The sequence below is a fragment of the Winogradskyella damuponensis genome (genome assembly GCF_039538385.1).
Lineage (GTDB): Bacteria > Bacteroidota > Bacteroidia > Flavobacteriales > Flavobacteriaceae > Winogradskyella > Winogradskyella damuponensis.
This window is the reverse complement of the sequence record NZ_BAABCB010000027.1, coordinates 1-105,908: the sequence shown is the minus strand read 5'-3', so window position 1 is coordinate 105,908 and position 105,908 is coordinate 1. Positions and strand designations below refer to the sequence as shown.

General features: G+C 32.5%; 82 protein-coding genes and 1 tRNA gene. 36 read left to right on the top strand and 47 right to left on the bottom strand.

Translation table 11 applies throughout. The features are described 5' to 3' along the window. The first annotated feature begins 209 nt into the window (after positions 1-209). From ABD730_RS13540 to ABD730_RS13525, 4 genes are all read left to right on the top strand, one after another. The gene (locus ABD730_RS13540; protein ID WP_334471159.1) at positions 210-839 is read left to right on the top strand and encodes an NAD(P)H-dependent oxidoreductase; all 630 of its coding nucleotides are present in this window, start codon (positions 210-212) and stop codon (positions 837-839) included. A gap of 76 nt (positions 840-915) precedes the next feature. Continuing rightward, positions 916-2,109, top strand: coding sequence for a DegT/DnrJ/EryC1/StrS family aminotransferase (locus ABD730_RS13535; protein ID WP_344715389.1), 1,194 nt, complete (start codon positions 916-918; stop codon positions 2,107-2,109). A gap of 536 nt (positions 2,110-2,645) precedes the next feature. After that, positions 2,646-5,390, top strand: a complete 2,745-nt coding sequence (locus ABD730_RS13530; RefSeq protein WP_344715387.1) for a response regulator — start codon at positions 2,646-2,648, stop codon at positions 5,388-5,390. Between the two features lie 370 nt (positions 5,391-5,760). Continuing rightward, positions 5,761-7,299 carry a tail fiber domain-containing protein gene (locus tag ABD730_RS13525; RefSeq protein WP_334471153.1) on the top strand — a complete coding sequence of 513 codons (1,539 nt, stop codon included), beginning with the start codon at positions 5,761-5,763 and terminating at the stop codon, positions 7,297-7,299. An 87-nt stretch (positions 7,300-7,386) separates the two neighbouring features. Here the strand turns inward: ABD730_RS13525 and ribB are convergent, their stop codons facing one another. The 7 genes from ribB to tpx form a co-directional block, all read right to left on the bottom strand. After that, positions 7,387-8,535 carry a 3,4-dihydroxy-2-butanone-4-phosphate synthase gene (gene ribB / locus ABD730_RS13520; RefSeq protein ID WP_418637543.1) on the bottom strand — a complete coding sequence of 383 codons (1,149 nt, stop codon included), beginning with the start codon at positions 8,533-8,535 and terminating at the stop codon, positions 7,387-7,389. Positions 8,536-8,566: 31 nt separating this feature from the next. Continuing rightward, complete coding sequence (locus tag ABD730_RS13515; RefSeq protein WP_344715384.1) at positions 8,567-10,552, bottom strand: LptF/LptG family permease; 1,986 nt, start codon at positions 10,550-10,552, stop codon at positions 8,567-8,569. 6 nt (positions 10,553-10,558) lie between these two features. Next, positions 10,559-11,200, bottom strand: a complete 642-nt coding sequence (gene lolA1 / locus ABD730_RS13510) for an outer membrane lipoprotein periplasmic chaperone LolA1 (RefSeq protein ID WP_215925045.1) — start codon at positions 11,198-11,200, stop codon at positions 10,559-10,561. Positions 11,201-11,230: 30 nt separating this feature from the next. Continuing rightward, positions 11,231-13,684, bottom strand: coding sequence for an FtsK/SpoIIIE family DNA translocase (locus ABD730_RS13505; protein ID WP_344715382.1), 2,454 nt, complete (start codon positions 13,682-13,684; stop codon positions 11,231-11,233). A 33-nt stretch (positions 13,685-13,717) separates the two neighbouring features. Further along, entirely contained in the window at positions 13,718-14,491 is a 774-nt protein-coding gene (locus tag ABD730_RS13500) for a M15 family metallopeptidase (protein WP_344715380.1), read from the bottom strand. 156 nt (positions 14,492-14,647) lie between these two features. Next, positions 14,648-15,016, bottom strand: coding sequence for a diacylglycerol kinase family protein (locus ABD730_RS13495; protein ID WP_334471141.1), 369 nt, complete (start codon positions 15,014-15,016; stop codon positions 14,648-14,650). A 105-nt stretch (positions 15,017-15,121) separates the two neighbouring features. Then, the gene (gene tpx / locus ABD730_RS13490; protein ID WP_344715378.1) at positions 15,122-15,622 is read right to left on the bottom strand and encodes a thiol peroxidase; all 501 of its coding nucleotides are present in this window, start codon (positions 15,620-15,622) and stop codon (positions 15,122-15,124) included. Positions 15,623-15,890: 268 nt separating this feature from the next. Between tpx and ABD730_RS13485 the strand changes: the two genes are divergently transcribed. After that, positions 15,891-16,622, top strand: a complete 732-nt coding sequence (locus ABD730_RS13485; protein WP_334471139.1) for a hypothetical protein — start codon at positions 15,891-15,893, stop codon at positions 16,620-16,622. Positions 16,623-16,696: 74 nt separating this feature from the next. On the opposite strand, the gene pheT is transcribed toward ABD730_RS13485, so the two are convergent. From pheT to ABD730_RS13460, 5 genes are all read right to left on the bottom strand, one after another. Continuing rightward, a complete protein-coding gene (gene pheT / locus ABD730_RS13480) occupies positions 16,697-19,123 on the bottom strand; it encodes a phenylalanine--tRNA ligase subunit beta (protein ID WP_344715376.1) in 2,427 nt (808 codons plus the stop codon). 148 nt (positions 19,124-19,271) lie between these two features. Then, on the bottom strand, positions 19,272-19,640 hold the full coding sequence (locus tag ABD730_RS13475) for a DUF2200 domain-containing protein (RefSeq protein ID WP_334471137.1): 369 nt from the start codon (positions 19,638-19,640) through the stop codon (positions 19,272-19,274). A 47-nt stretch (positions 19,641-19,687) separates the two neighbouring features. Next, on the bottom strand, positions 19,688-20,143 hold the full coding sequence (locus ABD730_RS13470; protein ID WP_215925037.1) for a hypothetical protein: 456 nt from the start codon (positions 20,141-20,143) through the stop codon (positions 19,688-19,690). A 98-nt stretch (positions 20,144-20,241) separates the two neighbouring features. Continuing rightward, positions 20,242-21,471, bottom strand: a complete 1,230-nt coding sequence (gene pepT / locus ABD730_RS13465) for a peptidase T (protein ID WP_334471135.1) — start codon at positions 21,469-21,471, stop codon at positions 20,242-20,244. An 18-nt stretch (positions 21,472-21,489) separates the two neighbouring features. Further along, positions 21,490-22,320 (bottom strand): universal stress protein, encoded by an 831-nt coding sequence (locus ABD730_RS13460; protein ID WP_334471133.1) that lies wholly within the window; start codon positions 22,318-22,320, stop codon positions 21,490-21,492. A 148-nt stretch (positions 22,321-22,468) separates the two neighbouring features. Between ABD730_RS13460 and ABD730_RS13455 the strand changes: the two genes are divergently transcribed. The 4 genes from ABD730_RS13455 (at position 22,469) to ABD730_RS13440 (ending at position 25,916) form a co-directional block, all read left to right on the top strand. Next, positions 22,469-23,497: a quinone-dependent dihydroorotate dehydrogenase gene (locus tag ABD730_RS13455; RefSeq protein WP_344715374.1), complete on the top strand. Its 1,029-nt coding sequence runs from the start codon at positions 22,469-22,471 to the stop codon at positions 23,495-23,497. Between the two features lie 46 nt (positions 23,498-23,543). After that, the gene (locus ABD730_RS13450; protein ID WP_334471163.1) at positions 23,544-24,161 is read left to right on the top strand and encodes a LysE family translocator; all 618 of its coding nucleotides are present in this window, start codon (positions 23,544-23,546) and stop codon (positions 24,159-24,161) included. Positions 24,162-24,165: 4 nt separating this feature from the next. Continuing rightward, complete coding sequence (locus ABD730_RS13445; protein WP_344715372.1) at positions 24,166-24,915, top strand: hypothetical protein; 750 nt, start codon at positions 24,166-24,168, stop codon at positions 24,913-24,915. Positions 24,916-25,052: 137 nt separating this feature from the next. Continuing rightward, a complete protein-coding gene (locus tag ABD730_RS13440; protein WP_215925032.1) occupies positions 25,053-25,916 on the top strand; it encodes a hydroxymethylglutaryl-CoA lyase in 864 nt (287 codons plus the stop codon). A 52-nt stretch (positions 25,917-25,968) separates the two neighbouring features. Here the strand turns inward: ABD730_RS13440 and ABD730_RS13435 are convergent, their stop codons facing one another. Together ABD730_RS13435 and ABD730_RS13430 are read right to left on the bottom strand one after the other, a co-directional pair. Next, positions 25,969-27,066: an HmuY family protein gene (locus ABD730_RS13435; RefSeq protein WP_344715370.1), complete on the bottom strand. Its 1,098-nt coding sequence runs from the start codon at positions 27,064-27,066 to the stop codon at positions 25,969-25,971. Between the two features lie 12 nt (positions 27,067-27,078). Further along, positions 27,079-29,217 (bottom strand): TonB-dependent receptor plug domain-containing protein, encoded by a 2,139-nt coding sequence (locus tag ABD730_RS13430; protein WP_344715368.1) that lies wholly within the window; start codon positions 29,215-29,217, stop codon positions 27,079-27,081. A 102-nt stretch (positions 29,218-29,319) separates the two neighbouring features. Between ABD730_RS13430 and ABD730_RS13425 the strand changes: the two genes are divergently transcribed. The 5 genes from ABD730_RS13425 (at position 29,320) to guaB (ending at position 36,010) form a co-directional block, all read left to right on the top strand. After that, a complete protein-coding gene (locus ABD730_RS13425; RefSeq protein ID WP_344715366.1) occupies positions 29,320-30,222 on the top strand; it encodes a DUF6607 family protein in 903 nt (300 codons plus the stop codon). A gap of 37 nt (positions 30,223-30,259) precedes the next feature. After that, a complete protein-coding gene (locus ABD730_RS13420; protein ID WP_344715364.1) occupies positions 30,260-31,732 on the top strand; it encodes an ankyrin repeat domain-containing protein in 1,473 nt (490 codons plus the stop codon). Positions 31,733-31,745: 13 nt separating this feature from the next. Beyond that, positions 31,746-32,231 carry a DUF2271 domain-containing protein gene (locus ABD730_RS13415; RefSeq protein ID WP_344715361.1) on the top strand — a complete coding sequence of 162 codons (486 nt, stop codon included), beginning with the start codon at positions 31,746-31,748 and terminating at the stop codon, positions 32,229-32,231. A gap of 10 nt (positions 32,232-32,241) precedes the next feature. Then, positions 32,242-34,440: a PepSY domain-containing protein gene (locus ABD730_RS13410; protein WP_344715359.1), complete on the top strand. Its 2,199-nt coding sequence runs from the start codon at positions 32,242-32,244 to the stop codon at positions 34,438-34,440. Between the two features lie 97 nt (positions 34,441-34,537). Continuing rightward, positions 34,538-36,010 (top strand): IMP dehydrogenase, encoded by a 1,473-nt coding sequence (gene guaB, locus ABD730_RS13405; protein ID WP_344715357.1) that lies wholly within the window; start codon positions 34,538-34,540, stop codon positions 36,008-36,010. Between the two features lie 120 nt (positions 36,011-36,130). Here the strand turns inward: guaB and ABD730_RS13400 are convergent, their stop codons facing one another. The 12 genes from ABD730_RS13400 to ABD730_RS13345 all read right to left on the bottom strand — a co-directional run bounded on the left by ABD730_RS13400 (position 36,131) and on the right by ABD730_RS13345 (position 48,323). Next, on the bottom strand, positions 36,131-36,859 hold the full coding sequence (locus tag ABD730_RS13400) for a siderophore-interacting protein (protein WP_344715354.1): 729 nt from the start codon (positions 36,857-36,859) through the stop codon (positions 36,131-36,133). An 11-nt stretch (positions 36,860-36,870) separates the two neighbouring features. Next, positions 36,871-37,731 (bottom strand): SDR family oxidoreductase, encoded by an 861-nt coding sequence (locus ABD730_RS13395; protein ID WP_344715352.1) that lies wholly within the window; start codon positions 37,729-37,731, stop codon positions 36,871-36,873. A 13-nt stretch (positions 37,732-37,744) separates the two neighbouring features. Further along, positions 37,745-37,972: a hypothetical protein gene (locus ABD730_RS13390; protein ID WP_344715350.1), complete on the bottom strand. Its 228-nt coding sequence runs from the start codon at positions 37,970-37,972 to the stop codon at positions 37,745-37,747. Between the two features lie 60 nt (positions 37,973-38,032). Beyond that, positions 38,033-38,896: a helix-turn-helix domain-containing protein gene (locus ABD730_RS13385; RefSeq protein ID WP_344715348.1), complete on the bottom strand. Its 864-nt coding sequence runs from the start codon at positions 38,894-38,896 to the stop codon at positions 38,033-38,035. 149 nt (positions 38,897-39,045) lie between these two features. Then, a complete protein-coding gene (locus tag ABD730_RS13380; RefSeq protein ID WP_344715346.1) occupies positions 39,046-39,813 on the bottom strand; it encodes a thioredoxin family protein in 768 nt (255 codons plus the stop codon). Positions 39,814-39,820: 7 nt separating this feature from the next. Next, positions 39,821-40,297 carry a TlpA family protein disulfide reductase gene (locus ABD730_RS13375; RefSeq protein ID WP_344715344.1) on the bottom strand — a complete coding sequence of 159 codons (477 nt, stop codon included), beginning with the start codon at positions 40,295-40,297 and terminating at the stop codon, positions 39,821-39,823. A 236-nt stretch (positions 40,298-40,533) separates the two neighbouring features. Then, positions 40,534-42,636 (bottom strand): ATP-dependent DNA helicase RecG, encoded by a 2,103-nt coding sequence (gene recG, locus ABD730_RS13370; RefSeq protein WP_344715342.1) that lies wholly within the window; start codon positions 42,634-42,636, stop codon positions 40,534-40,536. A 192-nt stretch (positions 42,637-42,828) separates the two neighbouring features. Further along, positions 42,829-44,286, bottom strand: coding sequence for an AMP-binding protein (locus ABD730_RS13365; RefSeq protein WP_344715340.1), 1,458 nt, complete (start codon positions 44,284-44,286; stop codon positions 42,829-42,831). Between the two features lie 12 nt (positions 44,287-44,298). After that, entirely contained in the window at positions 44,299-45,279 is a 981-nt protein-coding gene (gene nadE / locus ABD730_RS13360) for an NAD(+) synthase (protein ID WP_344715338.1), read from the bottom strand. Between the two features lie 2 nt (positions 45,280-45,281). Then, complete coding sequence (gene asnB / locus ABD730_RS13355) at positions 45,282-47,279, bottom strand: asparagine synthase (glutamine-hydrolyzing) (protein WP_344715336.1); 1,998 nt, start codon at positions 47,277-47,279, stop codon at positions 45,282-45,284. A gap of 24 nt (positions 47,280-47,303) precedes the next feature. Further along, positions 47,304-47,567 carry an acyl carrier protein gene (locus tag ABD730_RS13350; protein ID WP_334471095.1) on the bottom strand — a complete coding sequence of 88 codons (264 nt, stop codon included), beginning with the start codon at positions 47,565-47,567 and terminating at the stop codon, positions 47,304-47,306. 153 nt (positions 47,568-47,720) lie between these two features. Beyond that, a complete protein-coding gene (locus ABD730_RS13345; RefSeq protein ID WP_334471093.1) occupies positions 47,721-48,323 on the bottom strand; it encodes an acyltransferase in 603 nt (200 codons plus the stop codon). A 371-nt stretch (positions 48,324-48,694) separates the two neighbouring features. On the opposite strand from ABD730_RS13345, the gene ABD730_RS13340 reads away from it, so the two are divergent. Together ABD730_RS13340 and ABD730_RS13335 are read left to right on the top strand one after the other, a co-directional pair. Next, positions 48,695-50,668: a M1 family metallopeptidase gene (locus tag ABD730_RS13340; protein ID WP_344715333.1), complete on the top strand. Its 1,974-nt coding sequence runs from the start codon at positions 48,695-48,697 to the stop codon at positions 50,666-50,668. Then, entirely contained in the window at positions 50,668-51,552 is an 885-nt protein-coding gene (locus tag ABD730_RS13335; protein WP_215925016.1) for a patatin-like phospholipase family protein, read from the top strand. Before ABD730_RS13340 ends, ABD730_RS13335 begins: the two co-directional genes overlap by 1 nt. 379 nt (positions 51,553-51,931) lie before the next feature. On the opposite strand, the gene ABD730_RS13330 is transcribed toward ABD730_RS13335, so the two are convergent. The 3 genes from ABD730_RS13330 to ABD730_RS13320 form a co-directional block, all read right to left on the bottom strand. Then, on the bottom strand, positions 51,932-53,143 hold the full coding sequence (locus ABD730_RS13330; RefSeq protein ID WP_344715331.1) for a CotH kinase family protein: 1,212 nt from the start codon (positions 53,141-53,143) through the stop codon (positions 51,932-51,934). 208 nt (positions 53,144-53,351) lie between these two features. Continuing rightward, a complete protein-coding gene (locus tag ABD730_RS13325; RefSeq protein WP_344715329.1) occupies positions 53,352-53,591 on the bottom strand; it encodes a hypothetical protein in 240 nt (79 codons plus the stop codon). A gap of 13 nt (positions 53,592-53,604) precedes the next feature. Then, on the bottom strand, positions 53,605-54,063 hold the full coding sequence (locus ABD730_RS13320; protein ID WP_334471084.1) for an SRPBCC family protein: 459 nt from the start codon (positions 54,061-54,063) through the stop codon (positions 53,605-53,607). Between the two features lie 284 nt (positions 54,064-54,347). Here ABD730_RS13320 and ABD730_RS13315 point away from each other — a divergent pair, with 284 nt between their 5' ends. The 4 genes from ABD730_RS13315 to ABD730_RS13300 are packed head-to-tail and all read left to right on the top strand — an operon-like array spanning position 54,348 to position 59,518. Continuing rightward, positions 54,348-56,294: a peptidylprolyl isomerase gene (locus tag ABD730_RS13315; protein ID WP_344715327.1), complete on the top strand. Its 1,947-nt coding sequence runs from the start codon at positions 54,348-54,350 to the stop codon at positions 56,292-56,294. A 10-nt stretch (positions 56,295-56,304) separates the two neighbouring features. Further along, positions 56,305-57,156, top strand: a complete 852-nt coding sequence (locus ABD730_RS13310; RefSeq protein WP_344715325.1) for a peptidyl-prolyl cis-trans isomerase — start codon at positions 56,305-56,307, stop codon at positions 57,154-57,156. Next, entirely contained in the window at positions 57,104-58,561 is a 1,458-nt protein-coding gene (locus tag ABD730_RS13305; protein ID WP_334471078.1) for a peptidylprolyl isomerase, read from the top strand. The genes ABD730_RS13310 and ABD730_RS13305 overlap by 53 nt, the downstream gene beginning before the upstream one ends. A gap of 3 nt (positions 58,562-58,564) precedes the next feature. Then, a complete protein-coding gene (locus ABD730_RS13300; RefSeq protein ID WP_344715323.1) occupies positions 58,565-59,518 on the top strand; it encodes an AAA family ATPase in 954 nt (317 codons plus the stop codon). A gap of 99 nt (positions 59,519-59,617) precedes the next feature. Here ABD730_RS13300 and ABD730_RS13295 read toward each other — a convergent pair whose 3' ends face one another. The 8 genes from ABD730_RS13295 to ABD730_RS13260 all read right to left on the bottom strand — a co-directional run bounded on the left by ABD730_RS13295 (position 59,618) and on the right by ABD730_RS13260 (position 65,986). Beyond that, positions 59,618-60,199, bottom strand: coding sequence for a MiaE family protein (locus tag ABD730_RS13295; RefSeq protein ID WP_334471074.1), 582 nt, complete (start codon positions 60,197-60,199; stop codon positions 59,618-59,620). 3 nt (positions 60,200-60,202) lie between these two features. Next, positions 60,203-60,790, bottom strand: a complete 588-nt coding sequence (locus tag ABD730_RS13290) for a hypothetical protein (protein ID WP_334471072.1) — start codon at positions 60,788-60,790, stop codon at positions 60,203-60,205. Positions 60,791-60,801: 11 nt separating this feature from the next. Then, complete coding sequence (locus ABD730_RS13285) at positions 60,802-60,966, bottom strand: hypothetical protein (protein WP_334471071.1); 165 nt, start codon at positions 60,964-60,966, stop codon at positions 60,802-60,804. Positions 60,967-61,047: 81 nt separating this feature from the next. Further along, positions 61,048-62,766, bottom strand: coding sequence for a DNA polymerase III subunit gamma/tau (dnaX, locus tag ABD730_RS13280; RefSeq protein WP_334471070.1), 1,719 nt, complete (start codon positions 62,764-62,766; stop codon positions 61,048-61,050). Between the two features lie 217 nt (positions 62,767-62,983). Continuing rightward, positions 62,984-63,703 carry a head GIN domain-containing protein gene (locus ABD730_RS13275; protein WP_344715319.1) on the bottom strand — a complete coding sequence of 240 codons (720 nt, stop codon included), beginning with the start codon at positions 63,701-63,703 and terminating at the stop codon, positions 62,984-62,986. Between the two features lie 92 nt (positions 63,704-63,795). Next, on the bottom strand, positions 63,796-64,884 hold the full coding sequence (locus ABD730_RS13270; protein WP_344715317.1) for a hypothetical protein: 1,089 nt from the start codon (positions 64,882-64,884) through the stop codon (positions 63,796-63,798). Beyond that, a complete protein-coding gene (locus tag ABD730_RS13265; protein ID WP_344715315.1) occupies positions 64,862-65,425 on the bottom strand; it encodes a hypothetical protein in 564 nt (187 codons plus the stop codon). The genes ABD730_RS13270 and ABD730_RS13265 overlap by 23 nt, the downstream gene beginning before the upstream one ends. A 9-nt stretch (positions 65,426-65,434) precedes the next feature. After that, positions 65,435-65,986, bottom strand: a complete 552-nt coding sequence (locus ABD730_RS13260) for an RNA polymerase sigma factor (protein ID WP_334471062.1) — start codon at positions 65,984-65,986, stop codon at positions 65,435-65,437. Positions 65,987-66,216: 230 nt separating this feature from the next. Here ABD730_RS13260 and lon point away from each other — a divergent pair, with 230 nt between their 5' ends. From lon to cmk, 4 genes are all read left to right on the top strand, one after another. Then, a complete protein-coding gene (gene lon / locus ABD730_RS13255) occupies positions 66,217-68,670 on the top strand; it encodes an endopeptidase La (RefSeq protein WP_344715313.1) in 2,454 nt (817 codons plus the stop codon). Beyond that, positions 68,654-69,412, top strand: a complete 759-nt coding sequence (locus tag ABD730_RS13250) for a LysM peptidoglycan-binding domain-containing protein (protein ID WP_344715311.1) — start codon at positions 68,654-68,656, stop codon at positions 69,410-69,412. The genes lon and ABD730_RS13250 overlap by 17 nt, the downstream gene beginning before the upstream one ends. 73 nt (positions 69,413-69,485) lie before the next feature. Then, positions 69,486-70,517, top strand: a complete 1,032-nt coding sequence (gene porQ, locus ABD730_RS13245) for a type IX secretion system protein PorQ (RefSeq protein WP_334471056.1) — start codon at positions 69,486-69,488, stop codon at positions 70,515-70,517. A gap of 16 nt (positions 70,518-70,533) precedes the next feature. Next, positions 70,534-71,220, top strand: coding sequence for a (d)CMP kinase (gene cmk / locus ABD730_RS13240; protein ID WP_215924996.1), 687 nt, complete (start codon positions 70,534-70,536; stop codon positions 71,218-71,220). A 10-nt stretch (positions 71,221-71,230) separates the two neighbouring features. On the opposite strand, the gene ABD730_RS13235 is transcribed toward cmk, so the two are convergent. Then, a complete protein-coding gene (locus ABD730_RS13235) occupies positions 71,231-72,208 on the bottom strand; it encodes a hypothetical protein (protein WP_344715307.1) in 978 nt (325 codons plus the stop codon). An 87-nt stretch (positions 72,209-72,295) separates the two neighbouring features. Next, entirely contained in the window at positions 72,296-72,673 is a 378-nt protein-coding gene (locus ABD730_RS13230) for a LysM peptidoglycan-binding domain-containing protein (protein WP_334471050.1), read from the bottom strand. Positions 72,674-72,960: 287 nt separating this feature from the next. On the opposite strand from ABD730_RS13230, the gene rpsA reads away from it, so the two are divergent. The 5 genes from rpsA (at position 72,961) to ABD730_RS13205 (ending at position 77,998) form a co-directional block, all read left to right on the top strand. Continuing rightward, on the top strand, positions 72,961-74,790 hold the full coding sequence (gene rpsA / locus ABD730_RS13225; protein ID WP_215924993.1) for a 30S ribosomal protein S1: 1,830 nt from the start codon (positions 72,961-72,963) through the stop codon (positions 74,788-74,790). 184 nt (positions 74,791-74,974) lie between these two features. After that, positions 74,975-75,514, top strand: a complete 540-nt coding sequence (gene pyrR, locus ABD730_RS13220; RefSeq protein ID WP_334471047.1) for a bifunctional pyr operon transcriptional regulator/uracil phosphoribosyltransferase PyrR — start codon at positions 74,975-74,977, stop codon at positions 75,512-75,514. Positions 75,515-75,748: 234 nt separating this feature from the next. Next, entirely contained in the window at positions 75,749-76,678 is a 930-nt protein-coding gene (locus ABD730_RS13215) for an aspartate carbamoyltransferase catalytic subunit (protein WP_020897911.1), read from the top strand. Between the two features lie 3 nt (positions 76,679-76,681). Beyond that, a complete protein-coding gene (locus ABD730_RS13210; RefSeq protein ID WP_215924991.1) occupies positions 76,682-77,014 on the top strand; it encodes a ribonuclease Z in 333 nt (110 codons plus the stop codon). A gap of 75 nt (positions 77,015-77,089) precedes the next feature. After that, a complete protein-coding gene (locus ABD730_RS13205; RefSeq protein ID WP_334471043.1) occupies positions 77,090-77,998 on the top strand; it encodes a ribonuclease Z in 909 nt (302 codons plus the stop codon). On the opposite strand, the gene ABD730_RS13200 is transcribed toward ABD730_RS13205, so the two are convergent. Next, on the bottom strand, positions 77,985-78,416 hold the full coding sequence (locus ABD730_RS13200; protein WP_334471041.1) for a hypothetical protein: 432 nt from the start codon (positions 78,414-78,416) through the stop codon (positions 77,985-77,987). The genes ABD730_RS13205 and ABD730_RS13200 overlap by 14 nt on opposite strands. An 82-nt stretch (positions 78,417-78,498) precedes the next feature. On the opposite strand from ABD730_RS13200, the gene pdxH reads away from it, so the two are divergent. Further along, entirely contained in the window at positions 78,499-79,146 is a 648-nt protein-coding gene (gene pdxH / locus ABD730_RS13195; RefSeq protein ID WP_215924988.1) for a pyridoxamine 5'-phosphate oxidase, read from the top strand. Between the two features lie 199 nt (positions 79,147-79,345). Beyond that, complete coding sequence (locus ABD730_RS13190) at positions 79,346-79,843, top strand: CAP domain-containing protein (protein ID WP_334471038.1); 498 nt, start codon at positions 79,346-79,348, stop codon at positions 79,841-79,843. A gap of 33 nt (positions 79,844-79,876) precedes the next feature. Here the strand turns inward: ABD730_RS13190 and ABD730_RS13185 are convergent, their stop codons facing one another. From ABD730_RS13185 to ABD730_RS13170, 4 genes are all read right to left on the bottom strand, one after another. Beyond that, positions 79,877-80,779: a carboxypeptidase-like regulatory domain-containing protein gene (locus ABD730_RS13185; RefSeq protein ID WP_344715299.1), complete on the bottom strand. Its 903-nt coding sequence runs from the start codon at positions 80,777-80,779 to the stop codon at positions 79,877-79,879. A gap of 136 nt (positions 80,780-80,915) precedes the next feature. Next, the gene (locus ABD730_RS13180) at positions 80,916-82,835 is read right to left on the bottom strand and encodes an OmpA family protein (RefSeq protein ID WP_344715297.1); all 1,920 of its coding nucleotides are present in this window, start codon (positions 82,833-82,835) and stop codon (positions 80,916-80,918) included. Between the two features lie 12 nt (positions 82,836-82,847). Beyond that, positions 82,848-83,783 (bottom strand): PorP/SprF family type IX secretion system membrane protein, encoded by a 936-nt coding sequence (locus tag ABD730_RS13175; RefSeq protein WP_215924984.1) that lies wholly within the window; start codon positions 83,781-83,783, stop codon positions 82,848-82,850. 10 nt (positions 83,784-83,793) lie between these two features. Beyond that, positions 83,794-97,572: an HYR-like domain-containing protein gene (locus tag ABD730_RS13170; RefSeq protein WP_344715295.1), complete on the bottom strand. Its 13,779-nt coding sequence runs from the start codon at positions 97,570-97,572 to the stop codon at positions 83,794-83,796. Positions 97,573-97,905: 333 nt separating this feature from the next. Between ABD730_RS13170 and ABD730_RS13165 the strand changes: the two genes are divergently transcribed. From ABD730_RS13165 to ABD730_RS13150, 4 genes are all read left to right on the top strand, one after another. Further along, positions 97,906-98,391 carry a SixA phosphatase family protein gene (locus ABD730_RS13165; protein ID WP_344715293.1) on the top strand — a complete coding sequence of 162 codons (486 nt, stop codon included), beginning with the start codon at positions 97,906-97,908 and terminating at the stop codon, positions 98,389-98,391. Then, the gene (ppk1, locus tag ABD730_RS13160; RefSeq protein ID WP_334471027.1) at positions 98,391-100,445 is read left to right on the top strand and encodes a polyphosphate kinase 1; all 2,055 of its coding nucleotides are present in this window, start codon (positions 98,391-98,393) and stop codon (positions 100,443-100,445) included. The genes ABD730_RS13165 and ppk1 overlap by 1 nt, the downstream gene beginning before the upstream one ends. 22 nt (positions 100,446-100,467) lie before the next feature. Next, entirely contained in the window at positions 100,468-101,373 is a 906-nt protein-coding gene (locus tag ABD730_RS13155; protein ID WP_334471026.1) for a Ppx/GppA phosphatase family protein, read from the top strand. Positions 101,374-101,481: 108 nt separating this feature from the next. Beyond that, complete coding sequence (locus tag ABD730_RS13150) at positions 101,482-102,012, top strand: porin family protein (protein WP_334471024.1); 531 nt, start codon at positions 101,482-101,484, stop codon at positions 102,010-102,012. A 99-nt stretch (positions 102,013-102,111) separates the two neighbouring features. Here ABD730_RS13150 and ABD730_RS13145 read toward each other — a convergent pair whose 3' ends face one another. The 3 genes from ABD730_RS13145 to ABD730_RS13135 form a co-directional block, all read right to left on the bottom strand. After that, positions 102,112-103,692: a M28 family metallopeptidase gene (locus ABD730_RS13145; RefSeq protein WP_344715290.1), complete on the bottom strand. Its 1,581-nt coding sequence runs from the start codon at positions 103,690-103,692 to the stop codon at positions 102,112-102,114. Between the two features lie 128 nt (positions 103,693-103,820). After that, the gene (locus ABD730_RS13140) at positions 103,821-104,852 is read right to left on the bottom strand and encodes a M28 family metallopeptidase (protein WP_344715288.1); all 1,032 of its coding nucleotides are present in this window, start codon (positions 104,850-104,852) and stop codon (positions 103,821-103,823) included. Between the two features lie 156 nt (positions 104,853-105,008). Next, a complete protein-coding gene (locus ABD730_RS13135) occupies positions 105,009-105,335 on the bottom strand; it encodes a hypothetical protein (RefSeq protein WP_334471019.1) in 327 nt (108 codons plus the stop codon). Positions 105,336-105,592: 257 nt separating this feature from the next. On the opposite strand from ABD730_RS13135, the gene ABD730_RS13130 reads away from it, so the two are divergent. After that, positions 105,593-105,677: transfer RNA gene (locus tag ABD730_RS13130), tRNA-Ser, on the top strand. The last annotated feature ends 231 nt before the right edge of the window (positions 105,678-105,908 follow it).

The window sequence follows — 105,908 nt, the reverse complement described above, 5'->3', positions numbered from 1 at the left end:
TTAGAGTAGAGTACAACGAACCAATAACTAATGAACGTAAAGAATACAAAGCGCATTTTACCTTAAAAAAATAACTGTATTTTATTAAGAACATTACTTAAAAAGCTGAATGACAAAAAATAAAATCATTCAGCTTTTTAAGTAAATAGACTTTTAATTCGCGCAAACCAACTCATAAGTTTATTCCGTATTTTTACAAAAAAAATGATATGTCTATCATAGAAAAGTTAAAATGGCGCTACGCTACTAAAAAGTTTGATGTTACTAAATCACTTTCAGAAGAAAAGTTGAATACACTAAAAGAAGCTTTTAATTTAACAGCTTTGTCGTATGGTTTACAAACTTTAAAATTAATAGTAGTTGAAGATAAAATTATTAGAGAACGTTTAGTCGATGTCTCCTATGGCCAACGTCAAGTTGTAGATGCTTCTCATTTATTAGTGCTTTGTATTCAGGCAGAAATTGATGATAATGATATTGAAGCACATTTTGACACCATAAAAGCCATAAGAAATACTCCAGATTCTGTGTTATATCCTTTTAAATCACAATTAAAGTCAACAATTAATCAAATGCCTAGTATTAAAAAGATAGATTGGGCAACCAAACAGGCTTATATTGCGTTAGGAAACTTAATGACAGTCTGTGCTGTAGAAGAAATTGATAGTTGCCCAATGGAAGGATTTATTTCCAATGATTTAGATGAAATATTAGGAATAGATGCTTTAGGTCTTAAGTCTGTGTTACTTCTACCAGTAGGATATAGAGCCAATGATGATATGTTTGCGGACTTTAAAAAAGTAAGAAAGGATTTATCTGAAACCATTATAGAATTGTAATTTTTTTATGAAAATAAAAATCTCAAAACTGTATATTTGTTAGCTTAAATTCAACTTTTAATATTTATTACAATCTATGCCTGGATTCGAATTATTTAGCGATTTAGAACGAAACGAAGTAAATGATGTTTTAGACAATGGTGTTTTAATGCGCTATGGTTTTGATGGTATGAGAAATGGCCATTGGAAAGCTAAAGAGTTAGAAGCTGAATTAGAAAAAACATTTGAATCTAATCATGTACAATTAGTATCAAGTGGAACCGCAGCCGTTTCTGTAGCCTTAGCATCAGCTGGAGTGGGAGCAGGAGACGAAGTGATTATGCCTACGTTTACATTTGTTGCGAGTTTTGAAGCTATTATGATGCTAGGAGCTATTCCCGTTTTAGTTGATATAGATGATACTTTGACACTAGATCCAAAATCTGTTGAGGCTGCGATTACTCCAAAAACAAAAGCAGTAATGGTAGTACAGATGTGTGGAAGCATGGCAAATATGGATGCTTTAAAATCAATCTGTGATAATCATAATCTGGTTTTTGTTGAAGATGCATGTCAAGCTATTGGAGGTACATATAAAGGGCAACCATTAGGAAGCATTGCGGACTTAGGCTGTTTTTCTTTTGACTTTGTAAAAACGATAACTTGTGGTGAAGGTGGCGCTGTTGTAACCAATAATAAAGATTATTATATTAATGCCGATCATTACAGTGACCATGGCCATGACCATATAGGTCATGACAGAGGTGCAGAAACCCATCCTTTTTTAGGTTATAATTTTAGAATTTCAGAGTTGCATGCTGCTGTAGGATTGGCACAAGTGAGACGTTTACCTGAGTTTATAGCTATTCAAAAGCGCAATTATACAATTTTAAGAAATGCATTAGCTAGAGTTCCAGGTGTTACTTTTAGACGGGTTCCAAAAGGGGGAGAAGAAAGTTATGCATTTTTAAATTTTTTCTTACCAGATGCAGAATCTGCTCAAAAGGTTATGGCCGCATTTAAAGAAAACGGCATTGATGCATGTTGGAATTATTACCAAAACAATTGGCATTATATTAGAAAATGGGATCATCTTAAAGATTTAAAATCTTTATTCCCTATATCAAATGAAGTTAGAGACGGTTTAAAATATCTACAAACAAAAACCTTTGAACAGTCTGACCATTATATATCTCGAAATATTTCTTGTTTAATTAAATTGTCTTGGACAGAAGAAGAAGTTAATGAACGTGCTGAAAAAATGGCAAAAGCTATCAAAAGTATTTTTTAAAATTACCAACTATATTTTATTTCCGACCATTTTTACAATTAGTCTAGGTATTTAAACGCTTAATTCTTATTTATATAGCTGTTAAAAAATGAGAGGCATTATTTTTAATCTGCTTTATCTAGTTAAAGTTGGTTGTTGGTGGTGTAAAATCTGTAAGACAGCGTATTATAGAATTTAAGCAAAAAAGTATTATTTAAATATTAGGCCAAGGTTTTATAATGCCAATGAGGCACCTTAATCTTACAATTTAATCGCACATAATATGTATGTAAAACAGCGTACATAAGCTTATTAATTTTCAATTAAGAGTCTATTCTGTGGTAATTATAGTGCTATATCTATAGGTGTAATTATTTGTTTAATTACATTATTTAATGCGGAAAGGGAAGTTAAAATCAAAGTTATCAAACACTAACACTATAGGATAAAATTCCCCATGTTATAAAGCATGTAACAAATCGTGTTACAAATATTATAATCTTAAATTATTCATTTTCATAATATTGCGTATCTTTAAGTGTATAATAATATATTTTATGAAATATCAGCTTTTTATTATTTTCTTACTCATATCATTTGTTTTCTATGGGCAAAACCAAAAGAAGTTAGATTCATTAAAAGTTCTTTTGTCAGACACAGAAATTAGTCAACATCAAGCACAACTTAATTTAAATATTTCAAAACTTATTGAGAATAAAAATCGTGATTCTAGTAAAATATACGCGAAGACTACCGAAAAAATAGCGCTTAGATTACGTGATAAAGATTTATTAAGTAAAGCTTTTTTACAGCAAGGTAAATTGTTTTACAAACAACAAAAAGATGATGTTGCCTTAATTTTTTTCAATAAAATAGATTCATTATATCAAATAGAGAAGGTCATTACTGAGGACTACATAATGACGAAAATTTATCGTGCAGAAATCTCTAAATTCAGATTGACGATGCCAGGAGTTTTAAAGGCTAAGGATTATATATTGGAGGCGATAAATCTTGCGGAGGAGACTAACGACGAAAAATTAATTAACCTTACAAAATATAGGTTGGGTGAGTGGCACGGATTTATGTCCCAGGCAAGAGATACGAAGGAACATTTAGATACAGCAAGGATATACGTTAATAAGGTCCTAGAATATTATCAAAAAGAAAAGAATTACAAATTTATTGCGAATGTGTATTATACATTGGCATCTATAGATGCTTCGAGCAAAGATTATAAAGCAGCTGAGATTAATTATAAGAAAAGATTAGAAGTTATTAAAAAATCAAATGATTCAGTAAAAATCAGTGAAGCTTATTATGGGTTAGGTTCTGTTTTTAGAAGATTTAACCAGCCAGACAAAGGGTTGAAATATTTAGATTCTGCAGCCGCTATTTTTAAAACGCATGGTTTTTCTACCGACGATAGAAGAAAGAATTTATATAAAGATTATGCTTATTTATATGAGTTAAAGAACGATTATAAAAATGCGTTTGTGAATATGCAGAAAGCGTTTGTATTTAAGGATTCTATATTTAAAGAGGAGAATAGTAAAAATGCGATTGAATTAGATGCTAAATATCAAGCGGCTAAAAAAGAGCGAGAAATCATACTGTTAAAATCGCAAAAAAAATTATCTGAAGAACAGAAAACTAATCAGCGCAATCTTTATTTAGGAGGTTTGGGATTAACAACAATAGCGGGATTATTCTTTTTTGTTCTATTTCAAAACCGACAAAAAACCACAAAAAAATTAAAAGAACTCGATGATTTTAAATCAAAATTATTCGCCAATATATCTCACGAGTTTCGTACACCATTAACCCTAATATCTGGACCAATAGATAAGCGCTTAAACAGTTCAAACCTTACAGAAGAAGATAGAACTGATTTTGAAATGATTCAACGTAATTCGGATAGATTACTCAATTTGGTAGATCAATTGTTGGATCTATCTAAGTTAGAGGCTGGTCATTTAAAACTAAAAGTAAGTCAAGGAGATTTATCTGTTTTGTTAAAATCTATGGCATCTTCTTTTCAACATCAAGCCACTCAGAAACACATAAACTATACTATTAATATAGATGAATTAAATAACGTTTGGTTTGATAAAGATGTTATTGAAAAAACGGTTATAAATTTACTGTCTAATGCTTTTAAATACGCACCTGAAAATAGTGCTATAAATTTTAATGCATTAGTTCTAGATGATACATTACAACTGCAGGTAGAGAATAAAGGTAATTTATTAACCAAAAAGCAGGTTGATAATATCTTTAACCGTTTTTATCAAGCAGATGAAAATACAGAAGGAGTTGGCATAGGTTTATCATTAGTAAAAGAGATTGTTAACTTATCTTATGGAGAAATTACTGTAGAAAATACTTCTAATAAAACAATACTATTTAAAGTTTATTTACCCATTCTTAAGTCACAATTTAAGCCCAGTGATTTCGCAGATGCTTTTACCAATCCTCCAATGATTAAACAAAAAGAGGATACAATTAAAGTAGAAAAAGCAGCAGTTAAAGAGGTTATAGATGAGAACCGTCCTATTTTATTGATTGTAGATGATCATGAAGATATACGAATTTTTGTTAAATCGGTTTTTAAAGACAGCTATCAAGTGGTTGAGGCTTCTAATGGCGAAATAGGAGTAGAAAAGGCTATTGCGTTAGTCCCAGATATTATTATATCTGATGTAATGATGCCAAAATTAAATGGCTTCCAATTATCTGAAATTCTTAAACAAGACGAACGAACAAGTCATATCCCAATTATTTTATTAACAGCAAAAACGGAAGATACAGATACGTTTAAAGGTTTAGAAACTGGTGCAGATGATTATATTACGAAACCCTTTAAAACAAAAGCATTAGAAATAAGAGTGAAAAATTTAATCAATTCAAGGTTAAAACTTCGTGAGCGCTATAGTCAAGAATTGGTGTTAAAACCAACAGAGATAGCTATTAATAGTTTTGATGCTCAATTTCTAGAAAAGCTAAACATTGTTATTGATGAAAACATAACAGAACCAACTTTTAGTGCAGCAGATTTCAGTAAAGCATTAGGTATGAGTCGTATGCAATTACACCGAAAATTAAAAGCACTTACAGGTTTGTCTGCAACAGAATTTGTGCGTTCTCAACGTTTAAAATTAGCAGCAGACTTGCTTAAAAAGAGCGATGCAAATGTTTCTGAGATTGGATATTCGGTGGGTTTTAATGACCATTCTTATTTTGCAAAATGTTTTAAAGAAATGTATGGTTGTACTCCAACAGAATTTATTTCTAAGCAATAATTAGTCTTATATTTTTCCATTTATTGAGCTAAATTTAATGCACTTCATGGCTCGTAGCGCTTGTATTCATTGAGATGTTACATAAATTATAGTGTTTGTTACATGTCTTATAGTTAGACAGTTACGTCTCAGCTAACTTTACAATTGTAATACCCTTCCTTACTAATTAAAATTTTTAACCCTTCATTAATAGCTTTATGACTAATGAAAAGCTTGTGGGCAATATTGAAAAATTGTCATCAAATAAAATATATATAAATGTTAACCTTTTAGAAAAAGGTATTTATAATTTAAACATAGTACATAAAAATAAGATTATAAAAAGCACACATTTTAGCAAAGAATAAGTTCACCATCAAAATAACCAACCATGAAAAAAACAGCCATTATTATCAGTTTTTGTTTACTAACAGTGCTATCTTATGCTCAAGTTGGCATAGGTACAACAAATCCAGATGCATCATCAGCATTAGATATTAGTTCTTTAGATCGTGGATTGTTAATACCGCGTGTAAGTTTAGTAAATGTTACCAATGCTACTACGCCAATCGCTTCACCTACAACAAGTTTATTAATATGGAATACCAATCCGACTGTCACAGGAGGAAGCGGAGTAGGTTATTATTACTGGAATGGTATTTGGACTCCTTTATTAGGTGGTGGAAATACCTTAAACCAAGCTTATAATCAAGGAGGTCCAGGTGCTGGTAGAATAATATATGCAACAAATGGTGATTTTCAGGTAAGCTCAGGTAGAGTAGAGTTTACAAATGTTACGGATGCTACTGGAGTTGCAAATACAGGTGTCCTTGAGATAGCTAATTCATTAAGGTTAGACGGAAACGAGGTAATTACAAATTCTAATACAGAATTGTTTCTACAAAACGATAATAATGGAGACCTTAGTGTAGATAATACAACACTTTTTGTAGATGCAAGTACCAATCGAGTAGGTATAGGAACAATTGCTCCAAATGCTGCTTTAGATACAAGAGGGGCTGCTATTTTTAATGAAGACAGTGGTGATTTTGATTTTAGAGTAGAATCTAATAATAACGCTAGTATGTTTTTTGTAAATGGAGGAACAAATAGAGTTGGTATTGGTACTGAGTATCCTGGTGCTACTGTAGATGTTAGAGGTTCGGCTATTTTTAATCAACTTGGTACCAATTCAGATTTTAGAGTTGAGTCTGAAAATAGAGCTTATGCTTTATTTTTAGATGCTGATAGAGATGTTGTTTTCATTGGGTCTAATACTTTTAATCCAGGCGGATTAAACAATAACGGAGATGTCATGCCAAATGGAGTTGTCGTAGATTATGTGGCTTCTTTTTATCAAGGAAGTACTAATGGAACAGCGGTACAATTAGGATCTACGGAATATATTATGGACTCAGGTAACTTGCATATGTCTGTGTATGGTAGTTTTTTGCCATACTACCCAATGAGTTCAACATCTCCTTTTAATCTTGGGAATTCTGCACAACGTTGGAATAGTGTTTGGTCTATAAATGGAACTATTCAAACTAGTGATATAAAGCTAAAGAAAAATATAAAGCCGCTTAATTACGGGCTTAATGAAATCTTACAGTTAGAAACCATAAAATACCAATGGAAGAATAGTATTGATGATAAGAATAAGATAGGATTCTCTGCGCAACAGCTATTAACCATTATTCCTGAAGTTGTTTCAACATACGATTATGAATATGCAGAAGATGAAAAAACAATGGTTAGAAAAGAAAATGAAAATTTAGGAGTTTATTATAGTGATTTAATCCCTGTGCTTGTAAAAGCAATTCAAGAGCAACAATTACTTATTGAAAAACAAAATCAAAAACTTGACAAAATTGATCGCTTAGAAAGAGAATTAAATGCACTTAAATCCTTAGTAAAAAACAAAAATTAATTTTTTTATAATAAGTCTCAATGTTTGAGAAGTTCTCATATTTTGAGAATATTTAGAAAGTCACTGTAGGGAGTGGCTTTCTTATTTTTAATATTCTACATATTCAACAATCTCTAAGCCATAACCAATCATCCCAACACGTTTAGTTTGTAAGCTGTTGGATATTAATTTGAGCTTGCTTATTTTTAGATCGTGTAGTATTTGAGCACCAATACCAAAATCTTTAGTGTCCATACCAATGCTTGGAGCTTTAACTAATTTTCCTTCAACTTGGTTTTCTTTAAGAATAGAAAGGCGTGTTAGTAAGTTCATAGACTCAGCTTGTTGATTAATAAATATAATAGCGCCTTTACCAGCTGTATTAATTACATTAAACATATCATCTAGCTTTTTGTCTGCATTATTTGTTAAAGTACCTAAAATATCATTGTTTACTAAAGTAGCATTAACACGTGTTAAAATTGGCTCGTCAGATTTCCAAGTTCCTTTTGTTAAAGCAATATGAATTTGGTTATTGGTTGTTTGTAAATAAGCTCTCAATCTAAATTTACCAAAACGTGTTTCAATATCAAAGTCTTCTTTCTTTTCAATTAAAGAATCATATTCCATTCGGTAAGCCACCAAATCTTCAATAGATACAATTTTTAAATCAAACTTTTTGGCCACTTTCATTAATTGTGGTAAGCGTGCCATTGTACCATCTTCATTCATTATCTCTACAATAACTCCTGCAGGTTCAAAACCAGCTAAACGCGCAAAATCTATGGCTGCTTCTGTATGGCCAGTTCGTCTTAAAACACCACCTTCTTTAGCAACTAAAGGGAAAATATGACCTGGTCTTGCTAATTCAAAAGCCTTGGTGTCTTTTTTTACTAAAGCTTGTACCGTTTTTGCTCTATCGCTTGCAGAAATACCCGTACTTACACCATTACCTCTTAAATCTACAGAAACTGTAAAAGCAGTTTCCATTGGGTCTGTGTTATTTCTTACCATCATGTTTAATTCTAAATCTTCACAACGGTGTTCTGTAAGTGGAGCACAAATTAAACCACGACCATGTGTAGCCATAAAATTTATCATCTCCGGAGTTACTTTTTCTGCTGCAGCCAAAAAGTCTCCTTCGTTTTCACGATTTTCATCATCTACAACAATAATAACCTTGCCTTGTCTTATGTCTTCAATGGCTTCTTCTATAGTGTTTAGGCTCATTTTTGTATGTTTGGTTTTAGTTATCATTATGATTTTTTTAGATGAAGTAAAGATACAGTTATTTTATATTTTGAAGACAGCTTAGATAGAAGTCTTGCGAAATTCGGTTTCTTAACATTATATACTTTAAAGGATATAGAGGCAGCGTAAGAATAAGAATTAATGGGTTGATGCGTTTGCCTTTTTGATCAATAGTTTTATAGAATTTTGAATATACAAAAGCATCTACAATAACATAAATAGCAAAAAATAGTAACGCAATAATACTTAAGCTTAATGAGGCTTCTGCAATTTGAGCTAGATTATTATTTCTAAATACAAAATATAATACTAATAGAATGACTCCTATAGAATAGCTAATTAAACTCGTTTTAGAGTAATCTTTATAATCTTTCAATAAAACACGGGCTTTTATAAGTTTATCAGGAATTTCTAGACCTTCAGATTTTAAACTTTCAAGTGAAATTTTACGATTTAATAAACTATGTAAAGCAATCTCTTTTGGTTTTTTATCGATATCAAATTCATCTTGCTTTTTTATAATACTTACCAGTTCTTCAATTGAGTATTTTTTATAATAATTATAAGTTTTGGTATCACTTTCAGAAAGTTGAAGCTCATTTTTTGATGTAAACAAACGTTTTAAAGGAACTAAAATAACGTCAAATTGAAAAACACCTTTGTCATTTGTAGCTCGTGTTGTTAAGTAAATACTTAGAGGTAACATAACGGCCGTCGATAACCACGCACCAATTATGGGATCTAAACCGCCTTTTTCTGCACTGTTTTTAGCGAAAATATTAAAGAAATGATAGGCTAAAAATAACACAATGGCAACAACCATTGGTAAGCCTAGTCCGCCTTTACGAATTAAAGCTCCAAGTGGTGCACCAACAAAGAAGAGTATAACACAAGCAAAGGCTAAAACAAATTTATCGTGTAAAGCTATAATATGATCATTTAGCCAAAAAGAAGATTTTTCAAAAGATTTGGTATTTGCATCTATAATTTGTCTTGTACTATTTGAAGAACTTAAGGCCAAGTTTACAATTTGGATTTTTTGAGTGGTATTATAAAGGTCTAAGATGCTTTCGCCTTTAAAAATAGTATCGGTTTTTGTCGTATTTATATTTGTACCTAATGAGGCATAAGTACTTCTGTTATACAGGGTGTTTGATAGATCTGAATAATCCTTGTTTTTCTTTTTTTCGAGTGTATCAATTTGCCTTAATAATTGACTTACATTAAGCATATTGTACCTATCGTTGTGACTTTTTTCTTCTAAGTCTTCAGAATTTAATATTTCTAAATCTACATTAAATAAATAGTTTTCGAAATAGCTCCTAACATGTGGTTTATTTAGGTTTTTCTTTGAGTTTTTATTGATTACTTCTTCGTAATAATTTCCGTTTATTAATTCAAGTTGAAGAATATTGGAGTCAGGACTACTTTTTAATTCCCCTTTTTCTGCGATAATAACGGTATAATTCCCTGAACGTGCTGGATTTTTTTTATGTATAACAACTCCTTTTAGAAATTGACCTCTGTCACCATACTTTTCTTCGACTTTAATATTAATGTTACCAATTTCATTAAATTGACCTTCAGCAATCGCTAATGCTGGTTTTACTTTTGCAATATTTCGTCTTAAGTTATAGAAGTTATATTCTCCCCAAGGAATAACGTTGTTGGCAAAAAAGAAGCATCCAACTCCAAGCGCAACAATAAACACGCTTAAACTTCGCATGGCTCGTTGTAGCGAGATGCCTGTAGATTTCATAGCTGCGAACTCGTAATTTTCTGCAAAGTTCCCAAAAACCATTATAGAGGATAACAAAATGGTTAGAGGTACCACCAAAGGAATTAGCTTTGGCATATAGTACAAAATAAATTTCGCAGTCACAGTAATGTCTAAATCTTTACCAGCAAGTTCTGCGATATATAGCCAAACACCTTGCAAAATAAAGATAAACATGAATATAATAAAGACGCTAAAAAACGTCTTTAGAAATGTGATAAGTATGTACCTATCTAATATTTTCATTAAACCTTAGTCTATTTTATTGATAAAGTAATCACTGTATTTACTTTTGTCAAATGTAAATAAGGTTTTTGAAATAGGTTGGTCGGTTTTAAAAGAATTAACAGTTAATGTTGTTTTTGTTCCATTTTTACCAACTTCAATCAGATTATATATGTGTTTTGTTGTGGCATCAATTCCTAATAAGACGTGTTTTATTTCAGAATTAGTATCCATAGGATTTAACTTTATGTATTGAATTTTTCTTCCTCTTACATTTTGAATAATATCCATTTTATAAGTATATCCATTTTCATAAAAGGATAACATTTTGCTTGGTGTTATGGTGCTTTCATCTTCGGTATTGTCTGATGAAATTGTTACCTCTTCATCTTCAGGACTTATTGTATATAATGTTTTTCCGTCAAAAATACGCGTAACACCTAAAATGTTAAGTTTGTATTTTTCACCTTCAATAACAACATCGCCACGGGTTTCTTGTTTTACATTTTCGCTAAGATTATTTAATTCGTATTTAAAATCTAAACTGATGTTTTTATAGCTTTTTATTTTAGTGCTCACTTCGTTTAATAAAGCTTCGGCTTTGTTATCATTTTGTGCAAATACAGTAAATCCTAGTGTTAAAAATGTTATTAGAATTAAGTTTTTCATTTTATCTTTTTTAAGTCTATTTAAGTTTTTTTATTGTTTTTCGTTTTCTAGTAATTGATCTAAAGCCACTAAGTCTGGTACTAAAACTTGACGAGCTTTACTACCTTCAAAATTGCCAACAATACCAGCAGCTTCTAATTGATCTATAATTCTACCAGCTCTGTTATAACCTAGTTTTAGTTTTCGTTGTAATAAAGACGCTGAACCTTGTTGTGCTGTTACAATAAGTTCTGCTGCTTCTCTAAACAATTTATCTCTATCAGATATATCTATATCAAGATTTGTGCCACCTTCTTCACCAACATACTCTGGTAATAAATGTGCGTCTGGATAAGCTTTTTGTGAGCCTATAAATTCTGTGATTTTTTCAACTTCTGGTGTGTCTACAAAAGCACATTGAATTCTTATTAATTCGTTTCCTTGTGTATATAACATATCTCCACGACCAATTAATTGATCTGCTCCGGAACCATCTAAAATGGTACGAGAATCAATTTTACTAGTTACTCTAAACGCAATACGTGCTGGGAAATTGGCTTTAATAATACCAGTAATAACGTTAACAGAAGGACGTTGTGTTGCAATGATTAAATGTATTCCAATTGCTCGTGCCAATTGTGCTAATCTTGCAATAGGTGTTTCTACTTCCTTACCTGCGGTCATAATTAAATCGGCAAACTCATCTACCACTAAAACGATATAAGGTAAAAAGGCGTGACCATCATTTGGATTTAATTTTCTAGCTTTAAACTTAGCGTTATATTCTGCAATGTTTCTACAAAATGCATTTTTAAGCATTTCATAACGGTTATCCATTTCTATACAAAGCGAATTTAAGGTGTTAATAACCTTAGTGTTATCTGTAATAATTGCATCTTCACTATCGGGTAGTTTTGCTAAATAATGGCGTTCAATTTTATTGAAAAGTGTGAGCTCAACTTTTTTAGGATCGACCAATACAAATTTTACTTCAGCGGGATGTTTTTTATAGAGTAGTGAGGTTAAAACAGCATTTAAACCTACCGATTTACCCTGACCAGTAGCACCAGCCATAAGCATGTGTGGCATTTTGGCTAAATCTACAACAAAGGTTTCGTTGCTAATCGTTTTTCCAAATGCGATTGGTAGTTGCATTTCGGATTTTTGGAATTTTTGCGATGCAATTACAGAGCGCATTGATACAATAGTCGAATTTTTATTTGGAACCTCAATACCAATAGTTCCTTTTCCTGGAATTGGAGCAATAATTCTAATACCTAATGCCGCAAGCGAAAGTGCAATGTCGTCTTCTAAATTTTTGATTTTTGAAATCCTAATTCCTGCATCAGGAACAATTTCATAAAGTGTAACTGTTGGGCCAATGGTAGCTTTAATACTTGTAATACCAATTTTGTAGTTTAGTAATGTTTCTACAATTCTGTTTTTATTTTCTTCAAGCTCTTCTTGGTCTATTGAAATCCCTTCGTTATCATATTTTTTTAATAGGTCTAAAGTTGGAAATTGATACTTACCTAACTCTAGTGTAGGATCAAATTGCCCAAAATCTTCAACCAATTTATCTGCTAAATTATCAGATTCAGATTTTTCTTCTTCAACAGTTTCTACTTCTACTTTTAACTCTGGAACATCTACTAAATCTGGAACATCTACGGTTTCTTCTTTAGGTTTTTCTGTAACTTCCATCGTAAGCTTTTCAGCTCTATCTTCTGTTTTCGATTTTGGTTTAGAATGTTTATTAATGGTAGGCTCTGTATTTTCTAATGGAATTTCGAAGGCAGATTTAATGGCTTCTGCTTCTTCGGTTAAATTATTGTCAAAGATTACTGCTGGTTCTTTAGTCTCTTTTTCGGATTTTAAATCTTCTTTAATTGAACTTTGAGCGCGTTTAAAACTATTTACAATAGTGTCTCCAGTAATTTTAAATCTGATAGCTAAATATGTAATAAGCCCAAGAAGTAATAAAAGTGCAGTTCCAATTTTACCAATATAATCTTGAAAGAATTGATTCATTTCAAAACCAATTGTACCACCAAGAAGGTCGTATTTATGTGTAAAAAAACCAAAAAGAACAGATAACCATATTACAATGAGTGTTCCCCAAATCCAATGTTTTCTAAGTTTAGATTTTTTTAGGTTTAAAGTAACATAAACGCCAGAAAGAAATAATAACCCAGCAAAAATAAAGGAAGGTAAACCAAAACCTTGAGTTATAAAGAATTCACTAACCCAAGCACCAAGTTGGCTTGCCCAGTTTTTATATTCTGTAGAACGCTCAGGAAAACTATGAAGTACGCTTTGGTCTTCTTTGCCTGTAAAAACAAAAGATAAAAATGAGACAAAAAGAAGTATACCCATTATAATAAGAAAGCTACCCAATATCAGTTTATGCTGATTGGTTAGCTGAAACGAAGGCCTTTTTAGTTTTGCTTTTGCTTTAGGCTTTGCTTTAGTGGTGGTTTTCTTTTTTATTGTTTTTTTTGCCATGTTAACTTTCCTAATACTTCGGAAATCTATTATTTATTTATATTCTTTCGCTTTTTTAGAAATACCATTAATATAGTCTTCTATAATGTTTAAATCTCTAGCAAGTTCTGAACCTTCAAATCCACTAATATCGCTAATAGTGACATTAGTATTGTAAAAATCTAAATACCGACTTGCCAAAGGTAAATAGGACCAATGCCATTTTTCAAGATTACAACCTGTTCTTCCATTTTCTTTGTTGGTATAAACTTGATAAAACCCATAATTATTAGCATTAGCTTGTAGCCAATTATAAGTGGCTTTCCCTTTTCCGCTGCTAAAATACGAATTACTTAAACTATTTAGGTCTAAATCCGTTCCCCAATGATGACGAGATGAAGAAGGCATAGCACTATATTCTAAAATTTTTTGAGCACGTGTAATTGGATCTAGAGTTTTATACTTTTTCCATTTGCGTTCCCAAATGTTTTTTTGTTCATTAAAATTTCGGGTTCCAGATAAAATGGTTAAATCAATACCCTCTTTTTTTGCTGCCTTATACATTTTTATATAATCAGCATAAACCACCTTATTAAGGTATAACGTTTTTGCTGAATGTTCTAAACTCACTTTTGTAAATGTACTGTCGGTTTTATAATTAAATTTCCCTAATACATACGCTTTAGTGAGACTAGACTTAGATTTTTCAATAGGTTTAATAGTGTCTTTTAGGATATTAACGGTCTTAACGCTATTGTCTTCTTTGTTCTTTAAATTGCAACTTACCCAAACTAATACAATAGAAAATGTTGCAAATAATGATTTCATTTTAAGTCTTAAATATGGTGTTGAATTTGAATTGGACAAAAATACAAATATGAAACGTTTATCTTATTGCTTTTGGTATGGAAACGAGAGTAATATTTGAATGGTAATTAGAGGTTCAATTTAATTTCAAGATGTCATATAAAAGAAAAGTTGATCTTAAAGAAACTTAGGAATATAGATTATACCAGCAATAATTACAGAGATTATACCTGCAAAAAAAACAGCTCCAGCAGCAACATCTTTTATTAATCCTATTTTTTTATGGTATTCTGGGTGAATAAAATCTGCTATATATTCAATAGCTGTATTCATCCCTTCAACACTCATTACCATCGCAATCATAACTAATTGTGCAATCCATTCTGTTTTTGATATTTCAAAATAAAAACCAGCAATAGTTATCAGAATAGCAATAGTAAATTGCACTTTGATACTTGCTTCTGTTTTAATTAATATCAACATACCTTTAAAGGCATACCCAACACTTTTAATTCTATTTATTATAAAAGGTTCTTTTTTTTGCATGAGTTAGTAATACTAATTTGTTCCTAGTGCTTTTTTTAGCAACTAAGGGAAATTTGCGAGTGTGATAATAAGATTAATATAGCCTATTTAAGGGCTGCTTAAGTGCTATTTTAAAGCGTCTAAAGCTGCTGTATAATTAGGTTCATCCTTAATTTCAGCGACCTGTTCTGAGTGTGAAATTGTTCCGTCTTTTTCAATGACTACAATACAACGCGATAATAAGGTTTCTAAAGGTCCTGTTTTAAACGTTATTCCGTAATCATTTCCAAAATCACCTGTTTTAAAATCGGAAAGCGTTTCTACATTGTCCAAGCCTTCTGCTCCACAAAAACGAGCTAATGCAAATGGTAAATCTTTAGATATGCAGAGTACTTTTGTGTTTTCTAATTGACTAGCCTTTTCATTAAATGTTCTTACAGATTGGGCACAAGTTCCTGTATCTACACTAGGAAATATATTTAATATTAATCGACTTCCATTATAATCCGTTAAAGACTTTGTAGATAAATCTGTTGCAGTAAGTTTAAAATCAGGAGCTTTGCTACCAACAGAAGGTAGGTTTCCTGAAGTTTCTATAGGGTTTCCGCCTAAGGTTATATTTGCCATTTTCTTTAATTTTTAGTGAATGTTAAAAATAGCAACTTTAAAGCGTAATTATATTAAAGAACGTAAAATATTTGAAATTTATTGATTAGTGTTTTGCTGATATTGAGTTTATGTGGAATAACACATTTTAACGAAGTTATAGACTGTTTGAATAAAATATAGAGTGCTATCATTCAAAAAATATATCTTCGTTAGTTCAATTTATTGATTAAAAATTAATTATTCTTAAGGCAAACTCCCTATTTGTCTAGATAAAACTCATTTTAATATGAAATTAAAGGTAAGAAAAGCTAAGATTCTTAGGAACCTGTTTATTGCGATTGCAATATTAGTAATAGGAAGTTTGTTTTCTGTTTATTTATTATTTAATACATCAGGAATGGATGCTAAGGCGACACGTTTATTAGTAAAACTCTTAAATGTAAATTTAGAAGCTAATTTGCCCACTTATTTTTCTGCTTTAGTACTATTAGGTGATGCCATTTTATTAGCATTTATCGCTATGGGAAATAAAGCTAAAGGCAGCTATTTTTGGCATTGGGTAGGCATGTCGGCTATTTTTGTATTTATTTCTTTAGATGAAATGATACAGATACATGAGCAGCTTAGAGCACCAATGGAAGCTTTATTTAATACGTCTGGTTTACTTTATTTTGCGTGGTTTATACCGTATTTGGCTTTAGTTATTATTCTTGGTATAGCTTATTTTAAGTTTATGATGCATTTACCTAAAAAGATTTTGAAGCTTTTTATTTTGGCTGCTGTCCTATTCATTGGTGGAGCAGTTGGTATGGAAATGCTTGGCGGCATGCATGCAGAAATACATGGCGAGGATACCTTAACCTATGCATTAATGTATAATTTTGAAGAGTTCTTAGAAATGTCTGGTGGTGCTGTTTTCTTTTATGCCTTACTTTATTATATAGAAATCAGTTTTAAAAAGCTTAGACTTAGATTTAAGCCGAAGAAAAAAAAGACAAAGGATGTCATTGATCTTTAATAAAATATGTAGAATATTAAAAAGCCCTTAAAATTTAATTCTAAGGGCTTTTTTTATTGACTTACTTGTGTGTGTTATCGTAACTCAGCACCAAGCTGTTTTTCAAAATTAGCTTGAAGCTTAGACATTATTTTGTCAATTTGTTTATCATTAAGCGTCTTGTGTTCGTCTTGTAAGATAAAGCTAATAGCGTAACTCTTTTTGCCTTCTGGTAAGTTCTTACCTTCATAAACATCAAATAGATTTACACTTTTAAGTAATTGCTTTTCTGTTTGTTTAGCTATAGTGTCAATTTCTTTAAAAGTAACTTTGTTGTCTAATAATAAAGCAAAATCACGTTTAACTTCAGGATACTTAGGAATAGCATTAAACTTAATTTTATTATGCTGTGCCATTTCTAAAACGTTATCCCAATTAAAGTCGGCATATAATACCTTCTGAGAAATACTAAAATGTTTTAAAACAGATTTTTTAACCAAACCAAAATCTACCAATTTTTTCTTTCCAATAGAAAGACTCATCCCTTCACTAAAAATATCAGATGTAACTGGTGCCGATTTTAACCTTGTTAAACCTAAGCGTTGTAAAACGACTTCTATAGTACCTTTTAAATAAAAGAAGTCACTTGGGGTTGTAGGCGCATTCCAACGTTCTTCAGATTTGTTTCCAGTCACAAAAATTGATAAATGCTTGTGTTCTTCTCTGGTCTCTGAGTATTGATGATATGTTTTTCCGAATTCAAACAATTTTAAATCGTCACGTTTTCTATTAATATTGTGAGCTAAAGCTTCTAATCCAGAAAACAATAAAGATTGGCGCATTACTTCCAAATCGTTACTGAGAGGATTTAGCATTTTTACATTATGCGCTTCATTTAAGTCCTCGCTTAGTTCTATATATTTAGGTGATGTTAAAGAATTAGCCATAATCTCAAAGAACCCTTGAGAAGCCAATTGGTTACCTATAATATTTTGAAGTTTATAATCTTCAAATTTAGACGAATTAGATATTGAAGCATTTAATTTAGTTGTTGTTGCTATATTATTGTAACCGTAAACTCTTAAGATTTCTTCAATAATATCAGCTTCACGTTGTACATCATTTCTGAAGGCAGGAACTGTTAATCCTACACCTGCTTCTGTAACATTATTTATTTTAATATCTAGAGAAGACAGAATACTTTTTATAGTTTCTTCAGGAATTCTTTCACCAATTAATTTTTCAGCATTATCGAAACTTAACCGAACTTCAAAATCTTTTATTTTTTTTGGGTAGGCGTCAACAATATCGCTAGTAATTTCTCCACCAGCAATTTCTAGAATTAATAAAGCAGCACGTTTAAGTGCATATTCAGTAAGATTAGGATCTATTCCGCGTTCAAATCTAAAAGACGAATCTGTATTTAAACCGTGGCGCTTCGCCGTTTTACGAACACTAATAGGATTAAAATAAGCGCTTTCTAGGAAGATACGTGTTGTGTTTTCTGTAACACCAGAATCAATACCTCCAAAAACACCAGCAATACACATTGGTTTATTAGAATCGCAAATCATTAAATCGTCTTCGTGTAATTCGCGCTCAACACCATCTAAGGTTGTAAATTTTGTACCAGCTTTACAGGTTCTAACTTCAATTTTTTTATCTGCAATTTTATCTGCATCAAATGCGTGTAATGGTTGACCAAGTTCGTGTAATACGTAATTTGTAATATCTACTATGTTATTAATAGGAGATAAGCCAATAGATTTTAAACGATTTTGCAACCAAGCAGGTGATGTTTCAACTTTTAAACCAGAAATAGTAACACCGCAATAACGAGGTGCTTTTACGTAATCTTTTACGTCTACATCTATTTTAAGTGCTCTAGCATCAACATGATATGAGCTTACTGAAGGAGTAATGAGCTCTAAAGAAATTTCTTTTTGTAACAAACCAGCTTTTAGGTCTCGTGCCACACCATAATGACTCATAGCATCAGCTCTATTTGGTGTTAAGCCAATTTCAAAAACTTGATCATTTTCTACTTTAAAGATTTCAGCGGCAGGAGTTCCAACTTTTATATCGGCATCCAAAACCATTATGCCGTCGTGAGATTTGCCAAGGCCTAATTCGTCTTCAGCACAAATCATTCCATGACTTTCTTCACCACGAATTTTACCTTTTTTAATTTTCCAAGCTTCTCCTTCTTCAGTGTATAATGTAGTACCTATAGTTGCTACAGGGACTTTTTGTCCTGCTGCTACATTTGGTGCACCACAAACAATTTGTAAGGGAGTATCTGTACCAATATTTACAGTTGTTACTTTTAGTCGGTCTGCATTTGGATGTTGTTCGCAGGTTAATACCTCACCAACAACAATACCTTTTAATCCGCCTTTTACAGATTCGAAGGTATCAATACCTTCTATTTCTAAACCTAGATCAGTAAGTAATTCGCCTGTTTTTTCAGCGTCCCAATCGGTTTTTATAAACTGTTTAAGCCAGTTGTAAGAAATTTTCATGTGTCTATTTAATCAGGGTGCAAAGATAGTAATAGTTGATTTGTAATGAAACATCCCTTATTAAAATTTAATCAAAAAATGAAGATAGAATGGTTTTGTAAGCGAGCATTTAGGGTTATAGCAATTTTTTCAAGTATAGCAAAGCCATTTAAGCGCTACGCAAAATCTTTTCCATCTTACGTCCTTTGGCTAATTCATCTACAAGTTTGTCTAAATACCTTACTTCTCGTGTTAATTGAGTGTCTATGTTTTCAATTCTGTAGCCGCAGATTACACCTTTAATTAGATGTGCATTTGGGTTTAGTTTTGCTTTTTCGAAGAAGGTTTTAAAAGTGACTTTTTTTTCAATAAGCTCTTGTAGTTTTTTGTTGTCAAAACCAGTTAACCATTCTATTACTTGGTGCAATTCTTCAATTGTTCTGCCTTTCTTCTCAACTTTTGTGATGTAGTGTGGGTAAACAGAAGCAAATGTTAATTTTGCTACACGCGCATCGTGTTCTGGTGTTGTTATACTCATAATATTTACTTTTATAAAGAAAAGAAAGCTAATAGTAAATTCAATAGTTATTTTTTTAATACGAGTTCTGCTTTGTTAATTTTTAAGGATGGATTATCAGAGGAGTTCAAAATAGCTTTAAATGTATAGTTGCCTGTTTCCTTTATAGTTATATGTTTCATCTTACCAGAAAAACTCCAAGATGTTTTATTTCCTATTGTTTTTCTAAGTTCCATTACTGTTGGGTTTGTTTTTAAAGCATCTAATTTTAATCCTCCTATGTTTACAGAATCTTTCCATATTTCAACGGTATATATAAGAGCAACATCATCTTCATATACAACATCTGTATCTGTCCAAAATGAAATTTTTTCACCTTTTGAAAGGCTAAGAGCGGCTTCTTTTGGGTAAAGTTCGGTATTACTTGTTTTGTTTATTTCTAGTCTGGCGACTTCCTCACCTAATAGTTTGCTACAACCGATTAGCAGAAAGCAGAAGAATATGACGAATGCTATTTTTTTCATAAGAGATAACAGAAAGTATTACAATAAAAAAGTTAGTAGTAAACTTAATAAAAAATTAAGTCAATACTACTAACTAATATAAAAGGTTAAAGCGGAGACTAGTTTTGTTTAGCTGTAAGTTCAGCAATTTTGCAAATAACGTCTACTGCTTTTTGAATACTTTCTACAGGAACATATTCATAACGACCATGGAAATTATGACCTCCAGCAAAAATATTTGGGCAAGGTAATCCCATATAAGAGAGTTGAGAACCATCAGTTCCGCCACGTATTGCTTTTATTAACGGAGTCACTCCAACAGCTTTCATAGCTTCTTCTGCAATATCTACAATATGCATTACAGGCTCTACTTTCTCTTTCATGTTGAAGTACTGGTCTTTAATTTCAATTTTAAAAACCTCACTTTCGTATTTTGTATTTAAATCAAAAACAATTTTTTCTAATAAAGCTTTTCGTGCTTCAAATTTATCTTTGTCGTGATCTCTAATAATATATTGAAGAATTGTTTCTTCAACTTCGCCTTCCATGTTGTGTAAATGGAAAAAACCTTCGTAACCTTCTGTATGTTCTGGCGTTTCTAATCTTGGTAAAGTATTAATAAATTCTGAAGCATAATACATAGAATTGATCATTTTGCCTTTAGCATATCCAGGATGAACAATCTTACCTTTTACAGTGATTTTTGCTCCAGCAGCATTAAAATTTTCGTATTCTAATTCACCAACTTGGCTACCATCCATGGTATAAGCCCAATCTGCGCCGAATTTTTCAACATCAAATTTATGTGCTCCTCTACCAATTTCTTCATCTGGTGTAAACCCAATTCTTATTTTTCCATGCTTAATCTCAGGATGATTAATAAGGTATTCCATTGCAGAAACAATCTCTGTAATTCCGGCTTTATCATCTGCTCCTAAAAGTGTTGTACCATCTGTTGTAATTAAGGTCTGACCTTTATACATTAGTAAATCTTCAAAATAATCTGGAGATAAAATGATATTTTCCTCGGCGTTGAGAACAATGTCTTTACCATCATAATCTTCAATAATTTGAGGTTTTACATTTGCTCCTGTAAAATCTGGAGAGGTATCAAAATGTGAAATAAATCCAATAGTTGGTACCTGATGATCTACATTGCTTGGTAAGGTTGCCATAATGTATGCATTCTCATCAATGGTTACATCGCTTAGGCCAATTTCTTTTAATTCTTCAACCAATTTATTGGCTAAATTCCACTGCTTTTCGGTACTTGGCGTAGTTTCAGAATTTGGGTCGGATTCCGTGTCTATAGTTACATAACTAATAAAACGGTTTATAATATGCTGCATGAAGTTTTTATTATATAATTAAAGTTTAAAGGTGATAACAGGAAGTTTACTGTGATTAACTACGTCTTCAGAAATACTACCTCCAAAGAAATGACTTAATCCTTTTCTGCCATGTGTAATCATTGCTACAGCATCTGTTTTGTTTCTTTTAGAAAAACTTAATATACCGTCTTCAACGTTATGATCTGAAATACGAGCCACAGTCACATCTGTTTCTTTTAGATTGGCTTTGTTGAAAAATGCAGCAATTTTAGCGTCAATTTCATCTGTGCTTAAGAATCCTAAATTAGGAGTATTAATGTGTAATAAAGCTGTTTTTTTACCTAATTTAGATAGTAATTCTTGTGCTTTTTTAACTGCAGGAACACTTTCTTCAGAAAAATCAGTAGCTAAAACAATATTTTCAAAACTTACAGTTGATGGCTTAGATTTTACAACTAGTACAGGTGTGTTACTGTAACGTACTACTTTTTCTGTATTAGAACCTGTAAAAATACCATCATGGTCACTGTGTCCTCTAGAACCCATAACAATTAAATCGGCATTAACATCGGCTGCAACAGCTGCAACTTCTTTTAAAACTTTATGATATTTAACCATTGGTGTTACTTCAACGCCTTCGAGATATGGTTGGTCTAAAAATGCTTCAAAATTTTTGTTAGCAACCATTAGCATAAATGCATTCTCTTCACCGCGTTCGTCACTTGAGGCAGAAAAAATAGATTCTGACATTTCTAGCATGTGCATAACAATTAATTCTGAATTGTTTTGTTTTGCTAATGCAGCACCTGTTTCTAATGCGTATTCTGAGTGTTTAGAAAAATCGACTGGAACTATAATTTTTTTCATGATAATTTGATTATTGTTTGGATTTCAAAGTTAGTAAAAAACTTAAGCATAAATAATGATATATAACAGTTTCTGTTAAAATTAATAGCTTAAATTATGGTTTGTTTTAACGTGGAGTTGTTTATTTTTGTAAAGCAAAATCGTTCTCATGTACAAAGTTTTAGTCAGACCTATTTTATTCCTTTTTGATCCTGAAAAAGTGCATTATTTTACCTTTTCGTTAATTCGAAATGTATCAAAACTACCAGGAATTAAAAGCCTATTCAGATCTTTATACCTAATTGAAGATAAACGATTAGAACGAGAGTTGTTTGGTCTGAAATTTAAAAACCCCGTTGGTTTAGCTGCAGGTTTTGATAAAAATGCGGTTTTATATAATGAATTGGCCAATTTTGGATTCGGTTTTATTGAAATAGGAACGGTAACTCCAAAAGCACAAGAAGGAAATCCTAAAAAACGCTTGTTTAGATTAAAAGCTGATAAAGGGATTATTAACCGAATGGGTTTTAATAATGAAGGTTTAGAAGCTGCAATAACGCAACTTAAAAAGAATAAAGGACAACTTATAATCGGTGGAAATATTGGAAAAAACACACAAACACTTCCGGATGATTATACCAAAGATTATTTAGAATGCTTTAATGCCTTACATCCTTATGTCGATTATTTTGTGCTGAATGTCAGTTGTCCAAACGTAGGAAGCCATGCAAAACTTAACGATAAAGATTATTTGTTAGAACTAATTTCTACCGTACAAAAGGCCAATGCTACATTTAGTAAACAGAAGCCTATTCTTCTTAAAATAGCACCAGACTTAAACAATGTGCAACTGGATGAAATTATAGAGTTGATTGCAGAAACCAACCTCGATGGTGTAATTGCTAGTAATACATCTGTTGACAGAACAGGTTTAAAAGCAAGCGATGCTCGTCTTACAGAAATTGGTAATGGTGGTTTAAGCGGACAACCAATTAAAGATAAATCGACTAAAGTCATTCAGTATTTAGCGAAAAAAAGTAACAAAGCATTTCCAATTATTGGAGTAGGAGGTATTCATACAGCAGAAGATGCTTTAGAAAAAATAGCGGCAGGAGCCGATTTGGTTCAGGTGTATACGGGTTTTATTTATGAAGGGCCGAGTTTAATAAAACGGATTAATAAAGCTTTATTGAAGTAGACTGTTTGTTAGAACTAGCGTAATTTAAAACCATAATCAACACATTCTGAATTACGACATTCTCATATCATTCGCATTAGCGTCATCAGTATTGGCAATTTCGCCAGGACCAGATAATATCTATGTTTTAGTGCAAAGTATTAGTCATGGTAAATCTTATGGAATGGCAACCGTTTGCGGTCTAATTACAGGTTGCATTATCCATACCACCTTATTAGCATTTGGTGTTTCAGCCATAATCGCAGCAAATGAAAACCTATTTTTAGGGATTAAAATTTTAGGCTCGCTTTACCTATTGTATCTCGCTTACAAAGTTTATAAATCTGATACTAGTCTTAATCTTAATTCCGAACATGTGCCTAAGAAGAGCTTAAAACAATTATTTGTTCAAGGTTTTTTTATGAATGTCCTCAACCCCAAAGTGACTATTTTCTTTTTAGCCTTTTTTCCTGGGTTTTTATTTAGTGATTCAATGAATACCATTTGGCAATTTTATATTTTGGGAGGCCTTTTTATGTTGGTGTCATTTCTTATATTTTCAATAATTGCTTTGCTAGCCGGAAAAATTAAAACCTATACCTTAAAACATAAAAACTCAGGTTTCGTTTTAAAATGGCTTCAGATTGTAGTTTTTGTAGGAATTGCGGTTTTTATTTTAACTTAGTGTCATGCTAAGATTCCATTTTCTTCCTAAGTTTTCGCTTGTTGTTTTTTGTTCATTTATTCTATTTACCATTATCGGAACACTTTCTCATGAGTTTGGTCATATTGCTGTAGCTAAATACTTTGGTTATGATATAGCTTTAGATTACGGAAGTATGAATTATTTTCAGAAAGGTTATTTGAAAGATCCTGCATTAAAAGAGCTCAATAATATAGTCGCCGAGTATGACTATAATACTTACGGGTCTTGGCCAACAGATATGAAGTCAAAAGTTGAAGCCCTTAGTTTGGTTTTAGATAAAAAGTATCCTTCTATACCAGATACTCATGCTTTGTATGTAGCTTTAGGAGGACCTTTACAAACCTTACTTACTAGTTTTATTGGTTTATTGATTTTATTTTTTAGGCGAAAAAAAAGGAAAGACCAATTTAAACTTATGGATTGGTTAGCTGTTTTTATGTCATTATTTGCACTTCGAGAAGTGTTTAATTATGCGCAAGCATCTTATAGTGTAATATGTCTTTCTAAGTCGAGTTTTCATGCAGATGAATTTAAAATATCAAGATATTTGGGGTGTAATGAATGGGGCATTCCAACGATAAGTTTAATAATAGGTTTAACAATTTCGTTTTATATTATTTTTAAAATTATTCCTATTAAATATCGTTTTTCGTTTATAGTATCAGGATTAGTTGGCGGAATTTTAGGTTTTGCAATATGGTTTGGCTTTTTAGGAGAAATGCTATTTAATTAATAAAAATAATAGACAGAAACGAAACCTCTTATCAATACTGATAAATACCATTTATATTATAATCAAAGCTTTAAAGTTTTAACTTCAAATTTTATTTCGAGTTCAATTTCAATTTCAATTAATGTATATTTGAACCAATGAATAAAACGGTTAAAATAATAGAATGTCCAAGAGATGCCATGCAAGGCATTAAGGCTTTTATACCTACAGAAAAGAAGGTACAATACATTCAATCTTTACTTCGTGTTGGTTTTGATACTATTGATTTCGGAAGTTTTGTATCGCCCAAAGCGATTCCGCAAATGGTTGATACGGCCGAAGTTTTAGCGCAATTAGATCTGAGTAAAACGGAAAGTAAATTGCTCGCTATTATAGCAAATACAAGGGGAGCAAATGATGCTTCGGTGCATTCTGAAATCGACTATTTAGGATTTCCATTTTCAATATCAGAGAACTTTCAGATGCGTAATACTCATAAAACCATAGCACAATCTGTAGTGACCTTGTCTGAAATTTTAGAGGTTGCAGACAAAAGCAATAAGCAAGTTGTGGTTTATATTTCAATGGGTTTTGGAAACCCTTATGGTGATCCTTGGAATGTAGATATCGTAGGGGAGTGGACGGAACGCTTATCTAAAATGGGAGTTGGTATTTTATCTTTGAGTGATACTATTGGAAGTTCAGATCCAGAGAATATCAACTATTTATTTTCAAATTTAATCCCCGAATATTCAAATATAGAATTTGGTGCACATTTGCATACCACACCAACAACTTGGTTCGAAAAGGTAGATGCTGCATATAATGCTGGTTGCCGACGTTTTGATGGCGCCATACAAGGGTTTGGTGGTTGCCCAATGGCAAAAGATGATCTTACAGGGAATATGCCAACCGAAAAAATGTTATCGTATTTTACTCAGAAAAAAGCTCACGACCTCAATGCGATGTGTTTTGAGAGTTCTTATAATGAAGCAACTAAGATTTTTAGCATGTATCATTAAAAAAAAGCCTTCATTTTTAAATGAAGGCTTTTTTAATATCTATTTTAAAAGTTTACTGTAATAAACTATATACAAATTCAGGATGACCACGCTCACCTTCTGCATTAGTTAAGGCTAAGAATTTTAATTTGTAAAGATTACCATCTGTATCGTTAATTATATAAAAGACGTTATCTTTAAGAGAAGGTAATGAACCTGGTCCACCACCATTTCTCCAACTACTCCCAATGCTTCTTTGGTCGTTAGAGAAATTAGAAGTCGTAACATCACTTAACGTAAAATTGTCATAAGATAGTTCCGTATTTTCTTCAGTATCTATCATATAAACATCTACGTTAGCTAAGTTATTTGAAGCTACAAAATCTCCATAGAAATACGCACCATAACTATCTGCTCCGGCGAAAACTTCATCGGTAAAGGTTGTAAAGTTTAAATCCCAATTTGAAGATGCTGGTTCAACGCTAACAATACTCTCTGTATTAAAACTAAAAAATGTAAAGTTAAAGTTGCTGTCTTTAGAAATTGTGATTTCCTCGTGTGTAGTGGCGTCCAAATCTGCATATTGAAGTACGTAATTATTGGCATCTTGCAGAATACGTATTTTTTTCCAACCTCTCTCTTCGCCTTTTAAAGCAACAGAACCAGTTTCAGGTGTTGTTGTACCAACTTCATTACCAAGATTTATTAAATAGACATAGTTTTCAGAATCTGTAGAAGAGATTGGCGCTATAGCGGTATCATTGATATTACCATCAAACCCATCTACATAAGTTATATTAGTACTGTCAAATGTACCAACTGCGACTGCAGGCTGTAAGTCAATTACTTCTTGTGTGGTAGAACTAATAGCATTAATATCTGTGGTACTAAGTTTAGCAGCTGCCATTTCAATTGAACCGTTTATGGTAACTCTGAAATCTGAACCTGTATAAAATCCTAAGTCCCAAGAATCACGTTGAACAGCTGTCTTTGTATTTGTACTTAAGTCAATATAAACTTGGTTTTGTTGATTAGGACCTCCAACTTCTGGAGTGATAGAAGCACCGTCAATCACAATAGTAAGTGGACCAGAAACGTCGTCGTCGCTACTGCAGCTAGAAAATGCAATAATACATAGGCATAAAGCCAATTTTAAAAATTTATTTGTCATAATGTGTAGTGTTTAAAAATTTAGGTTATACAATAGTTTTAAATAAAAAGATCTTCCGTAGCCTAATAATAAGGCATTGCTGTTAGTTGTGTGTGTGCCACCAGTAGCAGTATTACTTACGTTTACACTAGTGACATCTAATAAGTTGCGTCCACCAAGTGTTATATTGATTTTGTTGTTTAAAAAGGATTTTTTTACAGAGGCGTCTAGCCAACTATATGCGTCTGTTGTTACTTTTGAGAAGGTCGAGTTTCCATCCGTATCAGAACCAGATGCAATGTATTGCTCTTGTTCTCCGTTGTATTTTAATAGTAAGCTGAATGAGGTATTCCAAGGTTCTACAAAATAGGATGCACTAGTGTTAACTTGAAAATTGTACAGAAAATCATCATTGCCATTGACCTCATTGTTATTTATTCTAGAAATACCTTGAAACGTGGCACCTAAATTGAATGCTAAATTGTCGACTTTCAATGTGTTTTCTAATGAAAGACTCCACAGTTTGAATTTATCAATATTTATAAATTGATACTGTAAAGGAGTGGTATTAACCACAGCCAAATCAATTCTATCTGAAACATCGACATAGCTTAATTTTAGGTTGTTAACTAAAGAAAGCTCATTAAGCCAACTTCGCTTTTTTAGATTCACAAAGGCAGAAAAACCATTTTCAGGATTTAAATTTTCATTCCCTTGAACATCATGATTGGAATCTACAAAGTAGTAGTATAATTCTTCAAAATTAGGAGTTCTATAAGAGGTACCAACGTTGGCTCTAAGTTCAAAACCATGATCCATTAAATAACGCGCACTTAAAGAGCCCATTAATTTCGATTTAAAAAGGGAATTATATTCATAGCGTACACCAGGACGTAAAGAGAATTTATTTGAAAAGCTTAATTCTGAAGATCCAAAAATGGCAGAATTAGTCTGTGTGTTGGTTTTATCTTGTTGGGTAACATCGCCTGTAGCTTGCGTGTCAAAGCCTTCTATATAACGCGCTTCATAACCGAGTTGGAAATTATAAAAATCACTTTTTACTAAGTTGTCTATAGTTCCTTTAGAAAATACGACTTTACTAGATTGGTAGGTTTCGTCACTTTCATTACTACGTTCTTTACTTAATATAAAATAGTTAAATTCGTTTAAGTCGCGTTCTTGCTGCTGATAGGAGAGTGCTACGTTATAGTTAGCTCCAGAGTTGAGGTTACCATCAATATTTAAGTTGTTTACAAAGCGGTTGGTGGTAAATATGCGATCTGTAGCCGATGGATTACTCGTTTGATTTTGAGTATCTATATTCGCTCTTACGGCGGCATCATAGTAATTAATTTGCTCGTTAAAGTATTCAAACTTGTATAGTACTCTAAAATTATTGCCTTTATAATTAATTAAAGCATTGGTGTTTAATTGCTGTTTTGGTAACCATTCGTAGCCTCTAAGCCCATCATTTTGGTAGTAATCTTGCCCTTGACGTTGGTTGAAAAATCCGGCAAAATCATTTCGGTTAGCTCCAATTTTAGCCATCCATTTCTCATTTATGTTATGAGCCACACTAAAAGATTGTATATGTCTGCCTTCATCAAACCAAGCATACTCGTCACTTACGGTTTCTTCTTGTATATAGGCTTGAATACGCCAATCGTTAGTTATAGATTTTTTGGTAATGATATTAATTACTCCTGAAACAGCATTCGCACCATATTCAACACCCATGGCGCCTTCAACAATCTCAATACGTTCAATGTCGTCAAGATTAATTTGGGTTAAATCAATATCATTTCCTAAGCCATTGTCACTAACTAGTGGAATGTTATCTACTAAAATGTTGAAATATTGAGAATCTAAGCCAAAAAACGAAATCGTAGAGCGTCCTGTTTGTGCATTAGGAATAATAGTAAGGTTAAGATTGAAATTTAATAAATCGGCCAGATTGTTAGCCGCAACTTGTTCTATCTGCTTTCTATTAATCACAATGACATTATGTACAGATTTTTTTATTGAGGTGGGATTATATTGGCCTGTTACAACAACTTCATCTAAAGATTCTGTTTTGGTACTATCAACTGTGGTTTCTCTTTTTTGGGAGAAAGCCCATGAAAAGAAAATTATTGAAAAATAAATTGTGATTTTATTTTTATTTAGACTCATTCTTGATAAATTTGTCGCAAATATAAAATCTTATTTTAATTCATTCTAAATAAGAATAGTTTTTTTTTAATAATTTTTAAACACATCATTTATCTTTTAAATATGAAAAAAGTAGTACCCGTTTTAGCCATTGTATTAGCATTTACTTTAAGTAGTAATGCACAAAAGAAGAAAACTCTAGATCAAGAAGCCATTAAAGCGATGTGTGGTTGTTTTGAAGTAACGTTCAATTTTACGGAGACCTTCAACTATAGTAATGATTCGCTTTATAGACCTTCAGAAACCAAAGTTGATAAAGGCTTAGAGTACGCTTTTGCTATAGAAGATGAAGATGATAAAATCTCAATTCAACATTTATTGCAAGTCGGACGACCTGATAGTCCACATATTGTAAAACACTGGAGACAAGATTGGTTATTTCAAAATCAAGAGTTTTATATGTATAATGGAGATAATAATTGGACCTTTGAAAAAAAATCCAAGGATGATGTAAAAGGGCAGTGGACGCAGAAAGTGTTTCAGGTAGATGATAGTCCACGCTATGAAGGTTCTGGTACTTGGGTTCATGTCGATGGTAAGCACTATTGGGAAAATACGACAACAGCACCATTGCCAAGACGTGAATACACCAAACGTAACGATTACAATATTACATTAAGAGGTAACCGTCATGAGATTACAGATTTTGGTTGGGTACACGATCAAGATAATGAGAAAGTGTTACGAGAAGCAGGAAAAGAAGACGTGATTATTGCTAAGGAAAAAGGGTATAATACCTATAAAAAAGTAGACGATAGTAGATGTCAAGCGTCACAAGATTGGTGGAAAGCACAACAAGATAAATGGGCTTTGGTAAGAACAAAATGGGATGCAGTTTATGGCAGAAATAAAGATTTAACCTTGGCTGAAAAAGTGGATAATAAAGTGTTGTTTAAATACTTATTAGATGATGAAATAACAGCTAAAAAAGAAATTAATCGTATTATAGAATCTTTTGTAAAATAAATAAGTTTAAAATAAATCAATCATATATATGAAAACAATGAAATCGATAGTAGTTATGCTTTTTTTAGCATTGTCGTTATCCACTTTTGCACAGAGTAAGAATATCTTTTTAGATCGTGAATTTTGGGGAACTCAGCCAACTGTAGAAACTGTAAAGCAAAAAATAAAAGAAGGCAATAATCCTGCTGAAGCTAATGCTAACAATTTTGATGGTGTGGTTTATGCAACCTTGCAAGACGCACCTTTAGAGACCATTACTTATATGATTTCTCAAAAGGGAAATGATGTTAATAAACTAACTCACGATGGTAGAACCTATGCGTTTTGGGCAGCTTATAAAGGCAATGCTAAATTGGTGGAATATCTATTAGAAAATGGGGCAAAAACTAATATAACAGACGATAAAGGGAATACCATTATTAATTTTGCAGCAGCTTCAGGACAAGCAAATACGGCAGTCTATGACATATTAACAAAGTATGATGCAGAATTAATAAAGAAAACAAACCCTAATGGAGCTAATGCTTTATTACTTGCAGCACCATATGATAAGGATTTTAAATTAATGACCTATTTCCAATCTAAAGGTTTGGATATTAATAGTGTTGACAAAGCAGGGAATGGTATTTTTAATTATGCAGCTAAAACGGGTCATATAGCGTTAATGAATTCTCTTTTAAAGAAAGGAATTAAAGGTACTGATGAAGCCTTTATATTTGCAGCAAATGGTACTAGAGGATCAGCTAATGGTATTGAAGTCTATAAGTATTTAGAACGTATTGGTTTAAACCCAAATGTATCTAATGAAGAAGGAATTACTCCTTTACACGTTTTAGCTTCTAGAAGTAAAGACTTAGAAATTATAAATTTCTTATTAGAAAAAGGGTTAGACGTAAGCACTAAAGACCTTAAAGGAAATAATGCGGTTATGAATGCGGCTTCTAGAAATGATTTAATCGTCGTTAAAACCTTAGTCGAGAAATTGAAAACTATTAATACAATTAATAAACATGGCCAATCAGCATTATCATTAGCGTTAAAAGGAAATTCCCCAGATATGGTTACATATTTAATTGAAAAAGGATATGATACGACTATTATTGATGCTGATGGTAATAACCTTGTATATTATTTAGTAGAGTCATACTCTAAGCGAAATAAAGAGCAGTTTATTCAAAAGATGGAAGTACTTAAAAAGAATAAAGTCGATTTAACTACGGTTCAGAAAAATGGCAATACATGGTATCATTTGGCTGTAGAAAAGAATAGTATTGAGCTTTTAGAAATTGCAACAACAATGGATCAAGATATTAATGCGAAAAATAATGAAGGTAATACCGCGTTGCATATCGCAGCAATGAAAGCACAGGACAATTCAGTTCTAAAATTTTTACTAAAACACGGTGCAAAAAAGCAAATTGTTACAGATTTTGAGGAATCTGCTTATGATTTGGCAAAAGAAAATGAGTTGTTAAAGAAAAACAATATTTCAATAGAATTTTTAAAGTAATAGAATTTTTAAGATGAAGAATATACACATTATAGCATTATTAAATATTGTAGCTTTTAGTTTAGTATCGTTTACTAATTTTACAGAATCAGCAAAGTATAAATGTATGATTCAAATGACAAATTATACAGGAGAAGGAGCCTATATTGTCATTTCATTATTAAATCCAGAAGGCGACTATGTAGAAACCTTAAACGTTAAAGGAGATGATGATGAGTGGTACAATACCATTGAATCGTGGTGGGACTATTATGGAAAAAGAAGGCCAGATATCGATGCCATTACAGGAGCAACTATTAGCGGAGGCGAACGTGCTATAAGTGTCATTGAAATTGATAATGACAAATTAGATAAAGGTTACAAGTTAAGATTTGAAACCGCTGTTGAAGATCAAGAGTATTACGAAAGTGATGTAGAATTTGAGTTGACTTCAGAAACCGTAAAATCTAAAGTAGAAGGAAAAGGATTTATTCGTTACATCCGAATGATGCCTCAATAAAACCAATACTATGACCATTTCCATCTGGAGATACAGTCATCTAGTATTGGCTGTTATGTCTTCTTTGTTTATTTTAATAGCATCGGTAACTGGTGCTATTTTAGCGTTTGAACCCATTACAAATCAGTTGCAACCGTATGCTGTTTCTGGGGCAAACGATAGGTCTCTTGCTGAAACCTTAAATGTGTTACAGCAAGAATATGATGAGGTATTTACACTCGAAGTCGATAAAAATGATTTTGTAAGTGCCTCAGTCATTACCAAAGAAGGAGACAGTGAAACCTTTTATATTAATCCCATTACAGGCGAAAAATTAGGTGATATTATAAAGAAAGCACCCATTTATGAATTCGCCACTAACCTTCATCGTTCACTGTTTCTAAAAACAACAGGTCGTGTTTTAATAGGTGTCGTGTCCTTTTTGTTATTGCTGATTTCAGTAACAGGAATTCAACTCATATTAAAACGTCAAGGGGGTATCAAACGTTTCTTTTCTAAAGTGGTTAGAGAAAACTTTGATCAATATTATCATGTTGTTATAGGTCGATATGCTTTAATTCCTATTGTAATTATTACACTGACAGGTGTATTTCTATCGCTTGAAAAATTTGATTTACTTCCAGATTCTAAAATATCACACAACTATCCTGAGCAAGATGATGTTGAAAACAAATTAGACATCTTAGAGTTTCAAACATTTCAAAACATAAAACTTGAAGATGTAAAATATGTTGAGTTTCCGTTTTCTGATGATATTGAAGATTATTTCACCGTTAAATTATCGGATAAGGAAATTTTAGTCAATCAATATACAGGAGCTATCGTCAGTAACCAAAACACATCGTTTGTAGCATTAGCGTCTAATTGGAGCTTAATTTTGCATACAGGTCAAGGGACTATCCTTTGGTCAGTGGTATTGTTCTTAGCGAGTTTGGCCATTTTATTCTTTATGTATTCTGGCTTTGCCATGACGTTAAAACGACGAAAAGAAACAGCGAAAATTAAGAATAAATTCAAAAAAGATGAGGCAGACTATATCATTTTAGTTGGTTCTGAAACCGGCAATACCTTTAATTCTGCCAAGCTATTTTATGACGCTTTAATCGCAGAAGGTCATTCGGTTTTTATTACAGCTTTAAACGCGTATTCAGAATATAAAAAGGCTAAATATATCATCGTTTTTGCCTCGACTTATGGCGAAGGTGAAGCGCCAACAAGTGCTTCAAATTTTGAAAAATTATTTCAAAAAATGCAGCAGAAGCAAACGATGAAGTATGCTGTTGTTGGTTTTGGGTCGCTAATGTATCCTGACTATTGTAAATATGCCATAGAAGTGGATGAGATGTTTCAAAAGCAAGACAATTTTGAGGAACACCTTCCGCTTTTCAAAATTAATAATCAATCCTTTGAAGCTTATAAAATATGGATTAAGCAATGGAACGAGCGTACAAATCACGATTTAAAGATTAAGTTTCAAAAACCTCAAATCAATTTAAAAAAATTAAAGGAGTTTAAGGTTATTAATAAATCAGAACCCAATAAGGACGATTCATTTTTAGTGCAATTGCGACCACATAAAAAAGTGAAATTTGAGTCTGGTGATTTGTTGTCTTTATATCCGGAAGCCGATTTTATTGAACGTCAATATTCTATTGGTAAAATAGAAAATGATATTATTTTAAGCATCAAAAAACACGAATTTGGGGTCTGTTCTAATTATTTTAACAACTTAAAAGTCAACGAAATCGTTAAAGCGCAAGTTAAACGAAACTTAGATTTTCATTTTCCAACCGATGTAAAAGAAGTGGTAATGATAGCCAATGGTACTGGAATTGCACCGTTTTTAGGAATGATTAATGAGAATCATATTAAAACAAAGAACCATTTATTTTGGGGAGGACGCACACAAGATTCTCTAAATATTTACGAAAACATTATCGATTCGGCATTTAGTAAGAAAAACTTATCTAGTTTTCATATTGCCTATTCACAAGAGCAGAAAGATAAAATTTACGTTCAAGATTTAATTTTAGAGCATCAAGACTTATTAAGCCGTGTTTTAAATACAGGTGGAGTGGTAATGATTTGTGGTTCTGTAGCCATGCAAAATCGCGTTTTAGAGGTGTTGCATACCATCACTACAACACACTTAGACAAACCGTTAAGTACATTTGAAAACAATGATCAGCTTAAAATGGATTGTTATTGATTATTAATAGATTGTTAAGTGTTGCAAATAGCCTTTAAATATCTTATAATTTGTCAATATTAATTGTACTTTTGCGTGCAATTAAATTTTAATTGCCATGACAGCACACGAAAATAAAATTGTTGGAGAAGGTCTTACTTATGATGACGTACTCTTAGTTCCAGCATTTTCAGAAGTTCTTCCTCGCGAAGTTAGTATTCAAACTAAATTTACAAAAAACATAACCATTAACATTCCTGTGATTTCTGCAGCAATGGATACGGTTACCGAAAGTAAAATGGCAATTGCCATGGCGCAAGAAGGTGGAATAGGTGTGTTGCATAAAAACATGACGATAGAGCAGCAAGCTGATAAAGTACGTCGTGTAAAGCGTGCAGAAAGCGGAATGATTATCGATCCTGTGACCTTACCATTAACAGCAACCGTTTTTGATGCGAAGTCTAATATGGCAGAGCATGGTATTGGAGGTATTCCAATTGTAGGCGATAATGGCGAATTAAAAGGTATTGTTACCAACAGAGATTTACGTTTTGAACACGATAGTAAGAAGCCTATTGTTGATGTTATGACTAAAGACAATTTAGTCACTGCAGCTGTAGGTACGTCTTTAAAAGATGCTGAAAAAATTCTTCAACAAAACAAAATTGAAAAATTATTAATTGTTGATGATAATTATAAACTAAAGGGACTAATTACCTTTAGAGATATCACTAAGGTGACGCAAAAGCCAAATGCCAATAAAGATTCTTTCGGTCGTTTACGTGTAGCAGCAGCTATTGGAGTTACAGGTGATGCTGTAGAACGTGCTTCGGCATTAGTAAATGCTGGTGTTGATGCTGTGATTATTGATACCGCTCATGGTCATACCAAAGGTGTTGTAGCAGTGTTAAAAGAGATTAAAAAGAAATTTCCAAAATTGGAAGTCATAGTTGGTAACATCGCTACTGGTGCTGCTGCAAAATATTTAGTTGAAGCTGGAGCTGATGCAGTGAAAGTTGGTATTGGACCAGGTTCAATTTGTACCACTAGAGTAGTAGCAGGAGTTGGTTTTCCTCAGTTCTCTGCAGTTTTAGAAGTGGCTGCGGCTATTAAAGGTTCAGGAGTTCCTGTGATTGCTGATGGTGGAATTCGTTATACAGGAGATATCCCTAAAGCGATTGCCGCTGGTGCAGATACCGTAATGTTAGGATCGCTTTTAGCAGGAACAAAAGAAAGTCCAGGAGAAACGATTATCTACGAAGGACGTAAATTTAAATCTTACCGAGGCATGGGATCTGTAGAAGCCATGAAACAAGGAAGTAAAGACCGTTATTTTCAGGATGTTGAAGATGATATTAAAAAATTAGTTCCTGAAGGTATTGTTGGTCGTGTACCATATAAAGGTGAGTTGGTAGAAAGTATTCATCAGTTTATTGGTGGGCTTAGAGCAGGAATGGGCTATTGTGGTGCTAAAGATATTGCCACTTTAAAAGAAACCGGACGTTTTGTGAAAATCACAAGTTCTGGTATTAATGAAAGTCACCCACATGATGTTACCATTACTAAGGAAGCTCCAAATTATTCTAGATAACCAAATTCCTGCGACAGTAGGAATCTATATATTAGCAAAAAAAATAGCATCTTTAAAGGTGCTGTTTTTTTTTGTGCCTATAATAATCTAGGGGTTGTTTTAACGTCTTTTTATTGGGAATTATTCTAGACCTTGTTTTTCAGGGTTCCAAAAAGGTTTTGTTTTTATTCGTTTGGTGTCCCAATGCAATTCTTTTCTAAAAAAATGATTTAAAGCAATACAGGTTCTGCTATCACCAGCAATATAAACTAGCGTTTTGCCTTTTAGAGTAGGGGTGATGTCTTTTAATTTAGTGATGATTTCATGGTATGGGTTTTCAGGTAATTCATAAAAATGAAAAGGAAAATGTCCATCTATATCTGGAAATAATTCACTTTTATTAGAATTATAGATAACACTAATGATTTGCTTATCCTTACCAATATTTCGGTTAATCATGTATAAATGAGACAAAGCAGAAAGATCTCCTATCATGATATAGCTTTCGGCTGAATCATCCGCTATGAAATTACCTTTCTTCCATTTGTAATAAATGGTATCACCTTCTTTGCAATGCTTTGCCCATTGTGAGCCTACACCATTACTATGTGTGGCAATTGCTAAATCTAATGTGCCTTTTTCTTTATCAATATCCCAAACACTGTAGCTTCTTATTTTGTCTTTCATTGACAGTTCTTCTTTGCCAATACCTATGGCCATTCTTAAGAACGCACCAGGTGTAAACGTTGCTTTACGAATACTGTCTCCTTGCAGACGAATTCTATAAGCTTTGTTAGAAAGTGTAACTTTTTCTGTAATAGTAGCTTCTTCTAAAATTACCGTTTTTATGAAGTTTTCTAAAATACGCAATACTCTTAAATTTAGTTTTGAACGTGATTTTTATAGTGATGTTCTATTAATTCTAAAGCCGATTTGTGAGGCCTATCAGCAGCTTTTTCATAATCAGAATGCACATCGTTAGCACCATTTTTAATGCCTTCGTAAATTCCTGCTATGACTGTACCTAGAAACTCACCAAGCTCTGCTATTCTATCTGTCTTATAAGCTTCTACAGAAACAGCATGATAGATAAGATTTGTATTATAAACCTGATTAATAAAATCGGCTAGTTGCTTTTGAGAAATCGCTTCACCAACTAAATTATAGGTATTACCATTATGCTTGTCCTCTAATAACAATTTAGCATAGGCATATCCTAATTCTTCTCGACTCGTATACGTACATTTACCTTGATCTGCACAATTTCTTATCTCACCGTCTTTTATATAAGTATCTATATATTCTAAATCGGGTTCAATATAAATGCCATTTCTACCAATAACCCATTGTAAACCGGAATTGCGAATGTCTTCTTCTGTTTGACGATTGCTTTGTACTACAGGACTAAAAGCATTGTTTTCTTCAGCACCTACAATACTCGTATATACTATTTTTTGCACACCGTTTTGTTTGGCTGCTTCAATGACATTGCGGTGTTGTTGTATTCGTTTTTGTGGCTCATCCATACCCGAAACTAACAATACGATATCTATACCTTTTAAAGCGGCATTGAAATCTTCACGACTATTGTAATCACCTTTTCTAACTTCTACACCTAGGTGTTCTGCTTTTTCAGTGGTTCGTGCTATGGCTATAATATTTTCGTTTTTTGTTTCTTTTAAAAGTGCTTTTACAATGGCAGATCCTAAATGACCGCTTGCTGATGTTACTGCAATTTTCATAATAGGTGTTTATTTATGAATGTTTAGATTTTAATAGGTCTAATTCTTTTTCAAGTTGATCGGCTTTCATTTTAAATTTATCCATGGCCTTTTTTAATTGCTGAATTTTTTTAAAAGCTTCTTCATCCTGAACAGCTTGATATGTAGTTTCTCCTTCTTTTACTTTTATCTTAGAATAGCTCCCACAAGTAGGGCATTTTGCGACGTCGCTCATAATATGTTTTATAGCAAAGGTCTTCATATAACTACAATTGTAAAAGGTAAATCCATTATTAAAAATGGTAAATCTGAAACCTATAGGCTAAAGTGAGGATTTGAATTCCTTAGGAGAAAGGCCTGTGTGTTTTTTGAAAAACTTAGAGAAATTGGTGACTTCATCAAATCCATTTTGATAAGCCACTTCTTTCAGGCTTAAAGAGCTACTGAAAATAACACGCTTAATTTCTAAAATCACGTAATTATCAATAAAATGTTTGGCAGTATTTAAGGTGCTTGCTCTAACTATAGAGTTGAGGTGTTTTGTAGATATGTTGAGTAACTGTGCGTAATCTTTGACGTTTCGTGTTTTGGTATAATGTTTTTCAACTAAAGTTTTGAAGTTCATAAAAAGGCTTTGATGTTTTTTATTAAACGTTTTATCAGAGATTTTATGAGTTTCGCGCTCTAGTTTTAATAGAAATAGTTCTAATATTTTAGCTACTATTTCTTTTTGAGCATAAGTGTATTTACTTTGAATTTCTTGGGTTAATTGTTCTAAAAAAAAATCGGTTAAGGAGCTGTTTTCAACTAATGGATTCGAAATATGATAGTTGTATAAATGCGAAATAAATTCAATAGAAGACTTTGAGAAGTATTTTAAAATAAAATCCTCTGTAAATATGACCAGATAACCATCGTACTGTAAATTATCTTGAAAAGCATGTACTTGACCTTTTGCAATTTTAAGTACAGAGCCTTTTTGGATGTTGTAAGTCTTTAAATCAATTTGATGTTCACCTTTACCTTCTGTGACAATCAATAAGGCAAAAAAGGAAATTCGGTGAGGCTGATGTGGATTGTGACTAGGGTCTTTTTTTATACGAGAGAATAATTCAGCTAATGGAATGCATTCAATATCTGTAGCTCCTTCGCTACTTTTGAAAGCTATATTAGGGAAATGATTCATTAATGAATTGCTTGTGAATTTTGAATAAAAATAGTAATTAATATGGATTGTGTTGAGTAATGTAAGTTAACGAGCCCTTAATAAGTACTATAAAAACAAAAACAGCATCGAGAAGATGCTGTTTTATAACTGTTGTTTTAGTGTGTCTTTTAAGCTCTGCTAGCTTTTACAGGACATCCTATCGCTTTTGTGTAATTTGGATTTGGTTGTTCTCCTTTTTCTAAAGCATCAATGGCATCTTTTACGTAGTTAACCTTAACATCTTCAGGTGATTTTGCATTGTCATCTATAGTACCAATATATTGTACTTTACGTTCTGCATCTAATAAAAACACATGAGGTGTTCTTACAGCACCATATTGAGGATATATTTTTTGACCTTCATCTACTAAGTAAGGAAATGTAAACCCTTTGTCTTCTGAACGTTTTTGCATCGCTTCATAACCTTCTTTTTCGTTTTCAGGACTGTTTGGGTTAATGGCAATTACAGGATACCCTTTTGGTGCATATTCATTGTTTAATGCAATTAAACGGTCTTCATATAATACCGAAAATGGACATTCGTTACAGGTAAATGTCACAATATAACCTTTTGCGTTTTCAAAGCTAGCTAAAGAAACCATTGAACCATCTACGTTCTTAAGATTGAAATCCGTAGCAACATCTCCAATGTTGTAACCTCCAATTTCTTCTAGGGTTTTGGTTTGTTCTGGACTACCTCCTTTTGGTGGACCTTTTCTATCGCCTCCGTGCGGTGGCCCTTTTCGGTCTCCGTCATGTGGAGGGCGTTCTCCTTTATGATCTTTATGTTGGTTTTCAGCAGAAGGTTCTCCTGTTGTATTTCCTTCATTTTTACAAGATACAAGTACACTTGCAGATAAGCCAATAATGGCAATTAGAACACTGATTCTTTTCATGTTTGTTTTAATTAAGTTTGTTTATTTGGTTTTCTAGGTCTTCTAAATTTTCGAATGAACGTTCATAAAATAAGCGTTCATCTTTGTTGAACATAATGGTAAATGGAATGGCTCCAGACCAATTAGGGTCAATTTTGTCTATCCAAGTGTTAGAATCTGGATCATCTAATAACACGACTTTAGAGCTTATCTTTTTTTTCTTTAAAAATGGCTTAAGCTTTGTTTCAATATCTTTTGGGAAATCTAAGCTTACTAAAATAACTTCAACGTCAGGATGTTTTGCTGCAAATTGCTCAATGTATGGTAATTCTTTGACGCAAGGAGCACACCACATCGCCCAAAAATTAATGAGATAGGTTTTATCGGATTCCGTATAAATTAAGGGTTCAAATTGATTAAAATCATAAACAGGAATGTCTTGATTAACATTCGTAATCGTGTTAGATTTTAATGATTTATCTGTGTTTGTATTATTGCAACTCATAAAAAAACTGAGTGCTAAAACGAGATATAGTGATGATTTTAGGAGCTTTAACTTTAATAACTTCAAAATGATGTATTCTATTATTTTTGGTTAGACTCCATCAGTTACAAAAGGTTTAATTTAAAAGTGATTTTTCTTATGTTTTTCTGAGGTAAGTTATTGATATGAAAATGGAATTTACTTATTCTAAAACTAAGGTGTTAGTAAGTGGTTGTAAATGTTTGTTTTGACACTTTTTAACTTATATAATTCCATATATTACGATACTTACTCATTTGTCGGTAAGTGTTCAAAATAACTTTATGCTCAGGCGCAGCCAGGCTAGGATCTTGTTTTAGAATACTTTTAGCGTAATAGCGCGATTGCTCTAAGATGTCTTTGTCTTTAACAATGTCAGCTATACGTAAATTTAAAATACCGCTTTGTTGCGTGCCCATAATATCACCTGGTCCACGTAGTTTTAAATCCACTTCAGCAATTTCAAAGCCATCACTGCTACGTACCATGGTTTCTAGTCTGGTTTTACTATCCTGGCTCAGTTTATGGCTCGTCATTAAAATACAGTAGCTCTGTTCGGCACCACGACCAACACGACCACGTAATTGGTGCAATTGCGATAAGCCAAAACGTTCTGCACTTTCAATAATCATTACCGATGCATTTGGGACGTTTACGCCAACTTCAATGACGGTTGTAGCTACCATAATTTGGGTTTCACCTTTAACAAAACGTTCCATTTCGTAATCTTTGTCGGCTGGTTTCATTTTACCATGCACAATCGAAATTTGATAATCTGGCATAGGAAATTCTCTAGAGACACTTTCGTAGCCATCCATCAAATCCTTATAATCCATTTTTTCGCTCTCTTGAATTAAGGGGTAGACAATATATATTTGTCTTCCTAAAGCGATTTCATCTTTCATGAATTTAAAAACTTTTAGGCGATTATTGTCGTAGCGATGTACTGTTTTTATAGGTTTTCGACCTGCTGGTAATTCATCAATTACAGAGATGTCTAAGTCACCATATACAGACATGGCTAAAGTTCTCGGAATTGGAGTAGCGGTCATCACCAAAACGTTGGGAGGTAATTCATTTTTATGCCATAACTTACTCCGTTGGGCGACTCCAAATCGGTGCTGTTCATCTATAATCGCAAGGCCTAAATTTTTGAATTTCACCTTGTCTTCAAGCAGTGCGTGTGTGCCAATTAAGATCTGTAAATTCCCATTTTCTAGATTTTCATGAATTATCTTTCTGTCTGAAGTTTTAGTTGAACCCGTTAATAATGAAACACTGATTTTAAGTGGTTTACATAATTCACTTATTCCTTGGTAGTGCTGAGCTGACAAAATAGCAGTTGGGGCCATTAGGCAGCATTGAAAATCATTGTCAAGCCCCATGAGCATTGACATAAAGGCTACGATGGTTTTACCAGAGCCTACATCTCCCTGTAAAAGTCGATTCATCTGTGCATTGCTACCTAAATCGAGTCTAATTTCTTTTAAAACACGCTTCTGTGCATTGGTTAATTCAAAGGGTAAATGGTTTTTGTAAAAGGTGTTAAAATAGTCGCCAACTTTATCAAAGGAGAAGCCTTTGATTTTTGATTTATGAATGAGATTTTTAATAATTAATTGCAGCTGAATGTAAAATAATTCTTCAAATTTTAATCGAAATTGAGCTCTTGCAAGAAGCTCTGGAGTCTTCGGAAAATGAATATTAAATAGTGCCTCTGATTTTGGAATTAATTTTAATTCAGTCATCACTGAATCAGGCAAGGTTTCAACAAAGCGTCCTTTTGATTCCAAAAACAATTGCTGCATAATTTTGGTAACGACTTTGTTTGTGATGCCTTTATTTGATAATTTTTCGGTTGATGGGTATATGGCTTGCATGGCAGAACGCAAGTTGCTCTCATGCTCAGCTTGTAATTCAATTTCGGGATGTGGCATGCTGTATTTTCCATTAAACCAATTGGTTTTTCCGAAAATCACGTAAGGTTGACCTGTTTTTAGGTTTTCTCGTATCCATTTCTGTCCTCTAAACCAAACGAGTTCCATTATTCCGCTGTCGTCTCTAAAGTTAGCAACTAGGCGTTTGCCTCGTTTTTGGGCCACTTCTTTAAATCCAGTTATGACACCAACGATTTGAACTTCAGCATTGTTACGCTGTAATTCATTTATTTTATAATATCTAGTACGATCTATATAACGATTAGGAAAAAGATTTATGAGGTCTTGATACGTTTGAATGCCCAGCTCTGAGCGCAACAAATCCGCTCGGTTTGGACCGACACCTTTGAGATAATCAATGGGAGTTTGTAAATTCACGCTCATAAGAACGAAATTAAACTATTTCGTTATAAAGTAAAAGTTCAAAACGGCTCTTTGATTATTTTATTGAAATAAATTAATGGTGTGAAAAGGCGCAAAGATTTTAATTTGATATTACAGGAAAATGTTTTCGTTAATAAGGTGCTTTATCTCAAAACGTTGTCAAATTGAATATTTGTAGTTTTAGTGATTTTCTTAACACTTTTTCTTACCAGTGGCACTCATTTGTATAGTGTTTTTAAAAACAAATTTTTGAGGAATTTTATGAGCTGCTAAATGTTTAGCACATTTTTGAAGTATGTTTTCTTTTATTTGGACTTCATTATGGTGCGTGTTTAGTGTAATTGTGGCTTGTATGGCTTCGCCTAAAAGATTGTCGTCAAAACCAGAGATTGTACAGTCTATGACTTCAGGTACAGATAGAATTACTTTTTCAATTTCCTTAGGGCTTACTCTTTTGCCACGAACTTTTAGGATTTCTTTTTTTCGAGCGACGATGTAGATAAATCCGTCTTTGTCGGTTTTGGCCAAGTCGCCTGTGTGGAGCCAACCGTTTTCTATAGTTAAGTTTGTTGCTGTTTCGTCTTTGTAATAACCCAGCATGATGTTTTCGCCACGCGCTAATAATTCGCCTTCTTCATTGGTTTTGGTAATTTCACCTTTTTCATTAACAATTTTTAATTCAACATTTGGAATGGCTTTTCCTATGGAGTCTGTTTTTGTTTTAATGAATTCTGGAGGTAAATAAGATAAGCGTGCGGTAGCTTCAGTTTGTCCGTACATGATGTAGAATTCCTTAGATGGGAATGCTGTGGTGAATTCATCAATAAAAACGGAATGTAGTTTTCCGCCTGCTTGTGTTGCGTATCGTAAACTTGGGAACGTTTCAGTTTTAAAGGATTGTGATTTTTTTAGTAGAATCTGAAAGTGGCTAGGTACTCCTGCAAAGCCAGTGCAGTTATAATTCTTTAAATCGTTGATAACGGTTCCTAAAAACATGAAATTATTGTTTAAAACAATTGAACCTCCAACTTTTAAATGTGTATGTAATAATGATAAGCCATAGCAATAATAAAATGGTAATACAACTTCCATAATATCTTTAGAGGTGAGTTTAAGATATTCAATAATAGAATTGGTGTTAGATATAATATTGTGATGACTAATCATAACTCCTTTTGGTTTTCCTGTGGAACCAGAAGTGAATATTATTTCTGCAATTGGGTTTAAATAATTTGTAGAAGTGTTTGTTGTATGTTTTTTGTTGTTAGTTAGTTGTGTGTGTGTTGTTTCGTCTATAAGATTAATCGTTGAAGAGCATTCTAATTTGCGTTGCGCAATTTTATCTACAAAAATAGTTTTGCTTTCTGTGGTGTCAATAATGTAATCTAAATTGCTTTGTTCAATAGAGAAATCAATAGGAATACATGTGTTTCCGGATTTTAAAATTCCTAAGTAAGCGGTTATGAAAAAAGAAGAATTAGAGCTTATTAATAGAATGTTTTTGCCTTCTCCAATAGTTTCGTTTAAATAGGATGCAATATTTAGGCTATCGTTATATAATTTTTTAAAAGAGGCTGTTTCTTTTGTGCCTAATAAGAAGTCTTTATCAAGATTTTTGGACGTTTCAAACAGATAATCAAAAACATTCATAAGAATAGGTTTTTAAAATATTGGTCGCATTCTTAAGTATTCTGTAGTCTTTTTTTTGCGCTCAAAGTTTTTATAGATACTTTCGATCTCTTCTTTAGTTTTGTTCATCACTTTACTAACTTCTTCAGCTGAATAGTTGTTCTCCCAACCATACCACATGAGATCCATTTGTTCAAATGGCATTTGATAAAAGAAATCTTCTTGGGTTTGTTCTGCTGTATAGGTATCTGTGGTCGGTGTTCTGTCTATAATTTCTTGAGGCACTCCCAAGTGTTTTGCGATTTGATAAACTTGCGTTTTGTATAAATGACCGATAGGCATCACATCTGCCGCTCCGTCACCATGTTTAACAAAGAAGCCTTGTTCTACTTCGTGTTTGTTTGGAGTGCCAATAACGGCATAATGCAGCCGTTCGGCATGATAATAAAGCATGCTCATTCGGCTACGTTGTTTAAAGTTTGTAGATGCTACAATTTGAAGGTATTCTCTAACGGGTAATAATTTACTTATCACTTCTCCATTTGGTTTTATAACCGTTACAGAAAAGGCTGGTGGTAAATTAGAGGCAGCCTCTTGTTTTATTTCAATTTTTGCTTTATCAACAGTTGGGTTAAAATCAGTAATAACTCTAGCGATAGCTTCATCTCGTCTTTGGTAGCAGCCAAAACCATTTAAAGCTTGTGTAATATCCTCTACTAAGGTGTCAGTAACATCAAATTTTGCTGCTAATTTTTCTGCAAGTATTCTGCTGTCATCACTTGAGTCTTGTTCAGGCAGCATGATGGCTGTAACCTTATTTGGTCCAAAAGCTTTAGCTGATAATGCCAAACAAACAGATGAGTCAATGCCTCCGCTAATGCCAATCACAGCACCTCTACGTTGCAGTTTTTTGGCAACATCGGTTTTTAGTTTTTTTATGATGTCATTGCAAACGGTTTCAATATTTTCAATATGCAATATGTCTTTAGAAAAAGGTTTGTTTGGTGTTTTCATAATTAGTTTATTGTTATCGTTGATGAATCTATTATTGTTTTATTCAGCACTACAAGTTCATGTTCTTGTAGTTTTGGAATTGATTTATTAATAAATAGATCATATAATATTTGAGTTGATAAAACGGCTGTAATTGCCATATTATCAATTTCAGAAACTTGTTTGTTGAGTTTCATTTTGTTTATGAGCTGATTTACAAAGTCTAGATTAAAAATTCCATAAGCTGTAATGTTTTCTTCAGATAACATGCTGCTTAAATAGAGAGGCATCTCTTCAGAAAAGAAAGTACTTCTTATTGGTGCTCTATAGGCTTGTTTTGATCTGTTTAAGATGGCGTCTGGGATTCTATCTTTCATCATATATTTTAAAAGGTATTTTTCATTTAAGCCTTTAAGTTTTAGATCTGGATTTAATTTCATACAAAACTCAATCACTCTGTGGTCTAAAAATGGATAGCGACCTTCTATAGAGTTTGCCATTCCCATGCGGTCTCCTTGCGATGACAATAGGTATTTAGACATGAAAAAGTTAATTTCAATCCACTGGGCTTTTGTAAGGTAGTCATAGCCGTTTAGTTGGTCTTTTAATTGGTCTTCAATTTTAGAAATTGGATGGTAATTAGAAATGGCTATTTTATAGTCTTTAGATAAATAATTATTGATGCGAGAGGTGTTATTCCATCGCAATAAATGCGAATAAATAGGTGAGGACGTCTCACTCAGTTTATATCCAAAAAAGAGTTTTAATATGTTGTTATTTGCTTTGCTAATTTGTGGAATATATGGATATAGTTTTTTTAGCAATAATGGACGATACTTAGATTGCGGATCTTTAGCCCAAAAGTGTTTAATCTTGGTTTCTTTAAATATGTTATAACCTCCAAAAAGTTCATCTGCGCCTTCTCCAGTAATCACCACTTTGATATTCTGAGCTCTTACGCTTTTAGCTAATAAATTCATTGGAGTAGGAGCTGTACGCAGTAGTGGCGCTTCTGCATGCCAAACGACAGCTTTAAAGCTATCTGAAATGTCTTTAGGGCTGCAGGTGACACTAGAATGTTGTGTTTCAAAATAATCTCTAGCAATGTTTTGATACGATGACTCGTCAAAATCTTTTTCGGTAAAACCAATTGAAAAAGTACGAAGATTATTTGGTGATATTTTTTTTATAAAAGCTGTGGTAATACTAGAGTCTAAGCCTCCACTCAAATAGGCTGCAACAGGAACATCTGCTCTTAATCTTAATTTTACAGCATCCGTAAATATAGTTTCAAACGTTTCTGCAGCTTCTTTGGCGGTATTAAATTCGTAAGCGTTTGGCTTAGTGATGGGAAGCGTCCAATACGTCTTAATAGATTTTGAACGTGCATTAATGGTCATATAGCTTCCTGGTGGCAACTCAGAGACTCCTTCAAAAATTGTGTCAGCGGATAATGATGTCCAAAATGTGAAATATTCTGATAATGTTTTTTCGGAAATCTTTGGATGAAACTCAGGGAATTCTAAAAAGGATTTAATTTCAGAAGCAAATACAAAAGTGTTTCCAATGGTGGTGTAAAACAGTGGTCTAATACCAACTCTGTCTCTTGCTAAAAATAATTCTTGTTTAGTTTTATCCCAAATAGCAATAGCGAACTGGCCATTTAATTTATTAAGAAACTCCGGACCGTATTCTTCGTATAAATGCACAATAACTTCTGTGTCGCTTTGTGTTTTAAAGGTGTGGTTTTTTGCTAATAGTTCTTCTCTTAGCTCTATGTGGTTAAAAATTTCACCATTAAACACAATCCATAAAGAATTGTTGGCGTTAGGTAATGGCATTGTGCCTGTGGCTAAGTCAATAATACTTAAGCGAACGCTACCGAGTCCAATGTTGTTAGACACGTAAATTCCACTTTCATCAGGTCCTCTATGCTTAATTCTTGTAAGCATTCGCCTTAATGTATCAGCTTTGTTGTCTGGGCTTAAATTACAGTTGTAAAAGCCAGATATTCCACACATAATTGGTGAATAATAAGTTAGAGATTATATCTTTTTTTCTACAAAAGTCAAAATACTATTAATGGATTCGAAATTTTCAACAACAAGCTCTTCGTCGCTAGTTTCAATGTTGAATTCTTCTTTTAAGAATTCAATTAAAAAGAGCAAGCCCATTGAGTCAAGTATGCCTTCTTCAAAAATAAGTGTATTGTCTTTTATTTTTTCTACATCGTCTAATGTAGATTCAATAATGTAGTCTTTTATCTTGCTTTTAATATCTATTTCTACATGCATTGTGTGATGATTCATATGTTGTTAGTAATCAAAAAAAATAAAGTACATTAAAGGTAAATAAATGTTGTAATCAAAGTTGTTTTTAGGTATTAATTTTGATTAATTAATAGATTTAAACGTTGAAGTGTAAATTCGGCAATCAATTTTTTTTTTTTTTTTTAACGTAAGCTATTTTTTGTTTTGTTCTAGTTGCATAAGAAAAGCCTCTTTTTTTTGCAATAAGTTTTTAGAGCGCTTTGTGAGTTTTTTTAGAGGGTTTCCTGTATATATGGTCCAAGAGTCTAAGTTTGATACAATAAGCGATAAAGCACCAATTGAAGCACCTTCGCCAACGCTAACGTTTGGAAGAATAACACAGCCGGCACCAATAATAGAATGCTCGTTAATGATAACTCTTCCTTTTTTCATGGATTTATATGTATTAGGAATTGTTGGGTTTGTTAACGAATTACCAGAATAATCATCTGTTTTGCTGTAAATCTTAACTCCTTGAGATAATCCGCTAAAATCTTTTATGTCAATGCCTTCAGAGGCTAGTAAGTGGCAAAATGAAGCAATGTGAACATAAGATCCAATGGTTAAATTACCGCTTCCGGAAGCTATAATTGAGCAAAATGAGTCAATAATAACATTATTACCAATAGAGATGTTAGGAATACCTACAACTAAACAATTCTTAGCAATTTTAACGTTAGTACCAATAGATTTAAATCCCAATGACTTTAATTCGTCGTCACAGTAATAACCAATTTCAAATGGGTTTGGGTTCATTAGGTTTGTTTTAAAAACAACAATGTTAAATTGTTTACAACAAATTTATATAATATAAGTTGATAAAATAGTGATAATTATCAGGTGGTTAATAAGTTTTTGTGAGCGACGCATGGTATAGTGCATTTGCCTAGTTTTAATCAAGGTTTTTGACGTAATTATTGGGAGTTCATAAATTTGTGCTCGTAGTTGTGGATTTATTTAATGTTTAGACATCAATAATCTAATAGATTGAAGGAGCTAAGCTTTTTGAAAACTTTGTCTGTAACTCAGTTGTTATGTATTGAATCTAAAACCTACTATTTTGTTAAATGACCAATATAAAATTATAGAAAGATGTATTTTGGTCATATTGTTGTTTAATATTATCTATGAAGAATTTTTTTATCATTTTGAGTGTGTGTTTAGCTAGTGTTTCGGTTGCGCAACAAACAGACTATGTGGATTTTAAAAAAGTAGAAGCTTTAATTGTTTTTAATCAATTTCAGGTTGATAGCACAAAATATAACTCCTATGATGTAAAGTTTGATATTCTTAGATCTACTGATTCTATCTATTTAGACGCCGTTAATATGAAGTTTATACATGTTGCTATTGATGGTTCTGAGGTTAACTTTAGTAATGATGGTAAAAAGCTAAAAATATATCACAGTTTTGAAAAAGGGCAGACTTATAATCTAAGTTTTTTGTTTTTTGCTTCTCCTAAAAAGGCGATGTATTTTGTTGGTTGGGAAAATGAAGGAAGGAATCAAATTTGGACACAAGGTCAAGGAAAATATACAAGTAATTGGTTGCCAAGTCTAGATGATACAAATGATAAAATTGAGTTTGATTTAAAATTTGTTGCACCAAAAACATATCAGGTTATTTCAAATGGAGTTTTAAAATCTAAATCAGACAATGATGGACATGTGCTTTGGGAATATGATATGAAGCATCCAATGTCTAGTTATTTGGTTGCTGTTGTTGTTGGTAAATATGAAAAGAAAACAGAAACCTCTAAAAGTGGTATTCCTTTAGAGTATTACTACTATCCAGAAGATTCTTTAAAAGTTGAGCCAACGTATCGTTATTCTAAGCAAATGTTCGATTTTCTAGAAGAAGAAATTGGAGTTGCTTACCCATGGCAAAATTATAAACAAGTACCTGTACATGATTTTCTGTATGCAGGTATGGAAAACACAAGCCTTACTATTTTTTCTGATGCTTTTGTGGTAGATTCTATAGGTTTTAATGATAAAAACTATGTAAACGTTAATGCTCATGAGCTTGCGCATCAATGGTTTGGTGATTTGGTAACAGCTAAGTCTGGAGCGCATCATTGGTTACAAGAAGGGTTTGCAACTTATTATGCGCTTTTAGCAGAAAAGGATGTTTTTGGTGAAAATTATTTTTATTTTAAACTTTTAGAATCATCAATAGATTTAGGAAAGCAAGATATTTCAGGCAATGGAACATCGCTTCTAAATCCTAAATCTAGTAGTCTAACATTTTATCAGCGCGGGGCGTGGGTTTTACATGCGCTACGAACTAAAGTTGGAGATCGAGTTTTTAGGCAAGCTGTAATAAATTATTTGGAAAAATATAAATTTAAAAATGCTGAAACTTCCGATTTTATAAAGGAGGTAGAGCGTATATATGGACGCTCTTTGTCTAGTTTTGTGAACTTATGGATAAAGCAAAAAGATTTTCCTGTGGATAATGCTTTTGATATATTGAAAAAGCAATCTACCTATATAAATGAATTTTTGATGGTAGACTGTCAGGCAAAATCTTCTAAATGCTCTGAATATCTCAAATATTACGTGTCTGACGAGGCTAAGGCGAAAATTATATCACAAGTACCAGAATTGGTAACACCTGAAACCTTTAACAATGGTTTAAAAGTTCGTCAGGCTATCTCTAAATATGTGAGGCAAATACCTGTTAATTTAAAGGAAGGTTATGAGTCGCTTTTGGATGATAAGTCGTACATTACCATAGAAAATGCATTGTACAATCTTTGGTCTAGTTTTCCTGAGGATCGATCGGCTTATCTTTTTAAAACAAGAGATGTTGTTGGTTTTAATGATAAAAATGTACGGTTGTTATGGATTGTTTTAAATCTTAGTACACCGTTTTATAAAGCAGATAACAAACAAGCTTTATTTCAAGAATTGATAGATTATACAGGTGAGAAGTACAATGCAGATTTAAGAATTAAGGCGTTTCAGTATTTAAAAATGATAAAATCTTGTAATGAAGACTGTATGTCTAATTTAGAAAACGCAAAATCACATCATAATTGGCGTTTGGTTAAGTTTGCCAAACAGTTATCTGAAGAATTAGAACAAAAAAGAAATTAATGCGAGCATTAGTAATATCTGGAGGTGGAAGTAAAGGTGCGTTTGCAGGTGGTGTTGCTCAGTACTTAATAGAGCGTGAAAAACATAATTACGATATGTTTTTAGGAACCTCTACAGGAAGTCTTTTAGTACCACACTTGGCTGCTAATGAAATAGGAAAGCTCTACGATATTTTTACAAATGTGCAACAACACGATATTTTTAGTGTAAGTCCTTTTATACAACGTAAAAAAGGAGATAGAGAATATGTGTCTATTGATTTTGTGAACTCTTTATGGCAGTTTATAAGACGAAGACGAACTTTTGGAGAAAGTAAAGCGCTCAGACGAAATATTAGAAAAAATGTAACTTTTGCAGAATACACAAAAATTAAAAAAGAAAAGCACGATGTCGTGGTTACGGTATCTAACTTGTCTATGAATCGTGTAGAGTATAAATCTATACAAGAGTGTTCTTACGAAGAGTTTTGCAATTGGATTTGGATTTCGTGTAATTATATACCATTTATGTCTTTGGCTAAAGTTGATGGTTATGAATATGCAGATGGTGGATTAGGAAGTGTTATTCCCATTAGAGAAGCAATACGAAGAGGTGCAACAGAAGTTGACGCTATTGTTTTAGAGGCTGAAACTCTAGGAAAACAAAAAGTTTTAGGGAAAAATCCGTTTTCATTAATGATTAGTTTGTTTGGTCATTTGCTAGATCAGGTCGAAAAAAATGATGTTATAATTGGAAAGCTTGCCGCAAAGCATAATAATGTGAAGTTGAATTTATATTATACTCCAACGAGTCTTACAGAAAATTCATTGATATTTAGTAAGCGATTAATGGAAAAATGGTGGATAGAAGGCTATGAATATGCTGAAAGACGACATGAAGAGTAAGTGTTCTTATCTATTAAATTAAAGTGTAACTATTTTAATAATCAATGTTTTGTGTTCGTGAGATTTTCTTCCATTGAGAATCCTATTTTCTATTTGAAAAATTGTAACATAATCTCCAACGTTAAGCTTTTTGGCCAGAGAATAAGATTTAGCATTGAGTGAACTTCCTGAAACAGGTATTGTAGCGTAGTCTTTGAATTTGATTTTAAAGTTTTCAAAATCAAAAGGTTTGTTTTTAAAAAGTGCAGCACATTTTAAAGTTAATTTATTAGTGGTTAGTTGGTTTTTTTTGAGCTTTGACTTTGTGCGAATGAAAAACTCAAAATAAAGATTTAATAGGGTAAAATCCTCATGGAGCTTTAGTGCATAAAAAAGTAAATTACAAATTATTGAAGGAGGTGTTAAGCCACTCTAATCTATCATTAAGCCACTGATCTAGATAGGTGACTTCTTCGTCGTATGTTGGGTAAAAGACATTGTTAGGCCAAACATAGACGCCTAAAATGGGCCAAGTATTAAAGTTTCTTTCTTGTGCTTCATATAAAAAGGAAGAATTTGAGTTAATTTTTTCTTGAAAAAGACTTCTATTGTTATAAAAATAATTAAATCTAGATTTTACTTTTTCAACAAAAATAGGATCTTCAAAAAGGCGAGAATACCAAGTGGCATTTTTAATCCAAAACCCATCTGTAGTATCATTTCCGTTATAGTTAATGTTACCAAGACTAATGTCGTAATCCCATATTGGTCCCATTTTTAATTTACCGCCAGGGATGTAGTTCATATAAACACTAGAGTAAAAGATAGCATCATTATTTTTTGTTATTTCATTTACAAGATACCAGTCTATAAAAGAGTCTACATCTATATATTTAGCATATCCATTAATAGGGTCGCTAAAATTGTCTCCTAAGAGTACGCTTTCGGTTAATTCGATATAGTTTTTTATAATATTATACGCATTGTCTTCAGCATTGAGGCTAGGTTCTTTAATGTTGAATAAATAATGACTTGTTTCAAAATAAACGTCGTCTACGTCTAGTCTAGAAAGTTGATCTACCTCTAATAAATAACCATCGTCTCCAATATTTACTCTATTGGAAGATTCTTCTACTTTTTGGGTAATCTGATAGACGCCTAAATATTCACTATTTATAAAAAGTTCAACAAAACGACTCTCTGGAGTCCAGTCTAAATCGCTAAATCTGCTCAAATCAAATGCGACTTCATTTCTTAGCATTGTTTTGTCTGTATAATTTGCTAATAAAATCCACTTTTTGTCTTCAGGCATTCCTAAAACACTTTCTTTAGAGTCAAATTTTATTTGATATGGTTTTTTAGGGAAATTCCAAGTTGTATTTCCTCTACCTCTAATTTTGAGATCTACTAATAGGTTGTTGTCAATACTTTCTCCTGATATTTCTAAGCTTCCATTTAAATAGTCTTCTTTAGAAACAATAGGTGATAGGTTCTCGGTTGTTATTGATATTGTTGGGAGGTTTGCTGATGGCTCTGGTGTCTCAGAAACGCGTCTGTCTTCACTACAACCTAATAACAATAGTAAAAAGAGTATTGGTATAATTTTTTTCATAACTAACATTTAACTTGCGGTTAGCAAAATTGTAAATTACCGTTAATAATTCACGGGTAAAAAGCATTTAAATAGGTAAAGAAACGAGATGTAGGTATGCTATTCAATTTTAAACGAAGGTAGTTGAAAGTTTTTAAAAACTCAAATCACTGTTATTTAGTGGGTTGGGTTAGTGATTGGTATTTGTTTGGCGTAAAAAAGAACTTATTTATGCTTCAGAATACACTTGTCCTCTATGAGGTTTTAAAGCATCTCTAATGGGTTTCATTTCAGATTCATCAACTATTAAATATGCTAAACTGTGCATATCACTTATAGATTCAACACCAGTAATTGTAATGTTTAATTTGTTAATTGCAATATATTCTTTTAAGTGTATTAAATGATGCTCTGCCGTTTTCTGTCCAGCAGGTCCTCTAAAATCCCATATTAATTTTAATTTCCGCATTGTTGTAATTTTTTTATTCTTTATTGTAAACAGAGGTTCCTTTTTCTACAAAATTTTTAAAGTTAGTCATATACGTTTTTGTCTGTTTTTTAAAAGCTTTAGGCATTAAAAGCAACATCATGCTCATTTTAAAATTTGTAGGTTGAAACTCATTTATAGAAATCCATTTTGTAAACTCGTTTTCAATCGATTTAAAATGGTTTTCTTGTATATTGCGAATGCCTTTGGTTGTATAAGTACTGTAAATTTTATTAGGAAAATCTTGCATGGTAACGGTTTCTATAATTTCCATTTTACGTTTTCCAAAACTATAGTTCAGTCGCATTTTTGCTCCAAGTTCATTTGGTGTACCAGAAATATGTGCTGTACTAACTAAGCCTTCTTGCCAATGTTTTAAATTATCGGAGGATTTTAGTTTTTTTATGACTTCTGAAATGGGTTTTTTAATTAATATTTCAGTGGTATACCGCATGCTGAGGGAATTTTTATAAATGTATCAAAACCATTAGCAATAGTTTTAACTAATCGACGTTAAACAGTTTTAATTGTTAAAATCATCTTTTTAAATTATTACAATTTTAGTGTTGAAAGGTTATAAAATAATACAGCCTGTAAATCTAGTGCGATTTTTGTTATGCAACACGTAAAAACTATTAAAATAATGCCTTTTAAACTGCTTGTTAAATAAGCTATTTATGTTATTTTTGCTGAGTTTGAAAAACGAATACATTTCACAATAATATAGAAGAATAAATTATGAGTCTTAAATACAGATGTTTGTTTTTAGTGCTTTTTACACTGAATTTTGCTTTTTCTCAAGATAAAGATGAGGTGCTTCTAAAAGTAGATGGTGAGCCAATTATGGCTTCAGAATTTTTAAGAGTTTATAACAAAAATTTAGATTTAGTAAAAGATGAAAGTCAAAAAGATGTCGATGGCTATTTAAAATTATTTACTGAATATCAATTAAAGCTAAAAGAAGCTAAGCGTTTAAAAATTAATGAAGATGAAACCTACAAACGTGAATTTTCGAGATATAAAAAGCAATTAATAAAAAATTATATTTCAGAAAACGAAGTTACAGAAGCTTTGGTCAAAGAGGCTTATGATCGTAGTAATATAGATATTAATGCTTCTCATATTTTAGTGCGTTTAGAGGAGACAGCAAAAGACACCTTAAAAGCTTACAATGAAGTATTAGCTTTAAGAGAACGAGCTTTAAAAGAAGGCTTTGACAAAGTAAAGACAGAAATGCACAATGGTAGTACGATCTTTATTGAAGACTTAGGGTATTTTTCTGCTTTTAAGATGGTTTACGATTTTGAATCTGCCGCGTTTAATACTGCTGTAGGTGAAATTTCAATGCCTTTTAGAACCCAATTTGGCTACCATGTTGTTAAAGTTAATGATAAGCGAAAATCTAGAGGAACCATTTCTGCTGCTCATATTATGGTAAACTTAAAGTCCACTAAAGATTCGTTACATAATCCTGAGCAACGTATTAAGGAAATTTATAAGAAACTAAAACAAGGTGAACGCTTTGAAGCTTTGGCAAAGCAATTTTCTGAAGATAGAAGTTCGGCTGCTAATGGTGGCGAAATAAAACCTTTTAAAAGCGGACAGTTAAGTTCTGCAAAATTTGAAGACGTGGCTTTTGCTTTAAAAAATGATGGAGATGTTAGTGAACCTTTTAAAAGTGCTTATGGTTGGCACATTGTAAAACGTATTAAACTAAGTCCTATAGAATCATTTGAAGATGTAAAAGCATCTTTTGAAGCTAAAGTAAAAAGAGATTCGAGATCTAAATTGATTAATGAAGCGATGTTAAATAAGCTTAAGAAGCAATATGAAATAACATATAGTGCAGATGCTAAGCCTTACTTCACAAAGTTACTAAACAATGATTTTTATAATCGTTCTTGGAAATTACCAGAGAATTTTAAAACGAATGAAACCGTTTTTTCTATTAATAGTAGACCTTTTACTTACCAAGAATTTGGAAATCACTTAATAAAAGCACAACGTATATACGCAGGGAAAAAAACACCTTTTGCTATTGTAATAGATAAGGAGTTCGAAAGCTTTTTTGAAAACTCAATTTTTAAATATAGAGAAGATAATTTAGAAGAAGAGAACCAAGAATTTGCAAACATCCTAAAAGAGTATAGAGATGGATTATTGCTATTTGACCTTATGGAAAAAGAAGTGTGGAATAAAGCCGCAAAAGACACTTTAGGTTTAGAAGCTTACTACAATAAAAACAAATCTAAGTATCAATGGAGTGATAGAGTAGATGTGGTTATTGCTTCTTCTGCAGAAAAATCTAGCATGAAGAAGATCCTCAAGCTGATGAAGAAAGGAAAATCTGAAGACGAAATTAAAAAAGCAGTAAACACTAAAGACAAGCAAAATGTGATTTTTACAAAAGGAACATACAAAACAGATGATCCTATTTTGCCTTCAGACTTTAAAGCTGTAAAAGGCGTTTCTAAAGTATATGAACATAATGAAGCCTTTCATGTTATAGATGTTAAAGCGGTTTTACCAGCAGGACAAAAAACATTGGAAGAAGCTAAAGGAAATGTAATTAATAATTACCAAGAGGAAATAGAAACCAATTGGATTAATGAATTATACAAGCGTTTTAAGGTAGAAATTAATCAAGACGTTCTTAAAACAGTTAAGACTAAAATAGGAAACTAATTTATATTTTTTGAAACATACACTATACATATTTCTCTTTGGTTTACTTTTTAATAGTTGTGATTTTTTTAAAAAGTCAGACGATTTAGAACCAATTGCCAGAGTTAACGAAAGTTACCTCTATAAAGAGGATCTTAAAGATGTAGTGCCAAAAGGAACCTCTAAAGAAGATAGTACTTTAATGGTCAATGCATACATTAACCGTTGGGCAAGACAATTGCTTTTAATGGATGGTGCTTTGCTAAACCTTTCTGAAGAGAAACAAAATGAGTTTTCTAAATTAGTAACGCAATATAAAAACGATTTATATGCTAAAGCTTATTTAGAAGGTTTAGTAAAAAAAAATATAGACACTGTAGTAGGGCACAAGGAAGCAGAATTATTTTATGAAGCTAATAAAGAATCATTTAAGCTAAATGACGATTTAATACAGTTTAGGTATATCAGTTTGCCATTAAACCCTATTAATTTAGATACTATAAAAAAACGTTTTAAACGCTTCGAAGCTAAGGATAAAGCGTATTTAGACTCTATCTCTGTTCAATTTAGATCTTATTCTTTGAATGACTCTATTTGGATTAAACTCAATCGTGTCGCAGAGAAAATACCAATCATAAATAGTTCAAATAAAAATCAACTGTTAAAAAAAACTAATTTCTTACAGCTCAAAGATTCATTAAACCTATATTTGATGCAAGTTAATGACGTACGTCTTCAAAACGATTATGCGCCTTTAGATTATGTAGAAACGTCGATTAACAAAATTGTTATAAACAAAAGAAAATTAGAGCTCATCAAGCAACTCGAAAATGATATTACAAAAGATGCAATTAAAAACAATAAATTCCAAACTTATAATTAAAGCAAGCCTTTTAGTTTGTTTTATGTCATTAAACTTTAGCAATGCTCAAGAAATCATTAATGATGAAGTACAACAAGTAGAGCAACCAAAAGATAGTGTTGTTAATAAAACACGTATTAAAGCAGATGGTGTTGCGGCTGTTGTTGGTGATTTTATTCTTCTAGAATCTGATTTGGATAGAGAAATAGCACAAATAAAAGCGCAAGGTGGAGATCTAGAAGGGTTTACCAGATGTGAACTTTTTGGAAGTTTATTAGAAAGTAAATTATATGCACATCAAGCTATACAAGATAGTGTTATAGTTAATGAATTATATATTCAAAGCCGAGTAGATCAACAAATACAAGGTATTTTGGGTCAGCTAAATGGTGATATGGATAGGTTGCTTAAACTGTATAAAAAAGAATCAGAACAAGCCTTAAGAGATGAAATGTTTGAGATTAATAAAAACGGTTATCTCGCTCAAGAAATGCAAGCTAAGGTTACAGGAGATATAGAAGTAACACCAGAAGAAGTTAGAACTTTTTTTAATAATATACCAAAAGACGAACGACCAGTCTTTGGTACTGAATTAAAGCTGGCTGAAATTGTAATTATTCCAAAAGTAACAGAAGAAGCAAAACAAGCTGTTATTGATAAGCTAAAAGGATTTAAAACAGATGTAGAAGAAAACGGTTCTAGTTTTACAACTAAAGTGTTGTTTTATACAGAAGATTCTGGATCTAAAGCTACGGGAGGAAAATATACATTGAATAGAAAACAGCCAAGAATGGTAAAAGAGTTTAGAGATGTTGCTTTTTCAATGCAAGAAGGAGAAATTTCAGAACCTTTTGAAACCGATTTTGGATACCATATTATATACTTAGAAAAAATTAGAGGTCAAGAGTATGATGTAAGACATATTTTATTACGTCCAGAATTAACTCAAGATGCTATAAAAGAAGCTAAGGATAAAATAGAAGAGATTAGAGAGAAAATTGTAAATGGTACATTAACTTTTGCTGAAGCGGCAAGAGAATTTAGTGATCAAAAAGAAACGAAATACGAAGGTGGTCAGATGACAAATCCTACAACACAGGATTTTAATTTTGAGTTAACCCGAATGGATCCTGAATTGTATTCTCAAATTCAAGATTTAAAAGATGGTGAAATCAGTGAGGTTTTACAAGATGAAGATCGTATCAACAGATTAAAGTTTAAAATTTTAACCGTTACAGATCGTATAGACGATCATGAGGCAGATTTTGCAAAGGATTATTTAAAAATTAAAAATCTTGCTTTACAAGACAAACAAATTAAAGCTGTTGCAAAATGGCAAAAGGAAACCATTTTAAATACTTACATTAAGATTAATGGAGAGTATAGAGATTGTGATTTTCAAAGTAATTGGTTAAAAAAAGAATAGAGTATGTCTGATGTTGCTATAATTGAAAAATTTGTAAAAAAATATGCAGCGCTAAAACAAGAAGTTGCTAAAGTCATCATTGGTCAAGATGAGGTTGTTAGTCAAGTATTAATTTCCATATTTTCTGGTGGTCACTCGCTTTTAGTAGGTGTTCCTGGTTTGGCAAAAACCTTAATGGTTAACACTATTGCACAAGCTTTAGGTTTAGATTTTAAGCGTATTCAGTTTACTCCAGATTTAATGCCTAGTGATATTTTAGGTAGTGAAATTTTGGATGAGAATCGTCAGTTTAAATTTATAAAAGGACCAATATTCTCTAATATTATTTTAGCAGATGAGATTAACAGAACTCCGCCAAAAACGCAAGCAGCCTTATTAGAAGCGATGCAAGAACGATCGGTTACAGTAGCTGGTCATCAATATAAGTTAAGTTTACCATATTTTGTTTTAGCGACACAAAACCCAATTGAGCAAGAAGGAACATATCCTTTACCAGAAGCACAATTAGACCGTTTTATGTTTTCTATTAATTTACAATACCCATCGTTTCAAGAAGAGGTTGATGTGGTTAAAGCAACAACTACAGATATTAAATCTTCGGTAAATGCGTTATATACAGCACAAGAAATTATCGATTTTCAGAATGTAATTCGTCGTATACCTGTTGCAGATAATGTTATTGAATATGCAGTATCTTTAGTGGGGAAAACACGACCAAAAGAAGATACAGCTGCAGATATAGTAAAAGAGTTTGTAGATTGGGGAGCTGGACCAAGGGCTTCTCAGAATTTAATTTTAGCAGCTAAAACTCATGCTGCTACGAAAGGAAAATTCTCACCAGATATTGAAGATGTTCAAGCTGTTGCAACGGGAATTCTAAGACATAGAATTATTAAAAATTACAAAGCAGAAGCTGAAGGCATTACTGACGAGAAGATAATTGAGAGTTTGTTATAAGAATTCTGAATTTATTTTAAATATAAAAAACGACCATCAATTTTGATGGTCGTTTTTTTTGTTTTAAATCGGTTAAGTTGGTTATCAATAACCTTTAACTTAACCGTGTATTGTTTCCTTATTGCCTAAGTTTTTCATAATCTCAGCTTCATAATCGAGTAATGCGTCCCATTTGTCGTCAACTTCTTTTCTGTCTCCATATTTTCTAGCAAAATTTAAAAACATGGTGTAATGACCTGCTTCACTAATCATTAGTTTGCGGTAAAATTTCGCCAATTTTTTGTCTTCTAGCTCTTCAGATAATAACCTAAAGCGTTCGCAACTACGAGCTTCAATTAATGCGGCATATAGAAGTCTATGAACTAGTTGTGTTGTTCTACTTCCTCCTTTAGGAAAGAATTTTATAAGTGCTAGTACATAATCGTCTTTACGGTCTCTACCAAGCGTCCAACCATTTTCTATGATTTTATCGTGTACCATTTTAAAATGGCTCATTTCTTCCTCTACTAAAGCTATCATCTCCTGTACGAGTTCCGTGTATTCTGGAAAACCTACAATTAGCGAAATAGCTGTACTTGCTGCTTTTTGTTCACAATAGGCGTGGTCTGTTAATATATCTTCAATATTCTTTTCAACGATATTAACCCATCTTGGATCGGTTGGTAATTTTAGTCCTAACATAAATTATTTTACTTCAATTTGAACAATATTTGACTTCCCTTTTTCGTCTATAAACAATGTGTGAGAAGCGTATCTATCTGATTCTGGAATAGCATACGTAATATCTATTAACACCATGTTTGTGTATGTAGGATCGTCATTAACATTAATAGATTTTAAAACGGCAAGCGTATCAAAATTATATAATTCTGAACCCGAAACTAAATTAGTACTGTAATTAAAGGCTTTGTTTACTTTTTTCTTATCAAAACGCTCATGATAGATTAGTTTGTTGTCTTTTGAAACACTAATATCAAATTTGAAATTCCTATAATATGTTTGGTAATTAATAGTGTCTTTTATTTTTGAAAAATGTACAGCATTAGACGTGTCTGTATAGGTCTTTATTTTTACATGATAACCATTGCTAAGCAATGTATCTGTTTCTTGTTCTATATAAGTTTTAGGAATGTAAACATTGGTTTCAAAATTGACCGTTTTTTTGAATTTTTCAATACTTTTAGATAAAGCTTGACTTTGTGTTCTTCGGCCTTCGCAGTTCATGAAGGTAATTGAGGCAACGATTATTAAAATTCCTAGTAAATGTTTCATCTTTAGGTGAATTATTTTTTCCTTTCTCTAATTGTTAAAACCATAGATATAATAATTAATACACTAGAAAGTGTTGATAACCAAAAGCCATGATCAAATTTTTCTACGAATATAAAGTGAGCAATGATTAGAATGGCACTCGCAATAATAATGATTAAAGGTAATTTTTTTTTCATTCATTCAATTTTAAAAAAATGACAATTAATTTTAAACATACAACTATTTCAATCATTACTGATGAGATTAATGGAGTTCTGCTAGATATCTAACCCAAAAGTTTGTCGTAAAACTTCAATATTAGGGTTTTTTTCTTTCAATTTCTCGTATTTTTCTAAAGGTGTAAATGCGTATTTTTTTGCTATTTCCTCGTTAACAGTTATGTCTAGCTTAAGATCATAATTAAGCAACCTTTTCTTTAAAAATGCCATTAGCGGAAACTCGGCACGTTGCAATTCAATCTTATTGGTATTATTAGAATAGGTTAAATAAATGGTGGTGCCCTTTAATTTTGGCTGATCCATTTGTAAAATAGAAGCCATAATTTTTTCACCTTTCTTATTCATTTTTTCGGTGTATATTTTCCAAGCTTCGTCTAAGGCTTCTTGTGTAACCGGTTCTTTTGGTAATGCATCTTCATCAATTACGACATCCATTTGACGTAATTGATGTTCTTTCTTTTCTCTTATACTCTTTAAGGATAAACCAGAGGTTGATGATTTTGGTTTGTTAATAGAAATTTTTGGGATCTTAATAACGGGCTCGTTTACAGTTTCCTTAGGTTTTGCTTGTGAGCCTATGGTTGTTTTACGCTCAGGAGTTTTAACTTCTGCTTTAGGTTTTGTAACAGGAATAGGAGTGATGCCTTTGGCTTTAAAATACGAAGGCGGAATTATGAAGTGCCTAAGATTTTTTTTTTCTCCATCAAAAGTGATAGAGGCAAGTTGCATAAGTGTTAACTCAACTAGTAAGCGTTGATTTTTACTGGTTTTGTATTTGAGGTCACAGTCATTAGCTAACCGAATCCCTTCCATAAGAAAACTATGTGATGTTTTCTGTGATTGTTCTTGGTATTTTAGACTAGTGTCTTCACCAACTTCTAATAAAGGAATGGTTGCAGGATTTTTACAAACCATAAGGTCTCTAAAGTGTGAAGCTAAACCAGCAATATAATGGTGCCCGTCAAATCCTTTAGATAGTATGGTATTAAATTGAACTAATAAATCTGGAATCTTATTTTCTAATATTAAATCTGTACTTGTAAAATAGGTTTCGTAATCAAGAACGTTTAAATTCTCAGTAACGGCTTGTCTTGTTAGATTCTTTCCAGAAAAACTAACTACGCGATCAAAAATAGACAGTGCATCACGCATGGCTCCATCTGCTTTTTGAGCAATAATATGAAGTGCGTCATCTTCTGCTGTAATGCCTTGTTCTTTGGCAATATATTTTAAATAGTCTTTAGCATCAGAAACCGTTATACGTTTAAAATCAAAAATCTGACAACGTGATAGTATTGTTGGAATGATTTTATGCTTTTCAGTAGTTGCTAAAATAAAGATACAATGTTTGGGTGGCTCTTCTAATGTTTTTAGAAAGGCATTAAAAGCGGCTTGAGACAACATGTGAACCTCATCAATGATATATACTTTGTATTTACCAACTTGTGGTGGAATACGTACTTGATCTGTAAGTTCTCTTATTTGGTCTACACCGTTATTTGACGCTGCATCTAATTCAAAAATATTGAAAGCAAAGTCTTCGTTTTCACTTGTGTTTTCATCACTATTAATCATTTTAGCCAATATACGAGCGCAAGTTGTTTTACCAACTCCACGAGGACCTGTAAATAATAAGGCTTGAGCTAAATGATTGTTTTCAATAGCATTAAGTAACGTATTTGTAATAGCCTGCTGGCCCACAACATCCTTAAAGGTTTGTGGTCTGTATTTACGCGCTGATACTACAAAGTGTTCCAAGGTTTATACTGAATTTGCTTTTGCTAACTAATTTTAAAAATCTAGAATACAAATTTAAAAAAAGAAGCTCAATTTAGAGTTTAAATTAAGCTTAGTTTATTTGAGTTATTAACAGTGTACTGATAAAAAAATCTTAAGACTTTATATATTTTAAAAATGTTTTAATGTCTTAAAAAAAAGCACTTAATTTTAAGTGGCTTTTTTTTAGAATAAAATCTTAGTTACTAACACTACCAGAACCGGAGATTTTAGTGTCTTTTTTTGTTGGTTGTCCTGAGTATTTTACATCTCCAGAACCTGCTATTTTTACTTTAAGTTCTCCGTTACAAACCACATTTATATCTCCAGAACCAGATATTTTAGCATCTACATTGATGCTTTTTAAATGTTCACCATCAAAGTCTCCTGAACCTGCTACAACAGTGATTAGGTTTTTAGTAGAGCCTTTAAGTTCAATGTCACCAGAGCCAGCAATTCTACTATCTATATGTTGCGCTTCAATATTTAAATCTATATCGCCAGAACCTGCTAAAGCCACATCAAATTCATCTGCTTTTATAGTACCTGAATTTTCAACATCACCAGAACCGGCAAGCGACACAGAATTAATAGATTCATAAGGTATGGTGATAATAATGGTTTGGCTTGGTTTTAGGTTGTATTTTTCTTTAACCTTAACATAGAGTATATTGCTCTTTACTTCGGTTACAATGTAATCCATTAAATTAGAATCTCCTTTAATTGTGATGTTACCTTCTGTACCTTGCACTAATTTAAAATCCATAGATCCTGTAGCTTTTAAGCCGTTATAAGAGTCCGTAGATCTTTTTACGGTTGTAATGTTGCCATCCCCTTTTATTTTTTTCCATTTTTGGGCGTTAGAAGTTGTTACGCATAATACAAATGCGAGTACTGTGATTGATTGTAATAGTTTCATGATTTTTTAGTTTTTGATTTGATGTTTATTTTTTATTCCTACAAGTTTGCAGGGTTTTTTATAGTGATTATTCTAAAAACAAAACTTGGTAACTAGTTTATTTTAAAGGTAACACTTCCGTATTCAGAGTCTATCTTAACATTATTTCCAGAATTTTGAGAGCCATAATAACCGTTGTATTTTTTCTCAGTATGGTCAATTTCTTTATTGGTAAAATTAAAACCATCTGATTCTCGTAAGGATGCGAATTCTAATTCGATATTAAAATCAAAGTTGTAATTGGCATCGTGTCCAATTGTAATACCTGTAAAATCTGCATCAATATCAATATTTTGTGCTTTTGACGCCATTCTGTCAATTTTTATTGAGCCGTAGTTGGCATCAATTTTTACATTTTTAAAGACATTTCCTAAACGTAATGTTAGATAGTCACCTTTGCCACTAAAATTATTGATATTGTCGGCTTTTAATGAGCCATAATCACAATTATATTCTACATTTTCTGCAACTTCTATAATGGATTTTGTGTAATCTGCTTTTACGATTAAGTTGTTAGTTTTTGCAACTGTAAATCCGCTATAATCGGCTGTTATTTTGCCACTTTTTATGTATTCAAAATAGCAGTTACTGCTGTAGTCAAATCTGATATCGTTATTATCTGCCATCAATTCTTTGGTGGTAATTTTCCCGTAATCGCAATTAATAGTTGCAACACCATTAAGTCTATCTAAGTTAATAGAACCGTAATCTTGATCAAGGTTTACATTATTAGAAATAGGAATTTTTATTACATATTTAATTTCTAACTGAATACTTTTATTTTTTCCCCAATTCCACCAACTACTTTTAGTTTTGCTTATTTTAGTGATAGCAGAAACCAAGTCTTTAGTCGCTGAAAAATCAACAGTGATGCCATTTAATCGCTCTTGTACTTTTTCGGTATCATTACCTGTAACTTTAATAAGAATATCAAAGTCTATTCTATTTTCGTTCCAGGTAATAACATCAATACTTCCATAACTATTATCTACTTTTAATGTGGCGTTAGGAGATACATTAAAGGACTTTTTTATGATTTTTTCTTTGCTAGATTTTACAATGTCTTTATTTGTATGTGCTAATACAATACTCGGAAGGAGTAGACATAAAAAGGCTATTTTAAATTGTATGTTTAGGTTCATTTGTATTTGTTTTAAGTTCTTTAATCGTTTCAATTTGTTCTAAAACGGTGTTTAAAATGTCTATTCTATTTTGAAAGTTAGAAATCATCGCATAAATAACACGTTGGTTTTTTCCGCTTTCAGTTAAATCTGTTTTTAAATTTTGATACTCTTTTTCTAAGAGTTGAATTTGCATTAAAGCATCCGAAATAATTTGTTCAGTTAAAGGTGAGCGTGCGTTGTTTAGTTTCTTTAATTCGTTTTCAATAGTAATTGTGAAGAAATCTTGTGTAGCAGACATTTCTGGAGATACACTAGCTAAATCTAAATTTTCTGGCTGATTTTGTAATGTTGCAAATAAACCAAAACAAATAATTATTGATGCTGCAATGGCTAAAAAAGGTTTCCAGTTAAAACGCAATTGTTCTTTAGTTTTGGTTGAAGCCAAATCATTTGCGTTCAATTTATTTAAGAATCTATTTTCATGCCCTTGATTAGGTTCGCTTATATCAAAACGACCCTTTAGGTCATTAAATAAATCATCTATAGTATTCTTTTCCATAGTTTTTTATTAAGCGGTTTGCATTATTTTTTTACGTAAACTTTCTTTCGCTCTCGAAATCATTGTTCTACAATTGGCATAAGAAATATCCATGATGTCACAGATTTCTTCATAATCATACCCTTCAATTAAGTGTAATGATAATCCTAAACTGTAATTGGGCTTTAAGGTTTTCATTGCGCTCATTATTTGTTTAACTTTTTCATTTTTATGATGGTCTTCATCAATACCTTGATGGTCTTCAACTTTATAAAGGACATTTTCTAAAGGCACTTCATTTTGTTTAACCACTTTATTATAATAGCTAATACTGTTGTTTATAACAATACGTTTTAGCCATGCGCCAAACAAGTTGACGTCTTGTAAAGTGTTTAATTTTGTAAAAGCCGTTAAAAAAGACTCTTGCATAATGTCTTCAGCTTTAAAAGAATCTTTTACAATTCTAATTGCTGTGTTATACATAGCTTTGTTGTATCTGTTGTAAACTTCCAACTGTGCACGTTGGTTTCCAGATTGACAAAGTTGTAATAACTGTTCGATATTTTGATTGGTTGATGTCAAAAAACAATTGCTTTTACTTATAGATGGAGTTTTTTTTTTAGTGTTACAGTTTAAAATGAAAAAAGTTTTATGTCGTTATAAAGGTAATGGCATAACAATTGAAAATATAACAGTGTGAATAACTTTGAATATCTTATAACAAATTGATATTCAGTGTAAAGTTAATTATTAATACATTTAAAATAATGTTGTTCTGTTGATGTTAATGACAGAATGGCTAGAAAATATATATGAAAAAATCAAAATTTTTAAATTTAGACAATCTGTCATTTCAGGATTTCGATGAGAATTCAGAATTAATTCCATTGATGACACCAGAAGATGAAGAGTTAATAAATAACGAATCGTTACCAGAGTCGTTACCAATTTTACCATTGCGAAATACGGTTTTATTTCCTGGTGTAGTTATTCCAATTACAGCAGGACGTGATGCTTCAATTAAATTAATTAATGACGCAAACAAAGGAGGTAAAGTCGTTGGTGTAGTCTCTCAAAAGGATGAGGCGGTAGAAAATCCAACAGCTAAAGACATATACAAAACCGGAACGGTTGCACGTATTTTAAAAGTATTAAAAATGCCAGATGGTAATACCACAGTTATTATTCAAGGTAAAAAACGTTTTTCTATTAACAAAGTAATTTCTGAGAAGCCTTATTTAACGGCAACAATTTCTGATATTCCTGAAGCAAAACCAGCAAAAGCGAATGAAGAATTTAGAGCAATTATAGATTCTATTAAGGATTTATCTTTAGACATTATTAAGGAAAGTCCTAATATTCCGTCTGAGGCAAGTTTTGCAATTAAGAATATTGAAAGCGATTCGTTCTTGGTGAATTTTGTGTCGTCTAACATGAATCTTAGAGTAGAGGAAAAGCAAGAATTGTTAAAGATTAACGATTTAAAGGAGCGTGCACTTCAAACCTTGAAATTCATGAATCTTGAATATCAAAAACTAGAACTTAAAAATGATATTCAGTCTAAGGTTCAGAGTGATATGAACCAACAACAACGTGAGTATTTCTTGCACCAACAAATGAAAACCATTCAAGAAGAATTGGGTGGCGGTGTGTCTTCTGGTGAAGAAATTGAAGATATGAAAGCACGTGCTAAGAAAAAGAAATGGGACGATAAGGTAAAAGAGCATTTTGATAAAGAATTAGCAAAAATGCAACGTATGAATCCTCAGGTTGCCGAGTATTCTATTCAACGTAATTACTTAGACCTATTCTTAGATTTACCATGGAATGAGTTTAGCAAGGATAAATTTGATTTAAAACGAGCACAGAAAATTTTAGACCGTGACCATTTTGGATTAGAAGACGTAAAGAAGAGAATCATTGAGTATTTAGCCGTTTTAAAGCTTAGAAATGATATGAAGTCTCCAATATTATGTCTTTATGGACCTCCAGGTGTTGGTAAAACGTCTTTAGGGAAGTCTGTTGCCGAAGCTTTAGGAAGAGAGTATGTGCGTATTTCATTAGGTGGTTTGCGCGATGAAGCAGAAATTAGAGGCCATAGAAAAACGTATATTGGTGCTATGCCAGGACGAATTATTCAGAGTTTAAAGAAAGCTCAAACGTCTAATCCTGTATTTGTATTAGATGAAATAGATAAATTATCTACAGGTCATCAAGGTGACCCATCTTCTGCTATGTTAGAAGTATTAGATCCCGAACAAAACAATGAATTTTACGATAATTTCCTAGAAATGGGGTATGATTTATCTAAAGTAATGTTTATTGCGACGGCTAATAACATGAATACAATCCAGCCAGCATTAAGAGATCGTATGGAGATTATTAATGTAACAGGCTATACTATTGAAGAAAAAGTAGAGATTGCTAAACGTCATTTACTACCAAAGCAATTAAAAGAACATGGTTTAGACGATAAAGCCTTAAAAATAGCAAAGCCACAACTCGAAAAAATAGTTGAAGGTTATACACGTGAATCTGGCGTTAGAGGTTTAGAAAAGCAAATTGCAAAAATGGTGCGTTATGCAGCAAAAAATATTGCAATGGAAGAAACGTATAACGTTAAGGTTACAAATGAAGATGTTATTGAAATTCTAGGAAGTCCAAGAATGGAGCGCGATAAATACGAAAACAATGATGTTGCAGGTGTTGTAACAGGATTGGCGTGGACAAGCGTAGGTGGAGATATTCTCTTTATTGAATCAATTTTATCTAAAGGAAAAGGAGCGCTATCTATTACAGGAAACTTAGGTAAAGTAATGAAGGAGTCTGCTACAATTGCTATGGAATATATTAAGGCAAACGCAGATGAATTTGGTATTAATCCAGAAGTGTTTGAAAAATATAATGTTCACATTCACGTTCCAGAAGGAGCAACTCCTAAAGATGGACCAAGTGCAGGTGTTACTATGTTAACTTCTTTAGTATCTTTGTTTACACAGCGTAAAGTAAAAAAGAGTTTAGCCATGACTGGTGAGATTACATTACGAGGTAAAGTATTACCTGTTGGAGGTATCAAAGAAAAAATATTAGCAGCCAAGCGTGCGCGTATAAAAGAGATTTTACTTTGTGAAGATAATAGAAGAGATATAGAGGAGATTAAGCCAGAATATCTGAAAGGATTAACGTTTCATTACGTTACAGATATGAGCGATGTTTTAAAACTAGCGCTTACAAATCAAAAAGTTAAAAATGCGAAAAAGCTTTAAAGTTATTTTATCAGTTGTATTTATTTTAGCAGTAAATATAAGTCTAATAGCACAATCTAAAGTAGAGTATAAAGATGTGCTATTAGACGGAAAACCTGCAAAATTAAATGTTGCAACTGGTGAAATTACTTTAGTAAAAGCTAAAACTGAAAACAATGTAAAAACACCGCAAACGGATGAAACAAAAAAGCAAGACACTATTGTTAAGGCTGTGGATTCCGATTTTCATATTGTTCAACCTAATGAGACTTTATTAGATGTTTCTAAAACATACAAGATCTCTTTAACCGAACTAAAACGCGCTAATAATTTACAGACAACATTAATAGATAAAGGACAAAGACTTCGTGTAAAAAACTTTGACGCAGTTACAGATCCAACAGTTGAAGTTGAACATAAAACTACTTATGAAAGCAATTCAGAAAGTAACCATTCAAGCATTCATATTGTAGCATTAAATGAAACTTTATACAGTATAGCAAAACGATATAATTTAAAGGTAGAGGATTTAAAAAATCAGAATAACTTACATTCAAATTTAATTAAAGTAGGTCAAAAACTTCGTGTTACTGATTTTAATACATCAAAAGAAGTTAGCGACCTGTCTGTTTGGATTGTGAAAAAAGGAGATAACTTATATCGTATTGCTTTACATAGTGGAACAACTGTAGATGAAATTAAACGTTTAAATGGATTAACAAGCAATACCATTAAAATAGGTCAAAAACTACAGTTAAAATAGAAAACTACAACACTCAAAAAATAAAAAAATCATATCATCGTTTTAAGATAGATTTAGTTATTTTGCAAAATCTATGATTAAGAGGATTACTACCTTATTTTTAATGCTTTCTTCTCTGCCTATGCTCGCGCAATTGGGTGGTGAGGCCACTTATCAATTTTTGAATTTAGTATCCTCACCAAGACAAGCTGCTTTAGGTGGAAAAATCATTACTAACTTTGATCATGATGTTACAGAAGCACTTTACAATCCGGCTTCTATAAATTACCAAATGCACAATCAGTTAGCTGTTAATGTTTCTAGCCATTTAGGAGGAATTACATACGGAACAGCAGCTTATGCTTATACGTGGGACAGACACGTACAAACCTTTCATGCAGGTATTACATATGTTAATTATGGCACTTTTGATGGTTACGATGTTGATGGTAATTCAACAGGGACTTTTAAAGGAAATGAGGCAGCATTATCTGTAGGTTATAATTATAATATTCCGTATACAGATATCTATATTGGAGCTAATGTAAAGCTTATAACCTCTGGATTAGAACAATACAGTTCTATTGGTGGTGCGGTAGATTTAGGAGCTATGTATATTAATGAAAAACTCGATTTTCATGCCGCTTTAACTCTTAGAAATATTGGAACGCAGTTTACAACTTATGCAGGTCAAAACGAACCTTTGCCTTTTGAAATTAATTTTGGGATGTCTCAAACCCTAGAAAACGTGCCTCTACGTTGGCATTTAACACTAGAGAATTTACAAAAATGGCCTATTGGAGTCTCTAATCCTGCACGAGCTACTACCGACTTAGATGGCAATCAAACCCAAGAAAAAGTAGGGTTTTTAAATAAAGGATTAAGACACCTTATATTGGGGGCAGAGTTGTTCCCCGAAGGAGGTTTTAATGTTAGATTAGGTTATAACTTTAGACGAGCAGAAGAATTGCGTATTGTAGATCAAAGAAATTTTTCTGGCCTCTCAGTAGGTATTGGTATTAAATTAAATAATATGCGTTTTAGTTATACGCATGCAAGATATACAAGTGCTTCAAACACTAGTTTTTTTGGACTTCAAATAGATTTAGATGGTCGAAGAAGATAAATTAAATAAATCAACAATGAAAAAGATTGTTATTGCTATAGATGGCTTTTCATCAACAGGAAAAAGTACTGTTGCTAAACAATTAGCAAAAAAACTAAATTATATTTACGTAGATACAGGAGCTATGTATAGAGCTGTAACTTACTTTGCTTTAGAACATGAGTATATCGGAGACGATTTTTTTAAAGAAAAAGAGTTAATAAATAGGCTAGGAGATATTAGTATTACTTTTAAATTTAATAAGGCAGCTGGTTTTGCCGAAGTCTATTTAAATGGTAAAAATATTGAAGCTGATATTAGAACACTTAAAGTTTCTAAATTTGTAAGTCCTGTAGCTACTTTATCTGCTGTACGACGAAAATTGGTAGAACAACAGCAGCTCATGGGAAAAGATAAAGGTATTGTTATGGATGGACGCGATATTGGAACCGTTGTTTTTCCTGATGCCGAATTAAAAATATTTATGACTGCTTCTGCAGAAACTAGAGCCAAACGACGTTATAAAGAATTAACAGATCGTGGCCATGAATTGAGTTATGAAGATGTCTTAGAAAATGTAACCACTAGAGACCATATAGATTCTACACGAGAAGATTCTCCTTTAGTAAAAGCAGAGGATGCCATTGAAATTGATAACTCTGATTTGACCATAGAAGAGCAGTTGGAAACTATTGTGGGTTTGGCAAATGATTTAATACAGTAATAAGAAAAAACTAATCTACCGTTCCTATTATTACCATATTCCTATTGATTGTTGTAGAGTTAATCGTAACCATATCAATAGTATTTGTTTCAAAATTACATTTAAGAATACCATAGTAAATCTCTAAATCGGCAGATGAGAATAGATTAATATATTCGTCATTTTTATAGATTGACGTTCCTGAAGGAGTTGCATATCCAAAAAGATTATTATTTGACTTATCGGTAAAAGTTTGATTTGTTATATCTAACTCTACGGGTTTAAAGTCGTTGGTAATATTATTGTTGTGGTCAAACTGCATTAATGCTATTCTATTGTTATCAATAACAGCTAATTTGCCTCCGTTAATTATAGTGTCGCTGAATTGTAAATTATTAACAAAACTAGTGTTGAGATTTATTTCTAGAAATCCTTCATTTATTGTTGAGATATAAACCTTATCATTTGTATATTCCATAGATGTAATACCATTTTCGTAAAAAGTAATACCAAGGTCTTCTATTTGATAAGTTTCTAAGTCAATTGAAACAATATTTTTAATATTATTATTTAGATATAGATCTTCAGTTAAAATAGCAATTAACTTAGAGCCGTAGGTTGTTAAGCCTGCTATAGCGTTTTCATCACCTATAAGATTTTCAGGTATTTCTAACCGAATTATTTCAGTTGTACCCGTTTGTTTATCAAAAATTAAAAGGTTATTTACAGGTCCTGGATCGTAAAAATATTCAATAGCATAAATTTTATCCTCGGTAGATGTTATTGTTCCTAACCCAAGGAAGGTTCCATCAATTTGTTTGTTAATTGTACCAGTTTGTTCTATGTCACCAGTATTATTACCAATTTCATAAACTTTGCCTAAATCATCAACAACTAACAAGTTATAATCATCAGTTGTGCTATTATTGAGTTCATCACTAGAAGAATCACATGATAGAGCATTTATTAATAAGAATAAAATTAAAAAGGTAGATTTAGCAGAGTTCATTTATTATTTTAATTAAGGAATCTAAGATAACAAAAAAAGCGATAAACATAATGTCTATCGCTTTTTCTATAAATTCTCGTCTTCCTATTATAAATTAGGAATAATTAATTCTTGATCAGGATGAATTACATCTGGATTCTTAAGTAAATCAGAATTAGCAGCAAAGATGTCTTTGTACTTCATAGCATCACCATAATAATGCTTTGCAATTTTCCCTAAAGTTTCACCAGAAGCAACTGTATGTCTTGCATAAACAGATTCATCTGCTACTTTTATGTCGGCCATAATGTCAGAAGGGTCAACACCACCTATTTCTTTAATTTTATCCCAAATTAAGTTTTTTTCGTATTGTGTCGCTGCAGTACCTTTTACTTGTAGTACTCCATCTTTTTCACTAACATCTCCGTTTTGGATGTTTAATTTTTCGCCTAAGTCTAATACACCTTGATATTTTGCTTTAACCATTGTTTTAAGTTTTTAATTGTTAATAGTATTGTAAATATACCAAATTATGTGCCATTTTTTTATGTTTCTAAGCATCATTATGATATACTATTATATAAGACACAAGACTTAAAATAAAGTCACATTATTAGTGTTTGGTTTTCAGAATAATATATAGTACTTTTGCACTCCTTTTTAGCGATGTTAAGAAAAGTAGAAAAGGGATAAGAAAAAATCATAATTAATAACTTCTGTAAATTTTTCGCTAATCTTTCAAAAGATACAGAATACAAATTTTAATTCAGCACATGTCTGAAAAAGAAACAAATCAAGCTGAAGTTGAAGCAACTGAAGCAGTACAAGCTCCAGTAATCTCTGAGGCTCAAGCAAATCCAGAAAAATTCTTAAAAGAGTTCGATTGGCACAATTACGAAGAAGGAATTGAGCAAGTTGCAGACACTAAATTAGAAGAGTTTGAAAAATTAGTATCAGAAAATTTCGTTGACACTTTAGATGACGAAGTAGTAGAAGGTACTGTAATTACAATCACAGATCGTGATGCAATTATTGACATTAACGCAAAGTCTGAAGGTGTAATTTCTCTTAATGAGTTCCGTTACAACCCTAACTTAGCTGTTGGTGACAAAGTTGAAGTATTAATTGATGTGCGTGAAGATGCAACGGGTCAATTAGTATTATCTCACAGAAAAGCGAGAGTAATCAAAGCATGGGATCGTGTAAATAATGCACACGATACTGGCGAAATCGTTAACGGTTTTGTAAAATGTAGAACTAAAGGTGGTATGATTGTAGACGTATTTGGTATAGAAGCTTTCTTACCAGGTTCTCAAATCGATGTGAAGCCTATTAGAGATTACGATCAGTATGTAAATAAAACTATGGAATTTAAAGTTGTGAAAATCAACCACGAATTCAAAAACATAGTAGTTTCTCATAAAGCTTTAATTGAAGCAGATATTGAAGAACAAAAGAAAGAAATCATTGGTCAACTAGAAAAAGGACAAGTATTAGAAGGTATTGTGAAGAACATTACTTCTTATGGTGTGTTTATCGATTTAGGTGGTGTAGATGGTTTAGTTCATATTACAGATTTATCTTGGTCTCGTATCAACCATCCAAATGAGATTGTTGAGTTAGATCAGAAATTAAATGTTGTAATCCTTGATTTTGATGAAAACAAATCAAGAATCCAATTAGGTCTTAAACAATTATCTAAGCATCCTTGGGAAGCTTTAGGTGAAAATGTAAAAGTTGGAGATAAAGTAAAAGGTAAAGTTGTTGTAATCGCTGATTACGGTGCTTTTGTTGAAGTAGAAGAAGGTGTAGAAGGATTAGTTCACGTAAGTGAAATGTCTTGGTCTACGCATTTACGTTCTGCTCAAGATTTCGTATCTGTTGGAGATGAAATCGATGCTGTTATCTTAACTTTAGATAGAGAAGACAGAAAAATGTCTCTTGGTATTAAGCAATTAACACCAGATCCATGGACTGACATCACTACTAAGTATCCTGTAGGTTCTAAGCACACAGGTATTGTACGTAACTTTACAAACTTTGGTGTTTTTGTTGAATTAGAAGAAGGTATCGACGGATTAATTTATATCTCAGATTTATCTTGGACTAAGAAAATTAAGCACCCATCTGAGTTCTGTAACGTAGGTGATACTTTAGACGTGGTTGTATTAGAGTTAGATGTAGACGGACGTAAATTATCTTTAGGTCATAAACAAACTACTGAAAATCCTTGGGACAAGTACGAAACTGAGTTCGCATTAGATACTGTACATAAAGCAGCTATTACAGAGATGGTAGATAAAGGAGCAACAATTGATTTTAACGAAGATATCGTTGCCTTTGTACCAGCACGTCACTTAGAGAAAGAAGATGGTTCTAAACTTGCTAAAGGTGAAGAAGCAGAATTCAAGATCATTGAATTTAATAAAGAATTCAAACGTGTTGTAGCATCTCATACAGCAGTATTTAGAGAAGAAGAAGCTAAAATCGTTAAGCAAGCTGTTAGAAAACAGGAAGCTCAAGCGGCAGAAGCTAAGCCAACTTTAGGTGATGCAAATGATGCTTTACAAGCGCTTAAAGATAAAATGGACGGGAAGAAATAATCCCAATTCCTTTGAAAAAAGGAATCTCATTAATCTATAATTTAAAGCCTCTCGATTTTTTCGAGAGGCTTTTTTTTATACCATAGTTTGCTTGTCTATACAGTACACTGCCTTTGCAAGAAAAAAGTATTGTCAACAAAATAATTTATCCTAACTTTGTAAGCCAACAACGTTTGGAAACGATATGAGTCAGAAAGTACTACTTAACTCTAAAGAAGTCAATATTACCCTTCATAGATTGGCTTGTCAACTCATTGAAAATCATGATGATTTTTCTGAAACTGTATTAATTGGTCTTCAACCACGAGGAAAATTTTTAGCAGATCGTTTAGCACAGCTACTCACTGACGATTATAAGATTAAGAATATTCAATTAGGACATTTAGATATCACGTTTTTTAGAGACGATTTTAGAAGAGGAGATAAACCACTAGAAGCTAATACAACCAAAATAGATTTTATAGTCGAAGATAAAAATGTCGTCTTTATTGATGATGTTTTATATACAGGACGAAGTATCAGGTCGGCATTAACAGCAATTCAATCTTTTGGTAGACCCAAAGATATTGAGTTATTAACCTTAATCGATAGGAGGTTTAGCAGACATTTACCAATTCAACCCAATTACAGAGGACGTCAAGTGGATGCAATCGATAATCAGAAAGTTATAGTGAAATGGGTTGAAAATGAAGGAGAAGATGCTGTTTATTTGGTAGATAAGTAAGAAGATGAACTCGAAATCGAACTTGAACTCGAAATCGAACTTGAACTCGAAATCGAACTTGAACTCGAAATCGAACTTGAACTTGAAATCGAACTTGAACTCGAAATCGAACTTGAACTCGAAATCGAACTTGAACTTGAAATCGAACTTGAATTTGAATTTGAAGTTGAAAAATAAAAATGAAGCGCTAAAGGCCAAAAGCTAATAGCCAAAAGCTAAATAAAGCAAAACAAAATGAGCGAATTAAGTGTCAATCACTTATTAGGAATTAAATATCTTACCAAAGAAGATATAGACCTTATTTTTGAAACTGCAGATCAGTTTAAAGAGGTTATTAATAGACCCATTAAAAAGGTGCCATCACTTAGAGATATTACTATTGCGAATCTGTTTTTTGAAAATTCAACACGAACAAAATTGTCTTTTGAGTTGGCCGAAAAACGATTGTCGGCAGATGTGATTAATTTTTCAGCTTCGCAATCTTCAGTTAAAAAAGGGGAAACACTTATAGATACAGTTAATAATATACTTTCAATGAAAGTAGATATGGTAGTAATGCGTCATCCCAATCCTGGAGCAGGTGTGTTTTTATCTAAACATGTTAACGCTAGTATTATTAATGCAGGAGATGGAGCACATGAGCATCCTACACAAGCCTTATTAGATTCGTATTCAATTAGAGAAAAATTAGGAAGTGTTAAAGGTAAGAATGTGGTTATCGTTGGCGATATTTTACATAGTCGTGTCGCGCTTTCAAACATTTATGCCTTACAATTACAAGGAGCCAATGTTATGGTTTGTGGTCCAAAAACCTTGCTTCCAAAATATATTAAAGATTTAGGTGTTAAAGTAGAAACCAATCTTAAAAAAGCGTTAGAGTGGTGCGATGTTGCTAATATGCTACGTGTACAGAACGAACGTATGGATATTAGTTATTTTCCTTCTACAAGAGAATATACACAACAATTTGGAGTTAATAAAGAACTATTAGACAGCTTAGATAAAGAGATTGTAATTATGCACCCTGGACCAATAAACAGAGGAGTAGAAATTACAAGTGATGTTGCAGATTCTAAACAAGCTATTATTTTAAATCAAGTAGAAAATGGAGTAGCGGTTAGGATGGCAGTGATTTATCTTTTAGCGTCTAAAATAAAACAATAAATTATGATTATAGATAGAGATGGTAGTGTTACCATAATAACACAAGAAAAAGCTTCAACTAAAACTTTGGTTAGTAATATAGAAAAAGCTTATGATAAGTATAAAAACTATCATCTTATAGTTAGATTATCAAGTTTAGACAAGGTATCTTTAGAAGAAATTATAGAATTTTTACGTTTAAGTAATAACCACAGAGCCGATAAAAAGAGTTTTGTAGTAGTTTCTGAAAAAGTAGATTTAGATCAAATGCCAGATGAAATTGTTGTAGTACCAACAATGCAAGAAGCATACGATATTATTGAAATGGAAGATATTGAACGTGATTTAGGAATCTAAAAAACGTACAGTCGTTTAGTTGTTATCGCTTATTTTAATAATTCAACAACTTAACAACAAGCAACTTATTAATTAATGAAATTAACAATCCTAGGCTGTCACAGTGCGACCCCACGAACTAATACCAATCCAACATCTCAGGTTTTAGAAATTAAAAATCATATGTTTTTAATTGATTGTGGAGAAGGTACACAAGTAGAGTTGCGACGAAATAGGGTTAAGTTTTCAAGGATTAAGCATATTTTTATTTCGCATCTTCACGGAGATCATTATTTTGGATTAATTGGATTGGTTAATACCTTTAGTCTTTTAACACGAGAAACAGAACTTCATATTTATGGACCAGAAGGATTAAAGGAAGTCATATTACTTCAAATGAAATTATCTGGAGGTTGGACAAAGTACCCACTTGTCTTTCATGAATTAAGTTCAAAAGTCTCAGAATTAATTTTTGAAGATGATAAAGTAGAAGTTTATACGATTCCTCTAAAACATAGAATTTATACCAATGGATTTCTATTTAAAGAGAAAAAAAATGAACGTAAACTAGATATTAATTTAGTAAACGAAGCTAATATTGATACAGCATATTTTAGAAAATTAAAACAAGGATATGATGTTGTTAATGAAGATGGTGTTTTAATTGCTAACGAAAAAGTAACAAAAGATCCCATTTTAGCTAAAAGCTATGCTTATTGCAGTGATACTGTTTATAATGAAGAGATGATTCCCATAATTAAAGACGCAACAGTTTTATATCACGAATCTACTTTTTTAGACAAAAACGAATCGCTTTGTATACCTACAAAACACAGTACTGCAAAACATGCTGCTACTATTGCTAAAAAAGCAAATGTAGAGACTTTAATACTGGGACATTATTCTACGCGTTACAGTGGTTATAATGAGTTTAAAGCCGAAGCAAAAACTATTTTTGATAATGTGTTACTAGCTAAAGATGGTAAAACATTTAATTTTGATTAACACGAGTCTTAAATTCCTCTAAATTCATAATCCACTCTATAGCTTCATCTATATTTTTACAGCGTTTTAAACTTTTATTAAAAAATTTCTTTTCTAAAGACGCATTAAGGTAGCTAAAGTTGGAGTAAGTGACAATAGCAGATGCAATAAAGGCATCATAGTCCTTATTAAAATCTACCCAAAGTTGTGGGTCAAAAGAATACGAGTTGTAACGGTTAGCAATATAGCCTATTTTAACACCTTTAGATATAAAGTTACTAAATCTAGAAATTAACTCACTAGCGATATTGTAATCAACATGTATACCTTCGTTAAATTCAGATAATAAAAAATGTTCTGTTATGTATATTGTGCCAAAAGAAAATTCTTCTTTTCTATACTCTATTTGCGTAGAATATTTACTGTCTTCAAACTTCATTTTTGTAATTTAATCCTTAAATTTATAGGGAAAATTGCGATGTAAAAAATAATAGAAGAAGAAAAATTAAAATAAAAACGTAATGAATGCAGACTTAGGCAATTATAGAAAATCTTACGAAAAAGGAGAATTGTTGTTAGATAACGTTCCAGAAAATCCAATTGAATTGTTTAGAGATTGGTTTGTAGAAGTTGATACACATTTTGATATTGAAGAAGCTAATGCTATGACAATTTCTACACTAGGTTTAGATGGTTATCCAAAAAGTAGAGTAGTGCTACTTAAAAAATATACGCACGAAGGTTTTATATTCTATACCAATTACAATAGTGAAAAAGGAAAAGCCATTATAGAAAACCCTAATGTTTGTTTATCCTTCTTTTGGCATTCTGCAGAACGACAAATTATTATAAAAGGTAAAGCCGAAAAAATCTCAGAAAATCTAAGTGATGGTTATTTTGAATCACGACCAAGAGGAAGTCAATTAGGAGCTATAGTTTCTAATCAAAGTGAAGTTGTTAAAGATAGAGCCGAACTTGAAAATAAGCTAAAAGCATTAGAGTCTAAGTTTGAAGGTAAAGAAATTGAGCGCCCTAAAAATTGGGGAGGCTTTATAATTAAACCCGTAGAACTAGAGTTTTGGCAAGGCAGACCTAACCGATTGCACGATAGAATTCGTTACCAACTTCAAAATGATTTTAATTGGAAAAAGGAACGTTTAGCTCCTTAGTTCAGTGTTTTAAATAATCGACTAACGGTAGCTTCTTGACGGTCAAATGCGTGATTTTTGATTTTTAAAGTGCATTTCGTCGATGTTTTACAATAAAAACCGACAAACGACACGCTGTTTGTCGATTTTAACATTTCATTAACAGTTTGACTCAGCTGTGTGGTTAATTTAGTAATCCCAAACCTAAATAACCTACATTATGAAAGCTTTTAAACTCCTGCCTTTATTGGCTATAATTGCAATTTTTAGCTTTACTTCTTGTTCTACAGATACAATGGAGGATAATGCTGTTAATACGATTGAAGTTCCTGTTGCTCCGCAAGCCAAATTAATAGAAATAGAAATTATGGAGCTTATTAATGCTTATAGAATTAATGAAGGATTAAACTCTTTGCAAAATCATGATACTGTAAAAGCGGTAGCTTCTACGCATACAGAATACATGATAGAAGTAGATCATGTATCTCATGATAATTTCTTTTTAAGACAACAGAGCTTACAAGCTTATGCAAGTGCTAATTTGGTTTCAGAAAATGTTGCTTATGGTTTTAATTCTGCAGAGTCTGTAGTAAATGCTTGGTTAAATAGTCCTGGACACAGAGATAATATTAAAGGTGATTATACTGATTTTGATGTTTCTGCTGAACAAGACGAAAATGGAAAATGGTATTTTACTAATATGTTTATCAAGCGATAGATTGTATTAAACTCACGTTGCTATTTACAATACTTATGTTTTTTCATAAACGACTGTAGCTTTAATAAAAGGCACAGCATATAACTTTTTTTTAAACACCGACTTTCTAGAATTTTTTGACCAATCATTAGATCTAAAACGTGTATATTTTTGTATGTTTTTTGTATGCGTATGTAAGAGACTAGGTGTTGTTAAATACATTGCGTTTTTTATTTCAATATAACCAGGTTGAACAGTTGCTATACCTACAAAAATTCCTTTTTCAGTAAAAGGAATGCTTTTGTCTTCAAAAGATAGTTTATAATTCTTCGAATCTTTCTTTGGCTTTATAATTATATTTTCAAAATGTAAAAGCTCACCGGGAAACCCTAAATCATCTATGTTATAAAATGCTAATCTGTAGTAGGTTTGATATGTTTCATAATTATCGTTATTAGAATCTTTATATTTTAAATGCAATTCTACTAGCTTTCCTTTTTTATGTTTTGGGTTGTCTATTAAAATAGCTGTTTCATAACCAAAAGGAACAGAAACCGGAAAAACTTGTTTCCTATTTCCAGACGAAAATTGAGTTTTGTTGTTGCTATATGTTTTTATCTTACTAACTATTAATATTTCATCTAAAGACTCCACCTTTGGAACCAATTGAAAATTTAAGGTATATTCATTTGGTTTAATAAAACGCGAAAGGCTAATCTTTTTACTTTCATAACCAATTAAAGAAACGACTAAAGTATCTTTAGTAGTTGTTTTAGTTAAATCTAAATTGTAATCACCATTTTCATTACTGTAAACACCAATTTTTTTGTCTTTAATAACAAGGTTTACATATGCTAATTTTTCATCAGTAATGCTATCTAAAACACGCCCTTTTAGTGTTTGAGAATGTATAGAAAGCTGTAATAAAAGCAGTATTGATAGCAAAGGATATTTCATATGGTAATATGTCAACGTTTAGTATAACGAAGTTAGCATCTTTAATTTTTTTAGCTTAAAAGATAAATAATAAAAAAGCAAGCTCATTACAAGCTTGCTCTTCATCTTAGTTTACATTTAGTTTGGGAATGTAATATTATTTTTTCTCAGAATCTATAATATAGAAATAAGAACGTCTGTTAACTTGGTGTTCTTCCTCAGAGCATTTCACTCCGTTGGCACATTTATTTAAAAGACGGGTCTCACCATAACCTCTAGCGCTTTCTATTCTATTAGCATCAATACCTCTAGATATAATATATTTTGCAGTAGATTTTGCACGTCTGTCTGATAATTTTAAATTGTATTTATCACGACCTCTACTATCTGTGTGAGATTCAATTTTAATAATCATTTCTGGATGCTTACGTAGCACATCTACAATATTTTCCAATTCGTATTGTGCATCTGTTCTAATATCAGATTTATCGTAATCAAAGAATATTGGGTTTATAATAATCTGGCTGTCTAAAATTAAAGGTTGTAATACTAAATCTACGGTATTAACTTTTTTGTCTTCATTAGCTGTAGTAATGGTTTTTTTGTCTTCTTTATAATCTGGTTTAGTACCAAGAATAGTATATGTTTTACTACATTTTACGTCAAAAGTATAGGCTCCATCTTCTGCTGTAAGGACTTCTTCAATTATTTTACCAGTTTCGTCAATAAGTTGTACAGTTACATCTGCTAAAATAATTTCAGTTCTGTGTTCTTTTGCAATACCTGTAATTTGTTGGTTACATTCTTCAATATTAAAGCTATATATATCGTCACCTCCTTTTCCTTCAGGTCTATTAGAAGAAATGTATCCTTTTTGGGTTTCGCTATTAATAAAATAAGCAAAATCGTCATAACCACTATTAAAAGGTGCACCTAAGTTTTCTGGAGTTGTAGGCTCTTCTTTTAAGATGTTTGATTTAAAAATATCTAGTAATCCTAAGTTAAGGTGACCATCTGAAGAAAAATAAAACGTACTGTCTTTGGCAACAAAAGGAAACATTTCTCGGCCCTCAGTATTTATTTTGTCTCCTAAATTTTTTGGTTCTCCATATGAACCATCATCATTAATTTTTACAGAATAAATATCAGTTTGTCCAATACCTCCATCGCGATCAGAAACAAAGAAAAGTGTTTTGTTATCTGGGCTTAATGTAGGATGGCCTGTTGAAAAAACATCATCATTAAATGGTAATTCAGTTACATTGGTCCATTCTTTACCTTTTAATGTAGCGGTATATATTTTGAGATGCGTTGTGCCTTCTTTATCGTATTTTAATCTGTTTCGGTCATTAACGTTGTCTCTTGTAAAATACATCGTTTTTCCATCGTTTGTAATTGCAACTGAAGCTTCATGATAAATTGAATTGACATCTTCGCCTGCCAGTTTTATTGGTGAGCTATAAGATTCCATTCCATTTTCTTCTTGTTTTACTTCCAATTGAAATATATCTAGGAAAGGTTCTTTATTCCAATTGTATACTTTTTTTTCATCGCCACGAGCAGAGGCGAAGTAAAGGGTATTATCATGCAAGAATGATCCAAAATCTGACTTTTCAGAATTGAATGATAAGTTTTCGAGTGTCACAACACGATCTTCATTTTTTGAAGTTAATTTATCAAAAATACTAACATCATCAGGATTATAACCTTTTAATCTACTATCTCCTTGTTGAGCTTCACTTAGTTTTTTAAACCAGATATCTGCTTTTTTATAGTCTCCAATACTTCTAAGCGATTGTATGTATTTATAAATGTATTCAGCTTCAACATCTTTGTTTTCGCTTAATGCTTTTTCATACCAATAAGCCGCTTTTTCAGAATTAGAATTATTGTAATAGGCATCACCAAGTCGTGTTAATACATGAGTATCTGCTTTGCCTTTTTCAACTACTTTTTCATATAACTCTATGGCTTTTAGATAGCCATAATTATCAAAAAACTTATCGGCTAATTTCGTTTGAGTAAAAGACAACGAAGAGCTTAAAATTAAAACAAGCGTTAATATTTTGATTTTCATAATACGTTCTTTTTAGAAATATCTTGGAGATTTAACACGTTTACTTTTAAAGACTTCAAACATTAATAATACTTCGTGTGTACCACTAGTATAAGGTGCTATATCAGAGATAGGATATTCATAAGCATAACCAATTCTCATTTGTTTAGAAATTTGAAAATCTGCTATACCGCCAATTGCAGCGGCATGCTCATTGGCTCTATAAGCTGCTCCAGCCCAAAATTTCTCATAAAATAAAAAGTTTGCAGAAATATCGAAAGATAAGGGTGCGCCATTTGTGGCTTTTAATAATGCGGAAGGTTTTAACTTTGTATTTTCGCTAAGGTTAAAAACATAACCACCAGTAAAATAGTAACTAACACGTTCTAGTGCCACATAGTCTAATGTACCATTTTTACCTTTGTTGTAATCTGTATTTAGTATTCTTGGAGTAGATAATCCAAGATACCATTTTTGCGAATGTAAATATAAACCAGCACCAACATTTGGGCTCCAACGGTTAGATACATCATTAAAAAATGGATCGTTTACGACAGAAGGATCGTTTAATAAGGTTTCATCTAAAGTGTAATGTGTCATACCCGCTTTTAATCCAAAAGCAAGCTTTGTATTTTCACTTGTTTTAATGGTATAAGAGTAATCTGCATACAGGTATGAGAAGTTTTCATAGCCTAGTTTATCATTGATAAAGGAAATACCCAAACCCATATTTTCGTTTCTTAAGGGAGTATGTACCGATAAAGTTTGTGTTTCTGGTCCGCCTTCTAAGCCAACCCACTGACTTCTATGTAAACCTACAATACTTAATGTTTCTCTACTTCCAGCATAAGCAGGGTTTATAGATATGGTGTTAAACATATATTGCGTAAACTGAGGTAACTGTTGCGCAAAGGCAGTAGAAACACTCAATAAAAGTATGGCAATACTTAGATATTTTGATAACTTCATAGGTTAAGTTTTAATTTGTTGCCACGTAGATAGGACCTGAAAACGGTGCTAAACCACTATTTTTTACATTAATAATATAATAATATGTACCAGTTGGAACTTTTCCAGAACCTCCTACAGATGAGCCATGAGCTTCACCACCCCAATCATTTTTATAATTGTTGGATTTATATATTTGCGCTCCCCAACGGTTAAATATTTGTAACTCTATAACAAAACCACATTGTTCTATAGAATCTACAGTAAAGTAATCGTTAATATTATCTCCATTTGAAGTAACGGTTTTAGAAATCACAACATTATCTGCAGAACTACAAGGTAATACTAAACAGTCGTCATCTATAGTTACATTAACTTCTACTTCTTTAGGACATGGTCCTTCAGTAATAGCGTATAAGAAGGTGTATACACCAACATCTGCAGTAGAAGGGTCAAAGTAACTTCCATTTAATGTTGTGTCTCCTGCTATAACACTCCATGTACCATCCATGCTAAAGTCTCCAGATAGTAATTCAAATAAATCGAATTCAATATCAAGGACACATCTAAAGCCTTCTTGTACATTAATAACATTACTGATTTCTACGGCAATATTTTGAGTGTATAATGCTTGGTTACCACAATCGTCTGTAACGGTCCAAGTTCTCACTATATTATAATCTTCAAAATCATTTTCTTGATATGATACTTCTTCGTATTCAACATTAATATCATTTGAACATGAATCTTCAAATCCTAAACTTGGTTTTACAGGAATATCATCACATGCAACAGTTATGTTTTCATCAAATGCAGTAACAAGCGTTGGTGCTGAAGTATCTTGAACAGATATAAATTGCGTGTGTACAGCTTCAATTCCACAACTGTCAGTAGCTGTCCATGTACGTTCTATAATGTAATATCCTATACAATCTCCGTTTGTAATCTCTTCTTGAAAAGTAACCTCAGCTGTACCACAATTATCGGTAGCAGTTAATGTTTCTGCAGTTGGTACGTCATCACATTCTACAGTAATATCTGCAGGTAACGTTTCATTAAATGATGGTGCAGTTGTGTCTTGAACAGTAATGGTTTGAACAAATGTTGTTGTATTGTCACAATCATCTGTCAATGACCAAGTACGTGTAATTATAGACTCATTTGGACAATTTCCTTCTGCAGTACTATCTGTAAATACAGCTTCTAAATCTGTTGCACAGTTATCTGATTCGTCAGTAACATCACCTGTAAGTGTGACATCTGTAATGTCAATATCACATTCAACAGTAATATCTGCAGGAACAGAGAATGTAGGAACAGTTGTATCTTGAACCGTAATTGTTTGGATAGCAGTTGTAGTATTATCACAATCATCAGTTAATGACCAAGTACGTGTAATAATAGACGCACTTGGGCAACTGCCTTCAGCGACACTATCTGTATACGTTGCTTCCAGTTCTGAAGAACAGTTATCTGTTACGTCTGTTACATCACCCGTTAGTGTTAAATCTGTAGCGTCTGCATCACATTCAATAGTGATATCAGCAGGAACACTAAAAGTAGGTGGGGTACTGTCTTGAATAGTAATGGTCTGTACAAAAGTTGTCGTATTATCACAATCGTCAGTTAATGACCAAGTACGTGTGATTATAGAAGTACCTGGGCAACTACCATCAGCAACGCTATCTGTAAAAATGGCATCTAGTCCAGTAGAGCAATTGTCTGCTTCGTCTGTGACATCTCCCGTTATAGTCAAGTCTGTAGCATCCGCATCACATTCTATTGTAATGTCATTAGGCACAGAGAATGTTGGTGCTGTACTATCTTGAACTGTTATAGTTTGAACAAAAGAGGTCGCGTTATCGCAATCATCAACTAATAACCATGTACGTGTAATGATTGAAGAATTAGGACAGTCTCCGTCAATAACATTGTCTGTAAATGTAGCCTCAAGTTCTGTTGAACAATTATCAGTTTCATCAGTAACATCACCCGTTATAGTTAAGTCTGTAGTATCTATATCACATTCAATTGTAATATCTTCAGGAACAGTAAATGTTGGTGGTGTAGAGTCTTGAACAGTAATAATTTGATCTTCAGAAACTGAATTCCCACAAGCATCAGTTGCAGTCCATGTTCTTATAATTGTTTTAGTTGTGCCACAAGCATCGGTTTCGCTATCACTGTAAGTAATTGTGGCAGTAATATTACATTCGTCTATAGCTTTACCCATTCCTGTATTGTCAGGACTAGAATCTTCATTACATTCTATTGTAACATCAAGAGGAATTGTTAATAATGGTGCTTGTGTATCTATCAATGAATATGTAGCAGAAGTTGTTGCTGCATTTCCACATTCATCAGTTGCTGTAAATGTTACAGTAATAGCGCCATTTTCACAATCAATGTCTGTATTAGAGTCGTAATCGTTAGTCCAAGTAATTGTACTACAGTTGTCCGTAGCTGTTGCTCCTGCATTATTTGCAAGCCAATCTTCAAGAGTCCCAGCTAGAGTAATTCCACATTCAATACTGATGTTTTCTACTGCAGATTCATCAATGTTTGGTGCTGTAGTATCTTGAATTGTAATGGTCTGTACAAAAGTTGTTGTATTGTCACAACTGTCAGTTAACGACCAAGTACGTGTAATAATAGAGCTACTTGGGCAACTACCGTCTGCAATACTATCAGTAAAAATAGCTTCAAGTCCTGTAGAACAGTTGTCCGATTCGTCAGTTACATCACCAGTAAGGGTTAAGTCTGTTGCATCTTCATCACATTCTATTGTAATATTTGCAGGAACAGAAAACGTAGGCGGTGTTGTATCTTCTATAGTTAATGTTGCGTCTATAGTTGTTGTATTTCCACAATCATCAGCTACTGTATACTGTATTGTAATTGTACCACCAGATCCACAAGTAGGCACTAGGTTATTAAAGTCATAATTGGAAGTTACTATGTTTGTTGGCTCTGTGTCACAAGTATCAGTACCACATGTTTCAAGCGCAGCGATATTGGCCGCATTCCATGTTATAACAACACTTTCTGTATCAGAACCATCACATTCTATAGTTTCGTCTGCGACATTACATGCTGATAAATCAGGACCCGTTGTGTCTTCAATGGTAAGTGTAGCGCTTAACGTACTTGCGTTACCTGTTGCATCTGTTAACGTGTAGATTACAGTGATTGTACCACTAGCCCCACAATTAGTAACTAGATTATCAAAGTTGTAATCTGAAGTTATTGTAATGTTATTATCACAAGCATCAGTTGCACAATTTTCTAACGCTAAAATATTAGCAGTATTCCATGCATTAGCAAGTGTTTCATTATCAGCGCCACTACATTCAAAAGTTTCATCTAGAACAGCACAATTAGATGTATCTGGAGGTGTTGTGTCTTTGATTAATTCAGTTGTAGTTTGAGATGTTGCAGTTACATTTGATCCATTTACTACTTCTTCGGCATTTACAGTTGCACTATTAATAACTTCAGTAGCATCTATATCTGCTTGAGTAATTAAATATGTTGCACTATATATCCAAGTCTCATTTGGATCTAATTGGTTATCGTTGTCTGTATCACCAGAAACAAATGCAATGCTTATAGAAGGTGTTGCATTGTCTAATAAAGAATCGGTAATAATTACATTTTCTAATGCTACATCTCCAGAGTTAATCACTGTAAATGTATAAGTTATGGTTTCATCAATTTCAGTACAATCGTTTCCGTTGTCGTTATTGAATACTCCAGTTTTTATAAGCTGTATACCAGATTCGTTACAAAGTGTTACATCTGGATTATTAGCATCTATAATATAGGTATCAGTTGCTTGAACAGGTGTAGTTCCATCGGGTTGTAAGCCATTAACTGTTACATTATTTGTAATGTTTCCAGCATCTACATTTGCCTGAGTTATTGTATAGTCCGGAGCGGTGAATATCCAAGTTTCAGAAGGGTCAAGAACACTATCACCATCATCACCAGTAAGTGTTAAAGAAGCTGTAATATCACCACCTAATAAATCGTCAGTAATTGTAATAGAATTAATAGATACATCACCATTATTAGTTACAGTGAAAGTATAAGTGACTATATCTCCTTCGCCAACACAACCACTAGCTGTACTAGAAGCTGCTTTTACGATTTCAATACTACCATTATCACAAAGTGTTACATCTGGATTATTCGCATCAATAATATAGGTGTCAGTTGCTAGAACAGATGTTGTTCCGTCAGGTTCTAGTCCGCTAACTGTTACATTATTAGTAATGCTTCCTGCATCTACGTTGTCTTGAGTTATAGTATAATTAGGTGCTGTGAATATCCATGTTTCAGAAGGATCAAGGATACCATCACCATTATCACCAGTAAGCGTAAGTGAATCAGTGATATTGCCACCTAATAAATCATCAATAACTGTTACAGTATTAATAAGGATATCACCAGAATTAGTTACTGTAAATGTGTAAGTTATTGTATCACCAGCAGCAACACAATCAGTACTATTACTAGATGCAGATTTTACGATACTAAGTCCTGCAACACCGTCAATAGTGATATAAACAGTTGCTTGATCACAAGCCATAGGGGTTCCATTATCACAAATTGTGTAAATAAAAGAGTCTGTTCCAGAATATCCAGCATTAGGAGTGTAGGTAAACTCACCAGTATTAGGGTCAATATTTACAGTAACACCTTGAGTGGTTATAACCGTTGTAGATGTCACAGTTTGTATATCGTCTTCAATATCATTGTCATTTAATAATACATTTCCTATTAAAACACTAGTTGGAGTAAGGTGATAGGCATCATCATTAGCATTAGTTGTATTAGCCATGCTAGTATCTTGAACAGTTACAGTTACTGTTGCTGTATCACAAAGTTGAGGATTGCCATCATCACATATCGTATATGTAAACGTATCTTCTCCTGTAAATCCATCATTAGGAGTATAAGTAATTGTCCCATTATTATTTACTGTAATTGTTCCATTAGAAGGATTTGTAGTTCCTGTAATAGTAATTGGGTCAGTATCGGGATCAAAATCATTAGCAAGAATTACAATAGCAATAGAAGTTCCTTCTGGAGTTGTTGCTGTATCTGCATTAGCAATTGGCGGTTCATTTTCAGTACTGCTTTCAGGTAATACTTCAATATAAACGATAGCGGAGTCACAGGCTTGAGGATTACCATCATCACAGATCGTGTACTCAAACGTATCCTCACCAATAAATCCAGGGTTAGGTGTGTATGTGTATGATCCATTATCATTAATTACGACATTTCCATTAGTAGGATTAGTATTAGCAGTTACTATTTGATTATCTCCTTCATAATCTTCGTCATTAGTTAGAACATTTCCGGTAACTGATTGATTAACAAAAGTATTGTTAATATCAGCAATGGCATCTGTACAGTTTGAAAGAATATTAATAGTTACCGTTTCGGTACATCCATTAGCATCCTTAACAATAACAGAGTAATCCCCTTCAATAAGGTTTGTGAAAGTTCCATTTGTTAAAAAGTTATTTCCATTATCAATAGAGTATGTGTAAGGTGATGTACCCCCAGTTCCTTCTATTGTAAATTGACCTAAGCTTCCACAAAGGATATCTGTTTGTGTTGATATCGAAGCCGATAAACTTGTATTAGGTTGTGTAATTTCAATCACCTGTTCAACAGGGTCACAAGACGAACCATCCATAATTACGCTAACAGTGTATGTACCTGCAATTACATTAGATAACGTGCTGTCTTCAGCACCTGTATCTACTTGACCATTAGACCATGTAAATGTAAAAGTAGCTGTTGGATTAATAACAGAGCTCGCCGAAACCGTAGCGGCACCTGTAGCGTCACCAAAACAAAGTACATTAGTTATATTATCAGTAGTTGTAGCAGTGTCACAATCGTCAGTACAACTAATCGTAATCGTTTGTGAGGTTGTACAACCATTGTCATCAGTAATAATAACCGTATGATCACCAACAGGTAGGTTAGTAGCCGTCATTGTTGTTTGGTTATTAGCAGAAGCCGACCATTGATATGAGTAAGGCGCATTTCCACCAGTAGATAAGGCTGTCGCTGTTCCATCATCACAGCCTTGAGCCGATGTTGCGTTTACTTTATTTATAGATACACTTAAAGCATTAGGTTCTGTAATTTCAACCTCATGTACAACAGGATCACAAGATGAGCCATCCATAACTACGCTAACGGTGTAGGTACCTGCAATTACATTAGATAATGTACTGTATTCAACACCAGTATCTACTTGTCCATTAGACCATGTAAATGTAAATGTTGCTGTAGGTTTAATAACCGAACTCGCTGAAACTGTAGCAGCACCTGTAGCATCACCAAAACAAAGCACATTAGTTATATTATCAGTAGTTGTAGCAGTATCACAATCGTTGGTACATGTGATTCTAATACTTTTTACTGTTTTACAGCCATTAGCATCTATTACAACAACTGAATGGTTACCTACAGGTAAATTAGTAGCTGTAGCTGTTATTTGATTATCTGCGGAAGCAGACCATTCATAAGTATAAGGTGCAATACCACCTGTAACTGTAGCTGTTGCTGTTCCATCATCACAGCCTTGAGCTGAAGTTGCATCTACTTTATCTATAGAGACATTTAAGGCGCTAGGTTGTGTAATTTCAATCTCCTGTTCAACAGGATCACAAGACGAGCCATCCATAGTTACGCTAACAGTGTATGTGCCTGCAATTACATTAGATAACGTGCTGTCTTCAGCACCTGTATCTACTTGACCGTTAGACCATGTAAATGTGAAAGTTGCTGTTGGATTAATAACCGAACTCGCAGAAACCGTAGCTTCACCAGTTGCACTATTAAAGCAAAGTACATTAGTTATGTTGTCAGTAGTAATAGCAGTATCACAATCGTCAGTACAACTAATAGTAATCGTTTGTGAGGTTGTACAGCGATTATCATCAGTAATAATAACAGTATGGTCTCCTACAGATAAGTCCGTAGCAGTAGCTGTTGTTTGGTTATTAGCAGAAGCCGACCATTGGTAAGTATAAGGAGCATTGCCACCAGTAATTGTCGCTGTTGCTGTTCCATTATCACAGCCTTGAGCTGAGGTTGCATTCACTTGATCAATCGATAAACTAAAAGCAGTAGGTTCAGATATTGTATATGATTTTGTAGAAGTACATCCATTAGCATCTGTTACTGTCACAGAATGAACACCGGCAGGTATATTGGTTAAATCTTGACTTGTAGCTCCAGTACTCCAAGAATAAGAATAAGGAGGCAGACCACCAGTTACATTTATATCAATAGCACCTGTGGTTTGCCCAAAGCAATTTACATCGGTTTTCGAATTTAGGGTTATTGAAAGAACAGACTGATTAACATTAATAACTTGCGTATGCTCAATATCATTTCCGCAATCATCTTCGGCTGTCCAATTTCTTTCAATGGCATAAGAGGTATCACATTTATTACCAATTAATGTTTCTGAAAAGACAACATCAATATTATCATCACAATTATCAGATGCTGTTAAAATTGAAGCTGTTGGAATACTGCTTGAATCTACAGTAATATTTGTTGGTAAGCTTTCGTTAAAGCTAGGGTCTGTAGTATCGATTACTGTAATGTTTTGCGATACTGATGATGAATTTCCACAATCATCAATAAACGTCCAAGTTCTTAATATAGAGGTATGACAAGGGTTAGAATCATCTACATTATCTACTCCTGTAACAGTTATATTGTCCATACAATTATCAGTAGCAGTTAATGGACCAGGATTAGGAACTTCATCAATACATTGAAAAGTTAAATCATCAGGAGCATTAGGCGCAACAGGCTTAGTAGTATCTATACTATTAAATGTAGCGGTTGTAGATGTTGAGTTACCACAATCATCTGTAGCTGTAAAAGTTACTGTGGCAGATCCTGTTTCACCACAACCATCAGATAGAGATGTGAAATTATGCGACCAAGTAATTGTAGAACAAAGATCAGTAGCAGAGGCACCACCGTTTGTAGCAAGCCAAGTTATAATATCTTCAGTTACTCCACCGTCAATATTACATTCAATAGATTGATCAGATGCAGGATTTGTTATTACAGGAGGTGTTGTATCTTGAATGATATATGTTGCTCTTGTTTTTGATGCATTACCACAATCGTCAGTAGCTGTAAAGGTTACAGTTATTCCTCTGTTCTCACAATCTACGTCAGTATTCATAACGAAATCGTTAGACCATGTTACATTACCACAAGTATCCGAGGCAACAGCACCACCATTATTATCTAACCAATCTTGCAATGTTCCTTCTGGAGTTATACCACATTCAATCATTATTTGAGAAGCAGGTATATCTATTGTAGGAGGCGTTGTGTCTTCTATAGTTATGATTTGATTTAATGACGTACTGTTACCACACTCATCAGTAGCAGTCCAGGTTCTTGTAATTTTTTCTGTATTGCCACAATCAGCAACCGAGGTATCATTATAAGAAATTGTTACGTTACCACAAGAGTCAATTCCTGTAGCTGTACCAGTAGCAGTAGGATCAATAGAACTAGAACATTCTATAGTAATATCACTAGGGATAGTTAGATTAGGAGCTGTTGTATCGATAAGGTTAATGGTCTGTACATGTGTTGTTGTATTATTACAATCATCAGTCAGAGACCAAGTACGTCTAATTGTTTTTGTATTACCACAGTTATTATTAGTTACGTTATCTGTATATGTTGCATTTAGCCCAGAAGAACAGTTGTCTTTTTCGTTGGTAACATCACCGGTAATCGCCAGATTATTAATGTCTACACCACATTCGATGTCTAAATCAGCAGGTGCTGTAAATGTAGGTGCTGTAGTATCAGCTACTGTGATATTTTGCGATACTGAAGACGAATTTCCACAATTATCAACAAATGTCCATGTTCTTTCAATAACTATACGACATGGATTAGAGTCATTTATATTATCAACTCCAGTAACAGTAATATTGTTCATGCAATTATCAGTAGCTGTTAATTGACCAGGTCTAGGAACTTCATCAATACATTGTAAGGTTAAATCGTCTGGAGCATTAGGAACTACAGGGTTAGTGGTATCACTATTACTAAATGTAGCGGTTGTAGATGTTGAGTTACCACAACCATCTGTAGCTGTAAAAGTTACTGTAGCAGAGCCTGTGTCACCACAACCACCAGAAAGGGCGGTGAAATTATTAGTCCAAACAATTGCAGAACAATCGTCAGTAGCAGTAGCACCACCATTAGAGTTTAACCAAGCTTGAATACTTTGAGCTGCATTACTATCAATACTACATTCAACGGTTTGATTAGATGCAGGAATTGTTATTACTGGAGGTGTTGTATCTTGAATGGTATATGTTGCACTTGTTGTTGCTGTGTTACCACAAGCGTCAGTTGCTGTAAATATAACTGTTGTAGATGCAGTACAATCTGAAACCCCATCATTATAATTATTAGACCATTTTACATTACCACAAGTATCCGAAGCAACAGCACCACCATTATTATCTAACCAAGCTTGCAAAGTTCCACTAGGCGTTACGCCACATTCAATCATTATATCAGAAGCTGGTGTATCTATTGTAGGAGGTGTTGTATCTTCTACAGTTATGATTTGATTAAGTGATTTAGTGTTACCACAGTCATCAGTCGCAGTCCAAGTTCTTTTTATTTTTTCTGTATTACCACAATTAGCAACCGACGTATCATTATAAGAGATTGTTACATTACCACAAGAGTCACTTCCTGTAGCTGTACCAGTAGCAGAAGGGTCTGTAGGATCTGTACATTCTAAAGTAACATCGCTAGGGATAATTAAAGTAGGAGCTGTTGTATCAACAACGTTAATGGTTTGTACATGTGTTGTTGTATTATTACAATCATCAGTTAGAGACCAAGTACGTGTAATTTTTTCTGTGTTGGTACAGTTACCATTAGTTACACTATCTGTATATGTTGCATTTAGCCCAGAAGAGCAGTTGTCTTTTTCGTCTGTAACATCACCAGTGATGCTAAGGTTGTTAGGATCAACACCACATTCGATATTTAAATCGGCAGGCACCGTAAATGTAGGTGCTGTAGTATCTGCTACAGTGATATTTTGCGAGACAGAAGACGAATTTCCACAGTCATCAACAAATGTCCATGTTCTTACAATAGTTGTATGACAAGGATTAGAATTATCAATATTATCAACTCCTGTAACAGTTATATTAGTCATACAGTTATCACTAGCCGTTAATGTACCAGGACTAGGAACTTCATCAATACATTGCAAGGTTAAATCGGCTGGAGCATTAGGAACGACAGGATTAGAGGTATCAGTATTACTATATGTAGCGGTTGTAGATGATGAGTTACCACAACCATCTGTAGCTGTAAAAGTTACTGTAGCAGAGCCTGTTTCGCCACAACCACCAGAAAGAGTAGTAAAATTATTAGTCCAAACAATTGCAGAACAATCATCAGTAGCAGTAGCACCACCATTAGAGTTTAGCCAAGCTTGAATACTTTGAGTTGCATTACTATCAATATTACATTCAACTGATTGGTCAGATGCAGGGTTTGTTATTACTGGAGGTGTTGTATCTTGAATGGTGTATGTTGCGCTTGTTGTTGCTGTATTACCACAAGCGTCAGTAGCTGTAAATATAACTGTTGTAGATGCTGAACAATCTGAAACTCCATCATCATAGTTATTAGACCATTTTACATTTCCACAAGTATCCGAGGCAACAGCACCACCATTATTATTTAACCAAGCTTGTAAAGTTCCATCAGGAGTTACACCACATTCAATAATGATATCAGAAGCAGGCGTATCTATTGTAGGAGGTGTTGTGTCTTTTACAGTTATGAATTGATTTCGCGATCTAGTGTTACCACAGTCATCAGTAGCAGTCCAAGTTCTTTTTATTTTTTCTGTATTACCACAATTAGCATACGACGTATCATTATAGGAGATTGTTACATTACCACAAGAGTCACTTCCTGTAGCTGTACCAGTAGCAGAAGGGTCTGTAGGGTCTGTACACTCTACAGTAACATTACTAGGAATAATTAAAGTAGGAGCTGTTGTATCAACAACGTTAATGGTTTGTACATGTGTTGTTGTATTATTACAATCATCAGTCAGAGACCAAGTACGTCTAATAGTTTCTGTGTTGGTACAGTTACCATTAGTTACACTATCTGTATATGTTGCATTTAACCCAGTAGAGCAGTTGTCTTTTTCGTCTGTAACATCACCAGTGATGCTAAGGTTGTTAGGGTCAACACCACATTCGATATTTAAATTTGCAGGCACCGTAAATGTAGGAGCTGTAGTATCTGCTACAGTGATATTTTGCGACACAGAAGACGAATTTCCACAATCATCAACAAATGTCCATGTTCTTACAATAGTTATATGACAAGGATTAGAATTATCAATATTATCAACTCCTGTAACAGTTATATTAGTCATACAATTATCACTAGCTGTTAATTGCCCAGGACTAGGAACTTCATCAATACATTGCAAGGTTAAATCGGCTGGAGCTTTATGAGCGACAGGATTAGAGGTATCAGTATTACTAAATGTAGCGGTTGTAGATGTTGAGTTACCACAACCATCTGTAGCTGTAAAAGTTACTGTAGCAGAGCCTGTTTGACCACAACCACCAGAAAGAGCGGTGAAATTGTTAGTCCAAATAATCGCCGAACAATCGTCAGTAGCAGTAGCACCACCATTAGTATTTAGCCAAGCTTGAATACTTTGAGGTGCATTATTATCAATATTACATTCAACTGATTGGTCAGATGCAGGATTTGTTATTACTGGAGGTGTTGTATCTTGAATAGCATAAGTTGCGCTTGTTGTTGTTGAATTTCCGCAATCGTCAGTAGCTGTAAATATAACTGTCTTGGAAGAAGAACAATCAGATACTCCATCGTTATAATTATTTGACCATGTTACATTTCCACAAGTATCCGAGGCAACAGCACCACCATTATTATCTAACCAAGCTTGTAAAGTTCCATCAGGAGTTACACCACATTCAATAATGATATCAGAAGCAGGCGTATCTATTGTAGGAGGTATTGTGTCAATAACAGTAATTAATTGAGTAACATTAATTGAATTTCCACATTCATCTGTAACACTATATGTTCTTGTAATTGTTTCAGGACAAGATGAATTATTTGAAACATCCGAAATAAAAGTAACAATTGGATGCGCAGTAATATTATCTATTTCATCATCAACATCTTCTATATTGTATTCGGGCACTTCATCTATACATTCAACACTTATAGGATCTAGATTGGAAGCTGTAGGCGCTTCAGTATCATTAGCCATGATATCGAAATTGACACTAACAGCACAATTATTAGAATCTGTTACTTCAACCGAATGATTACCAACGCTTAAACCACTAAAAGTATTTGAAGATTGTGAAGAACCACCATTTATAGTATAACTATACGGAGGATTTCCATTTGTGGCTAAAACGCTTACTGAACCATTTGAATCGTCAATACAGTCTGCATCTGATTTTGAATCAATAGAAGCTGCTAAATCAGAAATCATTAAATCTATGGAACCTGCAGGTGATGCACACAAGTCATAGGGATTGTAATAAAAGACGTAATAGGTACCAGGAGTACTAACAACAGTGTTGCTTAAATGTTCTGATGTATCTAAAGGATCAGGACTTGTGCTCCAAGTTAATTCAGAACCACCAGGACCTGCAGACGTTATATAAGAATTTAAGTCAACCGAAAAAGAATCACAAAAAACATCAATAGCGGTATTATCTATATCTATATTTTCTTCAGCAATAGTAGGAGGTACAGCATAGCCTTCAAGGCTTAGTCTTAATCCATCAACTAATACTACAGATCTTCCTGGGTCTTGAGTTTGATAAAAGACATTTACCATACCAGAACTATCAGACTGAAAAGTGATACAAACTGTTTCCCAAAAAGGGTCAATTTCTGTCCAACCACCTGGGTTTTGGAAAGGTCCAGTTGTTGCTGTTGATAAGCTAACTGGGAAATCTGATAAAGGGTGTATAGTTAAATCGTCATGAGTATAAGTTAATGGGTCGTTTATTTGTATTCCACCAGAATTAATACCAAAATTTAGATTTGGAATAAACTCAACAAAACTACCATTACTATTACTATAACGAGGAATAACAGCAATTTCAAAACAGACACGATAAGTTGCATTTGGGAGTACTTCTAAATTTTGCTCAATACCTTCAAATTTGTATGAAAAAATAGAAAACCCGCCTCCATCTGGAGAAGGAGATATAATTGCAGGTGTATCAATGTTAGCATTTACATTTGAATATGAAATGTATTGTCCTTCTGAATAATCTACTGTACCTTGATCATTCCAGCAATCGTAAATAACATCAGCAGAATAGGTACTTCCATCTACAGCTATTTGAAATTCTGGTGGCAACCCATTGTTATTCGGTGTTATATCAAGCGCATTAAAAGAACCGCAAGTAATTACATTACAAGTACCTACAGGATTAATTTCAGAGGATCTTTGATTATAACTTGAAAATGATTTATTATCATTATATATTTTGGCACGTTTTTTTAGTACCTCCATATAATTTTTCAATTCTACCTCGGATAATTTGGCTGTTTTAGGCCAATAATCAGATTCTTTTTCAAATTGTTCTTGTGCAAATCCATTATTTATAAATAATAATGAAACAACACTAATTGTTAATAACCAGAAAAAAGATAAAGTAAAGTTATTTTTCATATTTTATCGATATAACTTATCATGCAAATGATGCTGTTAAAACTAAATAGACCTAATACCATAGTTTAAAAAACTATAGCGAAAACTACTTGGTTGAAAACAACACAATTATTTGTTCTTTGTTAAATAAAAAGAGGGAAGTATTTTAACGTAAATGAAATATATAATGGATTAATATATTTTTTGATTTGGGGGCATTTACATTAAATTTACCTAACAAAAGAACTTATAACTATAATCATAAACAAACATTAGAGTTAAGGCGGCAATTTAATCGTTAAAAAGGAAATAAGCAACCTTTTATCGAAAAAAAATGCATTTAATCGATATTATATGAAAGAAATTATACTGATAAGACATGGCAAATCATCCTGGGAACATGATGTTACAGACCGAGAAAGGCCATTAAAAACAAGGGGTATTAATGATATTAAACTTGTTGCAAATCACTTTTTTAATAGCAACAGTGTTCCAGAAATTATTTTTTCAAGTCCAGCACGTCGGGCACTTAGTACCTGTGAGATTTTTATGAATACACTTAATATTGCTAAAGAACAGGTAGTTGTAGTGGAAGAGTTATATGATTTTGACGGGAGAAATGTTATAGATTTTATTAAAAATTTATCAAATGAATATAATGAAGTTATGATTTTTGGACACAACCATGCTTTCACATCAATTTCTAATATATTTGGGGATACTTTTATAGATAATCTTCCAACAAGCGGTTTGGTAAAACTTAAATTTGATATCAACGATTGGAACGATTTAAAAAAAGGAATTACAGAATTTATAATTATTCCAAAGGAATTAAAATAATGACAAAAGATAAAAACATATATATAAATAGGGAATTAAGTTGGTTAAAGTTTAATGAACGTGTGCTTCAAGAAGCTGCAGATAAAGAAGTCCCGCTTATAGAACGTCTAAGGTTTTTAGGAATTTTTTCAAATAATTTAGACGAATTCTTTAAAGTAAGATATGCAACTGTTAAGCGAATTTATGACGCAGGAAAAGGAGGTAAAAGTGAATTAGGTGGTATAAAAGCTGGAGATCTTTTAGAAGAAATAACTCAAGTTGTTATAGAGCAACAAAGTTACAGTTTAGAAATTCTTGATGAAATTGATAAAGAACTCGAAAAAGAGAATATTTATATAATTAATGAAACAGAAATAGATGAAGACCATCATGAGTTTATCAAGAACTATTTTTATCAAGAAATTAGTCCTGCTCTCGTCGTTATTATGCTTAATGAAGATGTAGCATTGCCAGAGCTTATGGATATTTCTGCTTATTTAACGGTAAAAATGTCAAGCTCAAAAGCTAAAGATCAGGTCGCTTTGATTGAGATTTCATCAACTATGAATCGTTTTGTTGTTTTACCAAGCAAAGGTGATAACAACTATATTATAATGGTAGATGATATATTAAGGTATTGTTTAGACGATATTTTTAACATCTTTCATTATGATAGTATTAGTGCACACATGATTAAAATCACAAGAGATGGCGAATTAGATTTTGATAGTGATTTAAGTAAAAGTTTTATAGATAAACTTTCCGAAAGTGTTAAGGATAGACAGAGCGGAGATCCTGTGAGGTTTGTTTATGATAAAAATATAGAAGAGAGTACTTTAAATTTTCTTTTGGATAGAATGGCTATTCATAAAAAAGAAAGCATTATTCCTGGTGGTCGTTATCATAATCGTAGGGATTATATGAATTTTCCAAGCTTAGGTAGGACAGATTTACTATACCAAAAAATAGAACCACTTCCTGTAAAAGGGCTGAGTTTAGAAGAAAGTATTTTTAAGACTATTGCTAAAAAAGACTATTTAGTATACACTCCTTATCACACCTTTTCTTATATCGTAAAATTTTTAAGAGAAGCCGCATTAGACCCTAATGTTAAAACCATAAAAATTACTATTTATAGATTAGCCCAGATTTCGCATGTTGCTAGTTCTTTAATTAATGCAGCAAAAAACGGAAAAAAAGTAACCGTATCAATAGAGCTTAGAGCACGTTTTGATGAAGCAGCAAATATTAATTATGCAGAGCAAATGCAAGATGAAGGAATTAAGATGCTCTTTGGGGTGACGGGTTTAAAAGTGCATTGTAAAATGTGTGTTATAGAACGTGAAGAAAATAAAAAGCTAGTAAGATATGGTTTTATTAGTACAGGTAACTTTAACGAGTCTACAGCAAAAATCTATACTGATTTTACATTGATGACCTCTAATTCTAAAATTCTAAAAGACATTAATAAAGTATTTGATTTTTTTGAAGTTAATTATAAGGTTAATAGATATAAGCACATTATTACATCTCCACATTATACTAAAACAAAAATATTTGCTTTAATAGATAAGGAAATAGAAAGTGCTAAAAGAGGAAAACCAGCTTATATAAAGTTGAAAATAAATAGTATAAGTAGCTATAAAATGATAGATAAATTATATGAAGCGAGTAGAGCAGGTGTAAAAATACAAATGATTGTTAGAGGTCTTTGCTGTTTGGTACCAGGAGTAAAGGGCATGAGTGAGAATATTGAAGTTATTAGTATTATTGATAAATTTTTGGAACATACAAGGTTATACATATTTTCTAACGAAAATGATCCAAAGATTTATATTTCTTCAGCAGATTGGATGACTAGAAATATAGACAATAGAGTAGAGGTAAGTTGTCCTATTTACGATGCAGATATTAAACAAGAGTTACAGTATTTGTATAATATATGTTGGAATGATAATGTAAAAGCACGTATAATTAACGAAAATCAAGACAATACTTATCGCAGAAATAATAAACCTAAAGTAAGAGCTCAATTTGATACGTATAAGTATTACTTAAATAAATTAGAAGGATAAAATAGAAGGATAAATTATAATTATGCTGAAGATACAGAAATATGCAGCCATAGATATCGGATCCAATGCTGTAAGGTTATTAATATCAAACATTATAGAATTAGATGACGAACCTGTAGTGTTTAAAAAAAATTCATTGGTACGTGTACCTATTAGATTAGGAGCAGATGTTTTTTTAAAAGGAGAAATATCAGAATATAACCAAGAACGAATGATAGACACTATGAAAGCTTTTAGTCTCATTATAAAAGCTCATGGTGTTACACGTTATAAAGCATGTGCTACATCTGCAATGAGAGAAGCTAAGAATAGTCCTGAGTTATCAGCAAAAATATTTGAAATTTGTGGTATTAATATAGAAATTATTGATGGTGAAGAAGAAGCTGCAATTATTGCTGCAACAGATTTAAATTCATTTATAAATCCAAATAAGACCTATCTCTATGTAGATGTTGGTGGCGGAAGTACGGAGTTTTCAATTATTCATAATGGTGAAAAAAAACAATCTAAATCTTTTAGAATAGGAACCGTAAGATTGTTAAACGATATTGTAAAAAATGAAACATGGCAAGATCTAGAGCGTTGGATTAAAAGTAATACCCAACAATATGATAAAATTGAACTTATTGGCTCTGGTGGTAACATCAATAAAATTTTTAAAATCTCAGGCAAAGATGTCGGTAAACCTTTAACCTATTTTTACCTTACGAGCTATTATAAAATGCTTCAAAATTATTCTTACGAAGAGCGTATTACAAAATTAAACTTAAACCAAGATAGGGCAGATGTTATTATTCCTGCTACTCGAATTTATTTGTCTGCAATGAAATGGAGTGGTGCAAAGGACATTTATGTACCCAAAATAGGACTTTCGGATGGTATTATAAAAAGCATGTATTATGAAACAGTTTCTAGTGTTGTCTTGTAATATTCAGGTATTGAAATTCCCATTTGTCCGATTTTTCTTTATTAAAATCTATTAATTCATTAGGTATTTTAGAATTTAATATATCTTCGTTATCTCAAATTTAAAATTATGAAAAAATATTTATTTTCCTTGTTATTTGTTTCTTTTGCAACTGTTTGTATGTCTCAAGATATTATGTACGGTGTACGAGGAGCGCTTAATGTATCAAATCTTGATTTTGAACCAGATGCTGAATTTGAAAACAAACACCGAAATGGATTTGCTTTTGGTGGATTTGTAGATTTTGGTTTTACAGAGAAAACATCATTATTGTTAGAATTGCAATGGTCTGCAGAAGGTGGAAAAGAAGAGGAGATTAGAGCAGATTATATTCACTTACCTATTTTATTGCGATTTTCTTTATCTGATCGTTTCATTTTAGGTGTAGGACCAAAAATAGGTCTAAAGACATGGAAAGCTAATGACTTATTTTCAACAGCTACTTTTTCTGGAGTTGCGGGATTAGAGTATATGGTTACAGATGAATTTTTTGTAGATGCTCGTTTATCTTACGGTGTTACAAATGTGATAGATCAAGATCTAAAAAAGCTAGAAGCTAAAAACCATGTCATACAATTTGGTTTTGGAATGAAACTTTAAAAATTGAAAAGAAGCTAAAAAAAATAGCACGATATAACAAAAAAGCCTTTCAAGTTAATTTGAAAGGCTTTTTTTATTTTTCTAAATAAGCTACTAAACTTATTTAGAAGCTTTATCTACTACAATTCTTTCGGTTCTATTAGCTACTTCCCAAGCTGTATAAAATACGAGACGTGTTCTGTTTTCTAATAAATCGTATTCAATTTTATCTGCCGTATCTGTTGGCTTATGGTAGTCGTCATGTGTACCATTAAAGTAAAATATTACAGGAATATTATTTTTAGCAAAGTTGTAGTGATCAGATCTGTAATAAAAACGGTTCGGGTCGTTTTCGTCGTTATAGGTATAATCTAATTCAATATTGGTGTACTTTGTATTAACAGCTTCAGATATATTATGTAAATCTGTACTTAATTTATCACTTCCAATTAAATAGATGTAGTTTCTATCTCCTTCAGTACGTTTAGGATCTATTCTACCAATCATATCTATGTTTAAGTCTGCAACAGTATTTTCTAAAGGGAAAATAGGATCATTATCTGTATAATGTTTAGAACCAAGAAGCCCTTTTTCTTCACCTGTAACATGTAAAAATAAGATAGAACGTTTTGGTCCATTACCTGCTTTTTCAGCCATTTTAAATGCTTCAGCAATTTCTAAAATAGCAACTGTACCAGAACCATCATCATCTGCACCATTATAAACTTGACCATCTTTAATACCTTCATGATCTAAATGTGCAGATATTACTAGAACTTCATCTGGTTTTTCAGAACCTTTAATAAAGGCAACAACGTTTTCAGATGTTATAGTTTCAGATTTGTTTTCAATGGCTAAATCCATTTTAGAGCTTAGAACTTTAGGTGTATCATCTTCTAAAATAGAAGGGTGTAATGCTTTAGCTAAATCTTCATTAATCATAAGCATTGTCATTGCTTCTTCGTTACTTTTTAAAGATAAACGTCCCGAAGCACCTGATTCTTCTTGTCTTTTAAAGAAAGGAGCATATCTAGAAAATAAATCATTATCCATTAATAATAAGCCTGTAGCACCATTTTCTTTTGCAGCTTCTCTTTTGCTAGACATTGCTTGGCGACCATTAGTCCATTTTGTCTCTTCCGTTGTGCCAGAAGTTACATAGTTACCATTTGCATCTTTAGGTTCTCCTGCTTTTACTAAAACGACTTTGCCTTTTGTATCTACATTTTTATAGTCCGAATACTTTTCTGTATCAATACCATAACCAACATACACTATGTCATTAATAGAAATGTTCATACTTTTAGAAACGGCTAATACAATATGGTGTTCAAAAGCATTGAAAGGTTTTCCATTAACACTTAATTTTGCTTTAGCTACTTTTTGTTTTTCTAAAGGGACTTCCTGAAAATAATCATCTTCACCTAAAGGTGTAGGAATTCCCATAGCGATGTACTGTTCTTTTAGATATTCAACAGCCATTTTCTGACCTTTTTCACCTGTTTCTCTTCCTTCAAATTCATCAGAAGCATATTTATATAACATGGTTTGTAATTCATCAGAAGTAATTGTTGATGCATATATAGAAGGGTCAACAATTTTTTCTTGAGTCGTTTTTTCTGAAGAAGCATTAGTTTTAGAAGAGGTTCCGCAACTTACAATTAAGCCAGAAACACAAAAAATTAACAATATTTTTTTCATTGAAGTATTCGTTAAATAGTTAGTTTATATGATTGTGTCTTTTTGACTTTAAAATAAGCCAAACGATAAAGCTACAAAAAAGGGAAGGCTTTAAGTTGCCGTTAAAATTCTTTTAACAAATTTTAACACTAGATAATTTCTTTCTTTAACGGTGTTTCTGAATTTGCTAAATACCAAGCCGTAGCGAAAATTAGCTTTGTGCGTTTAGCCAATAAAGGGTAGTTAATTTTATCTGCAGTATCTGTAGGCTTTGTGTAATCTTCGTGTTCTCCGTTAAAGAAAAAGATAACAGGAACGCCTTTTGTCGCAAAATTATAATGATCAGACCTGTAATAATAGCGGTTTGGATCTCTATCTTCATTATATTTATAATCAAGATTAAGATGTGTATAGGTTTCATTGGCTTTTTTGGCAATAAAATCTAGTTCTGTACTCATTTTATTTGAGCCAATAAGGTAAATGTAATTTTCATCATCTATATGTCTATTATCAACCCTACCAATCATATCTATATTTAAATTAGCAATAGCATTTTCCAATGGAAATACAGGGTTTTCTGTATAATATCTAGAGCCGTATAAACCAACTTCTTCAGCTGTGACATGTAAAAATACAATACTTCGTTTGGGGTGATAACCATCTTTCTTAGCCATACTAAATGCTTCAGCCATCTCTAAAACAGCCGAAGTCCCAGAACCATTATCATCAGCACCATTATAAATTTGTCCGTCAATAACGCCTTCATGGTCAGAATGGGCAGAAATGTATACGTATTCATCAGGAAATTCTGAACCTTTTATATAGGCGATAATGTTTTGAGAATCGTTTAAATCGTTTGGTAAAGCATCTTTTGGGACCTTTTGATAGTAATTTGGAGTGGGTTTTGGAGCACTAATATTGAGATTTTTATATTGTGTTCTAATATAATCACAAACTTGGTTGTGTCCTTCTTCACCAGTCATTCTACCATTATATTTATCCGAGGAAACTTCTTCTAGGTGTTGTTTTAGTTCTTGGACATTAATAGTATTTAAATATTTTTCTACAATAGTTTGATCTTTGTAAATTATGCTATTCTTGAGGTTGTTAATTTTTTCGCTATGTCTTATTTGAGCACAAGAACCAACAAGAATAAGTGCAGATGCAACTAATACTTTCATGTGTATAACTATTGTTTATATATGGTTACATTGTTCGCTATTTCCTTTTTTCTTTTAGGAAATAAAATTTTGAACCCGAATATTTTATGTAACTAATTGATTTTGGCAAAAATAAGATAAATAGACGTAATTTTTTCTTACAATTAGATCGAAATTTTATAAATCTTTTTCAGTTTTAGTGTCATTAAGAGTTTCTTTAACACCTTCTGTACTGATTTCATTGGGTTGTTCTGTATTGTCTATTTCAACAGTATCAACAACTCCTTTGTAAATGGTTATACTCAAAGAAATAATAACTAATAGAAATATATATTGAATAGTCTTAGTTTTGGTTTGTTCTTTTTTAGAAAGAAATAAAATAATAAGACCACATAAAAAGGCAATAATTATTGGAGTAACTGCTAAACTTGAAAATTTAGTAACGGATAAGATTGTAGCTACTATTGATGTGATTAGACCGAGGATAATAATAACTTTTCTCATACGCTTTTAATTTTTGTGCTAATTTAAAATAAAATAAGGCTTTGTTTAACAACATTGTTTCTTTTGTAAAAACAAAATGATGATAACGTTGATTCTAAGTTGTTTATTTATCTAAACAGATATTATGCCGAAAATTAAAATGGCGTATAAATATGATTGATTTAGGTTTTCAAATGGATGAATTTAAAATTTTTTAAAAAAACGACACAAAAACCTTTGGTTAAAAGAAAAAGGATTTTATATTTGCACCCGCTAAAGGAGAAATGGCAGAGTGGTCGAATGCGGCAGTCTTGAAAACTGTTGAGGGTCACACCTCCGGGGGTTCGAATCCCTCTTTCTCCGCAAAAGGAAGCCCATAACGTAAGTTATGGGTTTTTTGCGTTTAATAATCTGAACTTATTTTTATTAATATGAGTTAATCCAGGATCAAGATCAAGGGTCATTGCTAAAAGTGGATCAAGATCAATCTTTTGATAATGTAGATGTTGGTATTTTTAAAAGGGGATTGTTAAGGATCAAGATCAAAAGTTGTGTTTAAGCAAAGATTGTAGTTAATCTAAACAGAAAGAATTC

Coding starts and splice junctions, on each gene's coding strand:
- ppk1 (WP_334471027.1), top strand. CDS start 98,391: ATGACAAAAGATAAAAACATATATATAAATAGGGAATTAAGTTGGTTA.
- ABD730_RS13155 (WP_334471026.1), top strand. CDS start 100,468: ATGCTGAAGATACAGAAATATGCAGCCATAGATATCGGATCCAATGCT.
- ABD730_RS13385 (WP_344715348.1), bottom strand. CDS start 38,896: ATGAATCATTTCCCTAATATAGCTTTCAAAAGTAGCGAAGGAGCTACA.
- ABD730_RS13535 (WP_344715389.1), top strand. CDS start 916: ATGCCTGGATTCGAATTATTTAGCGATTTAGAACGAAACGAAGTAAAT.
- pepT (WP_334471135.1), bottom strand. CDS start 21,471: ATGCAGCATATTATAAACCGTTTTATTAGTTATGTAACTATAGACACG.
- guaB (WP_344715357.1), top strand. CDS start 34,538: ATGACAGCACACGAAAATAAAATTGTTGGAGAAGGTCTTACTTATGAT.
- lon (WP_344715313.1), top strand. CDS start 66,217: ATGAAAAAATCAAAATTTTTAAATTTAGACAATCTGTCATTTCAGGAT.
- pyrR (WP_334471047.1), top strand. CDS start 74,975: ATGAGTCAGAAAGTACTACTTAACTCTAAAGAAGTCAATATTACCCTT.
- ABD730_RS13335 (WP_215925016.1), top strand. CDS start 50,668: ATGCGAGCATTAGTAATATCTGGAGGTGGAAGTAAAGGTGCGTTTGCA.
- ABD730_RS13270 (WP_344715317.1), bottom strand. CDS start 64,884: ATGAACCTAAACATACAATTTAAAATAGCCTTTTTATGTCTACTCCTT.
- ABD730_RS13340 (WP_344715333.1), top strand. CDS start 48,695: ATGAAGAATTTTTTTATCATTTTGAGTGTGTGTTTAGCTAGTGTTTCG.
- ABD730_RS13230 (WP_334471050.1), bottom strand. CDS start 72,673: ATGGTTAAAGCAAAATATCAAGGTGTATTAGACTTAGGCGAAAAATTA.
- ABD730_RS13295 (WP_334471074.1), bottom strand. CDS start 60,199: ATGTTAGGACTAAAATTACCAACCGATCCAAGATGGGTTAATATCGTT.
- cmk (WP_215924996.1), top strand. CDS start 70,534: ATGAAAAAGATTGTTATTGCTATAGATGGCTTTTCATCAACAGGAAAA.
- ABD730_RS13315 (WP_344715327.1), top strand. CDS start 54,348: ATGAGTCTTAAATACAGATGTTTGTTTTTAGTGCTTTTTACACTGAAT.
- ABD730_RS13145 (WP_344715290.1), bottom strand. CDS start 103,692: ATGAAAAAAATATTGTTAATTTTTTGTGTTTCTGGCTTAATTGTAAGT.
- ABD730_RS13330 (WP_344715331.1), bottom strand. CDS start 53,143: ATGAAAAAAATTATACCAATACTCTTTTTACTATTGTTATTAGGTTGT.
- tpx (WP_344715378.1), bottom strand. CDS start 15,622: ATGGCAAATATAACCTTAGGCGGAAACCCTATAGAAACTTCAGGAAAC.
- ABD730_RS13140 (WP_344715288.1), bottom strand. CDS start 104,852: ATGAAAGTATTAGTTGCATCTGCACTTATTCTTGTTGGTTCTTGTGCT.
- ABD730_RS13285 (WP_334471071.1), bottom strand. CDS start 60,966: ATGAAAAAAAAATTACCTTTAATCATTATTATTGCGAGTGCCATTCTA.
- pdxH (WP_215924988.1), top strand. CDS start 78,499: ATGAATGCAGACTTAGGCAATTATAGAAAATCTTACGAAAAAGGAGAA.
- ABD730_RS13175 (WP_215924984.1), bottom strand. CDS start 83,783: ATGAAGTTATCAAAATATCTAAGTATTGCCATACTTTTATTGAGTGTT.
- pheT (WP_344715376.1), bottom strand. CDS start 19,123: ATGAAAATTTCTTACAACTGGCTTAAACAGTTTATAAAAACCGATTGG.
- ABD730_RS13200 (WP_334471041.1), bottom strand. CDS start 78,416: ATGAAGTTTGAAGACAGTAAATATTCTACGCAAATAGAGTATAGAAAA.
- ABD730_RS13375 (WP_344715344.1), bottom strand. CDS start 40,297: ATGAGTTGCAATAATACAAACACAGATAAATCATTAAAATCTAACACG.
- ABD730_RS13525 (WP_334471153.1), top strand. CDS start 5,761: ATGAAAAAAACAGCCATTATTATCAGTTTTTGTTTACTAACAGTGCTA.
- ABD730_RS13290 (WP_334471072.1), bottom strand. CDS start 60,790: ATGAAACATTTACTAGGAATTTTAATAATCGTTGCCTCAATTACCTTC.
- ABD730_RS13135 (WP_334471019.1), bottom strand. CDS start 105,335: ATGAGAAAAGTTATTATTATCCTCGGTCTAATCACATCAATAGTAGCT.
- ABD730_RS13350 (WP_334471095.1), bottom strand. CDS start 47,567: ATGAATCATCACACAATGCATGTAGAAATAGATATTAAAAGCAAGATA.
- ABD730_RS13275 (WP_344715319.1), bottom strand. CDS start 63,703: ATGAAACTATTACAATCAATCACAGTACTCGCATTTGTATTATGCGTA.
- ABD730_RS13455 (WP_344715374.1), top strand. CDS start 22,469: ATGTACAAAGTTTTAGTCAGACCTATTTTATTCCTTTTTGATCCTGAA.
- ABD730_RS13215 (WP_020897911.1), top strand. CDS start 75,749: ATGAGCGAATTAAGTGTCAATCACTTATTAGGAATTAAATATCTTACC.
- ABD730_RS13190 (WP_334471038.1), top strand. CDS start 79,346: ATGAAAGCTTTTAAACTCCTGCCTTTATTGGCTATAATTGCAATTTTT.
- ABD730_RS13515 (WP_344715384.1), bottom strand. CDS start 10,552: ATGAAAATATTAGATAGGTACATACTTATCACATTTCTAAAGACGTTT.
- porQ (WP_334471056.1), top strand. CDS start 69,486: ATGATTAAGAGGATTACTACCTTATTTTTAATGCTTTCTTCTCTGCCT.
- ABD730_RS13235 (WP_344715307.1), bottom strand. CDS start 72,208: ATGAACTCTGCTAAATCTACCTTTTTAATTTTATTCTTATTAATAAAT.
- recG (WP_344715342.1), bottom strand. CDS start 42,636: ATGAGCGTGAATTTACAAACTCCCATTGATTATCTCAAAGGTGTCGGT.
- ABD730_RS13425 (WP_344715366.1), top strand. CDS start 29,320: ATGAAAAAAGTAGTACCCGTTTTAGCCATTGTATTAGCATTTACTTTA.
- ABD730_RS13505 (WP_344715382.1), bottom strand. CDS start 13,684: ATGGCAAAAAAAACAATAAAAAAGAAAACCACCACTAAAGCAAAGCCT.
- ABD730_RS13390 (WP_344715350.1), bottom strand. CDS start 37,972: ATGAAGACCTTTGCTATAAAACATATTATGAGCGACGTCGCAAAATGC.
- ABD730_RS13150 (WP_334471024.1), top strand. CDS start 101,482: ATGAAAAAATATTTATTTTCCTTGTTATTTGTTTCTTTTGCAACTGTT.
- ABD730_RS13420 (WP_344715364.1), top strand. CDS start 30,260: ATGAAATCGATAGTAGTTATGCTTTTTTTAGCATTGTCGTTATCCACT.
- ABD730_RS13325 (WP_344715329.1), bottom strand. CDS start 53,591: ATGCGGAAATTAAAATTAATATGGGATTTTAGAGGACCTGCTGGACAG.
- ABD730_RS13470 (WP_215925037.1), bottom strand. CDS start 20,143: ATGAAAAAAATAGCATTCGTCATATTCTTCTGCTTTCTGCTAATCGGT.
- ABD730_RS13435 (WP_344715370.1), bottom strand. CDS start 27,066: ATGACAAATAAATTTTTAAAATTGGCTTTATGCCTATGTATTATTGCA.
- ABD730_RS13165 (WP_344715293.1), top strand. CDS start 97,906: ATGAAAGAAATTATACTGATAAGACATGGCAAATCATCCTGGGAACAT.
- ABD730_RS13530 (WP_344715387.1), top strand. CDS start 2,646: ATGAAATATCAGCTTTTTATTATTTTCTTACTCATATCATTTGTTTTC.
- ABD730_RS13445 (WP_344715372.1), top strand. CDS start 24,166: ATGCTAAGATTCCATTTTCTTCCTAAGTTTTCGCTTGTTGTTTTTTGT.
- ABD730_RS13345 (WP_334471093.1), bottom strand. CDS start 48,323: ATGAACCCAAACCCATTTGAAATTGGTTATTACTGTGACGACGAATTA.
- ABD730_RS13210 (WP_215924991.1), top strand. CDS start 76,682: ATGATTATAGATAGAGATGGTAGTGTTACCATAATAACACAAGAAAAA.
- ABD730_RS13395 (WP_344715352.1), bottom strand. CDS start 37,731: ATGAAAATTGCAGTAACATCAGCAAGCGGTCATTTAGGATCTGCCATT.
- ABD730_RS13205 (WP_334471043.1), top strand. CDS start 77,090: ATGAAATTAACAATCCTAGGCTGTCACAGTGCGACCCCACGAACTAAT.
- ABD730_RS13440 (WP_215925032.1), top strand. CDS start 25,053: ATGAATAAAACGGTTAAAATAATAGAATGTCCAAGAGATGCCATGCAA.
- ABD730_RS13485 (WP_334471139.1), top strand. CDS start 15,891: ATGAAATTAAAGGTAAGAAAAGCTAAGATTCTTAGGAACCTGTTTATT.
- ABD730_RS13170 (WP_344715295.1), bottom strand. CDS start 97,572: ATGAAAAATAACTTTACTTTATCTTTTTTCTGGTTATTAACAATTAGT.
- ABD730_RS13500 (WP_344715380.1), bottom strand. CDS start 14,491: ATGAAATCATTATTTGCAACATTTTCTATTGTATTAGTTTGGGTAAGT.
- ABD730_RS13265 (WP_344715315.1), bottom strand. CDS start 65,425: ATGGAAAAGAATACTATAGATGATTTATTTAATGACCTAAAGGGTCGT.
- lolA1 (WP_215925045.1), bottom strand. CDS start 11,200: ATGAAAAACTTAATTCTAATAACATTTTTAACACTAGGATTTACTGTA.
- nadE (WP_344715338.1), bottom strand. CDS start 45,279: ATGAAAACACCAAACAAACCTTTTTCTAAAGACATATTGCATATTGAA.
- ABD730_RS13305 (WP_334471078.1), top strand. CDS start 57,104: ATGATATTACAAAAGATGCAATTAAAAACAATAAATTCCAAACTTATA.
- ABD730_RS13185 (WP_344715299.1), bottom strand. CDS start 80,779: ATGAAATATCCTTTGCTATCAATACTGCTTTTATTACAGCTTTCTATA.
- ABD730_RS13180 (WP_344715297.1), bottom strand. CDS start 82,835: ATGAAAATCAAAATATTAACGCTTGTTTTAATTTTAAGCTCTTCGTTG.
- ribB (WP_418637543.1), bottom strand. CDS start 8,535: ATGATAACTAAAACCAAACATACAAAAATGAGCCTAAACACTATAGAA.
- ABD730_RS13320 (WP_334471084.1), bottom strand. CDS start 54,063: ATGCGGTATACCACTGAAATATTAATTAAAAAACCCATTTCAGAAGTC.
- ABD730_RS13415 (WP_344715361.1), top strand. CDS start 31,746: ATGAAGAATATACACATTATAGCATTATTAAATATTGTAGCTTTTAGT.
- ABD730_RS13380 (WP_344715346.1), bottom strand. CDS start 39,813: ATGAAAAGAATCAGTGTTCTAATTGCCATTATTGGCTTATCTGCAAGT.
- ABD730_RS13410 (WP_344715359.1), top strand. CDS start 32,242: ATGACCATTTCCATCTGGAGATACAGTCATCTAGTATTGGCTGTTATG.
- ABD730_RS13430 (WP_344715368.1), bottom strand. CDS start 29,217: ATGAGTCTAAATAAAAATAAAATCACAATTTATTTTTCAATAATTTTC.
- ABD730_RS13460 (WP_334471133.1), bottom strand. CDS start 22,320: ATGAAAAAAATTATAGTTCCAGTCGATTTTTCTAAACACTCAGAATAC.
- ABD730_RS13250 (WP_344715311.1), top strand. CDS start 68,654: ATGCGAAAAAGCTTTAAAGTTATTTTATCAGTTGTATTTATTTTAGCA.
- rpsA (WP_215924993.1), top strand. CDS start 72,961: ATGTCTGAAAAAGAAACAAATCAAGCTGAAGTTGAAGCAACTGAAGCA.
- ABD730_RS13300 (WP_344715323.1), top strand. CDS start 58,565: ATGTCTGATGTTGCTATAATTGAAAAATTTGTAAAAAAATATGCAGCG.
- ABD730_RS13365 (WP_344715340.1), bottom strand. CDS start 44,286: ATGAATGTTTTTGATTATCTGTTTGAAACGTCCAAAAATCTTGATAAA.
- ABD730_RS13540 (WP_334471159.1), top strand. CDS start 210: ATGTCTATCATAGAAAAGTTAAAATGGCGCTACGCTACTAAAAAGTTT.
- ABD730_RS13495 (WP_334471141.1), bottom strand. CDS start 15,016: ATGCAAAAAAAAGAACCTTTTATAATAAATAGAATTAAAAGTGTTGGG.
- ABD730_RS13475 (WP_334471137.1), bottom strand. CDS start 19,640: ATGAGTATAACAACACCAGAACACGATGCGCGTGTAGCAAAATTAACA.
- asnB (WP_344715336.1), bottom strand. CDS start 47,279: ATGTGTGGAATATCTGGCTTTTACAACTGTAATTTAAGCCCAGACAAC.